Raw genomic sequence first — 113086 nt, forward strand, 5'->3', positions numbered from 1 at the left:
CCGGTCTACGCGGGCACCGACGCCGGCGGCGGCATCCGGCACGGCCGGATCGCCGACGAGATCGCCGAGCTCGCCCGCGCCGGGCATCCGGACCCGATCGGGGCGGCGAGCTGGGCGGCGCGGTCCTGGCTGGGGCGCCCGGCCGGTCCGACGCCCGGTGCGCCGGCCGACCTGGTCGTGTACGACCGTGACCCGCGGGGGGATCTCGGCGTGCTGCGGGCCCCGTCGGTGGTCCTGATCCGCGGACGTCGGGTATCAACGGGGGCATGAGCAGTTCGCCCGGTTCGCCGCGGGGATCACGCGGAGCCTCCGCCGACGACCCGGACGGCTCCAGCCCGTCCGGGGCCGCGGCACCGTCGCCCGCCGGATCGTCGCCCGCCGGACCGTCGTCGCCCGCCGGACCGCCGCCCACCGGGTGGCCGGGCGGGCCCGGGCCGAACGGCGCAGGCGGGCCCGGACCGTACGGCCCGGGTGGGTCGACGCCGTACGGACCGGGTGGCCCGGCGCCCTGGGGGCCGGGTGGACCCGGGCAGCTCGGCCCGGGTGCGCCGTACGGTCCGCCGCCGCGGCGCGGGCTGTTCGGGATCGAGCCGTCCCCGCCCCCACCTCGCCCGTTCCGCGGGCTGCTCGCGTTCCTCGTGGTCGAGATCGTGTTCCTCGGCTCGTCGTTCCTGCTGGCCGTGGGTCTGGGGGAGGTCGACTCGGCACAGGAGGTCCTGCTCGCGATCGTCGTCCCGACGATCCTGGCCGCGCTCACCTGCGTCGTCTGGACCCGGGTGTTCGGCAGCGGCCCCGTCGCCGACCTGGGCCTGCAGTTCCGCTGGGAGGACGTCGGCATCGGGCTGCTGATCGGCGTCGCCGGGCTGTTCGTGACGATCCCCGCCGCGCTGGCCTACCTCTACCTGGTCGGCCCGGACCTCACGACCTCGGTCGGCGTCGCCTTCGAGGGCATCCGCACGACGTGGCCGGTCGCGCTGGCCGTGATGGTCGGCGTCGTCGTGATCGCGCCGGTCTGCGAGGAGATCGTCTACCGCGGCCTGCTGTGGAACGCCGTCGCCCACTGGATCGGCAACCGCTGGGTCGTGTTCGTGCTGACCACGGCGGTGTTCGCCCTGGCCCACCTGGAGTTCCTGCGTGCGCCGCTGCTGTTCGTCGTCGCGCTGCCGTTGGGGATCGCACGGCTGCTGACCGGCCGCGTCACCGCCGGGATCGTGGCGCACGCGGTCAACAACTTCCTGCCAGGGCTGGCCCTGGCCCTCATGCTGGTCGGGGCCTTTCCCGCGGTCTGAACGACGTCTGGCAGAATGGCCGATCGGGTCCGTGGCCGGCCCTCTACCTGCCACGGCCGACACCTACGAGTGAGCGAGCCCGTAACCCCACGCGAGGCAGGCTGACTCATCGCAGCACGAATCGACATTCGCGAGGAGCACCACAGCGTGGCCGTCAAGATCAAGCTGATGCGTCTGGGCAAGATCCGTCAGCCGTACTACCGCGTCGTCGTCGCGGACTCCCGTACGCGCCGCAACGGCCGGGCCATCGAGACGATCGGCAAGTACCACCCGAAGAACGAGCCGAGCCTGATCGAGATCGACTCGGACCGTGCGCAGTACTGGCTGGGCGTCGGCGCGCAGCCGACCGAGTCGGTGCAGAACCTGCTCGAGATCACCGGCGACTGGCAGAAGTTCAAGGGCCTGCCGGGCACCGAGGGCACCCTGAAGCCGCAGGCCGAGAAGGTCGACAAGCTGGCCCGCTTCAACGAGGCGCTGGCTGCGGCGAACGAGGAGCCGACCACCGCGGCCACCACCCCGAAGAAGAAGGGTGGCGACCGCGCCGGCAAGACCGCTGACGCCGCCCCGGCCGAGGCCGCGACGAAGAGCGACGACGTCGCCGACGCGACCAAGGACGCGGCCGCGCCGGCCACCGAGTCGACCCAGTCGTGACTCTCATGGCGGACGCGCTCGAGCACCTCGTGCGCGGCATCGTCGACCACCCCGACGACGTCCGGGTGGACCTGGTCACCGGGCGTCGCGGTCGGATCCTCGAGGTCCGGGTGCACCCCGACGACCTCGGGAAGGTGATCGGCCGGGGTGGCCGCACCGCCACCGCCCTGCGCAACGTCATCGGTGGTGTGGGCGGTCGCGGCGTGCGCGTCGACGTCGTCGACACCGACCGGTGACGAGTTCCGCACCCGACGACGCCGGCCAGGTCCTGGTCGGCGTCGTCGTGCGTATACACGGTCTGCGGGGTGAGGTCGTGGTCGAGCCCCGCACCGACGACCCGCGCACGCGTTTCGCGCCCGGTGCCGTCCTGCAGGGCCACCGGACCCGCGGCGCGGGTCCCGGGCCGCTCACCGTCACCGGTGCGCGTGCCCACTCGGGTCGCTGGCTCGTGTTCTTCGAGGGCGTCGCCGACCGCGACGCCGCCGAGGCCCTGCGCGGGGTCCAGCTCAGGCTGCCGACCTCCGCGCTCGCCGAGCCGGAGGACCCGGAGGAGTTCCACGTCCACCAGCTGACCGGCCTGCGGGCCGAGCTGGCGGACGGGACCACGGCGGGCACCGTCTCCGACGTCGTGCACGGGCCCGGCGGGTCCCTGCTGGTCGTCACCCGGCCCGCCGGACACGAGGCGCTCGTCCCGTTCGTCGAGGCGATCGTGCCCACCGTCGACCTGGCGGGGGGACGCGTGGTCCTCGACCCGCCCGACGGGCTGCTCGACCCCCAGGACTGATCGCGGCCCGGCACCCTCTCGTGGTGCCGGGCCGTTCTCGCGGCGCCGGTGTCAACCAAGGTTGACAGCGAGTGCTTTGTCAACCTACATTGACACCATGAGCGATGCGACGGCGGTGGCCGCGGCGGCGTCCAGCACGGACCCGGCCGTGGGGCTGCGGGCGGTGGTGGCCCTGCGCGAGCTGCAGGAGTCCCTGGAGGAGTTGCAGGTCACCAACGCCCGCGACCAGGGATGGTCCTGGCAGCAGATCGCCGACGCGCTGCGGATCAGCCGGCAGGCGGTGCACAAGAAGTACCGCCGGCTCGGCCTCTAGAGGGGAGACGCACATGTTCGAACGGTTCACCGACGAGGCCCGCAGGGTCGTCGTCCTGGCCCAGGAGATCGCGCGGACGAGGCACGCGGGGCGGATCGGGCCGGAGCACCTGCTGCTCGGGGTCCTGCGTTGCCCCGGTACGCCGGGGGAGGAGATCCTCTCCGCGGCCGGCGTCGACGCCCGTACCGTCACCGAGGAACTCGACCGGGTGGACGGCCCGCCCGCCCGCGACGCCGACGCCCTCGCCACCCTGGGCATCGACCTCGACGCCGTCCGGAACGCGGTCGAGGCGGGCTTCGGCCCCGGCGCGCTCGACCGACCGCGGCGCGAGCGGTGGCGGGCCGGGCACATCCCGTTCGAGAAGTCGTCGAAGAAGGCGCTCGAGCTGGCGCTGCGCGAGGCGGTCCGGCTGGGCGACCGGTTCATCGGGACCGAGCACGTCCTGCTCGGGCTGCTGCACCCGGACACCGCGGCCTCACAGGTGCTCGACCGGTGCGGGGTGACGCTGTACGGCACCCGGGAAACCGTGGAACGGCGGCGGCCCCGCCGGGCCGGCTGAGCCACCTGGCCGAGTCCCGCGCCCGGGCTTCCGCGCTCGAGTCGTCGCCGCTCAGTCGTCGGCGCGGTCCGGGTCGTCCGGGTCCTCCGTCGGGTCCACCCGGGTCTGGGCCGAGCGCACCCCGTCGGTCTCCGACAGCGCCGCGGCCAGCCCGTTCAGGTCGCCCCGGCCGTCGAGCCGCAGGGTGAGCGCGGCGACCCGGCCGCCGTCGTCGGTGTGGGAGCCGCGGTGCACCGACACCCCGGCGACCGAGAAGCCGGCCGCGGTGCAGCGCTCCAGGACCCGGCGGAGCACGCCGTGGCCGTCGTCGTAGCGGATCCGCAGCACCGGCGGGCGACGACGGTGCCGCCGCACCACCCGCGCCACCGGCTGCAGACCGCGGGTGACCAGGAAGTGCGCCGCCGTCGCCAGGACGGCCAGCGGGGCCAGGCCCGCGCCGCACGCCGTCCCGACCGCGGCGGCCAGCCAGATCGTGGCCGCGGTGGTGAGCCCGCGCACCACGTCCTGCCGGACGAAGATCAGCCCGGCGCCGATGAACCCGATCCCGGACACGATCTGCGCCGCGATCCGGGACGGGTCCAGCGCGACGTGCTCGGTCGTGAGCAGATCGGCGAAGCCGTACTTCGAGATGACCATGAACACCGCCGCGCCGGCGCCGACCAGCACGTGCGTGCGCAGTCCGGCGCTCTTCGCCCCGGCCTCGCGTTCCAGACCGATCGCCGTCGTCAGCAGCAGGGCGAGCAGCACCGGCGGCAGCAGGCTCCACTGCGCCGCCGTCGACCAGAGCGGCTCGGTCCAGGATTCCGACATGCGCGACCTCCTTCGGGGCGGGGGGACGGGCGCCTGCGACGATCCGCGCCGTGCGGATCGACGTCGTGACCATCTTCCCGTCCTACCTGCAACCGTTGCGCGAGGCACTGCTGGGGCGGGCGATCGACCGCGGGCTGCTGGACGTCGCCGTGCACGACCTGCGGGACTGGACCCACGACGTGCACCAGGCCGTCGACGACTCCCCGTACGGCGGCGGGCCGGGCATGGTCATGCGCCCCCAGGTGTGGGGCGAGGCCCTCGACGACGTGCTGGCCACCCCGGACCTGCCCGCCCGGCTGGTCGTCCCCACCCCGGCCGGGCGGCCGTTCACCCAGGCCACCGCGCACGCCTGGGCCGCCGAGGAGCGGCTGGTGTTCGCCTGCGGCCGCTACGAGGGCATCGACGAGCGTGTGCTGCTCGACGCCCGGGCCCGCGGCATCACCGTCGACGAGGTCTCGATCGGGGACTACGTGCTCGTCGGCGGGGAGGTCGCGGTGTTGGTGATGGTCGAGGCCGTCGCCCGGCTGCTGCCCGGTGTGCTGGGCAACCCGCGCTCGGCCGCCGAGGACTCCTTCTCCGACGGGTTGCTCGAAGGCCCGTCCTACACCCGTCCCGAGGTGTGGCGGGGGCTGGCCGTGCCGGAGGTGCTCCGCGGCGGGAACCACGCCGCGATCGCCCGCTGGCGCCGCGACCGGGCCCTGGAACGGACCCGGGACCGGCGCCCCGACCTGCTCGACGCGCTCGGACCGGACGCCCTGGACGCCGCCGACCGCGCGGTGCTCGCCGCCGGGCGCCCCGACGACGACGCCGACGGCCCCACCGGCTGAGCGTTCCCGCCGGTCGCGTCCCCGGCCCGGCACCGCGGGGCCGGCCCAGGGCCGTGCGGGGGACCGTCCGGCCGTCGCCCGGCGGGCCCCCACCGGCGACCGGCGGTGCCCGGTGCGTCCGGTACGACCGGCCCCGCGGAGCCGTTCCCGGAGGCCCCGGACCACCGGGTGTCCGGGGCGATCTGCCCGTCTGGCACTATGGACGGGTTGCCAGCGCCGCGTGTGGCGCCCGGTGACGGTCACGTGTGCCCCCGGTCCCGCCGGTGGTGCCGGCCGTACCGAGCCCGCCACGTGAGGAGCGTCGTCGCCAGTACGGCACGACCGCCCCGTGGCCCGGGCGCGATCCCGGATCGACCCGGGACCGGCACCGCACGACCCGCACGAACGACACACGAGGACGGACCGTCGACATGAACACCCTGGACGCACTGGACGCGGAGACCCTGCGCTCCGACATCCCGAACTTCCGCCCCGGGGACACCCTCAAGGTGCACGTGAAGGTCACCGAGGGCAACCGCACCCGTACCCAGATCTTCCAGGGCGTCGTCATCCGTCGCCACGGCTCGGGTGCCCGCGAGACCTTCACCGTGCGCAAGATCTCGTTCGGCGTCGGCGTCGAGCGCACCTTCCCGGTGCACACGCCGAACATCGAGAAGATCGAGGTCGCCACCCGCGGTGACGTCCGCCGGGCGAAGCTGTACTACCTCCGCGACCTCCGCGGCAAGGCCGCGAAGATCAAGGAGCGCCGGGAGACCACCGCGTCCTGACCGTCACCCAGTCGTGACGGACCGGTGACGTAATCTCGAAGCGTGGCCTTCCCCGAGCTCCCCGACGACCGCCGGGCCCGCCCCCGGCGGTATCGCGGCAGCGATGTCCCCGAGCGCCCCGGTCGGCGGCGGGCCCCCGAGGACCCGCCGCAGACCGGTGGCGAACCGGGTGGTGACGAGCAGCAGTGGCTGCTCGGCACCGCGTTGCAGCACGGGGTGCCCGTCCGGGACGGCTCCGCGGACGGTGAGCCCGAGGGCGCACCGCGCGGGGTCCGTACCCGGCACACGGGCCCGGAGGACGGCGCCGACGGCGCAGGCCCCCGTGGACGTCGCTACCGCAACGGGTTCGACGAGCTCGCCGCCGGGCGCTCCGGTCGGCACGACGTCGACGCGGCCGCCCCGGCCACCGAGGGTCCGGACACGCTGCAGGCCCGCTACGCGGCCCGGCTGAACCGGCCCGACGGCCCCGAGGCCGGCGCCGCACCGAACGGCAGGTCGTGGCCACCTCCCGGCAGTCGCCCGGAGCACGCCCCGGACCCCCGGTACCCGGCATCGCCGGCCGGACGCCCCGAGGGCGCCGGCCGCCACGGCATCCGCCCGGCCCCCGACCAGCCCCTTTCCGACGGCGGGCACGGTCGTCGCGCCGCCGGGTACGACCCGAACAGCGCCGCCGGTCTCGACACGAGCCGTACTGCGGGGTTCGATCCGAACCGTGCCGCGGGGTTCGACCCGAGCCGTCCTGCCGGGTTCGAGCCGAACGCCGCCCCGCCCGTCCGCGGCCCCGGGGCACCTCGTCGCAACGGCCGGCCGGAGGGCCGTTCCCCCGAGGACCACGCGCCCGACGGGTACGGCCGCCCCGACCCGCGTGGTCGTGGGGCCGGTCGCCCGCCGCTGCGCGGCCCGTCCGGCGAGTACACCAACGGCGCCCACCCGGACCAGCGCCCCGACGGAGCCGCCCCCGGTCAGCCGGACGGCACCGGTGCGTTCGGCGGTCCCGAGCGGTCCGCTCCGCGCGCCGGCCGCCGCCCCGCCGGGCCGCTCGCCGACGGCGCCGTCCCGCCGTCGCGCCGTCCCGTCCCGCCGCCGGTCGACGGCGTCCCGACCACACGTCGCCCCGTCCCGCCGGACGCCGACGCGACCACGCGCCGCCGGGTGCCGACCGAGGCCGACCCGCGGCGTACCCGCGCTGCCGCGGCCCCGGCCGGTGACGACGTCGACCCCGGCGCCGACCCGGAGACCGCCGCCGTCCCGTACCCCGGCTCCGATGTGCCGCCGCGGCCCCCCCGACGCCGCCGTCCGGCGGCCGCGTCGCCGGAACCGCCCGAGGAGCCCGACGAGAACCCCGCCGAGATCCCTGCCGAGCCGGATGACGGGACGGACGAGCCGGAGCGCGCCACGGGTGGACGCGCCGCACGCCGCAACCGCCCCGTCGGCATCGGCGGCCGGATCGCCGCGCTCACCGGTCGCGGTTCCGCCGCGGCCGCCGCGGGCGAGGAGAAGCCCAAGACGGCGTTCTGGAAGGAGATCCTGCTGCTGGCCGGGGTCGCCATCCTGCTGACGGTCCTCATCCAGACCTTCCTCGCGAAGGTCTACGTCATCCCGTCGGGCTCGATGGAGACGACGCTGCACGGCTGCACCGGCTGCAACAACGACCGGGTGCTCGTCGACAAGGTCACCTACAACTTCACCGACATCAGTCCGGGCGACATCGTGGTCTTCCGCGGCACCGACGGCTGGGCCAGCGAGACCTACAGCGGCGAGGGCAGCGAGAACCCGCTGGTCAAGGGCATGCAGACGCTCGGCTCGCTGGTCGGGATCGCCCCGCCGGACGAGAAGGACTTCGTCAAGCGGGTCATCGCCGTGGGGGGCCAGACCGTCTCCTGCTGCGACGCGCTCAACCAGGTCGTCGTCGACGGGCAGCCTCTGACGGAGCCCTACATCTACTACCTGCCCGAGGCGGGGCCGGCCCGGCAGATCCCGTTCGGGCCGATCACCGTCCCCGAGGGCCAGTACTGGATGATGGGCGACTCGCGGAACAACTCCGCGGACTCCCGGGCGGCGGGGCACGGCCCCATCCCCGAGGCCAACATCATCGGCAAGGTCCGGCTGATCGTGCTGCCCTTCGACCGGTTCGGCTGGGTCAGTGCGGTCGACCCGCAGACCACGGCCGACGCGGCCGGGCTGCCGGGGCTGCCCGACGGTCTGCCGCTGGCACTGGGAATCATGGGGACACTGCCGCTCGCGGCCGGCCGCCGACGGGCCCTGCTCGCCCGCGCCGAGGCCGAGCGGTTCCTGCCCGCGACGCGCCCCCCGCACGGGTGGCGCCGGAGAACCTGACCGGGAGCACCGTGCCGGTTCCGCCCACTCGCGCCCGTCCCGCCGGACGGCCGCGTGCCCGCCGACGCCCCGTACGGGTCCTGCCCGACGGGCTGCGTCCGCCGCGTGCCGTCGTCCGCGACGGCGGCACCTGGACCCTGCAGACGGTCCTGCAACGCCACGGGCTCGGCCCGGTCGCCGGCGTCGACGAGGCCGGTCGCGGTGCCAGCGCCGGACCGCTGGTCGTCGCCGCGGCGGTGCTGCGGCCCGCGGACGCGAAGGCCCTCGACGGGCTGACCGACTCGAAGCTGCTGACCCCGGCCGCCCGTGACCACTGGTACGACCGCATCCGGGCCCGGGCGCTGGACCACGCCGTCGTCGTGATCCCGGCGGCGGAGGTCGACCGCCGCGGGGTGCACGTGGCCAACATCGAGGGCATGCGTCGCGCGGTGGCCGCGCTGACCACGGTCACGCCCGGCTACGTCCTGACCGACGGCTTCCCGGTCCGCGGCTTCGGCAGCCCGGCCCTCGCGGTGCCGAAGGGCGACCGGGTGGCGGCCTGCATCGCGGCGGCGTCGGTGCTGGCCAAGGTGACCCGGGACCGCATCATGACCGCACTCGACGCCGAGCACGACCGCTACGGCTTCGCCGTGCACAAGGGCTACAACACCCCGGACCACGAGGCCGCGCTGCGCGCACACGGGCCCTGTCCGGAGCACCGGTTCTCCTTCGCGAACGTCGCCGCGGTGGCCGGGCGCGAGGCCCCGGCGGGGCTGGTCCACAATGGGGCGCTCCCCGAGCAGGAACCCGACCCCGGAGACCCGGGGGACACGGTCGGGGCGTGGGAGCCGTTGGAGATCGTCACAGGAGGAGCGGGCCGGTGAGCGCCGAGGATCTCGAGAAGTACGAGACCGAGATGGAGCTCACGCTCTACAAGGAGTACCGCGACATCGTCGCCCAGTTCTCCTACGTCGTGGAGACGGAGCGCCGGTTCTACCTGGCCAACTCCGTCGACGTCGCCCCGCGCAACGCCGACGGCGAGGTCTACTTCGAGGTGCGCATGTCCGACGCGTGGGTGTGGGACATGTACCGCCCGGCGCGGTTCGTCAAGAACGTGCGGGTCGTGACGTTCAAGGACGTCAACATCGAGGAGCTCGACACCCCGGACCTGCGGCTCCCCGACGACGACCAGTTCCCGGGCTGAGCGGGTAGCAGACCCCACCGACGGTTCCGCCGTCCCGGCCGCGCGGCCGACGGTGCCCGTCCACAACCGTCGGATCCGTCCACAGCCGGCCGATCCACCCCCGCGACGGGCCCATCCGGCCCGATCGTGGACCCATGGCAGCGAAGGACGAACTCGGGCGCCGCGGTGAGGACACCGCCGCCGAGTACCTCGAACGGGCACACGGGATGGTCGTGCTCAGCCGCAACTGGCGGTGCACGCACGGCGAGATCGACATCGTCGCGGTCGACCCGGAGCGACGGCTGGTCTTCTGCGAGGTCAAGACCCGTTCCGGTCTCCGCTACGGCGAACCCGCCGAGGCGGTGACCCCCCGCAAGACACGCCGGATCCGGATGCTGGCGAAGGCGTTCATGGCCGCCCACCGGGTCAGCTGGGTCGAGATCAGGTTCGACGTCGTGGCGGTCCTGATCCGACCCGGCCGGCCGGTCACCCTCACCCACTACCCGGCGGCGTTCTGATGCGGCCCCCGGCACGCATCTGGTCGGTCGCGCTGCACGGCGTCGACGGCGTCCCCGTCGAGATCGAGGCGGTCATCGGCGGTGGGATGCCCGGCGTGCACCTCGTCGGCCTGCCCGACGCCGCGCTCAACGAGTCCAAGGACCGGGTGCGGTCCGCGATCGTGCACTCCGGCCGCACCTGGCCCAACGAGCGGATCGTGCTCGCCCTCTCCCCGGCGACACTGCGCAAGACCGGCAGCCGCTTCGATCTCGCACTGGCGCTCGGCGTCCTGGTCGCCGCGGACGCGGTGCCGCCCGACCGGCTGCGCGGCACCGTGCTGCTCGGCGAGCTCGCTCTCGACGGCAGGCTGCGCCCGGTGCGCGGCGTGCTGCCCTGCCTGCTCGCCGCGCGGGACGCCGGGATGATCCGCGCCGTCGTGCCCCGCGCCACGCTCGCCGAGGCCGCGCTGGTCGACGGCATCGAGGCGTTCGGCGCCGACAGCCTCGGCGACGTCCTGGACTGGGCGGCGGGCAACCGGCTGCTGCACCGGCACGACGGCGGACCGGAGGAGGCCCCGGCCGCCGTGGCCCCCGAGCTGGCCGACGTGCTCGGCCAGCACGACGCCCGGCGCGCCCTGGAGATCGCCGCCGCGGGCGGGCACCACCTGCTGATGGTCGGCCCGCCCGGCACCGGCAAGACGATGCTCGCCCAGCGTGTCGTGGGGCTGCTGCCCGAGCTCGACCGCTCCGAGGCGCTGCAGCTCGCCGCGATCCGCTCGGTGGCCGGGCGGCTCGGCGACACCGGGGCGCTCAGCACGTGCGCGCCGTTCGTCGCGCCGCACCACTCGGCGTCGACGGCGGCACTGCTCGGCGGGGGCAGCGGCGTCGCCCGGCCCGGTGCGGTGTCGCTGGCCCACCGCGGGGTGCTGTTCCTCGACGAGTGCCCGCACTGGCCCGCCTCGGTCCTCGACGGACTGCGCACCCCGCTGGAGGAGGGCGAGGTCCGGCTGTCCCGCGCCGACGGCACCGTGCGCTATCCGGCCCGCTTCCAGCTCGTCCTCGCGGCGAACCCGTGCCCGTGCGCCCCGCCGATCGACCGTGACTGCACCTGCCGCCCCGACGTCCGCCGCCGCTACCTGTCCCGGCTGTCCGGTCCGCTGCTCGACCGGGTCGACCTGCGGGTGGCGATGGAGCCGGTGACCGCGCTGCGGGTGACCGAGCAGCGTGGCGAGGACACCGCGACCGTCCGCCGCCGGGTGCTCGACGCGCGCGCCGCCGCCGTCGCACGGTGGTCGGAGCACGGGTGGCGGTGCAACGCCGAGGTGCCCGGCCCCGCCCTGCGGACCCGCTTCCCGCTGCCCGCCCGCGTGATCGCACCGCTGGAGGCACGGTTGCGCGCCGGTGACCTCAGCGCCCGTGGCGCGGACCGCGCGCTACGGGTCGCGTGGACGCTCAGCGACCTCGCCGGGGCCGACCGGCCCGACCGCGGTCTGGTCGACGCGGCGCTGTACTTCCGCGAGCGGGGTGCCGCGTGAGCGCCCCGGGCCCGGCCGCCGGCACGGGCACCGACATCGGCCGGGGCACCGACATCGCCCGGGGGACCGACATCGGCAAGGGCGTCGGCAGGGTGCCCGAGGAGGTCCTGCGCGCCCGCGCCTACCTGATGCGCTGCGTCGAACCCCCGAACCGGCACCTCGTCGCGCTGGTCGACCGGTACGGGCCGGTCGAGGCGGCCGACCGGCTGCGTCGCGGCGCGGTCCCCGACGAGCTGCTGCGCGCCGCCGCGGCCCGGCGGGGCACCGACCGGTCCGAGGCCGACCTGGAGGAGGCCGCCCACGCCGGGGCCCGCCTGCTCGTGCCGGAGGACCCGGGGTGGCCGTCGTGGCCGTTCCGGTCGTTCGCCGAGGCCCCGCGGGCCGACCTCGCGCCCCCGATCGCGCTGTGGGCCCGCGGGCCGGGGGAGATCGCGACGCTCGCCGACCGGTCGGTCACCGTCGTCGGCTCGCGCGCCGCGACCCCGTACGGGTTGGGCGTGGCCGCGGACTTCTCCGCGACGCTGGCCCGGCGCGGCGTCGCAGTCCTGTCCGGCGCCGCGTTCGGCATCGACGCGGCCGCGCACCGGGGTGCCCTCGCCGTCGACGGTGCGACGGTCGCGGTCCTGGCCTGTGGCCCGGACCGGGTCTACCCGGCCGCGCACACCGGTCTCCTGGAACGGATCGCCGCGACCGGTCTGGTGCTCACCGAGTACCCGCCCGGCACGATCCCCGGCCGGCTGCGGTTCCTGGTCCGCAACCGGCTGCTGGCCGCACTCGGGGTCGGGACCCTCGTCGTCGAGGCCGGGGCGCGCAGCGGGACGAAACGGACCGCCGCCGACGCGACCGCGCTCGGGCGCCCGCTGATGGCGGTGCCGGGCCCGGTCACGTCGGGGATGTCGGTCGGCTGCCACGAGCTGGTCCGCTCGCACCAGGCGGGCCTCGTCGGGCGGCCCGAGGACGTCCTGGAGGTCGTCGGCCGGCTGGGCGTGGACCTCGCCCTGCCCCCGCAGGGGGAGTCCCGCCCGACCGACGGGCTCGACCCGCGGGTGCTCGCGGTCCACGACGCGCTGCCCGCCCGGGCCGCGTGGCCGCCGGGACGGATCGGCGAGGCCGCGGGCGTCGGCCCCGACGAGCTGCGCGCGGCGCTGACCGAGCTGGAGGACCGTGGGCTCGCCGAGTACCACCAGGGGCTGTGGCAGCGCCCGGCACGCCGGGCGGGTCCTTGACCGGCGGCCCTCGGCGGCGGACCGTCCGGGCATGGCGCGCACAGAGTCCTCCGGTCCCGCGGCGCCCTCCGGTCCCGCGGCGTCCTCCGATCCCGCAGCCGAGCCGGGCCCCGGCGCGGCCGCGCGTCCCGACGACCGGACCCGGACCGAGGCCGACGGCCCGCCCGCGGACCGGGCGGGGGCTCGTGCTGCAGGCGACCGGACCGCCACCGGTGACGGGCTCGCCCCGGACGTCGCCGCCGCGATCGAGGAGTTCACCGGGCACCTGCGCCTCGAGCGGAACCGCTCGCCGCACACCGTCCGCGGCTACCGCTCGGACCTCACCGACCTGCTCCGTGGTCTCCCCGGGCTCGGCGCGCTCGACCTGGACCACCTGCGTCGGCGGCTCGGCGCGACGCACGCCGCCGGCGCCGGGCGGGCCACCGTCGCGCGGCGCACCGCCGCGGCCCGTACGTTCTGCGCCTGGGCGGTGCGCACCGGGCGGCTCGACCACGACCCGGCGGCCCGGCTCGGGTCACCGCGCGCGGGCACCGTCCTGCCGGAGGTACCCGCCGCGGCGGAGACCGCGGCGGTGCTGGACGCGGTGACCTCGGGTGCGGCGGAGGACGCCCCGGAGGCCCTGCGCGACCTGCTGGTCCTCGAACTCCTCTACGCGACCGGGATCCGGGTCGCCGAGCTGTGCGGTCTCGACGTCGGTGCGGTCGACGAGTCCGCCCGTACGTTGCGGGTCCGGGGCAAGGGCGACCGGGAACGGACCGTGGTGTTCGGGGTCCCCGCCGCGCGCGCCCTGCGCCGCTGGCTCGACCACGGCCGACCGGCGTTGGCGACCCCGTCGTCGCCGCCGGCACTGCTGCTGGGCGTGCGGGGCGGGCGGCTGGACCCGCGCGTCGCCCGGACCGTCGTGCACCGCGCGATCCGGGCGGTACCGGGCGTCCCCGACGTCGGGCCGCACGGTCTGCGACACGCCGCGGCGACCCATCTGCTCGAGGGCGGAGCCGACCTTCGTTACGTACAGGAGTTACTCGGTCACGCTACGCTGTCGACCACGCAGCTCTACACGCACGTGACCGTCGACCGGTTGAAGGTGGTTCATGACCAGGCGCACCCTCGGGCGTGAGGTGTCCCCGACGACACCGCGCCGGCCCGACGCGTTCCCCGCCGCCCTGGCCACGGCCCTCGACCGGGTGGCCGCGGGGGCCGACACACCCCGAGCGGCCGTTCTCGGACCGGTCCCCGACCCACCCGGGTCCCCGCGTCGCGGTCCTCTCGACGCCACCTCCGGGCAACCGCCGGCGGACGTCGCCCCGGGGTGCATCGCGCTGGTCCCGTCGACGGGCCGGTCGCCCCGCGACACGCCCGACGGCGTCCGAGGTCACCTGAACGAGACCGTCGAGCCGGCGGTCGTGCCGCTGTGGCGCGAGTTCCTCGCCACCCGCGCTCCCGCCGCTCGGCGGCGCCTGGTCGAGCACCACGCCCCGCTGGTACGCGGCGTGGGCACCAAGCTGGCGGTGCGGCTGCCGTCGTCGATCGAGCTGGCCGACCTGCTCCAGTCCGGGACGTTCGGCCTGATGGAGGCCGTCGACCGGTTCGACCCCGCCCGCAGGATCCGCTTCGAGGCCTATGCGGCCCAGCGCGTCCGAGGGGCCATGCTCGACGAGCTGCGCGCCCAGGACTGGGTCCCCCGCACCGTGCGGGCGCGCAGCCGCGAGGTCGAGCGGGCCCGCGAGGCGGTGCAGCTCCGGGCCGGACGCCCCGCGACCGACGGGGAGCTCGCCGCGGAGCTGGGTGTCGCGGTGCGCGAGCTCCGTCAGGCCCGGCGGCCGATGTACCTGGTCAGCGCCGAGGACCTCGGTGCGGGCGGTCCCGCGGGCTCGCCGCTGTCCACGCTCGCGGCCGACGACTCGGTGGACCCGGTGACCGCTGCGGTCCGGCGGGAGACCGGGGCGGAGCTGCGTGCCGCGATCGGTCTGCTGGGGGAGCGGGACCGGCTGGTCCTGCACCTCTACTACGTCGAGAACCGGACACTCGCCGAGATCGGCGGGATCCTCGGGGTCACCGAGTCCCGGGTCTGCCAGCTCCATGCCCGGACGATCACCCGTCTGCGGGCCTCGTTGGAGCCGGCGCTGGCGGGCTGACCTGGGCCGGAGTGACCTCCGTGGGCTCGGGTGCCCCCTCCCAGGGCAGCAGCCGCACCCGGGGAGGGCGCAGCAGCACCAGCGGGTCCAGGTGGTCGAGCCGCTCCCGTCGCACGCCCCAGTGCAGGCAGGCCGCGACCGGGCACCCGGTGTGCCCGGGTTCCAGCGTCCCCACCGGGTCGCCCCCGGTGAGCCGCGCCCCGGCCACGACGCCGGCGGTCACCGGCTCGTAGGTGCTCCGCAACCCGTCGGGGTGGTCGACCGAGACGACGCCGCGCCCGGCGATCCGGCCGGCGAACACGACGACCCCCTCCCGCGCGACGAGCACCGCCTGTCCGGGAGAACCTGCCAGGTCGGCGCCGCGGTGCCCGCGGCCGTAGCGGAACGCGGGCTTGCGGAACACCGCCGTGACCGCCGGGGGCGGGAGCAGGGGCCACGCGTAGTCCGCCCCCGGTGCCGGTATCCCCGCCCCGGGTGGCCGCGGCGGTGCGGGCGCGGGGCCGACCCCGTCCGGGGGTCCGCCCGGAGCGGGCGCACCGCCGGTGTCCGGCTCACTGCCGGGCCCGGGAGAGTGCCCGGCAGTCCCGGGGGACGGATCCCGGCGCGGTGCGGCGGTCACCGGTGCGGCGGTCACCGGTTCGGCGGGCAGCCGTGCAGCGACCGGCGGTGGGGCGACCAGCGGCGTGGCGGCGACAGGCGTTGTGACGACGGGCGCAGCGACCGCCGCCCCCGGCGGCACGAGCGCGACACCGATCACCACCACGGCGAGCAGCACCGCCCCCGCCCGCAGCCCGGCCCGCCATCCCGGCGGGCGGGACACGGGGCGCGGGCTCCGGGGCAGGTCGTCGAGCGGGGGAGCGGACGGGACGGGCAGAGGCACCCGTCCAGCCTGCGGCGGCGACCGCTCGTCGCCGGGGTGGACCGTCGTCCTGTGGACGTACCGGCCGGTTGTGGACAGCCGCCGTCGGAACCGGGCTCCGCCGCGATCGGCCCGGAGGCCCCGGCGTACACTGGTTCCCGCACCACGTCCGTCGTGGTGACTTCGCGCGCCCGCTCGCCCGTCGCGCCGTTCCCCCAGGGTACGGCGTCGGGAGCGGAGGCCGGGCGGTCCTGCGATCCCGACGTCACGCTCACGTGTGGCCAGGGAGAGCGGGTCCGGCTCCGCCGCGGGCGCCAGGGTGGTCCACCGACCGGTGGGCCCACGAACCGCCTGCGCGGCACCCGCCGCGCCCGACCGAGAGGTGAACGCAGGCCATGGCCGTCGTCACCATGAAGCAGCTGCTCGACAGCGGCGTGCACTTCGGGCACCAGACCCGTCGCTGGAACCCGAAGATGAAGCGCTACATCCTCACCGAGCGCAACGGCATCTACATCATCGACCTCCAGCAGACGCTGTCGTACATCGACCGCGCCTACGAGTTCGTGCGCGAGACCGTCGCGCACGGCGGGACGATCATGTTCGTCGGCACCAAGAAGCAGGCCCAGGAGGTCATCGCCGAGGAGGCGGCCCGGGTCAACATGCCGTACGTCAACCAGCGCTGGCTGGGCGGCATGCTCACCAACTTCCAGACCGTCCACCGTCGCCTGCAGCGCCTCAAGGAGCTCGAGGCGATGGAGCAGAACGGTGGCTTCGAGGGCCGCTCGAAGCGCGAGATCCTCACGCTGACCCGTGAGAAGGACAAGCTCGAGAAGACCCTCGGCGGTATTCGCGACATGTCCAAGGTCCCGTCCGCCGTCTGGATCGTGGACACCAAGAAGGAGCACATCGCCGTCGGCGAGGCCCGGAAGCTCAAGATCCCGGTCGTTTCCATCCTGGACACGAACTGCGACCCGGACGAGGTCGACTTCCCGATCCCGGGCAACGACGACGCGATCCGCTCGGCCGCGCTGCTGACCAAGGTCATCGCCAAGGCCGCCGCCGACGGTCTGGTCTCCCGTGGCCAGCGCCGTGGCGAGGGTGGCGAGGCCGCCGCCGAGCAGCCGCTCGCCGAGTGGGAGCAGGACGTCCTGGCGGGCAACGAGGTCGGCTCCGACGGTGCCAGCCTCTCCGCCGCCGGTGGCGACGGTGCGGCCGCTGCGACCGCCCCGGCGTCGACCAGCAACGGCACCCAGAACTGAGTACGCGCACCGGGCGGGCCCGCTTCCGTGGGCCCGCCCGGTGCGACCCGGTGACCCATTCCCGTCACGACCCAGAGGACGAGAGACACCCGATGGCGAACTACACCGCCGCCGACGTCAAGCGGCTCCGTGAGCTCACCGGCTCCGGGATGATGGACTGCAAGAAGGCGCTCGAGGAGTCCGAGGGCGACTTCGACAAGGCCGTCGAGCTCCTCCGCATCAAGGGCGCGAAGGACGTGGGCAAGCGCGCCGAGCGCGCCACCGCCAACGGCCTGGTCGTCGCCGACGGCGGCACCCTGGTCGAGCTGGACTGCGAGACCGACTTCGTCGCCAAGTCCGACGACTTCATCGCGCTGGCCGAGAAGATCCTGGCCGCCGCGGTCGCCGAGAAGCCGGCCGACCTCGACGCGCTGCGCGAGACCAAGCTCGACGACGGCACCGTGGGCGAGGCCGTGCAGGCCCTGTCCGCCCGCATCGGCGAGAAGTTCGAGCTGAAGCGCTACGCCCGGGTCGACGGCCAGGCCGCCGTCTACCTGCACAAGCGCGCCACCGACCTGCCTCCGCAGATCGGCGTCCTGCTCGCCTACGAGGGCGACGACGCCGAGGCCGCCCGCGGTCTCGCGATGCAGGTCGCGGCGGCCCGGCCGGAGTACCTGACCCGTGAGCAGGTCCCCGCCGAGATCGTCGAGAACGAGAAGAAGATCGCGGAGGCGACCGCCCGCGAGGAGGGCAAGCCCGAGCAGGTCCTGCCCCGCATCGTCGAGGGCCGGGTCAACGGCTACTACAAGGACGTCGTGCTCCTGGAGCAGGCCTCCGTGGTCGACCCGAAGAAGTCGGTCAAGGCCGTCGCCGACGAGGCGGGTCTGACCATCAACGACTTCGTCCGTTTCGAGGTCGGCCAGAACTGATCCTCCCCGCCCCCGCCCGGGTGGTGCTCCGCGCACCGCCCGGGCGGCGGGTGAGAGGATCGTGACCGCCAGCGAGTACGACCAGGCCGGGGGATGCAACCGTGATCGAGGAAACCCTCTTCGACGTCGAGGAGAAGATGGAGAAGGCCGTCACGGTCGCCCGTGACGATCTGGCGTCGGTGCGTACCGGCCGGGCCACTCCGAACATGTTCTCCAGGATCGTCGTGGACTACTACGGCGCGTGGACCCCGCTGAACCAGCTCGCCTCGGTGTCGATCCCCGAGGCGCGGATGGCGGTCATCAAGCCCTACGACGCCAGCCAGCTCAAGCAGCTCGAGAAGGCGATCGCCGACTCGGACCTCGGCGTCAACCCGTCGAACGACGGGCAGATCATCCGCGTGATCATCCCGCAGCTCTCCGAGGAGCGGCGCCGGGACATGGTCAAGGTCGCCCGGGGCAAGGGTGAGGACGCGCGCGTCGTGCTCCGTGGCCTGCGCCGCAAGGCGATGGACGAGCTGCACCGCATCCAGCGTGACGGCGAGGCCGGCGAGGACGAGGTCGCCCGCGCCGAGAAGGAACTGCAGGGCGTCACGGACCGCTACGTCGCGCAGATCGACGAGCTGGTCAAGAACAAGGAATCCGAGCTCCTCGAGGTCTGAGCCCGGTGCCCTCCTCCTCCGACGCCGCCGTCCCCGTGACCTCCGACCTTCCCGGTGACGGGCCCGCCGGCGTGTCGGCGACCCCGGACGTGCCGAAGCCCGTCCGGGGACAGAAGGGGTACAAGCGGTCCCGGCTGGGTCGCAACCTCGTCGCGGCGATCGCGGTCGGCGTCGGGCTCGGCGTCGTCATCCTGCTGAGCCTGCTGATCCATCGTCAGGGCTTCGTCCTGGTGCTCGCCTGCGTCACCGCGGTCGGGACCTGGGAGCTCGCGGGCGCGCTGCGCCGGGGCGCCGACATCCGGGTGTCGCTGCCGGTGCTGCTGGTCGGCGGCCAGGCCGTCGTCTGGCTGTCCTGGCCGTTCGGCCTGCACGGCGCCGCGATCGCCCTCACCGCCACGGTGCTGGGCTGCCTGCTGTGGCGGATGCGGACCGGGGCGGCGCACTTCGTGCGCGACATCAGCGCCTCGCTGTTCGTCGCCGTCTACGTGCCGCTGCTCGTGGCCTTCGCCGTCCAGCTGACCGTCGCCCCGGACGGCGTGGGCCGGGTCCTGACCTTCCTGCTCTGCGTGGTCGCCTCCGACGTCGGCGGGTACGCCGCGGGCGTCGTCGCGGGCCGGCACCCGATGGCCCCCACGATCAGCCCGAAGAAGTCCTGGGAGGGCTTCGCGGGCTCGCTGATCGCCGGCATGGCCGTGGGCTCGCTCTGCATGGGGCTGCTGCTCGACGCGCCCTGGTACTGGGGGCCGCTGGTCGGCGCGCTGCTCGTCGCGACGGCCACCCTGGGCGACCTCGTCGAGTCGCTGGTGAAGCGCGACATCGGGGTCAAGGACATGGGCAACCTGCTGCCCGGGCACGGCGGTCTGATGGACCGTCTGGACTCGCTGCTGCCGGCCGCGTTCGTCGCCTGGGCGATCCTCGGGGTCGTCGTCCCGATCGCGTGAGGCGCACCTACCAGGGGTTCGGCGGACAGCCGAAGCCCGGCCCGGCCATCCCCAGCCCGAACATCTGGAACTGGCCCGAGGTCTACGAGACCGAGAACCGCGCCCAGGACGCCGACGGCGAGCTCTGGGCGGCGCTGTGGGCCGAGACCGGGGGCTGGGCGGGCGCCGACGTCGTCGACGTCGGCTGCGGCGACGGCTTCCACCTGCCGCGCTTCGCCGAACGGGCCGCCACCGTCACCGGTGTCGAGCCGCACCCGCCGCTGGTCGAACGGGCACGTCGGCGCGTCGCCGACGACCCCCGCATCACCCTGCACACCGCGGGCGCCGAGCGGCTCCCGCTGCCCGACGCAAGTGCCGACCTGGTCCACGCCCGCACCGCGTACTTCTTCGGGCCGGGCTGCGAGCCGGGGCTCGCCGAGGCCGAGCGGGTGCTCCGCCCGGGCGGGGTGCTCGCCGTCGTCGACCTGGACTTCACGGCGCGGCCCTACGGGACGTGGCTGCGCGCGGACCTGCCGCGCTACGACGCGCCCGCGGTCGACCGGTTCTTCGCCGCCCACGGCTTCGCGCTGCGCCGGGGCACCTCGACCTGGCGGTTCGACTCCCGCGCGGACCTGGAGGAGGTCCTGCGCATCGAGTTCTCCCCGCGCACCGCGCACCGCGCGCCGGGCGATCGACGACGTCGCCGACCGCACCGTGCGCGTGGGCTACCGGCTCCACACCCGGCGCCGCGCGGACGGCCTCGTGCTGCCGTCCTGAGCCGCGGCGCCGGGAGCGGGCTCAGGACAGGGTGATCGACCCGTCCGCGACGGTGACCTGCCGCGGGTCGAGCGGCCGCTGGGCCGGTCCGTCGAGGACGGCGCCGTCGAGGGAGAAACGGCTGTTGTGGCACGGGCAGACGATCTGCCCGTCGGTGATCTGGCTGACGGCGCAGCCCTGGTGAGGGCAGATCGCGGACAGCCCGGTGAACGTCCCCTGCTGCGGCTGGGTGACGACGACCTGGGCGTCGGCGAAGATCGCGCCGCCGCCGACCGGCACCGCGGACGCCGGGCCGAGGACGGTGCCGGGGGAGCCCTGCGGGGCGTCCCCGCTCTGGGCCTGGCCACCGTTGTCGGTGGTGGTGGAACCGCTGCCGCCACCGCAGGCGGCGACCGCGCCGATCGCGGCCACGCCGGCGCCGGCGATCATCGCGCGGCGACCGAGGGCGGGACCTCCGGCGCGCGGGGCGGGCTCGGGGTCGGTGGAGGACGTCGTGGGGAGGGTCATGGCTCTCCTGGGGGAGGCCGGGCGGGGCCCGGCGGTGTGGTGGTGGCGGCCCGGGGGTTCGGGGACCCGGGCACGTGACGAGCCTCCCATGATGTCCGGTTCGAGGGAGGACGGGTGTGTCGTTCCGCCACACCCGCGCCGTGTCCCGGGCCGCTCTCGCTACCGTGGGTGCATGCCGTACACGATGCGCCAGCCGTCGCTGGGCGTTCCCGTGCCGAGTCTGGAGATCGTCCTGGGCCTGCTCGCCTGGGCGGTCGGCGCGGGTGGCCTCGGGAACGGGTTCGCCACCGTCCTCGTCGCGCTCGGGATCTTCCTGACCGCGTACCTGTGGATCGTGCGCCGGCGCAACGCCGCGATGGCGGTGACCCTGCACCCCGAGCGCAAGCGCCGGATGCAGCGGCTGATCGTGATCGGCGTCGCGGGGGTCGTGCTGCTGCCGTTGCTGCTGTCCCTGGTCGGCTACGGCGAGCTGTCCACCTCCCTGTCCGCCGCGCTCGTCGGGGTGCTGCTGATCCAGGCGTCCACCGTGCTGGAGGAGCGCAGCCTCGTCGCGACCGGCGGCCTGGTCCTGCTCATCGCCGCGTTCGGCGCCTTCCTGGCCCTGACCTACGAGGGGCAGGGGACCGGGTCCGCGGTGCCGGTGACCGGTCTCTGCGCCGGGATCGTGCTGTGGGTCGCGGCCGCGCGCAGGCTCGGGATCCTGGAGGACCTGTCCCGGCGCTTCAACGTGCGGATCCCCGGGATCCGCTGACCCGCGACCGGGCTGGCACACTGGGGGTGCCATGTCCAGCCTCCCGCTCGTCTTCGACGCACCCCGCCGCGGTACTCCGCCCCGCCACCTCGCCGACCTCGACCCGGCCGACCGTGCCGCCGTCGCGCAGGAGCTCGGCGTACCGCGGTTCCGCCTCGACCAGTTGGCCCGCCACTGGTTCGGTCGTCTCACCGACGACCTCGACGCCATGAGCGACCTCGGCGGTGACGTCCGGGAGAAGCTGCGCCCGCTGCTCCCGCCGCTGGTCACGCCGTTGACCGAGAAGGCGTGCGACGGCGGCGCCACCCGCAAGACGCTGTGGCGCGGCCACGACGGCGTGCTCGCCGAGAGTGTCCTGATGCGCTACCCGGACCGGGCGACGGTCTGCATCTCCAGCCAGGCGGGCTGCGGGATGGCGTGCCCGTTCTGCGCCACCGGCCAGGGCGGTCTGCAGCGCAACCTGTCGACCGCCGAGATCGTCGACCAGGTCCGGCGCGCAGCGGCCCAGGCGCGCGACGGCGTGCTGGACGAGCCGACCCGGTTGTCGAACGTCGTGTTCATGGGGATGGGCGAGCCGCTCGCCAACTACAAGCGGGTCGTCGCTGCCGTACGCCGGATCACCGAGCCCGCCCCGGACGGGCTGGGCATCTCCGCCCGCGGGGTCACCGTGTCCACCGTCGGGCTGGTCCCGGCGATCGACCGGCTCCGCGAGGAGGGCATCCCGGTCACCCTGGCGATCTCGCTGCACTGCCCGGACGACGAGCTGCGCGACACCCTCGTCCCGGTCAACAACCGGTGGAAGGTCGCCGAGGTCCTCGACGCGGGCCGCCGCTACGCCACCACGACCGGCCGCCGCGTCTCCATCGAGTACGCGCTGATCCGTGACGTGAACGACCAGCCGTGGCGCGCCGACATGCTGGGGAAGGTCCTGCGGCAGCACATCGGGACCTCAAGGGTGCACGTCAACCTGATCCCGCTGAACCCGACGCCGGGCAGCGAGTGGGACGCCGCGCCCAAGCCCGTCGAGGAGGAGTTCGTGCGCCGGGTCCGGGCGGCCGGCGTCGCCTGCACCGTCCGCGACACCCGCGGCCAGGAGATCGACGCGGCCTGCGGCCAGCTCGCCGCCTCGCACCCGGGCTGACCCGCCCGGCGGCCCCTCGTGCCGCTCGCCGCGTCGCATCCGGGCCGGTCCGCCCGGCGGCCCCCTCGCGCCGCCGGGCAGAGCCGCTCAGAGCCGCTCAGAGCCGGTCGCCGGTCTCCGGGTGGAACAGGTGCAGCCCCTCGGTCGAGGGCGTCAGCGCCACCCGGTCCCCGCGCCGTGCGCCGGTGCGTCCCGCGGTCCGCACGACGACGGCGTCGTCGCGCGAACCGGTCAGCGAGGCCGTCGCCGACAGGTCACCGGCGACCTCGGCGAGGGTGCCGTAGAGGTAGGCGTCCGATCCCAGCTCCTCGACGACGTCGACCCGGGCCGGGATGCCCTCGCCGCCGTCGGGGGAGACCGTCCACTGCTCGGGACGGATGCCGAGGGTCACCTCGGTGAGCCGCTGCGCCCCGATCGTCGACCGGACGTCCTGGGGCAGGGCGATCTCCCGCCCGGCCAGGGTCACCCCGCGCTCGGTCACCCGCGCGGTGAACAGGTTCATCGCCGGCGATCCGATGAACCCGGCGACGAACGCGTTCTGCGGCCGGTCGTACAGGTCGGCCGGGGTGGCGAACTGCTGCAGCTTGCCGTCGGCCAGCAGCGCGACGCGGTCGCCCATCGTCATGGCCTCGACCTGGTCGTGGGTGACGTAGACGGTGGTGACGCCCAGCCGTCGCTGCAGCGCGGCGATCTCGGTGCGGGTCTGCACCCGCATCTTCGCGTCGAGGTTCGACAGCGGCTCGTCCATCAGGAAGACCCGCGGCTCGCGCACGATCGCCCGACCCATCGCGACGCGCTGGCGCTGGCCGCCGGACAGCGCGCGCGGCTTGCGGTCGAGGTAGTCGGTCAGGCCGAGGATCTCGGCGGCCTCCTTGACCTTGACCGCACGCTCGGCCTTGTCGATCCCGGCCATCTTGAGCGGGAACGCCATGTTCTCCCCGACGGTCTTGTTCGGGTAGAGCGCGTAGTTCTGGAACACCATGGCGATGTCGCGGTCGCGCGAGGGCACCCCGACCATGTTCTCGCCGTCGATCCGGATCGAGCCGCCGTCGATCTCCTCGAGGCCCGCGAGCATCCGCAGCGCCGTCGACTTGCCCGATCCGGACGGCCCGACGAGCACGACGAACTCGCCGTCCTCGATCGTCAGGTCCAGCCGGTCGACGGCAGGCTTCGCCCCGGGGGTGTAGATCCGAGATGCCTGGTCGAACACCACGTCAGCCACGGCGGGCTCCCATCCTGTTCACGAACACGATCACTTGACGGCCCCGAAGGACAGGCCCTGGACCAGCTTGTTCTGGGCGATCCAGCCGGCGATGACGACCGGCAGCGCGGCCACGGTCGCCGCGGCGCACAGGCTGGCGAAGTAGAGGCCCTCGGAGGTGATGAACCCGACGAGGTACACGGGCACGGTCGCGGCCCGTGAGGCGGTGAGGTTCACCGCGAAGAAGAACTCGTTCCAGGCGAAGATCATGCAGATCAGCGCCGTGGCGGCCATGCCGGGCGAGATGATCGGCAGCACGACCTCGCGCAGCGAGCGCCACAGCGACGCGCCGTCCATGCTCGCGGCCTCCAGGAGCTCCTTGGGGACCTCCAGGAAGAACGACCGCATCATCCACACCGCGATCGGCAGGTTCATCGCCGTGTAGAGCACGACGAGCGTCCAGATGTTGTCCAGCGCGCCCAGGTAGTTCACGACGACGTAGATCGGCACGATCGCCGCGACGACCGGCAGCATCTTGGTCGAGATGAAGAAGAACAGCACGTCCTGGGTCTTCTTCACGGGCCGCAGCGACAGCGCGAACGCGGCCGGGGTGCCCAGCAGGAGCACCAGGACCGTCGAGGCGACCGTCGCGAACAGCGAGTTGAGCAGGTAGGGCCCGACGCCGCCGCCGAACACCTCGGCGAAGTTGTCGAAGGTGGGGGCGAAGAACACCGTCGGCGGGATCGTGACGGCCTGCGCCTCGGTCTTGAAGGCGGTCATCACCATCCACAGCACCGGGAAGAAGAACCCGAGCCCGACGATCCAGGCCAGGACGCCCAGCAGCGGACCGGCCCCGCGCGGGGCCTTCCGCGGCGTCGTCGCGGGGGTGGAGGTCCGTTCGGTGACTGCGGTCATCACGCCTCCTCGGCGGCGGAGAAGCTGCGGAAGATCAGGCGCAGCGCCAGGGTGGCCACGATGATCGTCGCCACCACGGTGACCACGCCCATCGCGGCGGACTCACCGATGTCGAAGCCCAGGAACGCCCGCTGGTAGATGTAGAACGGCAGGTTCGCCGACGCCGTACCCGGACCGCCCTGGGTCATCATGTAGATCGTGTCGAACGTGTTGACCAGGTAGATCGCGCCGAGCACGACACCCAGCTCGATGAACCGCTGCAGGTGCGGCAGCGTCACCTCGCGGAACACCGCGAACCCGGTCGCCCCGTCCATCCGGGCGGCCTCGAGGACCTCCTGCGGCTGCGAGCCGAGCCCGGCGAGGATCAGCAGCATCATGAACGGCGTCCACTGCCACACCAGCGCGATGATCACCGCGGCCCGCGGGAAGGTGGACACCCAGTCGGTCTGCCCGGCGCCGAACGGCGAGAGCAGGAAGTTCACCAGGCCGTAGGTGGGGTCGAACAGGACCGACTTCCACAGCAGGGCACCGGCGACCGGGGTGATCAGGAACGGCGTGATGATCAGCGTCCGGACGATGCCGCGGCCGAGGAACGCGCGGTTGAGCAGCAGCGCGATCAGCAGCCCGAGGACCATCGCGATGGCCACCGACCCCAGGGTCAGCAGGATCGAGTTCAGCGCGACCCCGCGGAACTGCGAATCGGTGAACACCGTCGCGTAGTTCTCCAGCCCGACGAAGCGCTGGCTGCCGGGGCGCACCAGGTTCCAGGACTGCAGCGAGTACCAGATCGTCACCAGGAACGGCAGCTGCGTGATGATGATCGTGAAGATCAGCGCGGGCAGCAGCGGGGCCCGGCGGATCCAGCCGTCGCGGCGCTGTGCTGCCGGCGAGGTCTGCCGTTCCGGTGCCGCCTGCGGTGGTGCCTCTGTGGTCGTCACCGGTCGCCCCCGCTCTGCTGGTAGGACTCGCCGACGGTCTCGGCGTAGCTCTGGGCCTCGTCGAGGGCCTCGTCGGCGGTCTGCTGTCCGGCGATCGCCGCCGAGATCTGCTGGCTGACCCGGGTCCCCAGGTCCTGGAACTCGGGGATCCCGACGAACTGCAGCCCGGTGTACGGGACGGGGTCGCGGGTCGGCCGGTCCTGGTCGGCGGCGTTGATCGCGGCAATGGTCTGCGGCGCGTAGGCCTTCGACGCCGCGACGTACTCGGGGATCCGGTAGGTCGACTGGCGGGCGCCGGGCGGGACGGAGGCCCAGCCGAGGTCCTCGCCGACCATCTCCTGGTACGGCTTGGACGTCATCCAGGACAGGAACTTCCAGGTCGCGTCGACCTGCTCCGGGCCCTTCTCCGCGGTGGTGCGGGGGATGGCCAGCGCCCACGAGTACAGCCAGCCCGAGGACAGGCCGTCGACGCCGGTCGGCGCCGGCGCATAGCCGACCTTCCCGGCGACGTTGGACTGGGCCGGGTCCTCCAGCAGGCCCGCGGCGACGGTGGCGTCGAACCACATCGCGGTGTTGCCCTGGCTGAACTGGTTGCCGCACTCGGAGAACCCGGAGCCCGCCGCACCGGCCTGGCCGTCGCGACGGAGGAGATCGACGTAGAAGTTGACCGCCTTGCGCACCTCGGGCGAGGTCAGCTGCGCGTTCCAGTCCTGGTCGAACCAGCGACCACCGTAGGAGTTGATCATCGCGTCGACCGGGGCCATGACCTCGCCCCAGCCGGGCTTGCCGCGCAGGCAGATGCCGCCGCGGCCCTGCTGGCGGTCGGTGAGGCGGTCGGCGAACTGCGCCACCTGGTCCCAGGTCGGCTTCGCGGGCATGGTCAGCCCGGCCTGGGCGAAGAGGTCCTTGCGGTACATCAGGAACGCGGACTCGCCGTAGAACGGCACCGAGTACATGTGCCCGTCCGGGCCGGACAGGGCGCCGCGGATGGTCGGGATGAAGTCGTCGCGGTCGTAGCCGGGGGTGGCGTCCATCAGCGGGTCGAGGTCGACCAGCCAGCCGTTGCGGGCCCACTGGGGGGTCTCGTAGTTCGAGATCATCACGGCGTCGAACTCGTCGCCGCCGGTGGCGACCGACGCGGTGATCTTCGCGCGGGCCTCGTTCTCCGACAGGCTGACGAAGCGCACGGTGATGCCGGGGTTCTCGGCCTCGAACCGCGGGCTGAGCTCGATCGCGTCCTCCATCTGGGGGTTCGACACGATCGCGATCGTCACGATCCGCGTACCTTCGGGCAGGCCGAACGTGCCGGCACCGGCGCAGCCGGTGAGGGCGAGGCCGATGACCGCCAGTAGCGCGGTGAGAACGGCGGGACGCGACCTGGTTCTCGGGCGCACGGGCACTCTCCTCGTCGAGGGCTCCGACGGGTGTTCAACGGTGTGATCCGGGACACGTCCGTCCGGTATGACCGGTGCACGGTAAGTGCGGAGCAACCGCTTGCGCAACCGGTTGCCTGTAGCCTGTCGCCAACCCGTGACCCGCGTCGGAGGTGTGTGATCGCGACCATGGCCGAGGTCGCCCGGCTCGCCGGGGTGTCCACCGCGACCGTGTCCCACGTCCTCAACGGCACCCGGCCGGTCCGGGAGGCCACCCGTGAGCAGGTGCTCGCCGCGATGGCGCAGGTGCAGTACACGCCCAACGCCGCGGCCCGCTCGCTCGCCACCTCCCGCACCCGCACGCTCGGGCTCGCCCTGTCGGCGATCTCCAACCCGTACCTGGGCGAGCTGCTGCACGCGGTCGAGGACGAGTCCGCCGCGGCCGGGCACACCCTGCTGCTCGCCGACCCGCACGACGACCCGGGCTACGAGGCGACGGCCGTCACGCAGCTCCGCAGCCGCGTCGACGGCGTGCTGTTCGCCCCCTCGGGCGACTCCACCGCGACCCTGGAGGCGCTCGCCGCGCAGGGCGTGCCGACGGTGCTGGTCGACCGGATGCTCGACGGCGTCCTGGACGAGGTCGGCTCGGAGAACGTGGAGCCCGTCGCAGGGCTGGTGACCCACCTCGCCGAGGCGGGGCACGGCCGGATCGGCTTCGTGATGGGTCTCCCCGGGCTGTCGACGACCGTCGAGCGGCTGGAGGGCTACCGGCTCGGGATGCGCCGGGCCGGTCTCCCGCCAGGGCCGGTGGTGGAGGGGCGCTCGGACAGCGAGCCCGCCCGTGCCGTCGTGCGCGAGCTGCTGGCCTCGCCCGACCGGCCCGCCGCGCTGGTCACGGGCAACAACGCGATGACCATCGGCGCCGTCCAGGCCGCCCACGACCTGGGGCTCACCATCCCCGGGGACCTGGCGCTGGCCGCCTTCGACGACTTCCCGTGGGCGGACGCGTTCAGCCCGCGCCTCACCGTCGTCGCGCAGCCGTTCGCCGACATCGGGCGCGAGGCGGTCCGGCTGCTGCTGCGCCGCATGGCCGAACCCGACGCCGAGCGGCGTTCGCTGCGGCTGCCGACGACCTTCGTGCACCGGGAGTCCTGCGGCTGCCGGCCGTGATCGCCGATCACCCGTGGCCGGCGAGGACCTCCGCGAGGTCGAAGGTCACCGGGCGCTCCAGCTGCTCGTAGGTGCACGAGGCGGGGTCGCGGTCCGGGCGCCACCGCACGAACTGGGTGGTGTGGCGGAACCGCTGGCCCTCCATGTAGTCGTAGCGGACCTCGACCACCCGCTCCGGCCGCAGCGGGACGAAGGACAGGTCCTTGCCGGCGTTCCACCGGCTCGTCTCGGACTTGCGCGGGGTGCGCTCGCCCTCCAGCTGCTTCGCCCAGGCCCACGGGTGGTCGTCGAAGTCGGTGACCAGCGGCTGCAGCTCGGACATGAGCTCGCGTCGGCGCGCCATCGGGAACGCCCCGACGACGCCGACCGACACCAGCACGCCGCGGGCGTCGTGCAGGCCCAGCAGCAGTGACCCGACGGCGTCCGGCCCGGACTTGTGCACCCGGTACCCGGCGACGACGCAGTCCGCGGTCCGCTCGTGCTTGATCTTGGTCATGACGCGCTTGTCGGGCTGGTAGGTCCCGGCCGGGTCCTTGGCGATGAGGCCGTCGAGCCCGGCGCCCTCGAACTTCTCGAACCAGCGGCGTGCGGTCCCGGTGTCGTCGGTGATCGGGGTGAGGTGCACCGGCGGGGCGACGCCGGCGAACGCCTCCTCCAGCAGCGCGCGGCGCTCGGCGAACGGGCGTGCGGTGAGGTCGTCGTCGCCGAGGGCCAGCAGGTCGAAGGCGACGAACGACGCCGGCGTCTCCGTCGAGAGCAGCGTCACCCGGCTGACGGCGGGGTGGATCCGCTGCTGGAGCGCCTCGAAGTCCAGCGCGTTCCCCGAGGCGACGACGATCTCCCCGTCGACGACCGCGCGCGGCGGGAAGTGCTCCCGCACCGCCTCGACGACCTCGGGGAAGTAGCGGGTCATCGGCCGCTCGTTGCGGGAGCCGATCTCGACCTCGTCGCCGTCGCGGAAGACGATCGAGCGGAAGCCGTCCCACTTGGGTTCGTAGAGCCTGCCGTCGGGGATGGACGGGGCGGGCTTGGCCAGCATCGGCTTCACCGGGGGCATCACGGGCAGGTCCACGGCGGGGAGTCTCCTCTCGGGGCGCGGGCGCGGCATCCCGGCTCGCCCGTCCGTGGACAGACCGTTCGCGCGCCCGGAATCCATCGGTCCCGGGCGGCGGGCCCCGGTGCGGTCGTGGTCGGATGACCCTCGTGCCCCGCTTGCCCGACCGCGACGCCCTCGACCGCGCCCGGGACTCCACGATCGACGACGTCCTGCCCGGCCCGGACGACCCGCCGCTGCGGGTGTTGTTCTGCGGCATCAACCCGGGCCTGGTGTCGGCGGCGACCGGGCACCACTTCGCCCGCCCCGGCAACCGCTTCTGGCCGGTCCTGCACTCCTCCGGGTTCACCCCGCGGCTGCTGGCACCCGCGGAGCAGGGCGAGCTCGCGGGGCTCGGTCTCGGCATCACGAACATGGCGCCCCGGGCCACCGCCCGCGCCGACGAGCTGACCGACGACGAGCTCGTCGCCGGTGGGGAACGGCTGCGGGCGCTGGTCGCGGTGCGGGAGCCGGCGTGGCTGGCCGTCGTCGGGATCGGGGCCTACCGGACCGCGTTCGGTCGACGCGGCGCGGTGGTGGGGGAGCAGGCGGAGCGGCTGGGTGCGACCGGGATCTGGGTGCTGCCGAACCCCTCGGGGCTCAACGCGCACTGGTCGCGCGCGGCGATGGTCGCCGAGTTCGCGAGGCTGCGCGCCCGCGCCCAGGAGCCCGGGCCGGGCCAGGTGTCCTGCTAGGACTCCGGGGTCGTCGCGCGCAGGAACAGCCCGAGCGCGAGCCTGACGACGAGGAAGACCGGCAGCCACCACCACGTGCCCGACAGCACCCACACGGCGGACCCGACGGCGAGGCCGCCGCCGATCCCGTACCCGAGCCGGGTCAGCCTGTCCTTGCGGGGCCCGTCGTCCATGGGCGCCGAGCCTAGCGGGAGCCCGCGTCGAGATCGGGCAGATCGGGTGTCGCGGCGCCGTCGCGCTCGTCCCGGGCGGCCCACTCCAGCAGCGGCTCGATGCCGAACACGGCCTCGTCGATGCCGGCGTGCAGGTCGCCCAGCTCGGCGTAGCGCGCCGGGACGGTGGCGATCGTGAAGTCCCGGGGCTCGCAGTCGTCGATCTCGTCCCAGGTCACCGGGGTCGACACCCGCGCGTCGGGGGTGCCGCGCACGGAGTAGGCGCAGGCGATGGTGTGGTCGCGGGCGTTCTGGTTGTAGTCGACGAACACCGTCGACGGGTCGCGGTCCTTGCGCCACCACGACAGGTCGACGCGGTCGCAGCGACGCTCCACCTCGCGGGCGAAGGCGTGCGCGGCGCGGCGGACGTCGGCGAACCCGTGGTCGGGCGGGATGCGCACGTAGACGTGCAGCCCGGAGCCGCCGGAGGTCTTCGGGAAGCCGGTCGCGCCCAGTTCGTCGAGGACCTCGCGGACGACGCCGGCGACGCGGCGGACGTCGGCCCAGGACGCCTGCGGCATCGGGTCCAGGTCGATGCGCCACTCGTCGGGGGACTCGACGTCGGCGGCGCGGGAGTTCCAGGGGTGGAACTCGACGGTGGACATCTGCACCGCCCAGACGACGTCGGCCGGGTGGGTCACGCACAGCTCGTCGGCGGTGCGGTTGTACCGCGGGAAGGTCACGCGGACGGTGCGGACCCAGTCGGGGGCGCCGCGCGGCAGCCGCTTCTGGTGCACCTTCTCCCCGGTGACACCGGTGGGGAAGCGGTGCAGCATGCACGGCCGGTCGCGCAGCGCGCGGACCACGCCGTCGCCGACGGCCGTGTAGTACGCGGCCAGGTCCCGCTTGGTCTCGCCCCGCTCCGGGAAGTAGACGCGGTCGGGGCTGGACAGCCGCACGACCCGGCCGCCGATCGTCAGCTCGACCGGCTCACCCGCGTCGCGCGCCATCCGGCGTCGGCCCGATGCCGCGCCTCAGAGACGACGGCGGCGCTGGTGGAGCGGGTACGCGATCGCGCCGATGAAGCAGACGACGGCGGGCACCGCGGAGAACAGGAACTCGGTCCAGCTCACCGGGTGGCCGATCGTGAACAGCAGCAGCACGACGCCGACCACGGCGGCCGCGATCGGCACGCCCCGGTGGAAGTTCTGGTGCCAGCCCCAGTCGACCGAGGGCTCGTCCGCCGGGTCGATCCCGGACGCGACGGCGATCTCGCGGGTCTTGCTCGTCGTTGCGCTGTGCGCGACTGCCTTGCTGGCCACCGTGTGTCCTCCTGGTCCGGCTCCGTGCGGGGTCATCGTCGCACAGCTCGCGGGGCGAGGATGATGTGCCGTGATGAAGTCACTCGTCGTGTTGGGCAGCACCGGGTCGATCGGTACCCAGGCCCTGGACGTGATCACCCGCGCCGGCGGGTTCACGGTGTCCGGGCTGGCCGCGGGCGGATCGGACGTGGACCTGCTGGTGGCCCAGGTCCGTGCGCACCGCGTCGGGCGGGTCGCGGTCGCGTCCGCCGCGGCGGCGGTGCGGCTGCGGGCGGAACTGCCGGGCGTCGAGGTGCTCGACGGCCCGGACGCCGCGACCGAGCTGGTCACGGCGTGCCGCGCCGACATCGTCCTGAACGGCATCACCGGCTCCCGCGGCCTCGGCCCGACCCTGGCCGCGCTCGCCACCGGCGCCCGGCTCGCGCTGGCGAACAAGGAGTCGCTGGTCGCAGGCGGTCCGCTGGTGTCGGCGGCGGCCGCACCGGGGCAGATCGTGCCGGTCGACTCCGAGCACTCCGCGCTCGCGCAGTGCCTGCGCGGCGGACGGGAGTCCGAGGTCGACCGGCTCGTCCTCACCGCGTCGGGCGGCCCGTTCCGCGGTCGGACCCGCGCGGAGCTGGCGGGCGTCACGGTCGAGCAGGCCCTGAAGCATCCGACCTGGGACATGGGCCCGGTCATCACGATCAACTCGGCGACGCTGGTGAACAAGGGTCTCGAGGTGATCGAGGCGCACCTGCTGTTCGGGGTGCCCTACGACCGCATCGACGTCACCGTGCACCCGCAGTCGATCGTGCACTCGATGGTCACCTTCACCGACGGCTCGACGATCGCGCAGGCGTCGCCGCCGGACATGCGGCTTCCGATCGCGCTGGCGCTGGGCTGGCCGGAGCGCATCGCGGGCGCCTCGGCGCCGTGCCGCTGGGACACCGCGCAGAGCTGGACCTTCGAGCCCCTCGACGACGACGCGTTCCCCGGGGTGCGCCTCGCCCGCGCCGCCGGGACCGCGGGCGGCTGCCTGCCCGCGGTGCTCAACGCCGCCAACGAGGAGCTCGTCGAGGCGTTCGTCGCCGGGACGATCGGCTACACCGGGATCACCGACCTGCTCGGCGAGGTGCTGGAGGCGGCCGACGCCTGGACGGGTGACCCGGCTACCGTGGACGACGTGCTGGCTGCCGAGACCTGGGCCCGGGCCCACGCGCGCGAGAAGGCCCACGAGCGGGAGAAGACGCGGTCGTGACCATCGTGTGGACGGTCGTCGGGATCGCGATCTTCTTCTTCGGGCTACTGCTGTCGATCGCCTGGCACGAGCTCGGGCATTTCGCAACGGCCCGCTGGTTCGGGATCAAGGTCCCGGAGTTCATGGTCGGGTTCGGCCGCACCGTCTGGTCGGTGCGCCGCGGCGAGACCGAGTACGGCATCAAGGCCATCCCGCTGGGCGGCTACGTGCGCATGATCGGGATGCTGCCGCCGGCCAAGGGCGGGACGCTGGGCCGCAGCCGTCGCACCGGCCCGTTCCAGGGGCTGATGGACGACGCCAGGGCGCAGTCGCAGATGGACGTGCTGCCGCAGGACGCGGACCGGCAGTTCTGGACCCGGTCGCCGTGGAAGCGGATCATCGTCATGTTCGCCGGGCCGTTCATGAACCTGATCCTGGCGGTGGTGCTGTTCTCGCTGGTCCTGATGGGGATCGGCGTGCCTGCGGCCACCACCCAGATCGAGTCGCTCGAGAAGTGCGTGCTCCCGGCCGTCGCGGTCCAGAACGGCGTCCCGAAGGAGTGCCCGGCCGGAGCGCCGCTCGCGCCGGCGCTCGCGGCCGGGGTCCAGCCCGACGACCGCATCCTGTCCGTCCGCGGACAGGAGTTCGGCCCGGACGACGGGACCGCCCTGCAGGACGCGATCCGCGCGTCGTCGGGACCCACGCAGATCGTCGTCGAGCGGGCAGGCCGGCAGATCCCGCTGACCGTCGACGTCATCCCGAACGTCCTCCCGGCCCGGGACTCGGCCGACCCGTACGCCACGGTGACGGCGGGCTATCTCGGTGTCGCCCTCGACACGAAGTACATGCAGCTCGGCCCGGGCGACGTGGCCGCGCAGATCGGCAACGGCGTCGTCCGCACGGCGGAGGCGATCACCCAGATCCCCGCCCGCATCCCGGCGCTGTTCGGGGCCGCGTTCCTCGGCGAGGAGCGGAGCCAGGACAGTCCGATGGGTGTCGTCGGCGTCTCGCGGATCGGCGGTGAGATCCTCGCCCAGCAGGACGTCCCGTGGCAGGCCGACGTCAGCCGGTTCCTGATGATGCTCGCCGCGGTGAACCTGTCGCTGTTCCTGCTGAACCTGCTCCCCGTCCCGCCGCTGGACGGCGGCCAGATCGTCCCGGCGATCTGGGAGTCGATCAAGCGGAACACCGCGAAGCTGCTCGGACGCCCCGACCCCGGGCCGGTCGACGCGGCGAAGCTGCTCCCGGTCGCCTACGTGTTCGTGATCGTCTTCCTGGGGTTCTCGGTCATGGTCGCGATCGCCGACATCGTCAACCCGGTGCGGCTGTTCGGGTGAGCGCAGCACCCGAGGGCGCCCGCCCGCTGGCGGTCTTCGACATCGACGGCGTCCTCGCCGACGTCTCGCACCGGCTGCACTATCTCGACGTGCACCGGTGGGAGACGTTCTTCGCCGCCGCGCACGCCGACCCGCTGCTCGACGAGGGCGCCGAGCGGCTGCGCGCGGCCCAGGCCGAGTACGACGTCGTCTACCTGACCGGCCGCCCCGAGCGGAACCGCAGGTTGACCGAGACCTGGCTGGAGCGCGTCGGCCTGCCGACCGGGCCGCTGTTCATGCGCCCCGACGACGACCACCGCCCCGCCCGCTACGTCAAGCGCGAGGTCCTGCGGCTGCTCGCCCGCGAGCGGGAGATCGCGATGATCCTCGACGACGACCCCGCCGTCGTCCGGATGCTGGCCGACGACGGCTGGCCGGTCGAGCTGGCGACCTGGCTGCCGCACAGCTCGACGCTGCAGGATGCGCAGGAGAAGCACGGCCGCACGTGAGTGCCCCTCCTCACCGGGTACGGCGGACCGTGCCACACGGTGGGATAGTGGAGGTCGTGAGCGTCTCCCTGGGTATGCCGTCCGCGCCCGCGCCGACCCTGGCCCCGCGCCGGAGGACCCGGCAGCTCCAGGTCGGCCCGGTCGGTGTCGGATCCGACCACCCGATCTCCGTCCAGTCCATGACGACCACCCTGACCTCCGACGTCAACGCGACCCTCCAGCAGATCGCCGAGCTGACCGCGGCCGGCTGCGACATCGTGCGCGTCGCCTGCCCGTCGGCCGACGACGCGGAGGCCCTGCCCGCGATCGCGCAGAAGTCGCAGATCCCGGTGATCGCCGACATCCACTTCCAGCCCAAGTACGTGTTCGCCGCGATCGAGGCCGGCTGCGCCGCGGTGCGGGTGAACCCGGGCAACATCCGCAAGTTCGACGACCAGGTCAAGGAGATCGCCCACGCCGCGAAGGACCACGGCACGCCGATCCGGATCGGGGTCAACGCGGGCTCGCTCGACAAGCGACTGCTGGAGAAGTACGGCAAGGCGACGCCCGAGGCGCTCGCCGAGTCGGCCTTGTGGGAGGCGGGCCTGTTCGCCGAGCACGACTTCCACGACATCAAGATCTCGGTCAAGCACAACGACCCGGTCGTGATGGTGCGGGCCTACGAGCTGCTCGCCGAGCAGTGCGACTACCCGCTGCACCTGGGCGTCACCGAGGCCGGGCCCGCGTTCCAGGGCACGATCAAGTCGGCCGTCGCGTTCGGGGCGCTGCTGCGCCAGGGCATCGGCGACACCATCCGGGTGTCGCTGTCCGCGCCGCCGGTCGAGGAGATCAAGGTCGGCCAGCAGATCCTGGAGTCGCTGAACCTGCGCCCGCGCAAGCTGGAGATCGTGTCCTGCCCGTCCTGCGGGCGGGCCCAGGTCGACGTCTACACCCTCGCCGACGAGGTCACCGCCGGACTGACCGGCATGGAGGTCCCGCTGCGCGTGGCCGTCATGGGCTGCGTCGTCAACGGCCCGGGTGAGGCCCGCGAGGCCGACCTCGGCGTCGCCTCCGGCAACGGCAAGGGGCAGATCTTCGTCAAGGGCGAGGTCATCAAGACCGTCCCCGAGCACAAGATCGTGGAGACGCTGATCGAGGAGGCCATGCGGCTCGCCGAGGAGATGGGCGAGAGCGCGGAGGGCGTGACGGGTGAACCCCAGGTGACCGTCGGCTGAGCGAGTACCGGTACCGGACGGGCCTCGACGTGGCATCATGAACCCGTGCTGAGGGTGGCCGGGGCACGGCTTCTCGACGATCGTCACCGCTCCGGGGTGCACGACGTGCTCGACGCCGACCCCGTCGCCGCGTGCATGGTCGCCTCCCGCATCGAGGCGGTCGGCCTCGACCCGTGGCGGCTGGGCGGTGAGCTGTGGTCCCACGGGGCCCCGGCGGACGGTCTGTGCTTCTCCGGGGCGAACCTGGTGCCGCTGCGCGGTGACCGGGCGGCGCTGCGTGCCTTCGCCGACCGCGCGCGCCGGGCCGGGCGGCTGTGCTCGTCGCTGGTGGGGCGGGCCGAGCTCGTCCTGCCGCTGTGGGAGGAGCTCGCACCGGGCTGGGGCCCGGCCCGCGAGATCCGGCCCGACCAGCCCCTGATGACCCTCGAACGGCCGCCGATGGTCGCGCCCGACAGCCGGGTGCGTCCGGTCCGCATCTCCGAGCTGGACCGGTACCTGCCGGCCGCCATCGCGATGTTCACCGAGGAGGTCGGCGTCGACCCCCGCGAGGGCGACGGCGGGGCGGGCTACCGGGCCCGGGTCGCCGAGCTGATCACCTCCGGGCGGGCGTTCGCCCGGTTCCACGACGGCGAGGTCGTGTTCAAGGCCGAGATCGGTGCCCTGTCGCGGACCGTCGGCCAGATCCAGGGGGTCTGGGTGAACCCGGCCTGGCGGGGGCACGGGCTCGGTACGGCCGGGACGTCGGCGGTCGCGGTCGCGCTCGCCGGAATGGGCCGGCGCGCCAGCCTGTACGTCAACGCCTTCAACGCCCCGGCCAGGGCCGCGTACCAGCGGGTCGGGTTCGTGCAGGTCGCGCGGTTCGCGACCGTCCTGTTCTAGACCCGGTCGGGTACCCCGACTTGACCGTGCCGTAGCGGCACGGTGTCGACTCGGTGCCTGCCGCGGGCATCCGCCCCGGCGCCACCGCACCGGGGAGGCCCCGTCGTGTCCCGTTCCCGCTCCGCAGCACCCGTCACGGCGGGGAGCCCGTCGCGTCCCGGGTGGGGGGAGATCGTCGTCGGGCTGGTCGTGCTGGCCGCGGTGGCCTACGGAGGTGGGCCGCTGGTGCTGCGGACCCTCGACCTGGGGCCGCTCGCGGGAGGCCTGTTCCTCGCGGCCCTGTCGGGGATCGCGGGCATCGCCGGTTTCGCCGCGGCCGTCGCCGTCCGGCGTCGCCCGCTGCCCGAGTTCGGCGTGCGGGCGACGACCGTGCGCTGGCTGGTGATCGGCGCGGCCGGGGCGATCCTGGCGTTCGTCGTCAGCAGGCTGCTGGCGATCGGAATGGTCCTGGTCGGGATCGAGCCGGAGAACATCCAGGGCGCCTACGCCGACGCGGGCACTGGCGGGGCGTGGTCGGTGGCGTTGTCGCTGCTGTTCCTCGCGGTGCTGACCCCGCTGGGGGAGGAACTGCTGTTCCGCGGGGTGGTCACCTCGGGGCTGCTGCGCTACGGGGCGGTCGTCGGTGTGGTGGGCAGCGCCCTGGTGTTCGCGCTGGCGCACGGGCTGAACGCGGTGTTCGTGACCGCGCTCGTCGTCGGTCTGGTCGCGGGGGAGCTGCGGCGGCGCAGCGGCTCGGTGTGGCCCGGGGTGGTCACGCACGTGGTGCACAACGCGATCGCCCAGGTCGTTGCGTTGGCGTTCGCCGGGGTGCTGTGAACGACGGATCCGTACCAGGCCCCTGACGGCGCCGATGCGTGCACGACGAGGACATCTCTCTCCGGGAGCTGGGCTCCCACCGGGTGGGGTGCTCGCCGAGCTCGCCTTCTGCGAACGGGCCGGCGCCCGGACACCCGGGCCTCACACCGGGGGCGGCATACTCGGTGATCGTGATCGCCACCCTGCGGAAGCGCCCCCTGGTCCTGGCCGCCGCGATCGTCGTGCTCGTCGCGGTGGGTGTCGTGGTGGCGCTGCTGCGCCCCTGGGGTGGCGCCGGGACGACCGCCGAGCGGTACGTGACCGCGTGGGCCGCCGGTGACGCGCCGGGTGCCGCCGTCTACACCACGGACGCGGAGACGGCGGGCGCCTACCTGCAGAAGGCCCGCGACGACCTCGCGCCGACCGGAATGACCGCGCGGATCACCGGCACCCGCACCGATGGCGACCGCGCCACGTCGACCGTTGAGGTCGCCTGGGACCTGGGGCAGGGCCGGGCCTGGAACTACACGCTCGACCTGCCGCTCGTCGCCGCCGACGACACCCCGGGCAACGACACCGGATGGGCGGTCGACTGGTCGCCCGCCGCGTTCGCGCCGGGGCTCACCGACGGCCAGCGGCCGGTGACCCGCACCGTCACCGCGGCGCCGGCGCCCGTGCTCGACGCCGGTGGGGCCACCCTGCTCGCACCCACCCCGGTCGTCACCGTCACCCTGGACAAAGCGCAGGTCGAGCAGGCCGCGAGCGGTCTCGGCTCCGCGCTGGGGTCGATCGACCCCGCCATCACCGCGTCGAGTATCAGGGCGGGCGCGAACGCCGTGCCGGACGGGCAGGCCTACACCGTCGTCGTGCTGCGGGAGCCCGACTACCAGCGGGTCCGGGACCGCATCTACGACCTGCCCGGCGTCCGGTTCGTGTCCTCGACCCGGCTGCTGCCGCCCGACCAGGGCTTCGCGGGCCAGCTGATGCAGGGCGCCCGCGCGGACATCGAGAAGGCCGCGGGCGGCACCCCCGGCTGGTCGGTCGACGTCGTCGGCCCGCGCGGCGAGACCGTCCGCTCGGTCGCCGGGCAGCCGGCCGGGCCCGGGAGGCCGGTCACCCTGGAGCTGGACCGCACCGTGCAGAACGCGGCGCAGGACGCCGTCGACGCCGACTCCCGGCAGGCGATGATCGTCGCGATCCGGCCGTCCACCGGGGCGGTGCTCGCCGTCGCGCAGAACGCCGCCGCCGACCGTGACGGCGCACTGGCCCTGACCGGCCGCTACCCGCCCGGCTCCACGTTCAAGATCGTCACCGCGTACGGGGCGATGCCCGCGGAGAACCTCACCCCGCAGTCCCCGGTCGAGTGCCCCGGCACCACCGTGATCGACGGGCGCACCATCCCCAACGAGAACTCCTTCGTCCTCGGCACCGTGCCGCTGACCGAGGCGTTCGCCCAGTCCTGCAACACCACGTTCTCCCGGCTGGCGCTCGGGCTGCCCGCCGACGGGCTGCCGACCGCGGGGAAGGCGCTCGGCTTCGGCGCGGACTGGAAGATCCCCGGGATGACGACGATCACCGGCACCGTCTCGCCAGCCACCGACGACCTGCAGCGGGCCAGCGACGGCTTCGGCCAGGGCGACGTCCTCGCCTCCCCGTTCGGCATGGCGATGGTGTCGGCGACGGTCGCGCACGGTGCGCCCGTCACCCCGTCGCTGATCCGCGGCGCGACGACCGAGGCCGCCGTCGCGCCGGGCACCCCGGACCGCGCGGTGCTCGACCAGTTGCGGCCGATGATGCGCGCCGTCGTCACCTCCGGGACGGCGCGGGCCGCCGCCGGGCAGGGCGAGGTGTTCGGCAAGACCGGCACCGCCGAGTACGCGGGCCCCGACGGCAGCAACCGGTCGCACGGCTGGTTCACCGGCTACCGTGGTGACCTGGCCTTCGCCACCCTCATCGTCGACGGCGGGTCCTCGGGTCCCGCGGTGCAGATGACGGCGCGGTTCCTGTCGGGCGTCCCGCGCTGAGCGACCCGGGAGGGACCGGCCGGGCGGCGACGGGCCGGCACCGCGTGGGGCGTCCTACCCTGGTCGTCGTGCACCCCAGCCGGATCCCCGCCCTGGCGTTCGTGGCCGACCTCGTCGCCGTCGTGGTGTTCGCCGCCGTCGGGAGGATGAGCCACGCCGAGGCCGACAGCGTGCTCGGCCTGCTCGGCACCGCGCTGCCGTTCGCGCTGGGTGCCGCGGCGGCCTGGGCGACGCCGTGGGTGCGGTCGGCGCCGGCGTCGCTGCGTGCCGGGGTGGTCGTGCTCGCCGGGGCCGTGGTCGTCGGACTCCTGCTCCGCCTGGGGTTCCTGGGGCGGCTCCCGCTGTCGTTCGCCGTCGTCGCGACGATCTCGCTCGCGGTGCTGCTGCTGGGCTGGCGGGGGATCTCCGCGGCCGTCGCGCGGCTGGGGGCCCCGCGCACCCCGACCCGCTGACCGAGCCGGACGTACGATGGGGTCATGTCGACCCGCACGCTGCTCGTCCCCGGTACACCGACCCCGAGTCGCGAGGTGCCGGCGCACATCCCGCGTCCGGAGTACGTCGGCAAGCCGGCCCCGGCGCGCAGCCGTCGCGGCGACGTCCAGACGCCCGAGACGATCGAGCTGATGCGGCACGCCGGGAAGATCGCGGCCCGGGCGCTGCAGCTCGCCGGCGAGACCGTCCGCCCGGGCATCACCACCGACGAGATCGACCGCGTGGTCCACGAGTTCCTCGTCGACCACGACGCGTACCCCTCGACGCTGGGCTACCGCGGCTTCCCCAAGTCCTGCTGCACCAGCCTCAACGAGGTCATCTGCCACGGCATCCCGGACACGACCGTGATCAACGACGGCGACGTGCTCAACGTCGACGTCACGGCGTTCGTCGGCGGGGTGCACGGCGACACCAACGCGACCTTCCTGGCCGGTGACGTGTCGGAGGAGGCACGGCTGCTCGTCGAGCGCACCCGCGAGGCCACGATGCGCGCCATCAAGGCCGTCCGTCCCGGGCGCGAGCTGAACGTCGTCGGCCGGGTCATCGAGTCCTACGCCAAGCGCTTCGGCTACGGCGTCGTCCGCGACTTCACCGGCCACGGCATCGCCCACGAGTTCCACTCCGGGCTGGTCGTGCTGCACTACGACCAGCCCGACGTGCACACCGTCCTCGAGCCCGGGATGACCTTCACCATCGAGCCGATGATCACCCTCGGCGGGATCGACTACGACACCTGGGACGACGACTGGACCGTCGTCACCAAGGACAAGTCGTGGGTCGCGCAGTTCGAGCACACCATCGTCGTGACCGACGACGGCGCGGAGATCCTGACCCTGCCCTGAGCCCGTCGCCCCGGCCTGCGCGGCCGGGGCACCCGGGTCAGGCCGCGGTGCGCCCGCGCAGCAGGGCCAGCGCCTCGTCGGCGTGCTTGTTCATGTCGGTCTCGGAGCCGATCTCGGCGAGGATCCGGCGGTCCGGCCCGATCACGAACGTCCTGCGGCGGGTGTGGAAGTTCCCCGGGAGCCAGGCCCGGTAGGCGCCGAAGGACTTCGCGACGGTGTGGTCGGCGTCGGACAGGAGCGGGAAGCCGAAGCCGTTCGCGGCCGCGAACATGTTCTGCTTGTCCGGCCGGTCCGAGGAGATCCCGACCGGCTGCGCGCCGACCTCGGCGAACTCGGCCGCGAGGTCGCGGAAGTGGCAGGCCTCGGCGGTGCAGCCACCGGTCATCGCGGCCGGGTAGAAGAACAGGACGACGGGCCCGGCGGCCAGCAGGTCGGAGAGCCTGCGCGGTGCGCCGGCCTCGTCGGGCAGCTCGAAGTCGGTGGCGGTGTCGCCGACGGCCATGGTGTCTCCTCGGGTCGGGGGTGCGGGGTGGGTCAGGAACGTGGGGGCAGCGGGAGGAACCCGCTGGTGCGGCGGACGTAGTCGGCGTAGCCGGGGCGCCGGCCGGCGATGTCGCGTTCCAGCAGCGCCGCGCCGGTGCCCTTCACCAGGTTCGCGGTGATCACGGCGACCCCGACCAGGCCGATCAGACCCGCCGGGTGGTGCAGCGCGAGGATGCCCAGACCCCACCGACGCAGGCGTCGCCGAAGTAGTTGGGGTGGCGGGTGTACCGCCACAGGCCGCGGTCCATCACCTCGCCGCGGTTCGCGGGATCGGCGGTGAACCGGGCCAGCTGGGCGTCGCCGACGGACTCGAAGGCGAACCCGACCGCCCAGACGAGCACACCGAGCACGGTGACGGCGACCAGCCATCCCGTCGCCGCGCTGCCGTACTGGGCGAGCTGCACGGGCAGCGACACGACCCACATCACCGCACCCTGGGTGAGGTAGACGCGACGGCCGATCGCACCGCGCTCGCGCAGCTCCACGTACCGCCGGTCCTCCGGCTTCCCGTGGTTGCGCCGCGCGATGTGCCGCGCCAGCCGCCCGCCCCACACCGCGACGAGCACGACGACCAGGGCGCGCCGCCAGCCGTCGCCGGTCGGGTCGAGGGCGGTCGCGGTCACCGCGGTGACCAGCGCGACCCACACGAACCCGAGGCCCCAGACGACGTCGACGCCGTCGTGTCTGCCGCGCCGTACCCCGATCGCGTAGGCGAGGGCCATGAGCACGGCCACGGCGACGGCGGTGACGCCGAGGTTGACGGCCCACGCGGCCCAGGGGAACGGGTTCACGCGATCATGCTGTCGCGGCCGGCGACGGCGCGCCCGCCGGGGCGTTCCCGACGGCCGGGTCGAGCCCCAGGATCCCGGTGCGGCTGCGCGGCAGACCGGAGGTGCCGTCGGCGCCGGGGCGCACGGTCAGGATCTGGTGCACACCCATCCGGTTCTCCTCGAACGCCAGCGCCGCGCCGGCCAGGTACAGCAGCCAGATCCGCCACTGCTCCGCACCGATCATCCGGACCGCGGTCTCGCGGTGGGCCTGCAGCGTCTCCAGCCACGGCCGGACCGTCCACACGTAGTGCTCGCGCAGCGAGTGCACGTCCACCACCTCGTGCCCGGCCTGCTCCAGGAACCCGAGGGTCTCCCCGAGCGGGCGCATGTACATGTCCGGCGCGACGTAGGCCTCCATGAACGCGCCGCCGCCGGGTGCGGTGTTCGCCCCGACCGAGCCGCGCGACATCTGCTGCAGCAGCAGGCGTCCGTGCGGTCGCAGCATGCGGTGCAGCTGCGCGGCGTAGACGCCGTAGTTCTCCTGGCCGACGTGCTCGCCCATCTCGATCGAGGCGACCGCGTCGAAGGGCTGGTCGGATATCTCGCGGTAGTCCTGCAGCCTGATCTCCACCCGCTCGGACAGCCCCGCCCGGCGGACGCGCTCGACGCCGTAGTCGCGCTGCTGCGCCGACAGCGTCACCCCGGTGGCGTGCACGCCGTAGTGCTCCGCGGCGTGCACGAGCAGCGACGCCCAGCCGCAGCCGACGTCGAGCAGCCGCATCCCCGGCGCCAGGCCGAGCTTGCGGCAGATCAGGTCCAGCTTGTCGCGCTGGGCGTCGACGAGGGTGTAGTCGGGCCCCTCGTCGCGGGTCCAGTAGCCGCACGAGTACGCCATCTGCGGGTCGAGCAGGAAGGCGTAGAACTCGTTCGACAGGTCGTAGTGGTGGCTGATCGCGTCGCGGTCGCGGCGGCGGCTGTGCCGCCGACCACCCAGACGGGCCTCCGACGACGGCGGCCGCGGCGGCGGGCCGACGGCGCCGAGCCGGGCCGCGGTGCCCAGCGCCCCCAGCTTCTGACGCAGGCCGAGCCGCACAGCACCGGTGCCCGGCCGGGCGAGCGCCCAGAACCGGGACAGCCCGTCGGCGATGTCGCCGTCGAAGGACAGGTCTCCGGAGACGAACGCCCTGGCCAGGCCGAGCTCGCCCGGCGCCCACAGCAGCCGGCGCAGGGCCCGGCGCCGGTGGACGATCACCGTCGGCGGGGTCGGGTCGTCGGGGGTGCCGGTCCGCCCGGCCTCGCTGCCGTCCCAGGCACGCAGCCGCACCGGGAGCGGGGCGCGCAGGACGTCCTCCAGGAGCGAGGCGAGGCGCTCCGCGGGGGTGGTGGTCATGGGGCCTCGATTCAGCTCGATTCAGAAGGACGGGCGGCGCTGCAGCGAGAACTGGAAGACGTCGAGGTAGCCGACGCGGAAGCCCGCCTCGCAGTAGCCGAGATAGAACTCCCACATCCGGCGGAACGTCTCGTCGAAGCCGAGCGCCTCGACCTCGTCCCACCGCTCGAGGAAGCGCGTGCGCCAGTGGCCCAGGGTGCGGGCGTAGTCGAAGCCGAGGCTGCGCCGCTCGGCGACGTGCAGGCCGCCGGTGTGGTCGGCGAGGTTCTGCTCGATCGCCTCGACTGACGGGATGATCCCGCCCGGGAAGACGTACTTGTGGATCCAGGTGTAGTCGTCGCGGGCGACCATCATCCGGTCGTGCGGCATGGTGATCGACTGCAGGCCGACCCGCCCGCCCGGCTTGAGCAGCCGGTCCAGCGCGGCGAAGTACGTCGGCCAGTACTCGACGCCGACGGCCTCGATCATCTCGACCGACACGACGGCGTCGTAGGAGCCCTGGGCCTCGCGGTAGTCGCGCAGCAGCACCTGCACCCGGTCGGCCACGCCCGCCTCGGCGAGCCGCGCCTCGGCGAGGGTCTTCTGCTCCTGCGAGATCGTCAGGGTGGTGACCCGGGCGCCGCGCTGCGCGGCCCGCGTCGCGAGCCCGCCCCAGCCCGTTCCGATCTCCAGCACGTGCATCCCGGCCTCGACGCCCGCCATGTCCAGGATGCCGTCGATCTTGCGTTCCTGGGCCAGGACGAGGTCGTCGGAGCCGTCGGCGAACCAGCCCGCGGAGTAGGACATGGTGTCGTCGAGGAACAGCGAGAACAGCTCGTTGGACAGGTCGTAGTGGCGGTGGATGTTCTCCCGCGACCCCTCCACCGAGTTGACCTCGGCGGTGGGCCGGCGGGCCTCGGCGAACCGGCGGCCCAGCCGCTGGAGCGCCGGCGGGATCAGCGTCGACAGCCGGGACGCGAACGGGGTCAGCAGACCGGGCAGGTCGGTGGTCGTCCAGTCGCCCACCATGTAGGACTCGCCGAACCCGATCTTCGAGTCGGCGCCGAGCCGGTGGAAGAACGCCGACGGCCGCTCGATCCGCATCACCGGCGAGTCCGGGCCGCCCGACCCGATGCGCTCCCCACCGGGGAACACCACCCGGACCGGCAGCGACCGGACGGCGTTGCGGAACAGCGACTCCGCGATCCTGGCCTTGACCGGGGCCACCGGCGGCGTCGCCAGCCCGGGCCACACTCCCTCGTTGGGGCGGGGGACGGCGTGGGTGCGGGGCCGGACGCCGCGCGCCCCGCCGGTCACCGGCACGGCGATCCCGTCGTGCTGCATCGTCATCGCGAGAGCCCTTCCTGAGGCAGATCCTGTACGGGGTGTTCGTCGGGCAGGCCCGCGCGGTTCTGTGGTGGACGGGCCGGTTTCGGCACGACCGGGAGCCGGGTCCACAGCGCGATGCCGTGCCGCCGGATCAGCGCCGCGGTCCGCTGGGTGACCAGCGGGCGCCGCAGCACCGTGCGCGCCACCTGCCGGGTGGTCGCGGGCCGGCGGGTCCCGGCCAGGGTGGCGACGAACGCGGGCGCGCCGTCCTGGTGCAGCGTGATCGCGATGCCTAGCCGGTCGCCGGGTTCGGGCAGGCGCATCGCGTAGTGGCCGTCGACGGTGAGGAACGGCGAGACGTAGAACTCCTTGTCCACGCTCGCCCGCCCCGACGGGTCGGGGTGCAGCAGGTAGCAGTGCCGTTCGCCGTAGGTGTTGTGCACCTCCGCGATCACGCAGGCGAGCGTGCCGTCGGCGCGGTGGCACCAGAACACCGAGATCGGGTTGAACACGTAGCCGAGCACCCGGGCGTGGGCGAGCATCAGGACCCGGCCCCCGGCCAGGTCGATGCCGTGCGCGGCCAGGTAGGTGTCGACGTTCTCCCGGATCCCGCGCCCGGGGTCGCCGAGGTGGTCGCGGGACTCGAAGCGGGCGAACGGGCGGAGCCAGAACGGCAGCCGCGGCAGCGCGTCGAGGTCGACGAGCCAGTAGTAGATCGGGTGCGAGAACGACGACTCCAGGTCGCGCCGGCGGGCGTGCCGCACCTCGGCGTCGTACAGCGCCGGGGTGCTCACCAGCTCACCCCGAGCGCGCGGGCGGCGCGTACCCCCGAGGCGCAGCCGTCCTCGTGGAAGCCCCAGCCGTGGTAGGCGCCGGCGAAGGCGGTGACCGGGGTGTTCAGCTCCGGCAGGCGGCGCTGCGCGGCCACCGAGTCCGGCGTGTACACGGGGTGCTCGTAGGTCATCCGTGCGACGACGGCGTCCGGCGCGATCCGCCCGGTGCCGTTCAGCGTGACCACCCAGTCGTCGGGGTCGGTGAGGCGCATCAGCCGGTTCATGTCGTAGCTGACCAGCACCGGAGCCTGGGCGGAGTCGGCGCAGGCGGGCTTGAGGTAGTTCCACGACGCCCGGGCGCCGCCGCGGCGCGGCAGCAGCGAGGTGTCGTGGTGCAGCCAGGTCTCGTTGCGGGAGTAGGTGAACGCCCCCAGCACGGCCCGCTCGTCGGCGGTGGCGTCGTCGCCCAGGACCGCCAGCGCCTGGTCGGGGTGGGTGGCGAGCACGACGTGGTCGAACGCGGCGACGGCGTCGGAGTCGTCGCGGACCTCGACGCCCGCGGACGAGCGCAGGACCGAGCGGACCGGTGTGGCGGTGCGCACGGCCGGGAGCTGCTTGACGACGCGCTCGACGTAGGAGCGGGACCCGCCGGTGACCGTCCGCCACTGCGGCGAGCCGCCGATCCCGAGCATGCCGTGGTGGTCGAGGAAGGTGAACAGGTAGCGCGCCGGGTAGTCCAGCGACAGCGCCGCGCCCGCCGACCACACGCAGGACACCACCGGGATCATGAAGTGCTGGACGAAGTAGCGGGAGTAGCCACCGATCGCGAGGAACGCCCCGAGCGTCACGTCGCCGGCGGAGGACTCGGCCAGGACCCGGCGGGTGTGGCGGTGGAACCGCACGACCTCACCGAGCATCCGCAGGTAGGCCGGCCGGGCCAGGTTCGACGCCTGGGGGAACAGGCCACCCAGCTTGCGGGCACCGGCGTACTCCAGCCCGCAGCCGTCGCAGCGCACCGACATGGACATGTCGGAGTCCTGGGTGGCCACGCCCAGCTCGCCGAACAGCCGCAGCAGGTTCGGGTAGGTGCGGTCGTTGTGGACGATGAAACCCGAGTCCACGTGGGTCGTCCCCCCGTCCGACGACGCCAGCTCGTGGGTGTGGGCGTGCCCGCCGGGGCGGTCGTCGGCCTCGTACAGCGTCACGTCGTGGCTGCGGGACAGCAGGTGGGCGGCCGTCAGACCGGACACCCCGCTGCCCACCACGGCAACGGTCGGACGCGCCTGCACTGCACTCACCTGTGGACTCCTTCGAGCGCGACCCGCAGCCCGGCCGGGGCGGGTTCCGCCATGGCGTTCGAGATGACCGGGTCCCGGGGTTCGGCCCCGAGCTCGCCGAGTGCGAAACGTCGCACCAGGGAGGTCCAGTCACCGGCGCGGCGGAGCATGGGGTGGCCGTCGCCGAGGACGTCGAAGCGGGCGACCCGGTCGGTCACCGACCGGGCGTGCAGGGCGTAGGCGTAGGACGCGGCGGGGTCGGTCATCCGGTCCCGGTCGCCGTGCGCGATCAGCACCGCGCGCCCGGCGAGCTGCTCGACCGGGTCGGATCCCTCCAGCCAGGGGGCGAGCCCGCACACCGCGACGACACCGGGCGCGCCCGCCGCCCGCAGCACCGCACGGCCACCCATCGAGTGCCCGACGAGCACGATCGGACGCCCCGGGTAGCGGCGGGCGAGCTCGTGGACGGCCCACTCGGCGTCGCGGTAGGCGTCCATGGCCGGGCCGTTCCAGCCCCGCACCCGGTAGCGCAGCAGGTGCACCGCGACGCCCGAGCCCAGCTCGGTCCGGTGGCCGCGCCCGCCGCGCTCCAGGGAGTGCGCGAACGGCAGCATGCGCAGCAGCGCCAGCCCGCGCCGGGCGGGGGCGGTGGAGTGCGACTTCCCACCGTGGGCGACGAGCACCACACCGGCGGGGTCGGGGTGGCGGTCGCCGGCGTTCTCCAGCCACGGACTCGGATCGGGCACGGGGCGCCTCGCAGGGGACGGGGTGCGCGGGGCACCGGGACGGTCTCGGCGCGTGTTCGTCCGGAGGCCCGGTGGTGGCCGGTCGGTGGGACCGTCCTCACATCGGGTCGGCCCGGACACGGCCCGCGGCCGGTGCGTACCCGTCGACCCTAGATCGGGCCCGGGTACCTTGCTCGTCGAGACATCTCGGCGCGCGGGGCCACTCGAACGAGTGAGGTGCACATCACCCCCGGTGGTCAGGGCGTGGGTGGGTAGGACCACGGACGCACCCGGCCGCGGGAGGCGCGAAGATGTGCGTGCGCCCGGGAGCCGGGCGCCGCGGACGGGCGGGGAGAGGACGACGAGGATGGGCGTGCCACCGGAGCTGACGGTGTGGCAGAAGGTCGTGGCGACGGTGCGACGCCGGCGTCGCGGGTCGGGCTTCTGGTTCGGCCTCGCGATCGCGGTGATCTGGCCGTTCGTCGTCTTCGGGACCCGGCTGGGCTGGCGCGGTGCGGAGCACCTGCCGCGCACCGGCGGCGCCCTGCTGGTCGGCAACCACGTCTCGTTCTCCGACCCGATCTTCGACATCGCCTTCGGCACCGCGCACGGCCGGATCCCGCGGTTCCTGGCCAAGGGCGAGCTGTGGTCGGTGCCGGTGGTCAAGTGGGTGCTCGGCCACGGCGGGCACATTCCGGTGTACCGGTCGTCGAAGCGGGCGTCGGAGTCGTTCACCGGCTCGATCGACGCCCTGGAGCGCGGGGAGATCGTCGCGATCTACCCGGAGGGCACGTACACCCGTGACCCCGAGCACTGGCCGATGAAGCCGAAGAACGGCGTCGCCCGGATCGCGCTGCGCTCCGGCGTCCCGGTGATCCCGATGGCGAACTGGGGCACCCAGGACTTCCTGCCCGCCGACGGGAAGCCGGCGCCGTTCCCGCGCAAGCGCGTCACGGTCGCGCTCGGCCCGCCGGTGGACCTCTCGGAGTTCGTCGGGAAGCCGCTGACGAAGACCACCCTCGACGCGGCCACCGCGAAGATCATGGACGCGGTGACCGGGCTGCTGGAGGAGCTGCGCGGGGAGACCCGCCCGGCGACGCCCTACGACCCGGAGGCTCGGCCGCGTCCGGAATCACCGGGCGAGCCGGCGGACCCGACGCAGCGGGCGGCGTCCTGACCCTGCCCCGCGGGTGGCATCTCGTTGGTAGCCTGATGGCATGAAGGCCTCCATCGACAATGCCGGGCGCCTGGTGATCCCGAAGCAGCTGCGGGACCGCCTCGGCCTGGTCCCGGGCGAGGTGGACGTCGAGGCCGACGGTGCGGACCTGAGGGTCCGTCCGGTCGCGCAGGACACCCTGGCGGAGGAGGACGGCTGGCTCCTGGTCCCGTCGTCGGGAACTCCTCTCACCGACGACGACGTGCAGCAGCTCAGTGACGCCGACCAGCGCTGACCCGCAGCTGCTCGTCGACACCAGTGTCGCGGTGGCGCTCAGTACCGCCGACCACGAGGCACGGGCAGCATGCCGATCCGTCGTCGAGGGACGACGGATCGGCCTGTCCGGTCACGCGGCGTTCGAGACGTTCTCGGTGCTCACCCGGCTCCCGGCGCCGAGCCGCCGCACGGTCGCCGCGGTCGCGACGCTGATCCGGCACAACTTCCCGCACACGGTCTTCCTGTCGCCCGCCGCGGCCGCGGAGCTGCTCGACCGGCTGGCGGGCATGGGGGTCTCCGGCGGGTCGGTCTACGACGCCCTGGTCGGTGGCTGCGCCGCGTACGCCGGGGTTCCCCTCGTGACCCGTGATCGTCGTGCGCTCGGCACCTACCGGGTGCTCGACGTCGACGTCGTCCTGGTGACCTGAACCGTCAGATCTCCAGCCCCAACAGGGCGTTCTCGATGACCTCGGGCAGCGCCGGGTGGATCCAGTACTGGCCGGTCGCGATCTCGGTGACGGTCTGGCCGAAGGCCATCGCCTGGATCAGCTGCTGGACCAGCGTCGATGCCTGCGGCCCGAGCAGGTGGGCGCCCAGCAGCCTGCCGGTGCCCTTCTCCGCGATCAGCTTGCAGATGCCGGTGCGGTCCTCCATGGCCCAGCCGTAGGCGACGTCGCCGACGTTCTGCACCTTGACCGCGATGTCGAACCCGGCGTCGTGGGCCTCGGCCTCGGTCAGGCCGACCGAGGCGATCTGCGGCTCGGTGAACACCGCGGCCGGGACGAGGTCGTGGTTGGTGGCGCGCAGGTCGTCCGGGTGCGCCAGGTTGTGACCGACGATCTTGGCCTCGTGGTTGGCCACGTGCTTGAGCTGGTGCGGGGAGCTCACGTCGCCCAGCGCCCACACCCCGGGGGCGGAGACGCTGCGCTGGTACTCGTCGACGGCGACCCGGCCGTCGGCGTGCACGGTCACGCCACCGCGGTCCAGGTCCATCCGGTCGCCGTTGGGCATCCGGCCGGTGACGACGAGCAACGTGTCGGCGACGACGGTGGAGCCGTCGTCGAGCGTGATCTCGACCTCGCCGGGGCCACCGCTGCCGTCGCCGGACAGCGCGGTGACCTGGCGCCCCAGCCGGCAGTCCCAGCGGGCGGTGGCGATCTCGGTGAACCGGTCGGACAGCGTGTCGTCGAGGTGGCGCAGCAGCTTCGGCCCGCGGGCGATCACGGTGACCTCGGCGCCGAGCGCGGAGAACACGTGGGCGAACTCCGACGCGATGTAACCGCCGCCCAGGATGGCGAGCCGGTGCGGCACGTCGTCGACACGCATCACGGTGTCGGAGGTCTCGAACGGCACACCGGCGTCGGCGACCAGCGGCGGGATGCTCGGCCGCGACCCGGCGGCGATGACGATCCGGTCGCCGCTGACCGTGACGGTGCCGGAGCCGTCGGTGCGCTCGATGCCCAGCTCGCGCTCGCCGGTGAAGCGGGCGTGCCCGAAGTACACGGTGACGTTGGGGCTGCGGTCCACCCGGTAGGAGCGACCGCCCTCGGAGATCGGGTCGATCCGCCCGAACACCCGGTCCCGGATGTCGGTCCAGCGGATCTTGTCGACGGTGCCGTCGACGCCGTAGGTGTGCGCGTGCCGGATGGTCTCGGCGACGTCGGCGGCGTAGACGTACATCTTCGTCGGGATGCAGCCGACGTTCAGGCAGGTCCCGCCGAACACCCCGTGCTCGACGAGCGCGACGTCGAGCCCGGCGAAGCGTTCGTCGAGGAAGGTGTTTCCGGAACCGGTGCCGATGACGACCAGATCATGGTGGGCCACGTCGCGAGGCTAACCGCTTCCGCGGGTCGGCGGCGTTCTGGTACCCCTCTGGAGATGACCGTCCCCACACCGGCCGCGGCGGCGGCCCCCACCCTGCACCGCGCCTGGGCCGCCGACCTCGACCCGGCCACCCTGTACGCGCTCCTCGCGCTGCGCACCGCGATCTTCGTCGTCGAGCAGGAGTGCCCCTACCAGGAGCTCGACGGGCGCGACCTCGAACCGCGGACCCGGCACCACTGGCTGGCCGAGGGCGCGACGGTGGTCGCGACCCTGCGGCTGCTGGCCGAGCCCGGCGGGGTCATGCGGATCGGTCGGGTGTGCACCCGGGCCGACGCCCGCGGACGCGGGCTGGGCCACCGGCTGATGGACTCGGCGCTCGCCGAGGTCGGCGACCGCCCCTGCGTGCTCGACGCCCAGGAGGTCCAGCAGGCGTTCTACGCCCGGCACGGTTTCGTGCCGGCGGGGGAGCGGTTCGTCGAGGACGGCATCCCGCACGTCCCGATGGAGCGCCGTCGCTCCTGAGCGGGGCCCGGCCCGCGGCCCGTGTGCGCAGGTCCGGCGGGGACGGTGCGGCGCACGACCGGACGAGGGGCGTGCTCCGCGCGTCGCCGTCGCCGGGGCGCCGAGTGCGCGATACTCCCGCGCGTGCTCCGACCGAGGGTGCACGAGCGGACACGCTGGGAGAGGAAGGCGGAACGGATGAGCGAGGACCGACGGGGCGGCGACTCCCCGGCCTGGGGGCGGGTCGGACCGGCGGACCCGACGGCGGACCCGGCGACCCATCCGGCGCTGCGCACGCCCGATCCCACGGCCGAGCAGCCGACCGTGGCGGTGCCGGTGGAGGGCGGACCGGACTCCGAGGCCACCACCGAGAAGCGCGCGATCCCGCACACCCGCGCCGGCGGGCTGTGGGCCGCACTGATCCTCTCGGCGGTCGTGCTGATCTTCCTGCTGGTGTTCATCCTGCAGAACACCGAGCCGGTCGCGATCACCTTCCTGTGGATGACCGGGACCCTGCCGACCGGGGTGGCGCTGCTGTTCGCCGCGATCGCCGGGATCCTGCTGGTCGCCGTGCCCGGGACGGGCCGGATCCTGCAGCTGCGCCGGCAGGCGCGGCGGGGCTGACCCGCGCGGGTCGCGGCCGGGTGAGGCGGCCGCGACCCGGGGGAGGTCAGCGCCGGCGGCGCGGCCGGTCGGAGCGCGCGGCCCCGCCCGCGGCCGGGCGACGGCGCGGGGTGGGCTTCGGCGGCTTGGCGACGATGATCGGCTCGCCGGACGGCTCCTGCGCACCGGTCACACGGACCAGGTCCGGGTGCCCCGGACGGACCGTCGAGACCTCCGCGGAGACCCCGGCCTGGCGGGTGAGCAGGTCCACCTCGGCACGCTGCTCGGGCATCGCCAGCGTCACCACGACGCCGTCCTCCCCGGCCCGGGCGGTACGCCCGGCACGGTGCAGGTAGGCCTTGGGGTCGGCGGGCGGGTCGACGTGCACGACGAGCCCGACGTCGTCGATGTGGATGCCGCGGGCCGCGACGTCGGTCGCGACGAGCACCGGCACCGCGCCGGAGCGGAAGTCGTCGAGCGCGCGGTTGCGCTGGCTCTGCGAGCGGCCACCGTGCAGCGGCCCGGCGGCGACGCCCTCGCGACGCAGCACCCGCACCATCCGGTCGGCGCCGTGCTTGGTGCGCACGAACAGGATCGTCCGGCCCTCCCGGGCGGCGATCTCGGCGACGACGCGGGGCCGGTCGTCGCGGTCGACGACGAGCACGTGGTGCTCCATCGTCGCGACGCTGCCGGTCGGCGGGGCGACCGAGCGGGTCACCGGGTCGGTGAGGTGGCGCCGGACCAGGGTGTCGACGTCGCCGTCGAGGGTCGCGGAGAACAGCAGACGCTGCCCGTCGGCCGGGGTGCGGTCGAGGATCGCGCGGACCTGGGGCAGGAAGCCCATGTCGGCCATGCGGTCGGCCTCGTCCAGCGCGGTGATCGTGACCTCGGACAGGTCACAGGTGCGCTGCTGGAGGTGGTCGGACAGCCGGCCCGGGGTGGCGACCAGCAGGTCGATCCCGCGCCGGAGCTCGGCGACCTGCTTGTTCATCGACATCCCGCCGACGATGTCGGTCACCCGCAGGTCGACCGCCTTCGCCAGGGGCTTCAGTACCTCGACGACCTGGGTGGCGAGCTCGCGGGTCGGGACCAGCACCAGACCGCGCGGGGCGGTGGGGCGGGAGCGCTCCCCGGCCAGGCGGGCCAGCAGCGCGAGCCCGAAGGCGAGGGTCTTGCCGGACCCGGTCTGGCCGCGTCCGAGCAGGTCACGCCCGGCGAGGGTGTCGGGCAGCGTGGCCGCCTGCACCGGGAACGGGGCGGTGAAGCCCTGCTCGGCCAGTGCCGTGGTCAGACGCTCGGGCAGGCCCAGCGCGGCGAACGACGGCATGCCGTCCTCGGGCTCGACCCACTGCGGCTCCGGCTCGGCCTTCGGCGCGGCGACGGCGGCGCGGGACGCGGCCGGACGGGACGCGGCGCCGCCATTGCCACCGCCACTGCCGCCACCGCCGCGGCGTCCGCGGCGGGGGGCCGGACGGTCACCGTTGCGCTGGGAGGACCGGGCGGGCCCGCGGTCGACGCGGCTGCCGTCCTGCAGGTGCTCGCGGCGCTCGGCGCGGTTGCCGGTGCCGCCGTCGCCGGAGCGCTCGCCCCGGGCGGTGCGCTCGCCGCGGGGGGCGCCGGTGCGCTCACCGCGGGCGGGGCCGCCAGTACGGGTGCCCCGGGCCGGACGCGCGGCGTCGCGGCGGTCGTCGTCCCGGGCGGGACGGTCACGGCGGTCCTCGCCACGGAACTCGCCGCGGGTCTCGCTGCGGAACTCGGTGCGGCGGTCGTCGCGTCGGGTCGACCCGCGGTGGGCGCCGCCGTCGGCGGACGGCCCGGACGGGCGGGTGGCCCGCCGACGGACGGGACGGTCGGTGGCGGTGCCGGCGTCGGACGACGGCGGGCGGAACTGCGGCCTGGTCAAGACAGGTCTCCTCGAGAACGTGGCACGTCCTGCGGAGACCTCGGGGGAGGTGTGCTCGGCCGACGGGCCCGGGCGCGGCAGGTGCGTCGTCGCGGTGCGCGCTCCGTGATGGAAGGGCTCGGCCCGGTGACAGAATGCCCGGGCGCTCGTCGATCGACACTACGCCCCGCGCCCTGCCCGGACGACGGCGGGACCTCCTCCGCCCGCCGGGATGCCGCCCGTGGTGTCCGGGCCGCACCCCGGCGACCGGGGTCGACCGTCAGCCGATCCGGGAGCGTTCCCGCAGGTCCGACAGCAGGTCGGCGGGGGCGTCCGGGTCCAGCCCGTGCGCGACGAACCACTCGCCGATGCGTCGCACGTCACGGTCGAGGAACTCCGGTCCCTGCGGGTTCCCGACGACGTCGACCACCTGCGGCAGGTCGATCAGCACCGCCCTGCCGTGGTGGACGAGCACGTTGTAGGCCGACAGGTCGCCGTGCGCCCAGCCGAGATCGGCGAGCACCCCGAGGGCGTCGACGAGGTCGCGCCACAGCGCGGCCAGCTCGTCGGGGTCCGGGCGCAGCGCGGCGAGCCGGGGCGCGGCGCGCCCGTCGGCGGTGCCGAGGAACTCCAGCAGCACCTCGGTCCCGTCGACCGAGACGGGGTAGGGCACCGGCGCCCCCGCGCCGTGCAGCCGGGCGAGCGCGGCGAACTCCGCCGCCGCCCACTGCCCGGCGATGAGGTCGCGGCCCAGCACGGTGCGCCGCGCCATCGCGCGGGTCTCCCGGGAGCGCCGGACGCGGCGCCCCTCCAGGTAGCCGGCGTCGCGGTGGAACATGCGGTGTGCGGGGTCGCGGTAGCGCTTGGCGGCGAGCAGCACCCCGTCGTGGCCGGGGAGGCCGCGTTCGACGAGGTGCACGTCGGCCTCCTTGCCGGTCTTGAGCACCCCGCGCTCGTGGTCGACGGCGCCGGCGTCGGTCACCAGCCAGCCGGGGCGGGGGTGCGGACCGCGGGACCCGGCGGGCAGCCCGGTCCAGGTGGACCAGCGGTCGGCACCGCCGGGGATCTCGGCGGTGTCGGGGTCGTGCCCGGCCCGGCCGTCCAGGTCGAGCGCGGCGGTGTCGGCGCGGCCGGGACGGGGACGGGGGCGGGGCTCGTCGTCATTGTGGTCGTCGAAGCGGCGGCGACGGCGGACGGGATCGGGACGGTCGGAGGAGTACACGTGCGGCTCCGGAGGCGGCGAGGGTGCCGCGCGGAGCCGGTCCTCAGGGACCGGTCGTGCCGCGCGACGGGGACGGTGCGGTGGGGCGCGCGTTGCGCACCCGGACACGACGGACGGCCATCGGTACGCACCTCCCCGCTCGCACCGCGCGATCCTGCCGCGCCACCGGTCCCTCCGGCCGGTCGTGACCCTGCCGGACGCCGCCCCGGCCCGCCACGGGTTTTCCACGCCGCCGGCCGACGGCGGCCGCCACGCGCGCCGGCCGGGCCCCGCGCCGGGCCGGGCCGTCACGGCCGGGCCGTCACGACCGGGCCGGCACGACCGGGCCGGCACGACCGGGCCGGCACGACAGCGCTGCCCGCGGTCACGACCGGGCCGTCACGACCGGGACCATCACGACCGGGACCGGCACGACCGAGGGCCGGCACGGCGGGCGTGTGCCCGGCTCCGGGATCCGGGCTCAGGCCGGGATGACGAGATCGAGGTGGTTGCCGTCGCGTTCCACCAGGTGCCCCGCCCGCCGCGCGATCCGGGCCACCGCGCCGGCGTCGGCCGGCTCGGCCCGCGAGGTCGCCAGCAGCCGCGCCAGGCCGCCCTTGTGCGACTTGTTGTGGTGGCTGACCACCGAGCGCGACCCGTCCGGGCGCTGGGCCAGCACGTTCACCGTGACCGCGCCGGGGACCGTGCCGAGCGCGGCGTAGCCGCCCGAGCGCAGGTCGACGACGAGCTCGCCCTCGGCGATGCGCGCCAGCAGCGGGTCGAGCACCGGGCGCCAGCGCGCCGCGAGCGTGCCCGAACCGGGCAGCTTCGAGCCCGCCGAGAGCCGGTAGGGCGGGATCGGGTCGTCGGCGGAGAGGAGCCCGAACAGCGCCGAGCACACCGCGAGCCGGGACCGGGCGCGGTCCCGGGTGGCGCGGGTGAAGGACCCGGCGTCGAGGGCGTCGTAGAGCACCCCGGTGTAGCGGTCCAGCGCCGGCAGGGTCGGGTTCGTGCGCAGCGCGGCGTTGCGGTCGATCTCGGCGTCCTGGCGCTGCGAGACCCCGAGCGCGGCACGCGCGGCCGGACGGTCACCGGCCAGTGCGACGAGCTCGTCGCAGAGCTCCGCGCGGACGGGGCCGAGGTCGGCGTCGTGGGAGAGCGCGGTGAGGTCGAGCGGCGGGCCGTCGCCGCCGTCACGCTTGGTCTCCGAGGGCGGCAGCAGGACGAGCACGGCGCCACAGAGTAGTGATCACCGCGGACGGCCGTTGTGCCCGCCGGGGGACCGCACTACGTTCGGGTGTGTGACCTGCCTGGTGGCGCGCATCCACGTCGACTGCATGCGGATCACGAGCGCGTCCTGTCGCCCCTGTCGCTGACCCGCGCTCGTCCGAGGGCCCACGTACGCGTCCGCCCCGCCACAGTCCTGTAGCTACCCCTGTAGCCGCCGCGATCGACCGACCCGGGCACGGCCCGCCTCGGCACGCTCACACCGGCGGTCGACCCGAAGAGGAGTCCCACCGTGACCGACCCCGACATCACCGCCAACTGGTCGTTCGAGACCAAGCAGGTGCACGCCGGCGCCGCACCCGACCCGACCACCAATGCCCGGGCGACGCCGATCTACCAGACGACGTCCTACGTCTTCCGCGACACCGACCACGCCGCGAACCTGTTCGGGCTCGCCGAGTTCGGCAACATCTACACGCGGATCATGAACCCCACCCAGGACGTGCTGGAGCAGCGCGTCGCCGCGCTGGAGGGCGGGGCCGCGGCCCTGGCCGTCGCGTCCGGGCAGGCCGCGCAGGCACTGGCGATCCAGAACATCGCCGAGGCCGGGGACCACATCGTCTCCAGCGCCTCCCTCTACGGCGGCACCTACAACCAGTTCCACTACACCTTCCCGAAGCTGGGCATCGAGGTCACCTTCGTCGACGACCCGGACGACCTGGAGGAGTGGAAGGCCGCGATCCGGCCGAACACCAAGGCCCTCTACGGCGAGACGCTGGGCAACCCGCGCGGCAACATCCTCGACATCGCGGCCGTCGCCGGCGTCGCGCACTCCGCCGGGGTCCCGCTGATCGTCGACAACACCGTCCCGACCCCGTACCTGGTGCGGCCGATCGAGCACGGCGCCGACATCGTCGTCGAGTCCCTGACCAAGTTCCTCGGCGGCCACGGCACGTCGGTCGGCGGCATCATCGTCGACTCCGGGAAGTTCGACTGGGTCGCCAACAAGGACCGGTTCCCGGGCCTGACCAGCCCCGACCCGAGCTACCACGGCGCGGTGTTCACCGACGCCGTCGGCCCGATCGCCTACATCATCAAGGCCCGCGTGCAGCTGCTGCGCGACCTCGGCCCGGCGATCTCCCCGCAGAACGCGTTCCTGATCCTGCAGGGCATCGAGACGCTGTCGCTGCGCATCGACCGGCACAACCAGAACGCCCAGGCGCTGGCCGAGTGGCTGGAGGGTCGCGACGAGGTGGAGAAGGTCCACTACGCGGGCCTCCCGTCGAGCCCGTGGCACGAGCTGCAGAAGAAGTACCTGCCCAAGGGCGGCGGCGCAATCGTGGCGTTCGAGCTGCAGGGCGGGGTCGAGGCGGGCAAGAAGTTCGTCAACGCCCTCGAGCTGCACAGCCACCTCGCCAACATCGGCGACGTGCGCAGCCTGGTCATCCACCCGGCGTCGACCACGCACAGCCAGCTGTCGGCCGAGGAGCAGATCGCGTCCGGGGTCACCCCGGGCCTGATCCGGCTCTCGGTCGGTCTGGAGGGCATCGAGGACCTCAAGGCCGACCTCGACGCCGGGTTCCGCGCCGCGAAGGGCGCATGAGCGCGGATCTGATTACCTGGTGTCCGTGAACGACATCGAGCCCCCTCCCGCCAGCGGTGCCTGGCGGGAGGGGGACGACCCCGGCCGCCGCCGGTTCCTCGACCTGCCCGCGCCGCTGAAGCTGGCGGCCGGCGGGGAGCTTCCCGGCGTGCGACTGGCCTACGAGACCTGGGGCGAGCTCGCGCCGGACGGCTCCAACGCCGTCCTGGTGCTGCACGCCCTCACCGGCGACGCGCACCTGGAGGGCCCGGCCGGCCCCGGGCACCCGACGCCGGGCTGGTGGCCCGGGCTGATCGAGCCGGGCGGCCCGCTGGACCCGGCGCGCTGGTTCGTCGTGGCGCCGAACGCGGTCGGCGGCTGCCAGGGCAGCACCGGCCCGGCGTCGCGGGCCCCGGACGGCCGGACCTGGGGCAGCCGGTTCCCGACGGTCACCGTGCGGGACACCGTCGCCGCCGAGCAGTACCTGGCCGACGCGCTCGGCATCGACGCGTTCGCCTGCGTGATCGGCGGCTCGATGGGGTCCATGCGCTCCCTGGAGTGGGCGGCGACCGAGCCCGACCGGGTACGGCGGCTGTTCCTGCTCGCCGGGCCCGCGGCGTCGTCGGCGGACCAGATCGGCTGGGCGAGCCCGCAGATCCAGGCCATCACCTCCGACCCGCACTGGCACGGCGGCGACTACCACGACACACCCGAGGGGCCGTGGCGCGGACTGGGCGTCGCCCGGCGGATCGCGCACCTGTCGTACCGGTCGGGCGTCGAGCTGGCGACCCGCTTCGGCCGCGACCCGCAGGCCGGCGAGGACCCGCTCGACGGCGGCCGCTACGCCGTGGAGTCCTACCTGGACCACCACGCGGACAAGCTGGTGCACCGCTTCGACGCCGCGTCCTACGTGCGGCTGACCCAGGCGATGAACCACCACGACGTGGGACGCGACCGGGGCGGGGTGGCGTCGGCGCTGTCGCGGGTGAGCGCCCGCACCTACGTCGCCGGTGTCACCTCCGACCGGCTGTACCCGCTCGCCGAGCAGCAGGAGCTGGTCGACGGGATCCCGCGCGCCGACCCGCTGAAGGTGATCGACTCCCCGTACGGGCACGACGGGTTCCTGGTGGAGACCCCCACGGTCGCCCGGCTGCTCGGGGAGCTGCTGGACGAGGCGGTCTGAGGCCAGCTCAGGCCGGGGTGTGCGAGAGCGCCAGCGCACCCCCGTCGATCGGGTAGACCCCGCCCGTCATGTAGCTCGACGCGTCGGAGGCCAGCAGCAGCGCGAGCCCCTTCAGCTCATCGGTGTGCCCGATCCGGCCCAGCGGCACCGTCTCGCGCCACACCGCCTCACCCGGGTCGAAGCCCGCACCGATGTTGGTGCGGAACGGGCCGGGCGCGATCACGTTGACGGTGACGCCGGACCCCGCGAGGTCGAGGGCGGCCTGCCGGCCGAGGCTGACCACCGCCGCCTTGGTGGCGGTGTAGGAGTAGGCGACCATCGGGTCGGTGCGCAGGCCCGCCGTCGAGGCGGTGAGCACGATCCGGCCCCGCCCCCGCGGGCGCAGGACGGCGGCCGCGGCACGCAGGGTGTGCAGCACACCGTCGAGGTTCACCGCCCGCACGGTGTCCCAGGCGTCGATCGGGAACTCCTCGACCCGCCAGCCCGGCTCGGTGAAGCTCGCGCCGACCGAGATGCCGGCGTTGGCGAACACCCCGTCGAGACGGCCGGCATCGGCCTCGGCCGCGCGGACAGCCGCCGCGACGGCGTCGCCGTCGGTCACGTCGACGACGTGTCCGGTGACCTTCCCCCCGCGCTCGCGCAGCCGGGCGGTCTCGGCCTCGACCCGGCCGGGGTGCAGGTCGAGCAGCGCGACGTGCGCGCCGGAGTCGGCGAGCACCTCGGCCACGGCCAGGCCGATGCCGGAGGCGCCACCGGTGACGGCGTAGCCGCGACCGGTGACGTCGAACAGGGAAGCGGCGACACGGTTGTCGGACATGGGGTTCCTCTCGGGGCAGGGACTCAGACGGTCACGTCGACGAGGGTCTTCACCACGTCGTCGGTGCCGTGGCCGGACAGGGCGGACACGGCGTCGGCCAGGGCGACGCGGCGGACCGGGAGCGCGGCGACCGCCCCCGCCCGGCGGCCGACCAGCGCGGCGGCGGTCGCGAACTCGGCCCCGGTGCAGCAGCTCGACCCGAGCACCGCGACCTCCTTCGCGGCGAGCAGCCCGGTGTGCACCGGACCGGCGGCGGAGGTCAGCCCGACCGCGACGACCGTGCCGCCGGCCCGTACCAGGTGCAGCGCGGTGTCGAGGACGGCCGGGACGCCGGTGGCGTCGAGCACGACGTCGGGCCCGTCCGGGCCGGCGAACGCGCCGACCTCGGCGACCAGCGCGTCCGGGTCGGTGGTGGTGGTCCCGGCGACGCCCCACAGCGCGCCCGCCCGCACCCGGGCGGGCGACGGGTCGACCAGGAGCGTCTCGACCCCCGCGTCGGCCAGCACCAGGCACACCCCCTGCCCGACCGCGCCGCCGCCGAACACGACCGCCCGGTCGCCGGGCCGGACCCGCCCGCGGGCGACGGCGTGCACCGCCACCGACACCGGCTCGACGAGAGCGGTGACCCCGGGCTCGACATCGCCGACCGCGACGACGTTGGCCGCCGGGACCGCGAGCGCCCCGGCCAGCCCGCCGTCGAGGTGCACCCCGATCACGCGCAGGGCCGGGCAGGCGTTGACCGTGCCCGCGGAGCACAGCCGGCAGGCCCCGCAGGACAGCAGCGGCCACACCGCGACCCGGGTCCCGGCGGGGCGAGCCGGCCGGACGGGTCGTCGAGCACCTCGGCGGCGATCTCGTGGCCCTGGATCCGGGGCAGCCCGCGCTCGGCGCCGGACAGGGCACCGGCATCGCCGTCGAACAGGTGCAGGTCCGAGCCGCAGACCCCCACGACGAGCGGGCGCACCAGCACCTCGCCCGGGCCGGGGACCGGGTCCGGGACCTCGGTCACGACGAGCCGTCGCGCGTCGGTGGTGACGGCGGCGATCATGGTTCTCCTCTGGGCCGACGGCGGTGTCGGCCGTAACGTAGGTCCGCCGATCGCCGAGCGACATGGCGCGCAGCGCAGCGCACCCGGCAATCCGCGCAGGGCGAGCGGCCGTGGTACGAGGAGGTACGACGGGCGATGAGGATCGACACGACCGCGTTCGAGCCGCACCGGCAGGCCCGGCACTGGCAGTCGGTGATCAGCGACGTCTACGTCCCGCTGGAGTTCCGGCCGCACACCACCGGCTCGTTCGCCGCCGAGCTGGAGGTCCACCGGGTCGACGACCTGGAGGTCAGCACACTGCGGGCGGACCCGCACGCCGTCGTCCGGGCACCGGACCGCGACGCCGCGACGATCTTCGTGATGCTGCCCCGCTCCGGGGCGCTGCACGTCGAGCAGGACGGGCGCACCGCGCTGCTGCAGCCGGGCGACCTCGCCTCCTACGACGCGTCGCGGGCCTGCCTCATCGAGTCCCGCGAGCCGTTCGACCTCACGGTGCTCAAGGTGCCCGCGGAGCGGTTCCGCACCGCGGGCTTCGCCGTGCCACCGACCTGGTCGACCGCGGTCCGCATCGGCGCCGAGAGCCCGGTCGGGTCGCTCACCGCGCCGTACGTGCAGCGGCTGGCCGAGCTCGGCCGGGCGCACGACCGGATCGGGGTGCGGGCGTCGACGATCGCGCTGCTCGCCGCCGCGCTCGGCTCGGCGGGGGAGGACCCGCGCGACGCCCGCGCGGTGCTGCGCGCCCGCGCCACCGCGGTGCTGCGCGACCGGCTCGGCGACCCGTCGCTCGACCCGGCGCGGATCGCGGCCGCACTGCACGTGTCGCTGCGGACGCTGCAGGTCGCGTTCGCCGAGGTCGGGTTGTCGCCGGCGCGCGAGCTGCTGGCCGCGCGCCTGGATCGGGCGGCCGATCTGCTCGCCGACCCGGCCGGCCGCACCGTCACCGAGGTCGCCCACGCCGTCGGGTTCGGCGACCCGTCGCAGTTCTCCCGCTCGTTCAAGGCCCGCCACGGCAGCTCGCCGCGGGACTGGCGGGACGCCCTGCGCGAATCCGCAACCGCTCCTGCGCGCACGCACATGTGAGCCGGGCCACCTGCTGCCTACGTTCTGCCGGTCCCGTACGCCAGGGCCCCGATGCAGAGACGCAGGGAGTCACCATGACCCAGCTGTTCGACCCGACCACCACACCCGACACCGCCCCGGCAGGCCCCTACCCGGCGTCGCGGCTGGCGATCACCCGGGAGTTCGAGGTCCCCGACATCCACGTGCCGCCGTCGGAGGAGGCCTCGCCGTGGGTCCCGTGGGGCGACAACGCCGCGATCCGGCACCTCGCCTTCGACGTGCGCAACAACAAGTTCTCCAACGTGCTGTGGGTCAAGGGCGGCGTCCGGCTCGGGGTGCACCGGCACTCCGGCGCGGTGCGCGGGTTCTGCCTGGAGGGCTCCTGGCGCTACGAGGAGTACGACTGGGTCGCCACCCCCGGCGCCTACGTCCACGAGAACCCCGGGGTGCAGCACACCCTGGTCTGCGACGACCCGAACGGCATGAAGACGCTGTTCTGGATGGAGGGCACGCTGGAGTTCTACGACGACGCCGGCGCCCTCGACGAGCTGATGGACGTCTTCTGGTTCATCGAGCACTACGTGACGTACTGCCGCGCCCACGGCATCGCCGTCAACGACGCGCTGTTCGTGTGAGGCCCGGCCGATGACCTCCACCTCTCCCACCCCGCCGCTCCCGGTGCGCTCCGAGGCCGACGTCGTCGAGGCCATCGAGGCATCCCGCGGCACCACCGGCCGGATGCGCTGGGTCTGGGTGCTCGCCCTGGGCGGCATCTTCTTCGAGGCCTACTCCAGCGCCGCGCTCGGCTCGGCCCTGGACGCGCTGAACCGCCAGCTCGCGCTCACCCCGCTGGAGCTGTCGGTCGTCACCAGCACGTCGATGCTGGTGGCACTGCTGCTGTGCCCGGTCGCCGGACGCCTGTCCGACCGGTGGGGCAGGCTGCCGATGATCCTGGCGGCCAAGGTGCTCGCCGTCGTCTCGACGGTGCTGGCGACCGTCTGGCCGTCGTTCGAGCTGCTGGTCGTGTCCCGGGTGCTGGCCGGTGCCTCCTGGGCGCTGGACTTCGCCGTCGTCATGGCCTACATCGCGGAGTGGCTGCCGCGCCGCCACCAGGGACGGCTCAACCGCTGGCAGGGCATGTGGTACGTCGCGACGACGTCGAACCTGCTGCTCACCGTGGCCGTGTACGCCCTCGGCGTGGGCGACGACATCTGGCGCTGGTCGCTCGCCAGCGCCGGCGTGATCGCGGCCCTGCTGGGCGTCGCGCAGTGGTTCCTGCTGCCCGAGTCGCCGCGCTGGCTCGCGTCCCGCGGCCGGGTCCGCGAGGCCGCCCGGGCGCTGCGCACCGTCTACCTCGTCGACGTCGAGCAGCCCGACGCGGACCTGCCGCCGGCCCGCGACGTCGTGCAGGTCACCGGCATGCAGGGGCTGGCCGAGATGTTCGGCGGGCGCTACCGGCGCCGCACCCTGCTCGCGTCGATCACCTTCATGATGCAGGGTCTGGAGTACTACGCGATCGGCTGGTACCTGCCGATCATCGCCCTGGCGCTGTTCGGGGAGGGGTTCGTCGCGGCCACGCTCGGCGCGGTCCTGTTCAACCTCTTCGGCATCATCGGCGGCTTCGGGTCGACCCGGGTCGCCGCCGCGCTGCGGATCCGGCGGTCGATGCAGATCGGCTTCGCCGGCGTGACCGTGCTGATCGTGCTGCTGGGCCTGTTCTTCCACACGCTGCCCACCTGGGCGGCCATCGCGATCCCGGCCGCGTTCCTGCTGCTGCACTCGGCCGGACCGGCGCCGGGCGGCGCGAGCCTGGCCGCGCTGGCCTACCCCAGCCACCTGCGGGCGCTGGGCTCCGGTGTCACCAACACCGCGGGCAGCACCGGTGCCGCGATCGGGCTGTTCGTGTTCCCGCTGCTGCTGGCCACGGTCGGGCCGCAGGGCGCGATCCTGGCGACGGCGATCGCCCCGGCCATCGGGTTCGTCGCCTCGACGGTGCTGCGCTGGGACCCGGAGCGCGAGCCCGCCGCGGCCGTCGCGGGGGAGGGGGTGCCGGTCGCGGCCGGGGAGCCCCCGCTCGTGCATTGAGCCAGCACAGGACGGGGCGGGCGGGGCCGACGGCTCCGCCCGCCCCGGCGCGTTCAGCCGAGGTTCTCGCCGTAGACGCGCTGCACCCGCATCGTCATCAGCACCCGCCGGTCCCGGACCATGACCTCGCGGTACTCGTCCCAGTCCGGGTGCTCCCCGGCGGCGGCCCGGTACCAGTCGACCAGTGCCTGCACGGCCGGTCCGTCGGGCGAGTCGTCGGGGCCGACGAGCTCGACCGGGCCCTCGGCCGTCGCCCACGAGCGGCCGTCGGCGCTCTCGACCGACAGCGCCGCCCGCGGGTCCCGCCGCAGGTTCGCGGTCTTCGCGCGCCCCTCGGTCATCGACACCTGCACCGTGCCCGCCGCCCGGTCGTAGTACGGCGTCACCGGCGACAGCTGGGGCATGCCACTGCGCTTGATCGTCGCGAGGACGCCCTGGCGTGCTCCCGCGAGCAGCTCGTGCTGTTCGTCTCCCATGCCCCGAGTCTGCCCGCTCCGGAACCGGGATGAGGAGCTCCGGGGTCCCTCGCTACCCTTCTGCAGGTGTTGACCCGGATGTCGTCGCTGTTCCTGCGCACCCTGCGTGAGGACCCGGCCGACGCGGAGGTGCCCAGCCACAAGCTGCTGGTCCGCGCCGGCTACGTCCGTCGCGTGGCCCCGGGCGTGTACTCCTGGCTCCCACTCGGCCTCACGGTGCTCCGCCGCATCGAGAACGTGGTGCGCGAGGAGATGAACGCCATGGGCGCCCAGGAGATCCAGTTCCCGGCGCTGCTGCCGCGCGAGCCCTACGAGGCGACGAACCGGTGGACCGAGTACGGCCCCAACCTGTTCCGCCTGCAGGACCGCAAGGGCGGTGACTACCTGCTCGGCCCGACCCACGAGGAGCTGTTCACCCTCACGGTCAAGGGCGAGTACTCGTCCTACAAGGACTACCCGGTCATCCTCTACCAGATCCAGAACAAGTACCGCGACGAGGAGCGGCCCCGCGCGGGGATCCTGCGCGGCCGCGAGTTCCTCATGAAGGACTCCTACTCGTTCGACCTCACCGACGAGGGCCTGTCCGAGTCCTACCGCAAGCACCGCGACGCCTACGTCAAGATCTTCGACCGGCTCGGGCTGCGCTACGTCATCGTGTCCGCGACCTCGGGCGCGATGGGCGGCTCGGCGTCGGAGGAGTTCCTGGCCGAGTCCGAGACCGGCGAGGACACCTTCGTCCGCGGCCCCGGCGGCTACGCGGCCAACGTCGAGGCCGTCACCACGCCCGCGCCCCCGGCGATCCCGCTCGAGGGGCTGCCCGCCGCGCAGGTGCACCACACCCCTGACACCCCGACCATCGCGTCGCTGGTGGACTTCCTCAACGCCAACACCGAGCGCACCTTCACCGCGGCCGACACGCTCAAGAACGTGCTGGTCAAGACACGGCAGCCGGGCGCGACCGAGTGGGAGCTGCTGGGGATCGGCGTCCCCGGGGACCGCGAGGTCGACATGAAGCGCCTCGAGGCGTCGCTGGAGCCGGCCCAGGTCGAGCTGCTCGACGAGGCCGACTTCGCCCGCAACGCCTTCCTCGTCAAGGGCTACATCGGCCCGGGCGCGCTGGCCGCGAACGGCGTCCGCTACCTCGTGGACCCGCGCGTCGTGACCGGCACCGCCTGGGTGAGCGGCGCGGACAAGGCCGACCACCACGTCGTCGACCTCGTCGCGGGCCGCGACTTCACCCCGGACGGCACGATCGAGGCCGCCGAGGTCCGCGCCGGGGACCCGTCCCCGGACGGTACCGGGGTGCTGGAGGCCGCTCGCGGCATCGAGATCGGGCACATCTTCCAGCTCGGCCGCAAGTACGCCGACGCCTTCTCCCTCGACGCGCTCGGCCCGGACTCCAAGCCGGTCCGGATCACGATGGGCTCCTACGGCATCGGCGTCTCCCGGCTGGTCGCCGCGATCGCCGAGCAGTCCCACGACGACTCCGGCCTGGTGTGGCCGCGCTCGGTCGCGCCGTTCGACGTGCACGTCGTCGTCGCGGGCAAGTCCGCGGAGCTGCTGGAGGGCGGCGAGGCCGTCGCCGCCGAGCTGGAGGCCCAGGGCCTGTCGGTCGTCCTCGACGACCGCAAGGCGAGCCCCGGCGTGAAGTTCGCCGACGCCGAACTGATCGGGGTCCCGACGATCGTCGTCGTCGGGCGGGGGCTCGCGGAGGGGAAGCTGGAGCTCAAGGACCGGGCCACCGGCGAGCGGAGCGAGATCGACCACGCCGGCGCCGCGGAGCTCGTCGCCGGGATCGTCCGCGGGGCCTGAGCCGCACCGCCACCGCACGGAGCGGGTCCCTCGCCGGAGGGGCCCGCTCCGTGCGTTCCGGGGGCAGCCGGGGCGGACCGCCGAGGCGGCCAGGTCGGTGAGCGCGGAGCGGGGCACCGCGTCGCCGGGGCCGCCGCCCACGTCCGCCGCGACCACCAGCATCGCGACACCGACCGAGCCGTCGCGGGCCTGGGTCCGCGGCACCGCGAGCACCCCGACCGCGCCGTCGGTGGCGCGGCAGCCGCCCGCCCCCGACGCGGTGCCGTCGGTGCGCACGGTGGCCTCCACCCAGGTCCCCGGCTCGTCGTCGCCCGGGCGCGGCCCGGGCGGCCCGACCGCCACCTGCGGGGCCGAGCCGGCGTAGGCGGACTCCCCGGCGCCGCGGGCGAACGCCTGCGCGGCCTGCTCGACGCTCGTCCCGGCCGGGACGGCGACGAGCGCCGCGGCGGCGACCCCGCGCGGTGCGGCGCCGACGGGGCAGTCGCCCGCGGCGAACGGCGGCGCCTCGGCGAGCCGGGCGAACGGCACCCCGAACACCTCCAGCGCGGGCGCCCCGGGTGCCGGAGCGGTCCATCCCGGCGGGGGCGTGACCGCGAACGCGGCGGGCTCCACGGCCGGGGGCGGGGCGGGCGCGGGGGTGGCCGGGGTGGCCGGGCGGATGCCGCCGAGCCCGGCCACCGCGCCCGCCACGACCAGCACGGCGACGGCGGCGGCCAACGCGGGACGCAGCCGTCGCCCGGAACCGGGGGAGGGCCCGCCCTGCCGCGACGACATCGCGGCAGCCGGGCGGTCGGTCGTCGTCCGGCCGGAGGTCACCGGCGCAGCGTACGGCGCTGCCGACCGACCCCGGAGCGGTGTTCCGGCGGGCGGCGGGCCGCGGTCGCCCGGCGGTCCGGAACAGGTGCCGCGGGGCCTCAGCCCGGCAGCAACGTCAGCCGCACCGACCGCGTCGGGTTGTCCACGTTGGTGTCGACCAGGCAGATCGACTGCCAGGTGCCCAGCGCGGGCCGGCCGTCGATCACCGGGACCGTCGTCGACGGCGGCACGAACGCGGGCAGCACGTGGTCGCGACCGTGCCCGGCGCTGCCGTGCCGGTGCCGCCAGCGGTCGTCGGCGGGCAGCAGCTCGCGCAGCTGCGCGAGCAGGTCGGAGTCGCTGCCCGCCCCGGTCTCGATGACCGCGATCCCGGCCGTCGCGTGCGGCACGAAGACGTTGAGCAGGCCGTCGTCGGCACCGCAGTCGGACAGGAAGCGTTCGATCCGGTGCGTCAGGTCCACGACCGTCTCCTCGGAACCGGTCCGGATCTCGATCAGCTCGCTGTACACACCCCGAGACAGTAGGACCGTCGGTACGGTCGGGCAGCGTGGACGACTCGGTCACCTTCGCCGGATGGGAACTGCCACACCGGCCCGGCTACCTGAACACCGCGAGCATCGGCATCCCGCCGCGACGGGCGTCGGCGGTGGTCGCCGACGTCGTGGCGCGCTGGGCCGTCGGCGGGACCTCGCCGAAGGACTTCGACGACGCCGTCGAGACGGCCCGTGCCGGGTTCGCCGCCATCACCGGGGTGCCGGTCGCCGACGTGGCGCAGGGGGCCACGACGTCCGGTCTCATCGGTCCGCTCGCCGCGTCGGTGCCCGAGGGCACCCGGGTGCTCGTCGCCCGCGGCGAGTTCTCCTCGGTGACCCGGCCGTTCGCGGTGCAGGCCCACCGCGGGGTCCGGGTGACCGAGGTGCCGCTCGCCGAGCTGGCGGCACACGCCGCCGACCACGACCTCGTCGCGGTGTCGGTGGTGCAGTCTTCCGACGGCGCGATCGCCGACGTCGACGCGCTGTTCGCCGCCCGCGCCCGCAGCGGCGTGCGGCTGCTGTTCGACGTCACCCAGGCCGCCGGATGGCTCCCGCTGCGCCCGCACGACGCCGACGCCGTCGTCGGGTCGGGGTACAAGTGGCTGCTCGCGCCGCGCGGCACCGCCTGGCTGGCCCGGCGGCCGTCCTGGGTCGACGGACCGCCCGCCGGGGCGAGCTGGCCCGAGCCCACCCCGCACTCCGCGGGCTGGTACGGCACCCGGGACCGCTGGGGTGGTGGGCTCTACACCCCGGACCCGCCCGCACGGCCCGGACCGGCCGGGGGCGAGGAGGCCCCGGTCTGGTTCGCCCACGCCGGCGCCGCGGTGACGCTGCCGTGGCTGGCCTCGCTCGACCCCGACGCCCTGCGTGCGCACTGTGTCGGCCTCGCCGACGGCCTGCGCGAGCGCCTCGGGATGCCACCCGCCGGGTCGGCCATCGTGTCGGTCCGCGCCGAGGGGGCGGCCGACCGGCTGGCCGCGGCCGGGATCACCGCCGCCGTGCGCGACGGGGCCGCCCGGCTGGCGTTCCACCTGTCGACCACCCTCGACGACGTCGAGGCGGCCGCCGCCGCGCTCCGTTGAGCGTCGCCGAGCGCCGCGCCCCTCAGCTCCGGCCGGGGAACACCGGCACGACGGGGGACCGCTCGGTGACCCCGCGCCAGTACGCGAGCCGGCCGGTGCACTCGACCATCGCCTTCAGCCCGGCCTCGCGCAGCGGGGCCGACGACGACCGCTCGGTCACCGACCGCCAGGCGGCGATCGCGTCGGTCTCGGCCGACACCAGCAGCGCCCCGGCCGACACGCCGTCGACGACGGGCTGCGGGGCCGCGTACGCCGGCTGCGCCGAGACCGGCCGCTGCCCGATGTCGGACAGGGTCTGGGTGATCTGGCCGCGCAGGGTGGTGTGGGCCTCGATGTCGCCGCGGGCCCGGGTCGCCCACTCCGGCGGGATGAACGCGAGCGCCATCTTGTAGGCCCACAGGGCCGCGTGCTCGCAGGCGAGCGCCCGCTGCAGCGCGTCGACGGTGACCTGGGGGACCTGGGGCTCGTCGTCGGAGGACTGCCGCGGCAGCGGACCCACGCTCATGCCGGGGTCCCGGTGAGGATCGCCGCGTAGGTGGCGCAGCAGGCGGCGACCTCGGCGACCAGCCCCACCTGCAGCGCCGAGGCGCGGGGGACGACCTCGCCCGCGCTGCGGGCCGACCCGGCGACGGCGTCGCGCACCGCGGCGAGGTCACCCGACGGTGGTGTCGCGGGGGAGGCGATCTGGCCCGGGGTGCGCCCGCCCGCCTGGTCCAGCGCGGCGGCGTGCTCCATCCGGGCCGCGCGCAGCGGCTCCAGCCGGCCGGCGAGCGACGGGTCGCCGGTCACCGCGGCGACGATCAGCGCGGCGTCGGAGCGGGCGGCGTCGGCGAGCGCGAGCAGGGCGTCCGAGGCGTCCTGGGTGCGTGTGGTCGCGCGGGAGCAGCCCGCCAGCGGCACCGTCGCGGCCACCGCGGCCGCGGTCACCAGCACCTGGCGTCGGGTCGGGCGGACACGGCGGGGGCCGGTCACCGACGAGGGGACCGGCGACGACGGCGGCCCGGTCGGTGACATCCGGGGGGACACCCCGGGTGACACCCGGGACGACACGGATGGCTGGCGGTCGTTCACGTCGGGTCATGCTGCCAGCACGCGCCGGGCCGCACGGCACCGACCGTGCCCGCACGGGCCGCGGACGACCGCCCGCCGGCGGGCCACCGACCGTCGGCCCGCCGGGCGGACGCGCTAGGCTCGTCGGCCGTCCCCACCGTCACCGGCACCGCTCGGTCCCGTCCGGACGCGTCGCGGTGTGCGGCGCCGCTGTCGGATGCCGTCCGCGAGCGTCCGACGTGCCCGCCCACCGGCGGTCGCGACACCACGATCGACCCCAACCGGAGCCCTGCCGACCGGTCGTCACCCCGGCAGGCCCCCCACACGAGGAGAGTCACCCGATGCGCAGTCCGGACCCCGCACAGCTGGCAGACCAGCTGCGCGGCGTGCTCGAGCCGGTGGTCCACGGGGCCGGGCTGGAGATCGACGCCGTGGAGGTCCGCTCCGCCGGGCGACGGCACTCGGTCAAGCTCGTCGTCGACCTGCCCGAGTCCTCGCCCGAGACCGGCATCGACCTCGACGTCATCGCCCGGCTCAGCCGTTCCGCGGCCTCCGAGCTGGACCCGCACGAGCACCTCATCGAGGGTTCGTACACGCTCGAGGTGACCTCGCCCGGGATCGACCGGCCGCTCACCGAGCCCCGGCACTGGCGGCGGGCCTACCTGCGCCTGGCACGGCTCACGCTGACCGACGGCTCCGTCGTCGACGCCCGGGTCGGCCGGCTCGACGGCGACACGGTCGCCGTCGCGGTCCCCGGCCGGAAGTCCCCGGAGCGGCGCGACATCCCGCTCGCGGAGATCCGCCACGCCCAGGTGCAGGTCGAGTTCAAGCCCGCCCCGCCCGCGGAGACCGCACTGCTCGACCCGGACGCGCTGTCCGGCAGCACCGACGGGGCCGACGGGGCCCCCACGAACCACGACGGCCCTGACGGCCCTGAGGGCACTGCCCGCGACGAGGAGAACCGGTGAACGTCGACATCCCCGCGCTGCGCGCGATCGAGCGGGACAAGGAGATCCCGTTCGAGACGGTCCTCTCGGCCATCGAGACGGCGCTGCTCACCGCCTACAAGCACACCGACGGTCACCACCCGGACGCCCGCGTCGACATCGACCGCAAGAGCGGTGTGGTGCGGGTCATGGTCCGCGACGCCGCCGACGCGTCCGAGGACGGCACCCCCGGTCCGGAGTTCGACGACACCCCGGACGGCTTCGGCCGGATCGCGGCGACGACCGCCCGCCAGGTCATCCTGCAGCGGCTGCGCGACGCCGAGCACGAGCGCACCTACGGCGAGTTCTCCACCAAGGAGGGCGAGGTCGTCGCCGGCATCGTGCAGCGCGACGCGCGCGCCAACGCCCGCGGCGTCGTCGTGGTCGAGCTCTCCGGCGGCACCGAGGCCGTGCTGCCCGCCGCCGAGCAGGTGCCGGGCGAGGTCTACAAGCACGGTGACCGGATCCGCTGCTTCGTCATCGGTGTGAACCGCGGCCCGCGGGGCACCTCGATCACGCTCTCGCGGACCCATCCGAACCTGGTGCGCAAGCTGTTCGCCCTCGAGGTGCCCGAGATCGTCGACGGTTCCGTCGAGATCGTCTCGGTGGCCCGCGAGGCGGGGTTCCGCTCCAAGATCGCGGTGCGCTCGACCCGCTCCGGGCTCAACGCCAAGGGTGCCTGCATCGGTCCGATGGGCGCCCGGGTGCGCGGCGTGATGGGCGAGCTGGCCGGTGAGAAGATCGACATCATCGACTGGTCCGAGGACCCGGCCGAGTTCGTCGGCAACGCGCTCTCGCCGTCGAAGGTGGTGTCGGTGACGGTGCTCGACGAGCGCGCCCGGATCGCCCGCGTCGTCGTGCCGGACTTCCAGCTGTCGCTGGCGATCGGCAAGGAGGGGCAGAACGCCCGTCTGGCCGCCCGGCTCACCGGCTGGAAGATCGACATCCGCAGTGACGCCGACCCGCGCGACCCGGTCACCCCCGACGGTGGGCCGGCCGACCCCGCCGGGGAGCCGTCCTGACCGACGGAGATCAACAGCGGTCGTCGGGCGAGGGAATGCCCGACGACCGCCCTGCGCTACACTCGTCATCGGCCCGCGGTCGCGGACCGTCGCCCACGCACACCCGGTCGGTTCCGATCCGGACCTGTGTGGGGTGCCGGACCCGGGAACGGGCCGACGTACTGTTGCGGGTGGTCGTGGAGAACGGACGTTGCATTCCGGATCCGCGCCGCCGTCTCCCCGGACGGGGTGCCTGGTTGCACCTCTCGACGGGGTGCCTGGACAAGGCCGAGCGACGCTCGGCGTTCGCCCGGGCGTTACGCGTCCGTTCGGCACCGGACGTCACCGCCGTCAGGCGGTGGCTGCAGGAGTCGCACGACCCGCTGGGGCTCGGGAACCTCTCGGACCCGTCATCGGAAGAAAGCAAGGTCGACCAGTCATGAGCCAGCAGTGAAGATCGCACCATGAACGTGCTTCGACACTAGGTTCGAGGTCGAGCGGGATGCTGCCGCCCGGCCTCCGGTCAGGATGAGGAGAGCAGTGGCAGGCAAGGCCCGCGTGCACGAGCTCGCGAAAGAGCTCGGAATCAGCAGTAAGCAGGTCCTCAGCAAGCTGCAGGACCTGGGGGAGTACGTGAAGTCCCCCTCCTCCACCGTGGAGGCCCCGGTCGTGCGCAAGCTGCGCGACGCGATGGCCTCCGGTGGTGGCCCCGCCGGCGGTCAGCGCCGCGGTTCCGGCGCGCCCGGTGGCGGTCGTCCGCGTGCCGGTGGCTCCGGCGCCCCGTCGCCGTCGCGCCCGACCCCGGGTGCGGCCCCCAAGCCCGGCCCGCGTCCGGGTCCGCCGGCCCCCGCGACACCCACCCCGGGTGCCCCGTCGCAGCCCGCGGCGCGCACCGACGCCCCGAAGCCGGGACCGGCCGCGCCCAAGCCCGGCCCGCAGGCCCCGGCGGCTCCGGCTGCCCCGGCCGCCCAGACTCCTGCCGCGGCCGCCGAGGCCCCGGCCGCGCCGAAGCCCGGTTCCGCCGCGCCGAAGCCCGGTCCGGCGGCTCCGAAGCCCGGTCCGGCCGCGCCGAAGCCCGCCTCGACTCCTCGTCCCGGTCAGGGACAGGGCGGCCAGGGCGGTGGCGCCCCGCGTCCCTCGGGCCAGCCCGGTGAGCGTGGTGCCCGTCCGGGCCCGCGTCAGCCGCGCGTCGGCAACAATCCGTTCGGGGTCGGCCAGGGTTCGCCCAAGCCGGGCCCGCGTCCCGGTGCGCCGCAGCCCCAGCAGGGCGGTGGCCAGCAGGGCGGCCGTCCCGAGGCTCCCGCCGCGCGTTCCGGTGAGGCCCCGCCGCGTCCGCCCCGTCCGGGCGGCGCTCCGGGTGCGGGCGGTCCCCGTCCCAACCCGGGCAACATGCCTCCGCGGCCGAACCCGGGCATGATGCCCGCGCGTCCGGCTGCCGGTCGCCCCGGAGCCGGTGCCGGTGGCCGTGGTGGCCCCGGCGGCGGTCGTGGTGGCCCCGGTGCCGGTCGTGGTGGCCCCGGTGCCGGTCGTGGTGGCCCCGGTGGCGGTCGTCCCGGTGGCGGTGGCGGCGGTTTCCGTCCCGGTGGCGGCGGTCCCGGTGGTCCGCCCCCGGCCGGTGGTGGATTCCGCGGTCGTCCCGGTGGTGGCGGTGCGCGTGGTCGCGGCGGTGCCGCGGGTGCGTTCGGCCGTCCCGGCGGTCCGGCCCGCAAGGGTCGCAAGTCGAAGCGGCAGAAGCGCCAGGAGTACGACGCCATGGCCGCGCCCTCGGTGGGCGGCGTCCGCCTGCCCAAGGGCAACGGCGAGACGATCCGGCTGCCGCGTGGCGCGTCGCTGACCGACTTCGCCGAGAAGATCAACGCCAACCCGGCCTCGCTGGTACAGGTGTTGTTCCACCTCGGTGAGATGGTCACGGCCACCGCGTCGGTCTCGGACGAGGTCCTGGAGCTGCTCGGCCAGGAGATGAACTACCGCGTGCAGGTCGTCTCCCCCGAGGAGGAGGACCGTGCGCTGCTGGAGTCGTTCGACATCGAGTTCGGTGACCCGGGCGACGAGGACGCGCTCGAGGCCCGTCCGCCGGTCGTGACCGTCATGGGTCACGTCGACCACGGTAAGACGCGGCTGCTGGACACGGTCCGCAAGGCGAACGTCCGCGAGGGCGAGGCCGGCGGCATCACCCAGCACATCGGCGCCTACCAGGTCGCGGCCGAGCTCGAGGGCGAGGAGCGGCTCATCACGTTCATCGACACCCCGGGTCACGAGGCGTTCACCGCCATGCGTGCCCGTGGTGCGAAGTCCACCGACATCGCGGTCATCGTGGTGGCGGCGGACGACGGCGTGATGCCGCAGACCGTCGAGTCGATCAACCACGCCCAGGCAGCCGGTCTGCCGATCGTCGTCGCGGTCAACAAGATCGACGTCGAGGGTGCGAACCCGCAGAAGATCCGTCAGCAGCTCACCGAGTACAACCTGGTGGCCGAGGAGTACGGCGGCGACACCATGTTCGTCGACATCTCCGCGAAGCAGGGCACCAACATCGAGGCCCTGCTCGAGGCGATCCTGCTGACCGCCGACGCGGCGCTCGACCTGCGGGCCAACCCCGAGATGGAGGCGCAGGGCGTCACCATCGAGGGTCACCTGGACCGCGGTCGCGGCCCGGTGGCCACGGTGCTGGTCCAGCGCGGAACGCTCCGGGTCGGCGACTCGGTCGTGGCCGGCGACGCCTCCGGGCGTGTCCGGCGCATGGTCGACGAGCACGGCCAGGACGTCACCGAGGCGCTCCCGTCGCGCCCTGTGCAGGTCATCGGTCTGACGTCGGTGCCGGGTGCGGGCGACACGTTCCTCGTCGTGGACGAGGACCGGGTGGCCCGCCAGATCGCCGACCGGCGCCGCGCCCGCGAGCGCAACGCCGAGCTGGCGAGCCGTCGCAAGCGCGTCAGCCTGGAGGACCTGGACGCCGCGCTGAAGGAGACCAACACCCTCAACCTGATCATCAAGGGTGACAACTCGGGCACCGTCGAGGCGCTCGAGGAAGCCCTGATGAAGCTGGACGTGGGTGAGGAGGTCGAGCTGCGGGTCATCCACCGCGGCGTCGGCGGCATCACCGAGGGCGACATCAACCTCGCCATCGCGGACAACGTCATCGTCATGGGCTTCAACGTCCGTGCCGAGGGCAAGGCCACCGAGCTGGCCAACCGCGAGGGCGTCGAGATCCGCTACTACTCGGTGATCTACCAGGCGATCGACGAGATCGAGGCGGCCCTCAAGGGCATGCTCAAGCCGGAGTACGAGGAGGTCGAGCTGGGCCGCGCCGAGGTCCGCGACGTCTTCAAGTCCTCGAAGTTCGGCACGATCGCCGGTTGCCTGGTGATGAGTGGGGAGATCCGCCGGAACGCCCGGGCGCGCCTGCTGCGCGACTCGAAGGTGATCCACGAGAACCTCCCGATCTCGTCGCTGCGCCGGTTCAAGGACGACGTGGTCGAGGTCCGCGAGGGCTTCGAGTGCGGTCTGACGCTCGGTACCTACAGCGACATCAAGGTCGACGACGTCATCGAGACGTTCGAGATGCGGGAGAAGCCGCGCGACTAGCGGTTGACGAACGCGCTCCGACGGGGCGGCCGGTCACCGGCCGCCCCGTCGGCGTCAGTGGAGGTGTGTGTGTACGTCGGCTCCCTGGAGTGTGACGTCCTGCTCGGCGACGTCCGGTCGCTCAAGCAGAAGCGGTCGATGGTCCGTCCGCTGCTCGCCGAGCTGCGCCGGTTCGAGGTGGCGGCCGCCGAGGCCGGCCACCTGGACCTGCACCGGCGCGCGCTGATCGGGGTGAGCTGCGTGGCCGCCGACACGGGCCACGTGCGCGCCCTGCTGGAGCGGTGCGAGCGACTCGTCGCCGCACGCCCCGAGCTGGAGCTGCTGTCCGCGCGGACACGGCTGTTCGGCCCGGACGACGACTGACCGCCGCCCCGCTCGGGCGCGGCGCAACCCCGCGACCCGTGCCTAGACTCGGGCTCGCACGACCCGGTGGAAGGAGCAGGACATGGTCGACCAGGCCCGCGCGCGCAAGCTCGCGAAGCGGATCTCGCAGATCGTGGCGGAGGCCCTCGAGCACGAGGTGAAGGACCCGCGGCTGGCGATGGTGACGATCACCGACACCCGTGTCACCGGGGACCTGCGCGAGGCGACCGTGTTCTACACGGTCATGGGTGCCTCGCTGGAGGAGGAGCCGGACACCGCGGGCGCCGCCGCGGCGCTGCAGAGCGCGAGCGGGGTGCTCCGCAGCCGGGTGGGGCAGCAGACCGGGGTGCGGCACACGCCGAGCCTCGCGTTCGTGCTGGACGCGGTGCCGGACACGGCCCGCCGGATGGAGGAGCTGCTGGCGCGCACCCGCGCCTCCGACGAGGAGGTGGCCCGGCTGGCGGCCACGGCGTCCCCGGCGGGGGACCCGGATCCGTACAAGGCCCCGCGGGAGACCGACGACGAGTGACCGGCGTCGTGCACGAGACCGTCCCGGGCCCCGGTCCGGTCGATCCGGCCGGGGCCGCGGCGGTCCTGCGCCGGGCCCGTGACGTGCTCGTGGTCGGGCACGTCCGGCCCGACGCGGACGCCGCGGGCAGCGCCCTGGCCCTGGCCACGGCGCTGCACCGCGCGGGCACCCCGGTCACCGTGTCGTTCGGCGGGCCGGACCAGGTGCCGGCCGCGCTGGTCGACAGCCTCGACCCCCACGGGCTCGTCGTCGCCTCGGTGGACGCGCCGCGCTCGCCGGACCTGCTGGTCTGCTGCGACATCTCCGCGGCCCGTCGGCTCGGGGACCTGGAGCCGGTGCTGGACACGGCCGGGTCGTCGCTGGCGGTGGACCACCACGCGTCGTTCGCGGCGTTCACGGACCGGTACCTCGTCGACCCGGGGGCCCCGGCGACGGTGACGCTCGTCCGGGAGGTGCTCGCCGAGCTGGGCACCCCGCTGGACGCGGTCCTCGCCCGGTCGCTGTTCGCGGGGCTCTACACCGACACCGGCGGTTTCCGGCGCGGCGGCTCGGACGCGCTCCGGCTGGGCGCCGAGCTCGTCGACGCCGGCGTCGAGCCCGCCCCGCTGTTGCGGGACATCGGGGGACCGGTGCCGTTCGCGTGGCTCGCGGCCCAGGCCACGGTGCTGGCCGGGGCCCATCGCGAACCGGGCGTCGCCGCCGGGGCGGACCTGGTGTGGGCCGCCGTCGACGTGGCGACCGCGGCCCGGTTCCGGGACCGCACGGTGACGCTGGTCGGGTCGCTGCAGGCCGCGGCCGGGGGCGGGGTGGCGGCGTTGCTGACCGAGACGGCGCCGGGTGAGTGGTCGGTGTCGCTGCGCGGCAGCGGCTCCCCGGACCTGTCCCGGGTGGCGACGGCGCTCGGTGGCGGTGGGCACGCCGGTGCCGCCGGGTTCGAGCGCGCCGGCACCCGCGACGGCATCCTGGCGCTGCTGCGTGCGGAGCTGGCCCGCTGAGAACGCCCGGTTGACCGGGTTCATCCCGGGTACACGGCCCCGACATCACGACCGGGTACACCTCGGGGCGGTCCGGCGTCACGGCGTCGGGGCACGTAGCGTGTCCCGCGAGACCAGGAGGTGTGCGGTGCGATCCGAGCCCGCTGCGGCCCGCGGGGGCGACAGTCACGGCAACGCGTCCAGCGGGTGGCCGGAGTTCCTCCGTGCCTGGCTGCGCAACCCGGCCCGGGTGGGTGCGGTGTGGCCGAGCTCGCCGCGGTTGTCGGCGAAGCTGGCCCGCATCGCGCCGGGGCACGGCGCCCCGGTCGTCGTCGAGCTGGGGCCGGGCACCGGCGCCGTCACCACGCAGGTCAGCAGGCGGCTTCCCCCGGAGGGGCGGCACCTCGCCGTCGAGCTCGACCCGGGGATGGCCCGCTACCTTCAGGAGCGCCACCCGGGCGTCGAGGTCGTGAACGGCGACGCCCGCAAGCTGGGGGCGCTGCTCGCCGAGCGGGACATCACCTCGGTCGACGCGGTGATCTCCGGGCTGCCCTGGTCGCTGTTCGACCGCGTGATGCAGCAGGAGATCCTCGACCAGGTCGTCGGGGCAGTGGGGGAGACCGGCGCGTTCGCGACGTTCGCGTACTCCCACACTCTGCCGATGCCCTCGGCGCGGCGGTTCAAGGCGACCCTGCACGACACGTTCGACGAGGTCGTGATGACCCGGACGGTGTGGCGCAACCTGCCGCCCGCGTTCTGCTTCCTCTGCCGCCGCCCTCGTCGGTGACCCGGCCCGCCCCTCTCGCGGGCGGGCCCCGTGACATCCTCCGGCTCGCCCTGCCCGCCCTCCCGGTGCTGGCGGCCGAGCCGCTGTTCCTGCTGGTCGACACGGCCGTCGTCGGACGGCTGGGTGGGCTGCCGCTGGCCTCGCTCGCCGTCGCGGCGGTGCTGTTCGCGCAGGTCACGACCCAGCTGACGTTCCTGTCCTACGGGACGACGGCGCGCGCGGCCCGGTTCTACGGCGCCGGGCGCCGCTCGGCCGCGGTGACCGAGGGAGTACAGGCGACCTGGCTGGCGCTGGGCGTCGGGCTGCTCGTCGTCGCGCTCGGACAGCTCGCCGCCGCACCGGTGGCGGGGCTGCTCGCCGGGGACCCGGCGATCGCCGAGGGCGCGGTCTCGTGGCTGCGCATCGCCCTGCTCGGCGCCCCGCTGGTCCTGGTGACGCTGGCCGGCAACGGCTGGATGCGCGGGGTGCAGGACACGCGTCGTCCGATGTGGATCGTGGTCGGCGGCAACCTGCTGTCCGCGCTGCTCTGCCCGCTCCTGGTGCACGGGGCGGGGGACTGGGCGGGCTGGGGGCTCGAGGGCTCGGCGATCGCGAACGTCGCGGGGCAGGCCGTCGCGGCGTCGCTGTTCCTGCGGGCGCTGGTCGTCGAACGACGGCGCGCCCCCGCCGGTGACCCGGTCCGCTTCGCCCCGGACACCGCGGTCCTCCGCTCCCAGGCGACGATGGGCCGCGACCTGATCGTGCGGTCGTTGGGCTTCCAGGCCTGCTTCCTGTCCGCGACGGCGGTGGCCGCCCGGTTCGGGTCCGAGTCCGTCGCCGCGCACCAGATCGTGCTGCAGCTGTGGGTGTTCCAGTCCCTGGTGCTCGACGCGGTCGCGATCGCGGCGCAGTCGCTGGTCGGGGCCGCCCTCGGTGGTGCTGCCGGCGAGCAGGGTGCTGCCGGCGACCGTGCTGCTGACGACCGTGCTGCCGACGACCGCGCCGGCGGCGACCGTGCGGACACGGGTCCGGCGCGGGCGCTCGCCGCCCGGGTGACCCGCTACGGCCTCGTGCTCGGCTGCGGGTTCGGCGTGCTGTTCGCCGCGCTCTACCCCGTCCTACCGCCGGTGTTCACCCGCGACGCGGCCGTCCTCGCGACGATCCCCGCCGCGTGGTGGTTCTTCACCGCGCTGCAGCCGATCGCCGGGGTGGTGTTCGCCCTGGACGGTGTGCTGCTCGGCGCCGGTGACGCGGCCTTCCTGCGCACCACCACGCTGCTCGCCGCACTGGGCGGGTTCCTGCCGATGATCTGGCTGTCCCTGCTGTTCGGGTGGGGGCTGGCCGGGATCTGGACCGGGCTCGCCGCGTTCATGGTGGTCCGCCTCGTCGCGGTGGGGCTGCGGGCACGGTCGGGGCGCTGGGCGGTCCCGGGGGAGATCCGGGCCTGACCGTCCGACCTGCTGCGCCCCGCGATGTGGCCCTCCCCGGGCTGCGGGCCCCGGTGGCTCGGTGGCCGGCTCGCAGGGGATGCCCATCCGGTTGCCGGGCTCGTCGGCCTCGGCCGGGCAGGACGAACGAGTCCGCACCCCTCCGTCGCCGCGACGGGGCCCGTTCGCCGCGGTGCGTGGAGCGACCCGTCGACGGAGTCCGCGGACGGCCGAGTGGCACACCAGGCACTCTGTGGTGGGGCCCGGAGGTACGTGACGTGCCACTCGGCGCCTCCGGGACGGGGCACCGGACGGATGTGCCGGGCTGTGGTCGCGTTCCCCGCGGGCCGGGATCCGGTGGCGGCAGGTGGTCAGCCCCGGCCGGTGGCCGAGGTCTCCGGCCGGTGGCCCGGGGCGTCCGGCCGGTCCACCCGGGCGTCCGGCCGGTGTACCGGGGCGTCCGGCCGGTGTACCGGGGGGCCGGGGCCCTCCGGCGGTCCGTCGGCCCCGGGGGGCGCGGCCGGGAGCGGCAGCCGCACGGTGAACACGGCGCCGGTGCCGTCGTCGCGGGTGCCGACCGTCACCGACCCGCCGAGGCGGCGGGCGATCCGGTCGACCAGCGCCAGCCCGATGCCGCGGGGGCGGCCGCCGGGCGTCGCGCGGGTGCTGAACCCGAAGGTGAACAGCTCGCGGGCGGTGTCGGGCGGCACCCCGGGGCCGCTGTCGGCGACCTCCAGGAGCAGCTCGCGGCCGTCGGGCCCGGTGCGCAGGACGACCGCGACCGACCGTTCCCCGGCGCGCCCGGTGACGACCTCGACCGCGTTGTCGACGAGGTTGCCGACCAGCGAGACCAGGTCGTCCGCGGCGAAGGGCAGCCGCAGCTCCGGCAGCACGTCGGGGTCGCAGGCGTCGGTCACGGAGAAGGTGACGTCGTGCTCGGAGGCCTGCCACGCCTTGTCGGCGAGCAGCGCGGCCAGGACCGGGTCGTACACCTCGGCCACGATCCGCGCGCCGGGCCCGCGGGTGCGGTCCAGCGCGGCGGTGCCGGCCGCCGCGGCGTCGGCGGTGTCGCCGAGCTCGATCAGGGTCAGTACGGTCTGCAGCCGGTTACCGAACTCGTGCGCCTGCCCGGACAGCGCGGCGACGGTGTCGCGGGCCTCGTCGCGCTCGCGCAGCACCCCGGCCAGCTCGGTGCGGTCGCGCAGGGTGAACACTCGCGTCCCCGGGCCCGCGGCCGGCCCGGCGTGCCTGCTGTTGACCAGCAGCACCCGCTCCCCGGCCAACGCGGCCCGGTCGCGCAGGTCCGAGCGCAGCCCGCTGGTGAGCACGGCCGCGACGGCCGGGTCCATGCCGAGCCCGGTGAGCGGCCGGCCCGGGACGGCGGGGTCGCCGGGGGAGTCGTGGTCGGGCAGGCCGAGCAGCCGCCGGGCCTCGGCGTTGACGACGACGAGCCGCCCGTCGCCGTCGACGACCAGCAGTCCCTCGCCGACGGCGTGCAGCACCGCCTCGTGGTGGGTGTAGGCGGCGGTGATGTCCTCGGGCTCCAGGCCCAGGGTCTGGCGACGCAGCCGCCGGGCCAGCACCACCGCCAGTCCCGAGCCCACGAGCACCGCGACCACGGCCGCGGCGAGGATGCCCGGCAGCCAGCGCAGCGCGAGATCGCTGATCCGGGTCTGCAGCACGCCGACGGACACGACCGCAGCGACCCGGCCGTCGACGAGCACCGGGGTGACGGTGCGGACCGAGGGGCCCAGGGTGCCGGTGTAGACCTCGGTGGAGGTGCGTCCGGCCAGCGCCGGGACGATGTTGCCCTGGTACGGCCGCCCGATCTCGTCGGGGTTGTAGTGGCTGTAGCGGATGCCCTGCGGGGACATGACGACGACGAAGCTGCTGTTCGTGGCCCGGCGGACGCGTTCGGCCACCGGCTGCAGCCGCCCGGCGAGGGTGGCGAGCCCGCCGCCCTCGCCGACCGCGGACACGACCTCGGGATCGGAGGCCAGCGACAGCGCGGTGGCGGTGGTGAGCCGCCCGGCGGCGTCGTGCTCCAGGCGGGTCGCACCGACGACACCCAGCGCGGCGAGCCCGCCGACGGTGAGCAGCACGGTGACGACCTGGAGCAGGAACAGCCGCCGCACCAGCCGCGACCGCCGTAGCGGTGGGGAGGAACGGAACGGCCGGCGCACCGGCCCAGCCTGCCACCGCGGGAATGGCAGGGGGACCCGTGCACCGGCCGGGACGTCCGCACCCCCGCGGGCCTGCCGGCTCCGCGGGGGTGCGACGGTCATGGGAGGAGGACCCGCGCCGTGGTCAGGAGCCCGCGCCGACCTTCTCGCGGGAGCCGGACTCGGGCTTCTCGGCGCCCTCGGCGGCCTGCTCGATCTGCTCGTCGGCGGCACCGCCACCGTGCGCGGCCTCCATGTCGGCCTCGACGAGCTTCGGGTCGTCCAGCACCGCGGCGAGCCGCTCGCGGTCGAGCTCGCCGTTCCAGCGGGCGACGACGAAGGTCGCCACGACGTTGCCGATCGCGTTGGTGAGCGCACGGCCCTCGGACATCATGCGGTCGATGCCGACGATCAGCGCGAGACCGACGACGATGGCCTCGGGGGTGAAGAACTCCCCGCCGAAGGCCTGCAGCGACGCGGCCAGGGTGACCAGGCCGGCGCCGGTGACGCCGGCGGCGCCCTTCGAGGTGAGCACCATGAGAACGGCCAGCGCGAGCTGCGCGCCGATCGGCAGGTACTCGTTGCCCGCCTGGATGATGAACAGCGCACCCAGGGTCAGGTAGATGCAGGTGCCGTCGAGGTTGAACGAGTAGCCGGTCGGGATGACCATGCCGACGGTCTGCTTGGACGCACCGGCGGACTGCAGCTTGGTGAGGAAGCGCGGCAGCACCGACTCCGACGACGAGGTGCCGAGGATGATCAGCAGCTCGTCCTTGATGAGGCGGATGACCTTGAAGATGTTGATGCCTGCCATCCAGGACACGGCACCGAGGACGACGACGATGAAGAACAGGCAGGTGCCGTAGAAGACCAGCATCAGCTTGAGCAGGTTGATGAGCGACGCGCCGCCCATCTGGCCGACGGTGTAGGCCATGCCGCCGAACGCGGCGACCGGCGCGGCCCACATGATGATCTTGATGATGCCGAAGATGACCTGGGCGATGCCCTCGATGCCGCCGACCAGGCGGCTGCGCAGGGCCGGGTTCAGCGAGGAGATGGCGCAGGCGGCCAGGATGGCCAGCACCAGGACCTGCAGGACCGAGTTGTCCACGAACGGGCCGAAGAAGCTCTTCGGGAGCAGCGAGTCCTGGATGAACGGGATGACACCCGACTCCTGGGCCCCGGTCTCGAACTGTCCCTCGGCCCGGGTCAGCTCCGCTGCGCTCGGTTGCCCCTCGAAACCGGCACCCGGCTGGAAGACGTTGCCGGCGATGAGGCCGAGCGTCAGCGCGATCACCGTCATGATCAGGAAGTAGCCCATGGCCCGCGCGGCGAGCCCCCCGGCCCGGGCGAGGTTGCCCAGCGAGGCGATGCCGACGATGACGGTGCAGAAGATGACCGGGCCGATGATGACCTTGATCATCTGGACGAACGTGTCGGCGAGCCACTTCAGCTCACCGGCGAAGCCGGGAGCGAGGAACCCGACCGCGATGCCGGACGCGATGCCGACGAGCACCCAGAACCAGAGCTGGGTGTAGACCTTCTTCTTGGTCCGGGTGGGGGTGGTGGACCCCGTCCCGGACGAGCCGTCTGCGTTGGCGACCTCGGCCATGTCCGTCCTCCTCGACGTGTTCGGTGCGGACACGATGGAGCCGGGGTGTGTCGTGGGGCAACCGCGGGGGCACCGAGCTTGAGGAAGCTTTGAGGAATCGTGACTAGGGTGGGTCCGTGCGGGTGCTGCTGGTCGAGGACGACGCGGTCCTCGGCGACGCCCTGCGACGCAGCCTCGTCCGCCAGGGCTACCCGACCGACCTCGTGACCAGCGGGTCCGCGGCCATCGCCGCCGTCGCCGAGCGGGAGCCCGACGTCGTCCTGCTCGACATGGGCCTGCCCGACCGCGACGGCATCGGCGTCTGCCGGGAGATCCGGGAGCGGTCCCGGGTGCCGATCCTCGCCATCACCGGCCGCGGCGACGTCGCGGCGCGGGTGCAGGGACTGCGCTCGGTCGCCGACGACTACCTGGTCAAGCCGGTCTCCACCGACGAGCTGGTGGCCAGGATCGAGGCCGTCCTGCGTCGTGCCACCGGCGCTGCGGTGGCCGCGACGGTGAGCGTCGGCGACGTCGTCGTCGACCTCGACCGGCGGGCGGTGACCGCGGCCGGCACCGAGGTCGCGCTGACCCGCAAGGAGTTCGACCTGCTCGCCGCGCTCGCCCGCCGGGAGGGGGCGGTGCTGCCGCGCACCGAGCTCCTGGAACAGGTGTGGGGGACCGCCGACGCGTCCGCGGCACGCACGCTGGAGGCGCACGTGGCGTCGCTGCGGTCGAAGCTGGGGGCCCGCGACGTCGTGGTGACGGTCCGTGGAGTCGGGTACCGGCTGGCGCGTTAGCGTCCCGGCGTGCCCGCACGCAACCCGCCCCCGCCGCCCGGCCTCGTGATCGTCGACAAGGACCGGGGCCCGACCAGCCACGACGTCGTCGGGAAGCTCCGCCGGATCATGGGCACCCGCAAGGTCGGCCACGCCGGGACGCTGGACCCGATGGCGACCGGGGTGCTGGTCGTCGGCATCGAGCGGGCCACCAAGCTGCTCGGGCACCTGTCGCTCGACACCAAGGCCTACACCGCGACCGTGCGGCTCGGGCAGGGCACCGACACCGACGACGCCGAGGGCACGCCCGTCGGGGAGCCCGTCCCGGTCGGGGCCGACGACGACGCCGTCCGCGCCGCCATGGCCGCGCTGACCGGGGAGATCATGCAGGTCCCCAGCGCGGTGTCCGCGGTGAAGATCGACGGAAAGCGCGCCTACCAGCGGGTCCGCGACGGCGAGACCGTCGAGATCCCGGCCCGCCCGGTCACCGTGTCGGCCTTCGAGCTGCTCGCGGTGCGCCGTGACGGCCCGTGGTGCGACCTCGACGTCGCCGTCGACTGCTCCTCGGGTACCTACGTCCGCGCGCTCGCCCGCGACCTCGGCACCGCGCTGGGCTCCGCCGGGCACCTGACCGCGCTGCGGCGCACCCGGGTCGGACCCTTCACCCTGGAGCACGCGCGCACCGTCGAGCAGCTCGCCGAGGAACCCGGGCTGTCGCTGGACCTCGCCGCGGCCGTCGCGACGGCGTTCCCGCGGGTCGACCTCGACGCCTCCGCCGCCACCGACGTGCGGTTCGGCAAGTCACTGCCGGCGGCCGGGATCGCGGGCACCTACGGGGTGTTCGCCCCGGACGGCGCCGCGCTGGCCCTGATGGCCGACCGCGGTGCCGCCGCCCGCCCGGTCGTCGTGCTCGCCCCGGCCGGCTGACCCTGCGGGCCGAGCGCGGTCGCCCGCTGCGCGGGACCCGGCCCGGTTCGCCTAGGCTCGCGCCCGTGCAGCGGTGGCGTGGTCTGGAGGCGGTTCCGCCCGGCTGGGGCCGGTGCGTCGTGACCGTCGGTGTGTTCGACGGGGTGCACCGTGGACACCGGCAGCTGATCTCCCGCGCGGTGGAACGGGCGCACGAGCGCGGCCTGCCCGCCGTCGTCGTGACGTTCGACCCGCACCCGGCCGAGCTGATCCGGCCCGGCACCCACCCGGCGCGGCTGTCCACACTCGACCGGCGGGCCGAGCTCGTGGCCGAGGTGGGCGCGGACGTCTTCTGCGTCATCCCGTTCACCGAGGCACTGTCCCGGATGCCGCCCGCCGGGTTCGCGCACGAGGTGCTGGTCGACCGGCTGCACGCGGCCGTCGTCGTGGTGGGCAGCAACTTCACCTTCGGCCACCGGGCCGAGGGTGACGTCGGGACCCTCGCCGAGCTGGGCCGTCGCTTCGGGTTCGCCTGCGAGGCGCTCGACCTGGTCTCCGACCACGACGTGACCTTCTCCTCCACCTACATCCGGTCCTGCATCGACGCCGGGGCCGTCCGCGACGCCGCGCACGCGCTGGGCCGCTGGCACCGGGTGGACGGCGTGATCGTGCACGGCCACAAACGTGGCCGTGACCTGGGCTACCCGACCGCGAACGTCGCCACCCCGCCGCACACCGCGATCCCCGCCGACGGCGTCTACGCGGGCTGGTTCCGCATCGGCGACCGTCGTCTGATGGGCGCGATCTCGGTGGGGACCAACCCGACGTTCTCCGGGCGGGTGCGCACCGTCGAGGTCTACGTCCTCGACGTCGACGAGAACTTCTACGGCCACGAGGTCAGCGTCGAGTTCGTCGAGCGGCTGCGCGGCCAGGAGCACTACGACGGCGTCGAGGCGCTCGTCGCACAGATGGGCCGTGACGTGGAGACCTGCCGCGAGATCCTCACCGCGGCCGGCGACGCCACCGGACCCGACGGGGTGCCGGATTAGGTGAAAACCCCCTGCCGGGACCGAACGACCGCGCCGAACCGCGTGGTCACCGAGGCTGGCAGGCATGGACGACCCCCGCACCGTGGACCCGGTGGCGCAGGAGATCGCGCGCAACCGCGACCGCCAGAGCGCGATCTACGGCGAGCCCCTCGACGAACGCATCCGCCGGCTCACGACCGGCCTCGGCATCACCCAGGCCCGCCTCGCCGCCGCGATCGGGCTGAGCCCGGCGATGCTGTCCCAGCTGGCGGGCGGGCGCCGGGTCAAGATCGGGGACCCTGCGGTGCTGGGTCGGATGACCGCGCTGGACCGGCGGCTCGCGCACGGTCCGGTGCCCGAGGCCGAACGCGAGGTGCTGCTGGCCAGGGTCCGGCAGGAGCCGACGCCGGGTGCACCGACCGGTGCCTGCCGTTGCGCCGGGCAGGCACCCACGACCGGGCCGGCGGTGCCGCAGCCGCGACGGGCCCCGGCCGAGCCGACCGCGGAGGATGCGCTGCGCGGGGTGAGTGCGCCGGCCCGGCTCGTCGCGGCGGCGGCCGAGCTGGCCGCGGCGTTCCCGGAGATCGCCGAGGTGCTGCGCCGGGCCGCCGCTGGACGGCGCTGAGCCCGGCTGCCGACCCCGGGTGCGGACGCGGTGGGGTGACCCGCATCGGTGGCCGCGGTGGTCCACCGGGTCCCGCCGCGCGCCGGGACACCGGAGCACACAACGCCGGGACGCCGGGCCACACAACCGGGGTGACGCGGGTCGGCGGCGGTCGGCGCACCCGTCGCTGGTACCGTTTCACCTCGGGTCCGGCTGCAGTCCGTGGCGGCCGCGACCGACTTCCTGCCGTCCCGCCGGTTCACCCGGGTTTCGTCGGACGTCACGGCCCCACGGACCGTCTCAAGGATGAAGGAGTTGAGCAGTGGCACTGACCACCGCCGAGAAGAAGAGCACGCTCGAGCAGTACGGCACCCACGCCACCGACACCGGGTCTCCCGAGGCCCAGGTCGCGCTGCTGACGCAGCGCATCGTCGGCCTGACCGAGCACCTGAAGCAGCACAAGCACGACCACCACAGCCGGCGCGGCCTGCTGCTGCTGGTCGGTCGTCGTCGCCGGCTGCTCAAGTACCTGCGCGAGGTCGACGTCGCTCGCTACCGCGCGCTGATCGAGAAGCTGGGTCTGCGCCGCTGACCCGCCTGGGGCGACCCGGCACCGGTTCCCGGTGCCGGGTCGTTCCGTAACACCGAGCGACACAACTGAACAGAGCCCGCCACGCGAGGCGACCGGACATCCGCCGGTCCTCGGTAGTGGCCCCCGGAGCGCGACGCGCGGCCGGAGGCTTCGATCGAAGACCGGCCCAGCAGGGGATCGAGCCGGCGCCACGGTGGTGGGGGTAGACGAAGACCACTCCCAACGACGAGGAGAACACCCCCGTATGACTGACGTCATCTCCGAGGACGGCGTGCACGAGAGCACCGCCGTCATCGACAACGGCACCTACGGCACCCGCACCGTCCGGTTCGAGACCGGCCGGCTCGCGCGCCAGGCTGCCGGGTCCGTCGTCGCGTACCTCGACGACGAGACCATGCTGCTGTCCGCCACGACCGCCTCGAAGCGGCCGAAGGACCAGTTCGACTTCTTCCCGCTCACGGTGGACGTCGAGGAGCGGATGTACGCCGCGGGCCGGATCCCCGGCTCGTTCTTCCGCCGCGAGGGCCGCCCGGGCACCGACGCGATCCTGACCTGCCGCCTCATCGACCGTCCGCTGCGCCCGTCCTTCGTGGACGGTCTGCGCAACGAGATCCAGGTCGTCGTGACGGTCATGTCGCTCGACCCGAAGGACCCCTACGACGTCGTGGCGATCAACGCCGCGTCGGCGTCCACCCAGCTCGCCGGCCTGCCGTTCTCCGGCCCGGTCGGCGGCGTCCGCGTCGCGCTCATCGCGAACGAGGCGGGCACCGACACCCAGTGGGTCGCCTTCCCGACCCACGACCAGCTCGACCGCGCCGCGTTCGACATGGTCGTCGCGGGCCGCATCGTGGGCGACGACGTCGCGATCATGATGGTCGAGGCCGAGGCCACCGAGAACACGATCGAGCTGATCGCGGGCGGCGCCACCGCCCCGACCGAGGGCGTCGTGGCCGACGGCCTCGAGGCCGCGAAGCCCTTCATCCGCTCGCTGTGCATCGCCCAGCAGCAGCTGGCCGACGTCGCCGCCAAGCCGACCGGCGACTACCCGGTGTTCCCGGCCTACCAGCCGGACGCCTTCGAGGCCGTCTCCGAGGCCGTCGAGCAGGAGCTGGCGCAGGCGCTGACCATCGCCGGCAAGCAGGAGCGCGAGACCCGCACCGACGAGATCAAGGCGTCGGTGCTCGAGAAGCTCGGCGAGCGCTTCGTCGGCCGCGAGTCCGAGCTCGGCAACGCGTTCCGCGCGCTGAACAAGAAGCTGGTCCGCCGCCGGATCCTGACCGACCAGGTCCGGATCGACGGCCGCGGCCTGACCGACATCCGGCCGCTGTCGGCCGAGGTCGAGGTCGTCCCGCGGGCCCACGGCTCGGCGCTGTTCGAGCGCGGCGAGACCCAGATCATGGGTGTCACCACGCTGAACATGCTCCGCATGGAGCAGCAGATCGACCAGCTGGGGCCGGAGACGCGCAAGCGCTACCTGCACCACTACAACTTCCCGCCGTACTCGACCGGTGAGACCGGTCGCGTCGGCTCGCCGAAGCGCCGCGAGATCGGCCACGGCGCGCTCGCCGAGCGGGCCCTGATCCCGGTCCTGCCGAACCGCGAGGAGTTCCCCTACGCGATCCGCCAGGTCTCCGAGGCCCTCGGCTCGAACGGCTCGACCTCGATGGGCTCGGTCTGCGCGTCCACGATGTCGCTGCTCAACGCCGGTGTTCCGCTGAAGGCGCCGGTCGCGGGCATCGCGATGGGCCTGGTGTCCGACGAGGTCGACGGCCAGACGCGCTACGTCGCGCTGACCGACATCCTCGGTGCCGAGGACGCCTTCGGCGACATGGACTTCAAGGTCGCCGGCACCAAGGAGTTCGTCACGGCGCTGCAGCTGGACACCAAGCTGGACGGCATCCCGTCCGAGGTGCTCGCCGCCGCGCTGAACCAGGCCAAGGACGCCCGCCTGACCATCCTCGAGGTGATCGGCGAGGCCATCGACGGCCCGGACGAGATGAGCAAGTACGCGCCGCGGGTCACCGCGGTGAAGGTCCCGGTCGACAAGATCGGCGAGGTCATCGGCCCGAAGGGCAAGATGATCAACTCGATCACCGAGAAGACCGGCGCCGACATCTCGATCGAGGACGACGGCACGATCTACGTCGGTGCGAACGACGGCCCCTCCGCGGAGGAGACGATCGGCATGATCAACGCGATCGCCAACCCGCAGCTGCCGAAGGTCGGCGAGCGCTTCCTGGGCACGGTGGTCAAGGCCGCCGCGTTCGGTGCCTTCGTCTCGCTGGTCCCCGGCAAGGACGGCCTGGTCCACATCTCGAAGCTCGGCAACGGGAAGCGGATCAGCAAGGTCGAGGACGTCGTCAAGGTCGGCGACAAGCTGCGCGTCGAGGTCACCGACATCGACAACCGCGGCAAGATCTCGCTGATCCCGGTGGTCGACGAGTCCGCGGTCGCGGAGGCGCCCGTCGAGGGTGTCGTCGACGCCGAGGCTCCGGCCGAGGCCGCCGCCAACCCGAGCTGAACTGTTGGCATCTGAGAACGACCACGCGACGGCGGCCCGGGACTCCTCCCGGGCCGCCGCCCGTGTGTCCCCGCTCCCCGACGGCGACACCGGTGACACCGTCCGCCGCAGCGATCTGCCCGGCGGGGTGCGGCTGGTCACCGAGGCCGTGCCCGGGGTCCGCTCGGTGGCACTCGGCATCTGGATCGGGATCGGCTCGGTCGACGAGACCCCCGAGCAGGCCGGCGCCGCGCACTTCCTGGAACACCTGCTGTTCAAGGGCACCCGGCGGCGCACCGCGGCGGGCATCGCCGAGGAGATGGACGCCGTCGGCGGTGAGCTGAACGCGTTCACCGCCAAGGAGCACACCTGCTACTACGCCCACGTCCTCGACACCGACGTGGCGCTCGCGGTGGACGTGCTGGCCGACGTCGTCACCGACGCCGAGCTGGCGCACACCGACGTCGAGCTGGAACGCGGCGTCGTGCTCGAGGAGATCTCGATGCGCGACGACGACCCGGAGGACCTGCTCGGCGACCTGTTCGACGAGACCCTGTTCGGCGACCACCCGCTGGGGCGCCCGGTGATCGGCTCCGAGGAGTCGGTCCGGGCGATGAGCCGCGACACCCTGCACAGCTTCTGGCGCGGGGAGTACACGGCGCCGCGGATGGTCGTCGCCGCGGCCGGGAACCTCGACCACTCCCACGTCGCCGAGCTCGTGGCCGCCGCCCTCGGCGCGGCCGCGCGGCACCACGAGGGGGCCCGTCCGGTGCCCCCGCGCAGCGCCACCGGTGTCCGCCCGGTCCGCACCGGTGCCCTCGGGCTGCTCGACGACGAGTCCGAGCAGGCCCACGTGATGCTCGGCGTGCCCACCGCGGGCCGCGCCGGCCGCGGCCTCCCGGTGCTCGCCGTCCTCAACTCCGCCCTCGGCGGGGGGCTGTCCTCGCGGCTGTTCCAGCAGGTCCGGGAGCAGCGCGGGCTGGCCTACCAGGTCTACTCCTCGACGGTGCGCTACGCCGACGCCGGCGCGCTGTCGGTGTACGCCGGATGCGCCCCCGAACGCCTCGGCGAGGTCGTGGCCGTGGTGCGCGACGTGCTCGGCGAGGTCGCGGCCGACGGTCTGACCGAGGCGGAGGTCGTCCGTGCCCAGGGCGCCCTGCGCGGGGGACTGGTGCTGGGCTGTGAGGACACCGCGTCGCGGATGAACCGGCTCGGCCGCGCCGAGCTGGACCACGGTCGGCAGCGGTCGCTGGCCGACAGCCTCGCCCGCATCGACGCCGTCACCCCGGGCGAGGTCGCGGCGTTGGCCGCGGACCTGCTGGCCCAGCCGCTGACGGCGGCGGTCGTGGGGCCCTACGCCGATGTCGACGACCTCCCGGTCGCCCTGCGCGACCTGGCCTGACGCCACCCTTGCGGCCGCCCTCAGGGGCACACGAGGGCCTCCCAGGCGCTCCCAGGGTCACCCTCGTGGCGTCTAGGGCAACGAGGGTGACCCTGGGAGCGGGACGCGGGGTGGCCAGGACGCCGGTGCCACGACGCGGGTGCCACGACGCGGGGGAGCCCCGGACCGGGTGGTCCGGGGCTCCCCGGCGTGATGATGCCGGTGGGTCAGCTGCCGTTCTGCCAGCCGAGGGTCTCGGGCAGCGGCGGGAACGCGAACAGCGCCGAACCCCAGTTCGCAAGGCCGGGCTTGGTTGCCCAGATGCTCGGACCGGAGTAGACCGGGAGCACGCCATAGGTGGCGAGCGCCTTCTTCTCGGCCACGTTGGCGGCGGCGTACTGCTCGTCGGCGGTCGGCAGGGTGTTGACCTTGCGCAGCTCGGCGTCGAGTTCCTTGCTACCGGTCCCGGAGCGGTTCAGCTGCGAGTCCGAGCAGTACTGCTGGCAGATGTAGGCCACGCCGTACGGGTCGGTGGACTTGAACCCGAGGAAGACCATGTCGAACTCCTTGTTCGACAGGATCTTCGAGAAGTCGGTCGAGGGCACGACGCGGACCTGCATGTCGATGCCGACGTTCTTCAGCATCGCGACGAGCGCACCCGAGGTGGCCCGCTTGGTCGGGGTGTCTCCGGTCTGGACGTAGGAGAAGGTCAGCTTCTGCCCGTCCTTGGCGCGGATCCCGTCCGGACCTGCGACCCAGCCCGCCGCGTCCAGATCCCGCTTGACGGCCTCCGGGGCGAAGGTGACGGCGCTCGCGAGGTTGTCCTCGTAGCCCTTCTGATAGGGCTGCAGCGTGAGCGACCCGCTCGGGGTCTCGGTGTAGTCCAGGCCCTGGAAGGTGATCTTCGCGATCTGCTGGCGGTCGACCGAGTCGAAGATCGCCTTGCGGACCACGGGGTCCTTCAGGACCGGGGTGGTGCTGTTCAGCATCAGCAGGTAGTTCGCCGGGGTGCCGGAGATGCGGATGTCGGCGTTCGGCACGGAGCGGGCCTGGGCGAGCAAGTCCGCGGTCTCGGCCTCGGTCGCGTCGAGCTGACCGTTGCGGAACGCGTTGATCTTGGCCTGCTGCTCCATCTGCACCAGGGTGATGCGGTCGAGCTTGCCCTTCTTGCCCCACCACTTCGGGTTGCGCTCGAAGGTGATCGTGGCGTTCTGCTTGTCGTAGTTCGCCACGGTGTACGGGCCCGCTCCCCACTCGGGGTGCGGGTTGTTCAGGTAGCCCTTGTTGAAGACGTCGGGGGTGGCCGCCTTCGGGTGCACGAGGTAGTTGAACAGGCTCGGCCACCACGGGTTGGGCCCGTTGAAGGCGACGACGGCCTGCTTGTCGTCGGCACCGCGGGTCACCGAGGCGATCCGGTCGTAGCCGTCGGTCGAGCTCGGGATGAACGCGGTGTCCTTCCCGTTGTTGGCCTTCCAGGTCGACTCGAAGGCCCGCCAGTCGATCGGCGTGCCGTCGTTGAAGACGGCCTTCGGGTTGATCGTGTAGGTGACGGTGGTCTTCCCGCCGCTGTCGACCGGCTCGGCCTTCGTCACGTAGTCGGGGTTGACGATCGGGTCCCCGGTCGGGCTGAACGAGATCACCACGGGGTTGTAGAAGGTCCAGGAGAGCCGGGTGTCGGTGGTGGAGTCTCCCTGGAAGTAGTTGAACTGCGGGTTCAGGTCCGAGCGGAACGGCAGGGTGACCTGGCCGCCGTCCTTGACGTTCTCGTAGGGCTGGGCGTTGTACGACGGCGTCGTCGACAGCGACTCGGCCGTCTGCGCGGGCCCGCCGGAGCCACCTCCGCCACAGCCCGCCAGCACCAGGGCCAGCGCCGCGACGGCGGCGGTGGTCGCCCCGCGTCGGATGGGTCTGCGCATGTCTCTCCTTCGTTCGGTTCCCCGGTCGGGGTCGAGGTGGGTCAGCGGAAGTGGCAGGCGTTGCGGTGGTCGGAGTCGGCGTCGCTCGCGCCGTCCTTGACCAGGAGCTCGGGGGTCTCGCCGGCACAGCGCGAGCGCTCCTGCTCGGACAGCGTCCGGGCCAGCGGGCAGCGGCCCAGGAACGCGCAGCCCGGCGCGTCGTCGGTCGGGCTGGGCAGGTCCCCGGAGAGCACCACCCGCTGCCGGGTCCGTTCGACCTGCGGGTCCGGCACCGGGATCGCCGACAGCAGCGCCTGGGTGTAGGGATGCTGCGGGTTGCCGAACACGTCGGCGACCGCGCCGGACTCCACGATCCGGCCCAGGTACATGACCGCGACCCGGTCCGCGACGTGCCGCACCACCGACAGGTCGTGCGCGACGAACAGGTAGCTCAGCCCCAGCTCGCGCTGCAGCTCGGTGAGCAGGTTCAGCACCCCGGCCTGCACCGAGACGTCGAGGGCGGACACCGGCTCGTCGAGCACCAGCAGCGACGGCTTCGTCGCCAGCGCGCGGGCGATCCCGATGCGCTGGCGCTGCCCGCCGGAGAACGCCGCCGGGAACCGGTCGACGTGCTCCGGGTCCAGACCGACCAGCGCCATCAGCTCGTCGACCCGGGTGGCTACCCGGTCCCGGTCGGTCCAGCCGGCCGCCCGCAGCGGCTCGGTGAGGATGTCGCCGACCGTCATGTGCGGGTCGAGCGCGCCCATCGGGTCCTGGAACACGATCTGGATCTCGCGCCGCAGCGCGGCGATGTCGCTGCGGCCGCGCAGCGTGGCGACGTCGGTTCCGGCGATCTCGATCGTCCCGCTCTCCGGCGGGAGCAGGTTCATGATCTCCAGCAGCGTCGTGGTCTTGCCGCAGCCGGACTCGCCGACCAGGCCGAGGGTCTCACCGCGCCGGATGTCGAGGTCCACGTCGGCGACGGCGTGCACCGTGCCGACCCGGCGTCGCACCAGGGACCCCTTCATGAGGGGGAACGTCCTGCGCAGGTGGCTCACCGACAGCACCGCGGGGCGGCTCTCGCGGTCGCCGGTGCGGTCGTCGTCGAGGAGGAGGTCCGGAACGGCGAACACGGGCTCGCCGTCGATCGCACCGTCGACGATCTCACCGGTCCGCACGCAGGCGGCGGCGTGGTCGTCGCGACCCGGGACGGGCCGAAGCGGCGGCTCGGCGGTGCGGCAGGCATCGACGGCGACCGGGCAGCGCGGCGCGAAGGGGCAGCCCGTCGGCAGGTCGGTCGGTGCGGGCGGGCTGCCGGGCACCGGGACCAGCGGGCGCCGCTCGACGCTGTCGACGCGGGGGACCGCGCCGAGCAGACCGATCGTGTACGGCATCCGCGGCGCGGCGAACAGCTCGTCCACCGGGGCCGTCTCGACCGGGCGCCCGGCGTACATGACGAGCACGTCGTCGGCGACCCCGGCGACCACCCCCAGGTCGTGGGTGATCATGACGACGGCGGCGCCGGTCTCGTCGCGTGCCACCTTCAGCACGTCGAGGATCTGGGCCTGCACGGTGACGTCCAGGGCGGTCGTCGGCTCGTCGGCGATGATCACCGACGGGTCGTTCGCGATCGCCATCGCGATCATGACGCGCTGGCGCATGCCGCCCGAGAACTCGTGCGGGAAGGCGCGCACGCGTCGTCGGGGGTCGGGGATGCCGACCAGGTCGAGCAGCTCGACCGCACGCTCGCGGGCCTTCGCGCGGCCGATGTCGCGGTGGATCTGCATGGCCTCGACGAGCTGGTCGCCGACGGTGAAGATCGGCGTCAGCGAGGACAGCGGGTCCTGGAAGATCATCCCGATGTCGTTGCCGCGGATCCCGGACAGGTCCTCGTCGGACAGTCCGACCAGCTCGCGGCCGGCCAGGGTGATCGAGCCCGTCACCGACGCCGTCTCGGGCAGCAGGCCCATCACCGCCAGCGAGGTCACCGACTTGCCGGATCCGGACTCGCCGACGATGCCGAGCGTGCGCCCGGGCAACAGGTCGAAGTCGACGCCGCGGACGGCCGCCACCCGGCCGGCCTCGGAGGGGAACGCGACGGTCAGGTCGCGCACGGACAGCACGGGGGCGTTCATGCGCTGCCTCCGGCCCGGGAGGTCGGGTCGAGGGCGTCGCGCAGGCCGTCGCCGACGAACGCGAGCGACGCGGTCAGCAGCACCAGCAGCACCGACGGCACGATGAAGATCCACGGCGCGGTCGCCATCGACGAGCCGCCGTCGGCGAGCATCGTGCCCAGCGAGACGTCGGGGATCTGCACGCCGAACCCGATGAACGACAGCGCGGTCTCGCTCTGCACGGTGCTCGCCACGTTCAGGGTGAAGGTGACGATGAGCAGCGAGCCGATGTTCGGGATGAGGTGGCGGAAGACGATCCCCGGCCCGGACACCCCCATGAAGCGGGCGGCCGAGACGTACTCGCGTTCGCGCAGCGTCGTCGCGACGGTCCAGACCACGCGGGCGGTGGTCATCCAGCCCAGCAGGGTCAGGGCGACGATCAGGATCCGGTAGTCGCCCGACCCCCACTGGGAGGCCAGCGCCAGGATCAGGAACGACGGCACCACCATCAGGAAGTGGACGACCGTGAGCAGGACGCGCTCGCCGCGCCGGGCCCAGGTCCGCCCGCCGCCCAGGTAGGCCGCGCCCGCCCCGACCACCGCGGCGATCAGGGTGGTCAGCAGCGAGACCGTGACGGCGATGGTCAGGGAGCGCTGCAGGCCGTGCACGGCCTGGGCGTAGACGTCGTTGCCGCCGGCCGTGGTGCCCAGCGGGTGGTCCAGCGACGGCGCCGCGGTCAGCGCCGCGAAGTCGACGTCGGTGTGGTCGTAGGGGGAGAGGAACCCGCCGACCAGGGAGAACAGCACCAGCAGGCCGAAGACGACCAGGCCTGCCATCGCGGGCCGGTTGCGCCGGTAGCGACGCCACACCAGCGCGGCGCGCGCACCCCGGCGACGACGGGGTGCGCCCGGCTCCGGGGCGCCGTCGGCACCGTCGGAGACGGTGGGGGCGAGCTCGGGCATGTTCAGGCTCATGTCAGTTCACCCGCACCCTCGGGTCGAGGGCGACGACCGCGATGTCGGCGAGCATGGCGCCGACCGCCGTCGTCACCGCGCCGAACGCCGCCGTGGCGACGACGCCGTGGATGTCGTTGGTCGAGATGGTGCGGATGAAGTAGTCGCCCATGCCCTGCCAGGCGAAGGTCTTCTCGGTGATCACCGCACCGGTGAACAGCGCCGGGATCGCGAACGCCACCTGAGTCGCCACCGGGATCATCGAGCTGCGCAGCCCGTGACGCCGGATGGCCTGCCTGCGGGTCAGCCCCTTGGCCCGGGCGGTCCGCACGTAGTCGGAGTTGACCACGTCGAGCAGCATCGAGCGCTGCAGCAGGTGGTAACCCGCGTAGGAGATGATCAGCAGCGAGATCGTCGGCAGCACGAGGTGCTGGGCCCGGTCGACCAGCAGCGGCCAGAACCCGGTGACCCCGGGCGACTCGGACCCCGCGACGTAGAACAGCGTCCCGCCGACACCCTGGTTGATCGCGATGGCGACGAACACGACCGCCAGCGCCGCGACCGCCGACGGGATGTTCAGGGTGAACACCGAGGTCAGCTGGGCGGCGCGGTCACCGAGCCGGTACTGGCGCTGGGCCGAGTAGACCCCGAGCGCCACCCCGATCACGATCGACAGCAGCAGCGAGAAGAACACCAGCTGCCCGGACACCACGACACGGAACGCCACCTGCGCGTTCACCGGGTCGCCGATCGGGCTGGTGCCCCAGTCCCAGCGGGTCACGATCCCGGTGATCCAGATCCACCACCGCTCCAGGACCGGGACGTTCGAGTCCAGGTTGTACTGGCCCAGCGACCGGGCGATCTCCGCGTCGGTGCGCGGCGGTCGCAACTGCAGGTAGTTGACCCGGGGGTCGAGGAAGGAGTTCGCGAGGAAGTAGACCAGGTTGGTCGCGACGACGATCATCGCGAGCCACCCGGCGCCCCTGCGCAGGAGGTACCGGAGCACGCTGCTCTTCTCTGTTCGTCCGCGGTGCGGTGGTGACCGGCAGCGCGCGGGTGGTGGGACGACCGCAGGTGAGCGGGTGTCACTGTTTCGGGTGACTTCGAGGCTGGCACGCCAGTACCAGAAGTTGGTAGTCCCGGCTCACAGCGTTTACCCACTCGTGATGATGACACCCTCCCGTCGCCGCGGGTTCGTCCGAGGGAATCGCCGGACCTGCTGGCAGGCTGGGCGCCATGACCGCCCTCGCCGTCGTCGCCGGCCTGATGATGCTCGTCGGCCTGGCCGGGATCGTGCTGCCCGTCCTGCCCGGGCCGCTGCTGATCGTCGGCGGGGTCGCGGTCTGGGCGGTCCCGCGCGGCGATGCGGTCGGCTGGTGGGTGCTCGGCATCGCGGTGCTCGTCACCGTCGCCGGCCAGGTCGCGAAGTACCTGCTCCCCGGACGCCGGCTCAAGGCCGCCGGGGTCCCCACCCGCACCCTGTTCGCCGGGCTCGTGCTGGGCGTCGTCGGGTTCTTCGTCGTGCCCGTGGTCGGGCTGTTCCTCGGGTTCGTGCTCGGGGTCTGGCTGGCCGAGCTCGCCCGTCTGCCCGACGCCGCCACCGCCTGGCGCTCGGCACGCGAGGCGCTCGCCGCCGTGGGCTGGAGCATCCTGATCGAGCTCGCCGCGGGGCTGGTCACGGTCGCGGTGTGGATCGGCGGCCTCGTCGTAGGGTGACGCCCGTGAGCACGGACACGGTGACGATCAAGGTGGCGGTCCTCGGCGCGAAGGGCCGGATGGGCAGCGAGGTGTGCCGGGCGGTCGAGGCCGCCGAGGACACCGAGCTGGTCGCCGCGCTGGACGCGGGCGACGACCTGTCCGCCCTCGACCGCGCCGACGTCGCCGTCGACTTCACCCACCCCGGCGCCGCGATCGCCAACATCCGCGAGTGCCTGGCGCGCGGGGTCGCCCCGGTCGTCGGGACCAGCGGCTTCGACGCCGCCAAGTTCGACGAGGTCCGCGCGATCCTCGACGAGCACGGCTCGGGCAGCGTGCTCGTCGCCCCGAACTTCGGGGTCGGCGCCGTGCTGATGATGCACTTCGCGGCACAGGCCGCCCGCTTCTTCGACTCCGCCGAGGTCATCGAGCTGCACCACGCCGGCAAGGTCGACGCCCCGTCCGGCACCGCCGCGCGGACCGCGTCGGTGATCGGCGCGGCACGGCGCGAGGCCGGCCTCGGCAAGGTTCCCGACGCCACCACCGACGACCCGCACGGCGCCCGTGGCGCGGTCGTCGAGGGCATCCACGTGCACGCGGTCCGGATGCCCGGGCTGATCGCGCACCAGGAGGTCGTCCTCGGCACCGACGGCGAGGTGTTCACCCTGCGCCACGACTCGATGAACCGGACCAGCTTCATGCCGGGCGTGCTGCTCGCGGTGCGTGCCGTGCGCGAGCGCCCGGGGCTGACGATCGGGCTGGAGCCGCTGCTCGGGCTCGGCTGAGTCCTCAGTCGACCAGGTGCAGGTCCAGCGTCCCGGCGTGGCGGACCTCGCGCAGCGTCGAGGAGCCGGTGTCCAGCGTGCGCACCGCGCCGTCGGGCGCCCAACCGGCGCGGCTGTAGAAGTTCCGTGAGGCGGTGTCGGCCTCGGGCACCCAGGTGCGCCCGGTGTCCGAGCCGGACTCCCGCAGCGCGGCCGCCACGGCGGCGAGCAGCCGCCCGCCGTGCCCGCGCCTGCCCCAGCGCGGCTCCACCAGCAGCGTGCTGACCTCGGCGATCGCCAGACCGTCGGCCCCGGCGTAGCGGGCGGCGGCGGCGAACCCGACGGTCTCGTCCCCCTCGACGGCGACGAACAGGTGGTAGCCGTCGCCGGCGTGCACGGCGTCGCTCCAGTGCGAGCGCGCGGCGTCCGAGGTGAGTCCCGCGAACGCCTCCTCGGGCAGCAGCCCGGCGTAGGCGGTGCGCCAGGTGCGGTCCTGGATCGCCATGATCGCGCCCACGTCGTCGTCGGTGGCGGGGCGGACGGTCGCGGTGGCCATGGGTCATGCCTACCGTGCGACCCCGCGGGCCACGTCACCGCCCGGGTCCACAGCGGGTCCACAGGGCGGTGCGATCCGGGGCCCATGTCCGGTTCCTACCGTCGTTCTCGTTCCGCACGACAGTCCCGCACGACGACGCACCGGAGGACCCGCCATGCCGCGCTACCAGGGCCGTGCCCTGCCCCGCCCCGACGACGAGGTCGTCGACCAGGGTCTCGGGTTCGACCTCGGCACCCTGCTCGGCAGGCGCCGCATGCTGGCCGTGCTCGGCGTCGGCGCCGTCACCGCCGGGCTCGCGGCCTGCGGCACCGCGGCCCCGTCGGCGACGACCGCGACCTCGACCGGCGAGATCCCGGACGAGACGGCGGGCCCGTACCCCGGCGACGGCTCCAACGGCGCGAACGTGCTCACCGAGTCCGGGGTGGTGCGCAGCGACATCCGGTCGAGCTTCGGCAGCGGCTCGGCGACCGCGGCCGGGGTACCGATGACCCTGGAGCTCACGATCACCGACATGGCCGCCGCCGGCATGGCCGGTGCCGCGGTCTACGTCTGGCACTGCGACCGGGAAGGCCGGTACTCCCTGTACTCCGAGGGGCTGGAGGCCGAGAACTACCTGCGGGGGGTCCAGGTCGCCGGCAGCGACGGGGCGGTGCGCTTCACCAGCATCGTCCCGGCCTGCTACGACGGCCGCTGGCCGCACATCCATTTCGAGGTGTACCCCGCGCAGGCCGACATCACCGACGCCGGCAACGCGGTCGCCACCTCCCAGGTGGCCCTCCCGCAGGACGTGTGCGCCGCCGTCTACGCCACCGCCGGCTACGAGCAGTCGGTCACGAACCTGGCGAAGGTCTCGCTCGCCTCCGACACCGTCTTCGGCGACGACGGCGGGGCCCTGCAGCTCGCCACGGTCACCGGCGACCCGACCACGGGCTACACGGTCGCGCTGACCGCAGCCGTCGACGTCACCACCCAGCCGGACGCGGGAGCCGCCCCGGGCGGTGGTCGGCCGGGTGCCGGTGGCCCCCCGCCCGGCAGCTGGCCGGCCGGAGGTCACCCGACGCCGTGCCGGATCCTGTCGGTGCCCCGTGGCAGCATCCCGGCCGTGCGCACGATCTCCGCCGACGTCGCCCGTCGGACCTTCCTCGCGGCCCAGGGCTTCACCGATCCACGGCCGTCCGGGCCGGTCACCCGTCGCCACCTCGGCCGGGTGCTGGACCGGGTGAAGCTGCTCCAGCTCGACTCGGTCAACATCGCGGTGCGCGCGCACTACATGCCGCTGTTCAGCAGGCTCGGTGCCTATCCCACCGCCCTCCTCGACGACGCGGCCTGGTCACCGAGCGCGCGGCGACCGCGCCTGCTGGCGGAGACCTGGGCGCACGAGGCGAGTCTGGTCCCGGTCCAGGACATGCCGCTGCTCTCCCACGAGGCGCTGCCGCGGCGCTGGTGGAAGCACTACGGCCCGCTGTTGGAGAAGCACCCGTCCCTGGCGGGGGACATCCTCGACGTGGTGGCGGAGTCCGGGCCGCTGGGCGCCGGTGCGATCGAGAAGGCGCTCGCCCCGCACGGGCGGGCCGGTGAGGTGCGCCCGCGCCCGCCGGGAGCGACCTGGTGGGAGCGGTCGGAGGTCAAGCGGGTCTGCGAGTACCTGTTCGCCGTCGGCGAGCTGGCGGTCGGCACGCGTGTGCACTTCGAGCGCCGCTACGACCTGCCCTCGCGGGTGCTGCCGCCGGAGATCCTCGCGCTGCCCGCCCCCGACCCGGCCGACGCGGCGCGTGAGCTCGTCGCGCGGTCCGCCTCCGCACTGGGGGTCGGTACCGAGACCGACCTGCGCGACTACTACCGGCTCGGCCCGGAACGCACCCGCACCGCGATCGCCGAGCTGGTCGACGCGGGTGCCCTGGAGCCGGTGAGCGTGCGCGGCTGGGACCGGCCCGCCTACCGCGACCCGGCCGCCCGGGTGCCGCGCACGGTGACCGGGCGGGCGCTGCTGTGTCCGTTCGACCCGCTGGTCTGGGAGCGGGGCCGGACCGAGCGGATCTTCGGATTCCGCTACCGCATCGAGATCTACGTGCCGGAGCCGAAGCGGGAGTACGGCTACTACGTCTTCCCGTTCCTGCTCGACGGCGAGCTCGTCGGCCGCGTCGACCTCAAGGCCGACCGGGCGGCCGGCGTGCTGCGGGTGCCCGGGGCGTTCGCCGAGCCCGGGGCCACCGCACCGCGCCCGCGGATCGCCGCCGAGCTGGCCGGTGAGCTCGCGACGATGGCGGGCTGGCTCGGGCTCGACGGCGTCGCCGTGGGGGAGCGGGGCGACCTGGCCGCGGAGCTGCGTGCCGAGGTCGCCGCCCGCTGACGGCTCAGGCGGGGTCGAGACGGAACACCGCGATCGCGTCCAGGTGCTCGGCGACCTGCTCCTCGGTGGCGTCGGCCGGCACCGGGAACGCCGCCAGGGTCCACGGCACATCGAGCGCCCGCAGGTAGCCGACGACGGCCGCCGCGGCCTCGGCGCGGTCGGGCTCCACCGCCCGGTGCGGCTCGTCGCCCGCGGCGGAGCGGATCGCGCACTCCGGCGTCGCCCGCAGGTTGCGCACCCAGTCCCGCCCACCGGTGGGGGAGACCAGGTAGGTGGCACCGTCGTGCCCGACGACGCCGATCGGGGTGTCGCGCGGCTCCTCGCTGCGCCGCCCGCGGGTGCGCAGCACACGCAGTGCATAGCCGCCGTCCGGGACGGGGGCCGGAGGCATCTGCAGGACCCGGGCGGTCATGGAGGCGTTCGTCGCGGCGATCTCGGTGCGGTCCACGACGCCGATCCTACGCCGGTATCTCGCTCGCCGATCATCTCGACGAGCGAGATACCTGGTGTGGGTCAGACCGCCACGGAGGCGCGGGTCACCAGGACGTCACCGCTGCCGGTGCGCCCGGACAGCCGCACCGCCGGCGCCGTCGGCGGGGTGTCGTGGCGGACGTCGAGCTCGGAGCGGGCACGGCCCGACCCGGTCGACAGGTCCAGCTCGGCGGCGACACCGGAGTGCACCCCGACCCGGACCGACCCCGACCCGGTGCCGAGGCGGACGTCACCGGACACCGCATCGGCGACGACCACGTCCCCCGACCCCGAGCGCACCTCCAGGTCCGCCGTGAGCTCGCCGACACGGATGTCGCCGCTGCCGGTCCGGATGCGCGACGCGCCGCCGAGCGATCCGGCCTCGACCCCGCCGGAGCCGGCACGCAGGTGGGCCCGGCCGGAGCACGTGCCCAGGTCGATCGACCCCGCACCGGTGGTGACGTCGGCGTCGCCGTGCACCTCGGCGAGCCGGGCCGCACCGGACCCGGTCCGCACCGCGGCCCAGGACGCGCGGCCGGTCAGCTCGACCGAAGCCGCGCCGGTCCGTACCGCGGGCCGCGACCCGGCGGGCGCGGAGATGGTCACCACCAGCGGCACTGCGCCGAGGGCGGCGTCGTCCGGACCGCGCACCACCAGGCGTCGCGTCGCCGCCGACCACTCGACGGTGACGGCGTCGACGGCGTCGGCCGAGGGATCTCCGGTGGCCTCCCAGGGGGCACCGACGATCGGGTCGAACCCGCGCCCGGACCAGCCCGCCCCGGCCTGGGGGACGCCGGCGCGGCCGGTCATCGAGCTGCCGATCCAGTCCAGCAGCCCACCGAGGCCGCCGGACCAGGGTGCGGCGCTGCGGTCGGCGGTGATCTCCGCGCGCACCTCGTCGGCGCCGTCGACCAGGTCGATCCGGACCCGGCCTGCGCCGGTCGTCACCTCGATCTCGGCGGCACCGGCGCAGTCGAACCGCTCGGCGCGGGAGGGTGTGCCGGTGCCGGCGTCCCCGGTGCCCGCACCGCCGGGGGCCGTGTCGCCGGTCGACGAGTGACCGGTCGGCGGGTGGCCGGCGTCGCCGTTGCTCGCACCGGTGCCGTCGGTGTGGGCGCCGCCGCCGTGCGTGGCGTCACCGCCGGCGTCGTCCGGCCCGACGGGGCCGGTCTGCTCGTCGCTCATCCCTGCACCCATCCCTTCAGGCTGCGCCCGTCGCGGTGCGGTCGGCCGGTGCGCCCCTCCGCGCCGGCCAGTGCCCCTTGCACGGCCTGGGACACCCAGGTGTTGAGCGAGACGCCCTGCGACTGGGCGGCCCGCTCGGCCTGGGCCTTGATCTGCTCGACGATGCGCAGGGTGACCCGGCTGATGTCACCGGCGTCGCCGGAGAACGGCGATCCGCCGGTCGCCGGGCCGCCGGAGGAGGTCGGACCACCGGAGGCGGCGGTGCCGCCGAACGGGGACGTCCCCTCGCCCGCCGGAGCGGGGTCCGGGGTGGGTGCGTGTCCGGGCTCCGGGTCGCCGCCGGACACCGACACGCGCACCTCCCGGCCGTGCAGGCGGACCTCGACAGAACGGTCGCCGAGCGCGGCGGTCGCCTCCGAGGCCAGGTCCGACAGTGCGTTCATGATCGCGAGCCGGGCTGCGGGCTCGATCGCGGAGCCGAGCAGTGCCGCGGTGCGGCGGGTCTGCTCGTCGCCCGCGGCCGCCGCGGCGGCGAGGTCGTCGCGCAGCTGCGCGACGTACGGCGTGAGGTCCATGACACCACTATGGCGTCACTGATGACATCACGCCACCGGTTCGTGGCGTCGGCCGCGACGTCGCAGCGTACCGGGGGTGCCGTGGCCGCCACCGTGGGTGCGGGCGCGGGGCCCGGCGGGTGCCGGGCACACCGGTCGTTACCCTCGCGGCATGCCGGAGACCGCGCCGAAGACCGTCCCGCTGACCGTGCAGCTCGTCGCGAAGACCGAGTTCACCCCGCCCGCGGACGTCCCGTGGTCCACCGACGCCGACGGCGGCCAGGCGCTGGCCGAGTTCGCCGGTCGCGCGTGCTACCAGTCGTGGGGCAAGCCGAACCCGCGCACCGCGACCAACGCCGGCTACATCGCCCACATCCTCGAGGTCGGGCACCTCTCGGTCCTCGAGCACGGCTCGGTCAGCTTCTACCTGACCGGCATCTCGCGCTCGCTGACCCACGAGCTGATCCGGCACCGGCACTTCTCCTACTCCCAGCTCTCCCAGCGCTACGTCCCCGAGCGGGACGCCGCGATGGTCGAGCCGGACGTCATCGCCCAGGACCCGGAGCTGCACGAGCTGTTCCTGCAGGCCTCGGCCGACGCGCTCGCCTCCTACGAGAAGCTCCTCGAGGGGCTCGAGGCGCGCTTCGCCGACGTGCCGAACGGGACGCTGCGGCGCAAGCAGGCCCGTCAGGCCGCGCGGTCGGTGCTGCCGAACGCGACCGAGACCAAGATCGTCGTGACCGGGAACTACCGGGCGTGGCGGCACTTCATCGCGATGCGCGCCTCCGAGGCCGCCGACGTCGAGATCCGCAAGCTCGCCGTCGAGTGCCTGCGCCAGCTGCAGGCCGAGGTCCCGAACGTGTTCGCGGACTTCCAGATCCAGACCCTCGCCGACGGGACCGAGATCGCCTCCAGCCCGCTGGTCGCGGAAGGCTGAGCGAGGCTTGCCGAGCGAGCATCGGCGCCGAGCGAGAGCTCAGGCGAGGACGGCGTGCACCCGTCGTCGCAGGTCCGGCAGGTCCCGCACGACGAACCCGCGTCCCTCCTTCTCCAGCAGGCCCTCGGCGACCAGTCGGGACAGCTCCCGGCTGGTCGTGACCCGGGTGAGTCCCACGAGCAGCCCCAGCTCGTCGACGGCGGGGCGGATCGACAGCCGGGCCACCTCGTCGAGCGCGATCTCGCCGTAGGCCTCCACGAGGTGGCCGAGGAGCAGGATGATCCGCTCGCGGGCGGGCAGCCCCTCGATGAGCACGTGCAGCTGCATGACCCGCTGCTTGTAGGCGATCCGACGGGTGATCTCGAGCAGGAGCTCCGGCTCGTCGCGGGCGGCGGTCAGCAGCGCGTCGCGGGTCACCGAGACGATCTCCGACGGCAGGGTGCAGACCGAGGCGAGGTGGCGGGGCCGTCCGTCGACGCAGGCCGCCTCGCCGAGGGTGGCGCCGGGCTCGGCGTAGGCCAGCGAGCGTTCCGAGCCGTCGGGTCGGTGCAGGTAGATCCGCACCCGCCCGGAGACGACGAGATGGAACCGCGACGACAGCTGGCCCTGGGTGTAGACGTGCTCGCCACGGGCGTACTGGCGGGGGCTGCCCAGCTCCGCGATCCGGGCGGTGACCGAGGTCCACGGTGCGGTCAGGAACGGTGAGACCGGGTGGTCGTCGGGATCGGGTGCGGGCAGCGCCCGCACGGTGCCGTCCGGCCTCCGCGCCGCGCTGCTCATGGTCCCGCCTCCCGGCCGTCGCCGATGGTTCGTCCGGACGGTAGTGGGCCGGGGCGCCTGCGGGTAGGCGGACGGCCCGGACGCCGAGGGGTGCGTCCGGGCCGTCGGGTCCGGGGGTGCCGACCGGCGGCCGCCGGCACCGGGTGGGTGCGGGGCGGCCCGCCCGGACGGGCCGCCCCGGTGGCCGGTCAGGCGGCCGCGAGCTGTGCGTCCTGCTCGGCGAGGGAGTCCGCGTCGGTCTGCGGCAGGGCCAGCGTGCAGAGCAGGCTGAGCAGCGAGACCGCCGAGAGCAGCAGGCCGATGCCGAGGCTGCCCAGCGTCGACGCGGCGAGTGCCGCGGCGAAGAGCGGGACCACGCCGCCGCCGAACACACCGGCGAGGTTGTAGGCGATCCCGGCGCCGGTGTAGCGGAAGCGGGTCGGGAACAGCTCCGGCAGCTGGGCGCCGATCGGCCCGTAGGCGATGCCGACGACGCCGAGCACCAGCGACAGGCCCAGCCCGAACGACCACACCGTCCCGATGTCGATGATCGGGAACGCGACCAGCCCGGCGGCGACCGAGGCGATGTTGCCGCCGACGACCATCTTCCGTCGCCCGACCCGGTCGGACAGGATCGCCGAGGCGATCGTCGTCAGGGCGAAGACGATGCCGCCGACGATGCCCATGGCCAGCACCGACGGGCGCGGCAGCTGCAGCTGCTGGGTGCCGTAGCTGGTCAGGTAGGTGACGCCGATGTAGAAGAAGGCGAACACCGCGGTGGTCGAGCCGGCCCCGAGGAGCACCGCGGCCGGCCGGGTGGTGAACACCTCGGTGATCGGGAGCTTCGTCGACACCGGGCCGCTGTTGCGGAAGCCCGCCGTCTCCTCCAGCGCGAGCCGCACGTAGAGCCCCACCGCGACGAGCAGCACCGAGCCGATGAACGGGATGCGCCAGCCCCAGGCCAGGAACGCCTCGTTGCTCATGGTCAGCGCGGTGACCAGGAAGGTCGCCGACGCCAGCGCGAAGGCCACCGACGGGCCGAGCTGCGGGAACAGCGCGTACTTCCCGCGGGCCTTGGTCGGCGCGTTCTCCGCGGTGAGCAGGGTCGCCCCGGCCCACTCGCCGCCGACGGCGAGGCCCTGCAGGATGCGCAGCACCACGAGCAGGATTGGCGCCAGGACGCCGATCGTGCCGGTGGTGGGCAGCAGGCCGATCGCGAGCGTCGAGAAGCCCATCAGCAGCAGCGTGGTGACCAGCGTGCCCTTGCGGCCGAGGCGGTCGCCGAAGTGGCCGAACAGCACCGACCCGAACGGCCGCGCGACGAAGGCGACACCGAACGTGGCCAGCGCGAGTGCGGTACCGGCCGCCGCCCCGAGCTCGGGGAAGAAGACCTTGTTGAACACCAGGGTGATCGCCGGTTATGATGGTTCTATGGTCACAGCGATCTACTGCCGGGCGTCCAGCGCAAAACAGCAGGTCAGAGAAGATGGCGTCAAAGGTTCTATAGACCAACAGCTGGCCCTGTGCTTTGAGAGAGCCGAGGCGCTCGGCATCTCTGACGAGGTGCTGGTGCTCGCCGAAGTCAAGAGCGCCACCAAGAAGGACAAGAAGACCGGGCGCGTCCACCGAGCCAAGTTCGACGAACTGTGCGCAGGCATCACCTCCGGCGCCATCACCCACGTCATCGCGTACGACTCTGACCGGATCATGCGCGACCCACACGACGGTGAAACCTTCATCGACGCCTGCGACGGTCGCAACGTCCACATCGATACGTTGCAGTCCGGCAAATACAAGATCGCGACACCCGACGACCGGCTCATGACCCGCATGGTCGTAGCCATGAACGCCCGCGAGATTGAAAAACTTAGAGAACGCACCAAACGGGGCCTCGCAGCCCGCGCAGACGCAGGGCTACCCCACGGCGGCCCACGCAGCTTCGGATTCCAAGCTGGGAACATCCACCACGACGCCGTCGAAGCCGACGCAATCCGGAGCGCGACTCGACAGGTCCTCGCGGGTAGCTCACTGAGATCGATAGCGATCGAGTGGAACAAGGCCGGTCTCAGAACCGCTGGAGCCGCGCCCAGGAGCTGGACGCCGGGCACCCTTAGGGGGGTGCTGCTGAACCCCCGCAATGCAGGGCTCATGACCCGCGACGGCTCAATTAGCGCAGTCAAGCCTCAATGGGAGCCAATCATCACTTACGAGGACTGGAGCTCCATGCACGCGATCCTTAACGAGCCCAGCCGAAAAACCAACGTGGGCGCACCGCCCCGATGGCTTCTAAGTAATATTGCGCACTGCGCGTGTGGGGGTCGACTCAGAGTCAAAGGTTCCGGCTGCAACAGGTCCAAAACAACTTGCCCTCGGTATGAGTGCAGCCGATACACCCACGAATACCCGGCAGACGGTCACAGGGCCCCGGGCCCCCATTCAAGCACGCGAGCAGAAGCTCTCGACGAGTTCGTCTCCGGCAAGCTTGTTCGGGCGTACCACGAAGCAGGCGTGGGTTTTCCGCAACCTCGGGCTGTGTTCAACGCGGAGTCGCTCACCGAGCGCCGCGCAGAAATCCAGAACAAGCGTGAAGAGCTTAAGAGTCTTTGGAGGACTAGCGTCATCACGGCCGATGAACTCACAGTAGAACTGGCGATGCTCGACCGCCGCCTGGAACAGGAACCCGCGACCATGATCCATGAGACTCCCGAACGGAACGCGACACTCGATGAACTCTTCACGGAGTGGTCCGAACTCCCGCTCGATCAGCGGCGACAAATCGTCAAGGACTCCGCGTCTGTGAAGGTACTCGCAACAGGTCGCGGCCGACGAGTAGCCCTGAAGGACCGAGTCATCCTTGAGATTCAGATCCCACAGTGATCTCAGCCGCCGGAGACCTGCGCATGCTGATGTGACAACTCAGCAATAGCTGCGTCCACTTCGCTCGTGTCGTCAGCGTCGTCGCGTTGGAGTTCCAGCTTCACGCGACGGCGCGCGCCTTCGGACATCGCGAGATCGTTCATCGCGGACATGACCGAGTGGAACAACTGACCGGAGAACCGGTTATCTCGCAGAGACCGCGTCAACGCGTCGCACACGTAGCAGAGGATCGCGATGTCGGACTGCTCGTAGAATCGGGCCTGACCGGATTCACGTGCGGCTCGATACAGTTCGCGCGCACGCGGGTGCCACGCGGGGTCCGGCTTGTGCCACACGGGCTCAGCACCGGCGGGAGCCTTCTGCACGAGCTTGTCTTCGGCGGTGTGATGGCCGTGCTTCTGTTCGGTGCGCTTGGGCACGGGAGCCATGATGGTAAAGACCTCTCGTCAGCGTGGTTCGAACTCGATCGCGACTGAGCCGTTGCGGCCCTTGAGATCGATGTCGATGTCAAGAAACTCGGTGCCGTCGGGGATTTCACGCCACACGCGGCTTGCATTACGGAACACGGTGGGACCCCAGATAGGGCCTGTGCCCGGCGGCGGTCCGTCGTTGGGTGCGTTCTTTTGGAACGCGACCTGCATGGTTCCACCGAGTTCACCGGTGATCGAGACGAATGCTCGCTTGAACAGCGCTGATGTGGAGCCGACCATCGCAGGCACCCGCAGATAATTCTTGCCGTGTGTCAGTTCTCGTTCGATCATCACGGGTTTGACCTTCTTTGACGTCGGTGTCGATGCTGCCGAGGCATCAGCGCCCCGCATCAGTGCGAGTACATCGGCGCGCATGCGGGCCATGTCGTAGCTTCTACCGGGTCCGCAACCGGGGTCCCATTTGCCGGTGATACTGGATTCCAGGTGGCCCCGGCACCACTCGGCGTTCGGCCGGTGAAGCAGTTGCGAGATGACGGTGCCGAGTTCAATCGCGGACCTATATTGCGCGTCGGACATCGGCGTGTTGCCGGGGTACACGATTTCGTGGCCCCACACGAACTTGTTGAACGCGCGCGTCACCGGCAGCGGGCCCATGGCTCTACCGCCGGAGGCACCTGCGTGGTTCGCCGGATGCGCCGCGATCACGGTGACGGAGCCGTCAGCGTTGCCGGACGTGTTGCACAAGGGCCCCGGGAGTCCCGGTCGGCCGTTCCAGAGCACCTGAGGCGGTGTCACGGATGCTGGCGTCGCCGTGTGGTGCCAGATGAGTCCCTGGTAGTCGCTCGTCTGGCCGTTGCCACGGCGCTCGTAGCCCGGCTACACGTGCACCGTGACGGCTCGCGCACGGAGGGCCGCTATGACGCGGTTGGCGAAGTCGACGCTCATGCGTCGTACCCACGCGGCGAAGCGTCGACGGCGCCGATGACCATGACGCCGTCGTCGTGCTCGTCGTGATGAATGTGGACGTGCGCGTCATCGTCGCCGACGCAGTCGCGCAAGTGTTCGCGGACGTGGGCCTCGGTCGCCTCAAGCGCAGTGTCGAGACCGTCGACGCCATCGGGCACGAAGCGCTCGTAGCGGATCACGAGCAATCAGCTCCTCATCGAGGCTTATTCAGGGTGATCATGAAGTGCGGTGTTTCTCCAGGTCGGGACCGCAGCGAGGTAGCCCGCCAGGCGGCCCTGAATAAGCCTCATCGTGGGCTGGAGTGCCAGGATTCGAACCTGGACTATCCGTTTTAGAGACGGAGGAGCTGCCGGTTACTCAACACTCCACCAGTATGCTACGCACAGTAACAATCGGTAACAGTAAGCGACTTTTCACATGGGTGCGAAATGAGAGCCTATGCACACCGTTTTATGTTTATACTTAAAGGGGTTAACCCCCCCCAGTCACTAGTAAATAGGAATACAACTAAACACGCGCGCGGGCGCGTAATTCACTATGGAGCGCGCGACGGATGCGCAACAGAATCGCGATACTTGCGGCGTTGACGGCCCGCGAAAGCCTCACGTTGCGTCTTCTCCGTATGACACGTATCACAGATCGCGCCGAGGTTCGACGGCGCATCGGTGCCGCCGGAACGCCGGTTGACGATGTGGTCCACGGAGCGCACGCGGCGTGTCGTCGCGCACACATAGCACGTGTACGCGTCGCGACGAAGTATCTACGCGCGCACACGCTACGGAAGCGGAGCGCCGTATCTGCGACGTGCGTCGAGCCAGGTCATAAGCTGAAAGGGGCCGAAGTGTGAGACATAGAACGTGGTGCGCGCCCGTCATTGAGACCATCAATCAGCAGGGAGCAAGAGGGCTCGACCGGAAACTGATTGCCCTGAACATGGTCCCGGAGCCGCGAGCGCGCACCACGTAAGTTCATTTTAAGGGGCCCGAATCGACATGGTCGAATCACCCCCTCACTTAAGTATTCCTTGAATAAGAGAAGTCACCGGGCTCCACGGAAAGCAGCTCACGCAAGTACTTCCGAGCCGTGCGCCACAAAGTATGAATACGATTCCGATTAACACCGTACAAGTCTGCGATTGCTTGTTCCGACAATTGTGCACGGAATAGAAGGTCCACGACAGCCGCACACGGTTCGCCACAATCGGCCGCCACCGACGCGACGAGCTGACGCCAACGATCGGAACGCGTGACGACAGACTCCGGACACACGAGGTCCACCCGAGACCACATCGGCAGCCAGTCATCGTGGCCCGAGAGCTCTGTCGGCTCACCGCGATCGGCGACGAGTGCACGCACATCGGCCAACGCGAGCTTCGCAGCCCGCCGCGAGGCCTAGCCAACAGACACATTGTGAACGTCTGGATCGTACCAACGCGACATGCGTTCCAACGTCCGCGACAACACGTCCGGCTCGTCCATCGGCGCAAAGCGGCACACGTGGCGCACCGTCTTACGTATCGCACCGAACTCGTCGTGGCCAATATCCCGCCAGTACATGACGATGGGTTCCGCGTTCAGGTAGCAGTTCAGGTAACGACGAGCTCTAAGTGAAGACTACCACAGCGCGGCGCAAGGATCGAGCCCCCGGACGGCCTCGATGACCCCAGGACTACATCACGGCTCATGAGCTCAAGCTACTAAGTAGATCTGACAGATCCACTTAGCCGGTTCGTCAGTACAGCTCCGACCACCGGTGAGCTGGCCGGGAACATGCGGCTTCAAACCGAATCGGCTGGCCACGGTCGCCCGGTGGTGCCCACTCGAAACAGAACGCCCGCTCGATCTCCGCACACACGTCGGCAACGTCGGCTTCCGGTATTTCCCAGACGGCTTCATCGTGCACGAGCGCTCGTGTCATCCGTTGAATGTCCAACGGCATCCGGATCGCGGCGGCCTCGAACAGTACGTCCCGCGCGGTGCCTTGGCCATACAGCGCAGGTGCCTGTGTATGTGACCGGTCGACAACCGGTCGCATCCGACGACCGAAACCGTTGTCGAGTAGATTACCGGACTCGGCCTCTTCACGCACCTCGCGCTTCCATTGGGCAAGTCTCGGGAACTGAGTCGCGATCGTGTCCACGACACGTTGGGCTTCGTTTCTGCGAACACCCGCGCTGTCGGCGAGCTTCAGAACACCCATCGAGTAGTTGACGCCGTGAGAGATGATCTTCGCGGTCTTGCGATACCGCGCGGGGTCACTGTCATATGTGGCGTCGCCGTAGGCCATGCGGGCCACGACCTCGTGCGCGTCGACGCCGGGTTCAAACAGCTTCGCATACTCACGATCGCCACTGTGAGCTGCGACACATCGAGCATCTACTTGCGACAGGTCCGCAGACACCAACACGTGACCCGGTGACGCAACAAACACGTCCCGCTCGTGTTTGCCGAGCACCGTGAGTCCTGGACGCGTCACCGACGTACGACCGGACGCCTGGAACAACGTGATCCGTGGATGCACGCGACCGTCATCGTGCACGTACGTGTCCACCGTGTCATAGACACTGCGCACGCCGACAAGCGCACCGATCGCCTCACACAGGCCCGAAGACTGCGGATACTGCGACGCGATGTCGGCCAACGCGTCAGCTGAGAACGACGGTTCGCCGGTCGGCGTCAGCGGTAAATACTGCTCATGGACGCCCAGATTCTCGAACGCCGCGACCAGTGCACGTTTACCGGCCGCCGTCGCGTGTGGCGCCGCCGCAGGCTCGCCGGTGCTCGTCACCGTGGGCACATCGTGCTCACGGATGAGCCAGTTCACCAGTTGCGTGCGACGATGAGCAGCCTCTGCGACACGGTGACGCAAACGGTCCTGGTCCACGAGCAGACCCACGGACTGCACCTGCGAACACACGGCATGCACTCGGTGCTCCCGCCACAGATACTCGTCGTCGGGCACCAGCGGGACGAGTTTCCGATACAACGACTCCACGGCCAACACGTCGCCGCGCAGGTACTCCAGATACTCCGGATCATCGACCGGTATGCCGCCGAAACCACCGTGTAAAAGCGACAGCTCCAGCAAGTCACCGGTTTTACCTGCGAGCCCGTGCGCGCGTGTCGCCGCAGCCAGCGAATAGCGACTACGTGACGCGTGAGCGGCATCGGACGGGTCCACCAGGGACGCCGCGATCATCGTGTCAAAAACACGCCGGTCACGGGTCCATGACAGCACGTCGAAGCCGAGCGCTGGCACATCGAACGACACCACATTATGGCCAACGAGCAGCGACGACGTCGACACGAGACGCCGGAACGACTCATACGAGTTCGACACCGTGTACTGATGATCACGTGAGAGGCCGCCGAGTCGAAAGAACACGTCCGGCGGCATCGTGAACCGGCTGCGAGCGTCGTGACTCTCGATGTCCACGAACACGGGCGAACAGGTTCCGCTCACGTGTGAACCTTAGCACACGTGGCGGCCGACACGAAGTCTGAAGCAATGTCAGGACCAACTCGGCACAGGATGGTGGCGGCCATGAGCCGGGACCTCGCGGAGGTCATGACGGGTGTCGACGCAGATCG

114 protein-coding genes and 3 pseudogenes are annotated in these 113086 nt (G+C 73.4%); 70 read left to right on the forward strand and 47 right to left on the reverse strand.

The window, feature by feature from the left end:
- From KPL59_RS10225 to KPL59_RS10255, 7 genes and pseudogenes are all read left to right on the forward strand, one after another.
- Window positions 1–270, forward strand: a pseudogene (locus KPL59_RS10225) (amidohydrolase family protein); the annotation flags it as partial.
- A complete protein-coding gene (locus KPL59_RS10230; RefSeq protein ID WP_226360670.1) occupies window positions 267–1289 on the forward strand; it encodes a CPBP family intramembrane glutamic endopeptidase in 1023 nt (340 codons plus the stop codon). The pseudogene KPL59_RS10225 and the gene KPL59_RS10230, both read left to right, overlap by 4 nt.
- A gap of 147 nt (window positions 1290–1436) precedes the next feature.
- Window positions 1437–1940, forward strand: a complete 504-nt coding sequence (gene rpsP, locus KPL59_RS10235; protein WP_020625230.1) for a 30S ribosomal protein S16 — start codon at window positions 1437–1439, stop codon at window positions 1938–1940.
- A 5-nt stretch (window positions 1941–1945) separates the two neighbouring features.
- The gene (locus KPL59_RS10240; protein ID WP_149663515.1) at window positions 1946–2176 is read left to right on the forward strand and encodes an RNA-binding protein; all 231 of its coding nucleotides are present in this window, start codon (window positions 1946–1948) and stop codon (window positions 2174–2176) included.
- Window positions 2173–2724 carry a ribosome maturation factor RimM gene (gene rimM / locus KPL59_RS10245; protein WP_226360671.1) on the forward strand — a complete coding sequence of 184 codons (552 nt, stop codon included), beginning with the start codon at window positions 2173–2175 and terminating at the stop codon, window positions 2722–2724. Before KPL59_RS10240 ends, rimM begins: the two co-directional genes overlap by 4 nt.
- Window positions 2725–2821: 97 nt before the next feature.
- The gene (locus tag KPL59_RS10250; RefSeq protein ID WP_020625233.1) at window positions 2822–3037 is read left to right on the forward strand and encodes a helix-turn-helix domain-containing protein; all 216 of its coding nucleotides are present in this window, start codon (window positions 2822–2824) and stop codon (window positions 3035–3037) included.
- 13 nt (window positions 3038–3050) lie between these two features.
- The gene (locus tag KPL59_RS10255) at window positions 3051–3596 is read left to right on the forward strand and encodes a Clp protease N-terminal domain-containing protein (protein WP_226352922.1); all 546 of its coding nucleotides are present in this window, start codon (window positions 3051–3053) and stop codon (window positions 3594–3596) included.
- Between the two features lie 51 nt (window positions 3597–3647).
- On the opposite strand, the gene KPL59_RS10260 is transcribed toward KPL59_RS10255, so the two are convergent.
- Complete coding sequence (locus tag KPL59_RS10260; RefSeq protein WP_226360672.1) at window positions 3648–4406, reverse strand: MgtC/SapB family protein; 759 nt, start codon at window positions 4404–4406, stop codon at window positions 3648–3650.
- A 50-nt stretch (window positions 4407–4456) separates the two neighbouring features.
- On the opposite strand from KPL59_RS10260, the gene trmD reads away from it, so the two are divergent.
- From trmD to KPL59_RS10310, 10 genes are all read left to right on the forward strand, one after another.
- Entirely contained in the window at window positions 4457–5233 is a 777-nt protein-coding gene (trmD, locus tag KPL59_RS10265; RefSeq protein ID WP_020625236.1) for a tRNA (guanosine(37)-N1)-methyltransferase TrmD, read from the forward strand.
- A 410-nt stretch (window positions 5234–5643) separates the two neighbouring features.
- Window positions 5644–6000: a 50S ribosomal protein L19 gene (gene rplS / locus KPL59_RS10270; RefSeq protein ID WP_226360673.1), complete on the forward strand. Its 357-nt coding sequence runs from the start codon at window positions 5644–5646 to the stop codon at window positions 5998–6000.
- A 42-nt stretch (window positions 6001–6042) separates the two neighbouring features.
- On the forward strand, window positions 6043–8337 hold the full coding sequence (lepB, locus tag KPL59_RS10275) for a signal peptidase I (RefSeq protein ID WP_226360674.1): 2295 nt from the start codon (window positions 6043–6045) through the stop codon (window positions 8335–8337).
- A gap of 92 nt (window positions 8338–8429) precedes the next feature.
- The gene (locus KPL59_RS10280; protein ID WP_083908003.1) at window positions 8430–9200 is read left to right on the forward strand and encodes a ribonuclease HII; all 771 of its coding nucleotides are present in this window, start codon (window positions 8430–8432) and stop codon (window positions 9198–9200) included.
- Window positions 9197–9520, forward strand: coding sequence for a DUF2469 domain-containing protein (locus KPL59_RS10285; protein WP_020627284.1), 324 nt, complete (start codon window positions 9197–9199; stop codon window positions 9518–9520). Before KPL59_RS10280 ends, KPL59_RS10285 begins: the two co-directional genes overlap by 4 nt.
- 134 nt (window positions 9521–9654) lie before the next feature.
- Window positions 9655–10017: a YraN family protein gene (locus tag KPL59_RS10290; RefSeq protein ID WP_226360675.1), complete on the forward strand. Its 363-nt coding sequence runs from the start codon at window positions 9655–9657 to the stop codon at window positions 10015–10017.
- A complete protein-coding gene (locus KPL59_RS10295) occupies window positions 10017–11531 on the forward strand; it encodes a YifB family Mg chelatase-like AAA ATPase (protein ID WP_226360676.1) in 1515 nt (504 codons plus the stop codon). The genes KPL59_RS10290 and KPL59_RS10295 overlap by 1 nt, the downstream gene beginning before the upstream one ends.
- A complete protein-coding gene (locus tag KPL59_RS10300) occupies window positions 11528–12757 on the forward strand; it encodes a DNA-processing protein DprA (protein ID WP_226360677.1) in 1230 nt (409 codons plus the stop codon). The genes KPL59_RS10295 and KPL59_RS10300 overlap by 4 nt, the downstream gene beginning before the upstream one ends.
- Before the next feature lie 31 nt (window positions 12758–12788).
- Window positions 12789–13874, forward strand: coding sequence for a tyrosine-type recombinase/integrase (locus KPL59_RS10305; protein ID WP_226360678.1), 1086 nt, complete (start codon window positions 12789–12791; stop codon window positions 13872–13874).
- A complete protein-coding gene (locus KPL59_RS10310; RefSeq protein ID WP_226360679.1) occupies window positions 13849–14892 on the forward strand; it encodes a FliA/WhiG family RNA polymerase sigma factor in 1044 nt (347 codons plus the stop codon). The genes KPL59_RS10305 and KPL59_RS10310 overlap by 26 nt, the downstream gene beginning before the upstream one ends.
- Here KPL59_RS10310 and KPL59_RS10315 read toward each other — a convergent pair.
- Complete coding sequence (locus tag KPL59_RS10315; protein ID WP_226360680.1) at window positions 14849–15772, reverse strand: M23 family metallopeptidase; 924 nt, start codon at window positions 15770–15772, stop codon at window positions 14849–14851. The genes KPL59_RS10310 and KPL59_RS10315 overlap by 44 nt on opposite strands.
- 374 nt (window positions 15773–16146) lie before the next feature.
- Between KPL59_RS10315 and rpsB the strand changes: the two genes are divergently transcribed.
- From rpsB to KPL59_RS10340, 5 genes are all read left to right on the forward strand, one after another.
- Entirely contained in the window at window positions 16147–17010 is an 864-nt protein-coding gene (gene rpsB, locus KPL59_RS10320; protein WP_060711374.1) for a 30S ribosomal protein S2, read from the forward strand.
- A 92-nt stretch (window positions 17011–17102) separates the two neighbouring features.
- Window positions 17103–17918: a translation elongation factor Ts gene (gene tsf / locus KPL59_RS10325; RefSeq protein WP_020622048.1), complete on the forward strand. Its 816-nt coding sequence runs from the start codon at window positions 17103–17105 to the stop codon at window positions 17916–17918.
- Window positions 17919–18019: 101 nt separating this feature from the next.
- Window positions 18020–18577: a ribosome recycling factor gene (frr, locus tag KPL59_RS10330; RefSeq protein ID WP_020622047.1), complete on the forward strand. Its 558-nt coding sequence runs from the start codon at window positions 18020–18022 to the stop codon at window positions 18575–18577.
- Window positions 18578–18582: 5 nt separating this feature from the next.
- Window positions 18583–19518 (forward strand): phosphatidate cytidylyltransferase, encoded by a 936-nt coding sequence (locus tag KPL59_RS10335; RefSeq protein WP_226351978.1) that lies wholly within the window; start codon window positions 18583–18585, stop codon window positions 19516–19518.
- Entirely contained in the window at window positions 19515–20309 is a 795-nt protein-coding gene (locus tag KPL59_RS10340) for a class I SAM-dependent methyltransferase (RefSeq protein ID WP_226360681.1), read from the forward strand. The genes KPL59_RS10335 and KPL59_RS10340 overlap by 4 nt, the downstream gene beginning before the upstream one ends.
- On the opposite strand, the gene KPL59_RS10345 is transcribed toward KPL59_RS10340, so the two are convergent.
- The gene (locus KPL59_RS10345) at window positions 20296–20781 is read right to left on the reverse strand and encodes a Rieske (2Fe-2S) protein (RefSeq protein WP_226350838.1); all 486 of its coding nucleotides are present in this window, start codon (window positions 20779–20781) and stop codon (window positions 20296–20298) included. The genes KPL59_RS10340 and KPL59_RS10345 overlap by 14 nt on opposite strands.
- A gap of 172 nt (window positions 20782–20953) precedes the next feature.
- Between KPL59_RS10345 and KPL59_RS10350 the strand changes: the two genes are divergently transcribed.
- Both KPL59_RS10350 and rlmN read left to right on the forward strand, forming a co-directional pair.
- On the forward strand, window positions 20954–21532 hold the full coding sequence (locus KPL59_RS10350) for a hypothetical protein (protein WP_226350839.1): 579 nt from the start codon (window positions 20954–20956) through the stop codon (window positions 21530–21532).
- A 31-nt stretch (window positions 21533–21563) separates the two neighbouring features.
- Window positions 21564–22673, forward strand: a complete 1110-nt coding sequence (rlmN, locus tag KPL59_RS10355; RefSeq protein WP_226360682.1) for a 23S rRNA (adenine(2503)-C(2))-methyltransferase RlmN — start codon at window positions 21564–21566, stop codon at window positions 22671–22673.
- 97 nt (window positions 22674–22770) lie between these two features.
- On the opposite strand, the gene KPL59_RS10360 is transcribed toward rlmN, so the two are convergent.
- Genes KPL59_RS10360 through KPL59_RS10375 form a run of 4 tightly spaced genes read right to left on the reverse strand, consistent with a single transcriptional unit; the run spans window position 22771 to window position 27121 of the window.
- Window positions 22771–23895, reverse strand: coding sequence for an ABC transporter ATP-binding protein (locus tag KPL59_RS10360; protein WP_226350840.1), 1125 nt, complete (start codon window positions 23893–23895; stop codon window positions 22771–22773).
- A gap of 30 nt (window positions 23896–23925) precedes the next feature.
- The gene (locus tag KPL59_RS10365) at window positions 23926–24789 is read right to left on the reverse strand and encodes a carbohydrate ABC transporter permease (protein ID WP_226350841.1); all 864 of its coding nucleotides are present in this window, start codon (window positions 24787–24789) and stop codon (window positions 23926–23928) included.
- Window positions 24789–25727, reverse strand: a complete 939-nt coding sequence (locus KPL59_RS10370; RefSeq protein ID WP_020622040.1) for a carbohydrate ABC transporter permease — start codon at window positions 25725–25727, stop codon at window positions 24789–24791. The genes KPL59_RS10365 and KPL59_RS10370 overlap by 1 nt, the downstream gene beginning before the upstream one ends.
- Complete coding sequence (locus KPL59_RS10375; protein WP_226360683.1) at window positions 25724–27121, reverse strand: sugar ABC transporter substrate-binding protein; 1398 nt, start codon at window positions 27119–27121, stop codon at window positions 25724–25726. Before KPL59_RS10375 ends, KPL59_RS10370 begins: the two co-directional genes overlap by 4 nt.
- Before the next feature lie 156 nt (window positions 27122–27277).
- Between KPL59_RS10375 and KPL59_RS10380 the strand changes: the two genes are divergently transcribed.
- On the forward strand, window positions 27278–28270 hold the full coding sequence (locus KPL59_RS10380; protein WP_020622038.1) for a LacI family DNA-binding transcriptional regulator: 993 nt from the start codon (window positions 27278–27280) through the stop codon (window positions 28268–28270).
- Between the two features lie 7 nt (window positions 28271–28277).
- Here KPL59_RS10380 and KPL59_RS10385 read toward each other — a convergent pair whose 3' ends face one another.
- Complete coding sequence (locus KPL59_RS10385) at window positions 28278–29342, reverse strand: ATP-dependent DNA ligase (RefSeq protein WP_226360684.1); 1065 nt, start codon at window positions 29340–29342, stop codon at window positions 28278–28280.
- Window positions 29343–29464: 122 nt separating this feature from the next.
- Between KPL59_RS10385 and mug the strand changes: the two genes are divergently transcribed.
- Complete coding sequence (mug, locus tag KPL59_RS10390) at window positions 29465–30058, forward strand: G/U mismatch-specific DNA glycosylase (protein WP_226350844.1); 594 nt, start codon at window positions 29465–29467, stop codon at window positions 30056–30058.
- Here the strand turns inward: mug and KPL59_RS10395 are convergent.
- From KPL59_RS10395 to KPL59_RS10405, 3 genes are read right to left on the reverse strand one after another with little or no spacing between them, the layout of a single operon-like run.
- The gene (locus KPL59_RS10395; protein ID WP_226360686.1) at window positions 30055–30231 is read right to left on the reverse strand and encodes a TMEM199/VMA12 family vacuolar ATPase assembly factor; all 177 of its coding nucleotides are present in this window, start codon (window positions 30229–30231) and stop codon (window positions 30055–30057) included. The two genes, mug and KPL59_RS10395, sit on opposite strands and share 4 nt — an antisense overlap.
- Window positions 30232–30242: 11 nt before the next feature.
- Window positions 30243–31220 (reverse strand): non-homologous end-joining DNA ligase, encoded by a 978-nt coding sequence (ligD, locus tag KPL59_RS10400; RefSeq protein ID WP_226360687.1) that lies wholly within the window; start codon window positions 31218–31220, stop codon window positions 30243–30245.
- Window positions 31221–31244: 24 nt separating this feature from the next.
- Window positions 31245–31532, reverse strand: a complete 288-nt coding sequence (locus tag KPL59_RS10405; protein WP_020622032.1) for a DUF2631 domain-containing protein — start codon at window positions 31530–31532, stop codon at window positions 31245–31247.
- A gap of 73 nt (window positions 31533–31605) precedes the next feature.
- On the opposite strand from KPL59_RS10405, the gene dxr reads away from it, so the two are divergent.
- The 9 genes from dxr to map all read left to right on the forward strand — a co-directional run bounded on the left by dxr (window position 31606) and on the right by map (window position 40819).
- The gene (gene dxr / locus KPL59_RS10410) at window positions 31606–32769 is read left to right on the forward strand and encodes a 1-deoxy-D-xylulose-5-phosphate reductoisomerase (RefSeq protein WP_226360688.1); all 1164 of its coding nucleotides are present in this window, start codon (window positions 31606–31608) and stop codon (window positions 32767–32769) included.
- The gene (locus tag KPL59_RS10415; protein WP_226350846.1) at window positions 32766–34085 is read left to right on the forward strand and encodes an RIP metalloprotease; all 1320 of its coding nucleotides are present in this window, start codon (window positions 32766–32768) and stop codon (window positions 34083–34085) included. The genes dxr and KPL59_RS10415 overlap by 4 nt, the downstream gene beginning before the upstream one ends.
- On the forward strand, window positions 34082–34573 hold the full coding sequence (locus KPL59_RS10420) for a nucleotidase (RefSeq protein ID WP_020622029.1): 492 nt from the start codon (window positions 34082–34084) through the stop codon (window positions 34571–34573). Before KPL59_RS10415 ends, KPL59_RS10420 begins: the two co-directional genes overlap by 4 nt.
- A gap of 56 nt (window positions 34574–34629) precedes the next feature.
- On the forward strand, window positions 34630–35787 hold the full coding sequence (gene ispG, locus KPL59_RS10425) for a flavodoxin-dependent (E)-4-hydroxy-3-methylbut-2-enyl-diphosphate synthase (RefSeq protein WP_043276332.1): 1158 nt from the start codon (window positions 34630–34632) through the stop codon (window positions 35785–35787).
- Between the two features lie 45 nt (window positions 35788–35832).
- A complete protein-coding gene (locus tag KPL59_RS10430) occupies window positions 35833–36666 on the forward strand; it encodes a GNAT family N-acetyltransferase (RefSeq protein ID WP_043276319.1) in 834 nt (277 codons plus the stop codon).
- Window positions 36667–36771: 105 nt separating this feature from the next.
- Window positions 36772–37482 (forward strand): CPBP family intramembrane glutamic endopeptidase, encoded by a 711-nt coding sequence (locus KPL59_RS36835; protein WP_226360689.1) that lies wholly within the window; start codon window positions 36772–36774, stop codon window positions 37480–37482.
- Between the two features lie 170 nt (window positions 37483–37652).
- Window positions 37653–39485, forward strand: coding sequence for a penicillin-binding transpeptidase domain-containing protein (locus KPL59_RS10440; RefSeq protein ID WP_226360690.1), 1833 nt, complete (start codon window positions 37653–37655; stop codon window positions 39483–39485).
- A gap of 68 nt (window positions 39486–39553) precedes the next feature.
- Complete coding sequence (locus tag KPL59_RS10445; protein ID WP_226360691.1) at window positions 39554–39937, forward strand: DUF3054 domain-containing protein; 384 nt, start codon at window positions 39554–39556, stop codon at window positions 39935–39937.
- Window positions 39938–39961: 24 nt separating this feature from the next.
- Window positions 39962–40819 carry a type I methionyl aminopeptidase gene (map, locus tag KPL59_RS10450; protein WP_226360692.1) on the forward strand — a complete coding sequence of 286 codons (858 nt, stop codon included), beginning with the start codon at window positions 39962–39964 and terminating at the stop codon, window positions 40817–40819.
- 37 nt (window positions 40820–40856) lie between these two features.
- Here the strand turns inward: map and KPL59_RS10455 are convergent, their stop codons facing one another.
- The 8 genes from KPL59_RS10455 to KPL59_RS10485 are packed head-to-tail and all read right to left on the reverse strand — an operon-like array spanning window position 40857 to window position 47626.
- On the reverse strand, window positions 40857–41321 hold the full coding sequence (locus KPL59_RS10455) for a peroxiredoxin (RefSeq protein WP_226360693.1): 465 nt from the start codon (window positions 41319–41321) through the stop codon (window positions 40857–40859).
- A gap of 32 nt (window positions 41322–41353) precedes the next feature.
- Entirely contained in the window at window positions 41354–41485 is a 132-nt protein-coding gene (locus KPL59_RS35595; protein WP_255676891.1) for a hypothetical protein, read from the reverse strand.
- Between the two features lie 20 nt (window positions 41486–41505).
- Window positions 41506–42153: a DUF1295 domain-containing protein gene (locus KPL59_RS10460; RefSeq protein ID WP_226360694.1), complete on the reverse strand. Its 648-nt coding sequence runs from the start codon at window positions 42151–42153 to the stop codon at window positions 41506–41508.
- 4 nt (window positions 42154–42157) lie between these two features.
- Window positions 42158–43522 (reverse strand): cyclopropane-fatty-acyl-phospholipid synthase family protein, encoded by a 1365-nt coding sequence (locus tag KPL59_RS10465; protein ID WP_226360695.1) that lies wholly within the window; start codon window positions 43520–43522, stop codon window positions 42158–42160.
- Window positions 43523–43543: 21 nt separating this feature from the next.
- Window positions 43544–44851, reverse strand: a complete 1308-nt coding sequence (locus KPL59_RS10470) for a cyclopropane-fatty-acyl-phospholipid synthase family protein (RefSeq protein ID WP_149663546.1) — start codon at window positions 44849–44851, stop codon at window positions 43544–43546.
- Window positions 44848–45624, reverse strand: coding sequence for a DUF1365 domain-containing protein (locus tag KPL59_RS10475; protein WP_075307569.1), 777 nt, complete (start codon window positions 45622–45624; stop codon window positions 44848–44850). Before KPL59_RS10475 ends, KPL59_RS10470 begins: the two co-directional genes overlap by 4 nt.
- Window positions 45621–46892, reverse strand: a complete 1272-nt coding sequence (locus KPL59_RS10480) for an FAD-dependent oxidoreductase (protein ID WP_226360731.1) — start codon at window positions 46890–46892, stop codon at window positions 45621–45623. Before KPL59_RS10480 ends, KPL59_RS10475 begins: the two co-directional genes overlap by 4 nt.
- Before the next feature lie 5 nt (window positions 46893–46897).
- Entirely contained in the window at window positions 46898–47626 is a 729-nt protein-coding gene (locus tag KPL59_RS10485; protein ID WP_020622016.1) for an alpha/beta hydrolase, read from the reverse strand.
- 346 nt (window positions 47627–47972) lie between these two features.
- Between KPL59_RS10485 and KPL59_RS10490 the strand changes: the two genes are divergently transcribed.
- Genes KPL59_RS10490 through KPL59_RS10500 form a run of 3 tightly spaced genes read left to right on the forward strand, consistent with a single transcriptional unit; the run spans window position 47973 to window position 49465 of the window.
- On the forward strand, window positions 47973–48782 hold the full coding sequence (locus KPL59_RS10490; RefSeq protein ID WP_226360696.1) for a 1-acyl-sn-glycerol-3-phosphate acyltransferase: 810 nt from the start codon (window positions 47973–47975) through the stop codon (window positions 48780–48782).
- Window positions 48783–48822: 40 nt separating this feature from the next.
- The gene (locus tag KPL59_RS10495; RefSeq protein WP_226360697.1) at window positions 48823–49056 is read left to right on the forward strand and encodes an AbrB/MazE/SpoVT family DNA-binding domain-containing protein; all 234 of its coding nucleotides are present in this window, start codon (window positions 48823–48825) and stop codon (window positions 49054–49056) included.
- Entirely contained in the window at window positions 49037–49465 is a 429-nt protein-coding gene (locus tag KPL59_RS10500) for a type II toxin-antitoxin system VapC family toxin (RefSeq protein WP_226360698.1), read from the forward strand. Before KPL59_RS10495 ends, KPL59_RS10500 begins: the two co-directional genes overlap by 20 nt.
- Window positions 49466–49469: 4 nt before the next feature.
- On the opposite strand, the gene KPL59_RS10505 is transcribed toward KPL59_RS10500, so the two are convergent.
- Window positions 49470–50861 carry a mycothione reductase gene (locus tag KPL59_RS10505; RefSeq protein ID WP_226360699.1) on the reverse strand — a complete coding sequence of 464 codons (1392 nt, stop codon included), beginning with the start codon at window positions 50859–50861 and terminating at the stop codon, window positions 49470–49472.
- 54 nt (window positions 50862–50915) lie between these two features.
- Between KPL59_RS10505 and KPL59_RS10510 the strand changes: the two genes are divergently transcribed.
- Entirely contained in the window at window positions 50916–51383 is a 468-nt protein-coding gene (locus KPL59_RS10510) for a GNAT family N-acetyltransferase (protein WP_226360700.1), read from the forward strand.
- Between the two features lie 177 nt (window positions 51384–51560).
- A complete protein-coding gene (locus tag KPL59_RS10515; RefSeq protein WP_083695713.1) occupies window positions 51561–51986 on the forward strand; it encodes a lipopolysaccharide assembly LapA domain-containing protein in 426 nt (141 codons plus the stop codon).
- Between the two features lie 46 nt (window positions 51987–52032).
- On the opposite strand, the gene KPL59_RS10520 is transcribed toward KPL59_RS10515, so the two are convergent.
- The 3 genes from KPL59_RS10520 to yaaA all read right to left on the reverse strand — a co-directional run bounded on the left by KPL59_RS10520 (window position 52033) and on the right by yaaA (window position 56279).
- Window positions 52033–53868 (reverse strand): DEAD/DEAH box helicase, encoded by a 1836-nt coding sequence (locus KPL59_RS10520; protein ID WP_374111617.1) that lies wholly within the window; start codon window positions 53866–53868, stop codon window positions 52033–52035.
- 259 nt (window positions 53869–54127) lie between these two features.
- Entirely contained in the window at window positions 54128–55069 is a 942-nt protein-coding gene (locus tag KPL59_RS10525; RefSeq protein WP_226360701.1) for a serine protein kinase RIO, read from the reverse strand.
- A 460-nt stretch (window positions 55070–55529) separates the two neighbouring features.
- On the reverse strand, window positions 55530–56279 hold the full coding sequence (gene yaaA / locus KPL59_RS10530; protein ID WP_226360702.1) for a peroxide stress protein YaaA: 750 nt from the start codon (window positions 56277–56279) through the stop codon (window positions 55530–55532).
- A gap of 288 nt (window positions 56280–56567) precedes the next feature.
- Here yaaA and KPL59_RS10535 point away from each other — a divergent pair, with 288 nt between their 5' ends.
- Window positions 56568–57878 carry a bifunctional o-acetylhomoserine/o-acetylserine sulfhydrylase gene (locus tag KPL59_RS10535; RefSeq protein ID WP_226360703.1) on the forward strand — a complete coding sequence of 437 codons (1311 nt, stop codon included), beginning with the start codon at window positions 56568–56570 and terminating at the stop codon, window positions 57876–57878.
- A 25-nt stretch (window positions 57879–57903) separates the two neighbouring features.
- The gene (locus KPL59_RS10540; RefSeq protein ID WP_226360732.1) at window positions 57904–59040 is read left to right on the forward strand and encodes a homoserine O-acetyltransferase; all 1137 of its coding nucleotides are present in this window, start codon (window positions 57904–57906) and stop codon (window positions 59038–59040) included.
- 7 nt (window positions 59041–59047) lie between these two features.
- On the opposite strand, the gene KPL59_RS10545 is transcribed toward KPL59_RS10540, so the two are convergent.
- The 3 genes from KPL59_RS10545 to KPL59_RS10555 are packed head-to-tail and all read right to left on the reverse strand — an operon-like array spanning window position 59048 to window position 60905.
- A complete protein-coding gene (locus tag KPL59_RS10545) occupies window positions 59048–59857 on the reverse strand; it encodes an SDR family NAD(P)-dependent oxidoreductase (RefSeq protein ID WP_226351822.1) in 810 nt (269 codons plus the stop codon).
- Window positions 59858–59880: 23 nt separating this feature from the next.
- The gene (locus KPL59_RS10550; protein ID WP_308187864.1) at window positions 59881–60648 is read right to left on the reverse strand and encodes a zinc-binding dehydrogenase; all 768 of its coding nucleotides are present in this window, start codon (window positions 60646–60648) and stop codon (window positions 59881–59883) included.
- Window positions 60570–60905: an alcohol dehydrogenase catalytic domain-containing protein gene (locus KPL59_RS10555; RefSeq protein WP_255676892.1), complete on the reverse strand. Its 336-nt coding sequence runs from the start codon at window positions 60903–60905 to the stop codon at window positions 60570–60572. The genes KPL59_RS10550 and KPL59_RS10555 overlap by 79 nt, the downstream gene beginning before the upstream one ends.
- 135 nt (window positions 60906–61040) lie before the next feature.
- Here KPL59_RS10555 and KPL59_RS10560 point away from each other — a divergent pair, with 135 nt between their 5' ends.
- The 3 genes from KPL59_RS10560 (at window position 61041) to KPL59_RS10570 (ending at window position 64049) form a co-directional block, all read left to right on the forward strand.
- A complete protein-coding gene (locus KPL59_RS10560; RefSeq protein ID WP_226360704.1) occupies window positions 61041–61985 on the forward strand; it encodes a helix-turn-helix domain-containing protein in 945 nt (314 codons plus the stop codon).
- 74 nt (window positions 61986–62059) lie between these two features.
- Entirely contained in the window at window positions 62060–62599 is a 540-nt protein-coding gene (locus KPL59_RS10565; protein ID WP_226360705.1) for a 2,4'-dihydroxyacetophenone dioxygenase family protein, read from the forward strand.
- Window positions 62600–62609: 10 nt separating this feature from the next.
- Complete coding sequence (locus KPL59_RS10570; protein WP_226360706.1) at window positions 62610–64049, forward strand: MFS transporter; 1440 nt, start codon at window positions 62610–62612, stop codon at window positions 64047–64049.
- Between the two features lie 53 nt (window positions 64050–64102).
- Here the strand turns inward: KPL59_RS10570 and KPL59_RS10575 are convergent, their stop codons facing one another.
- Complete coding sequence (locus KPL59_RS10575) at window positions 64103–64525, reverse strand: PPOX class F420-dependent oxidoreductase (RefSeq protein ID WP_060711411.1); 423 nt, start codon at window positions 64523–64525, stop codon at window positions 64103–64105.
- A gap of 66 nt (window positions 64526–64591) precedes the next feature.
- On the opposite strand from KPL59_RS10575, the gene KPL59_RS10580 reads away from it, so the two are divergent.
- Window positions 64592–66337, forward strand: coding sequence for a proline--tRNA ligase (locus KPL59_RS10580; protein WP_226360707.1), 1746 nt, complete (start codon window positions 64592–64594; stop codon window positions 66335–66337).
- 97 nt (window positions 66338–66434) lie between these two features.
- On the forward strand, window positions 66435–66701 hold the full coding sequence (locus tag KPL59_RS10585) for a hypothetical protein (protein ID WP_226360708.1): 267 nt from the start codon (window positions 66435–66437) through the stop codon (window positions 66699–66701).
- Between the two features lie 550 nt (window positions 66702–67251).
- On the opposite strand, the gene KPL59_RS10590 is transcribed toward KPL59_RS10585, so the two are convergent.
- The gene (locus KPL59_RS10590) at window positions 67252–67662 is read right to left on the reverse strand and encodes a secondary thiamine-phosphate synthase enzyme YjbQ (RefSeq protein WP_075307553.1); all 411 of its coding nucleotides are present in this window, start codon (window positions 67660–67662) and stop codon (window positions 67252–67254) included.
- A gap of 38 nt (window positions 67663–67700) precedes the next feature.
- Between KPL59_RS10590 and KPL59_RS10595 the strand changes: the two genes are divergently transcribed.
- Window positions 67701–68768, forward strand: coding sequence for an aminotransferase class V-fold PLP-dependent enzyme (locus KPL59_RS10595; protein ID WP_226360709.1), 1068 nt, complete (start codon window positions 67701–67703; stop codon window positions 68766–68768).
- Window positions 68769–68790: 22 nt separating this feature from the next.
- Here the strand turns inward: KPL59_RS10595 and KPL59_RS10600 are convergent, their stop codons facing one another.
- Window positions 68791–69273, reverse strand: coding sequence for a ferritin-like domain-containing protein (locus KPL59_RS10600; RefSeq protein WP_226360710.1), 483 nt, complete (start codon window positions 69271–69273; stop codon window positions 68791–68793).
- Entirely contained in the window at window positions 69270–69782 is a 513-nt protein-coding gene (locus tag KPL59_RS10605; RefSeq protein ID WP_226360711.1) for a hypothetical protein, read from the reverse strand. Before KPL59_RS10605 ends, KPL59_RS10600 begins: the two co-directional genes overlap by 4 nt.
- Window positions 69783–70159: 377 nt before the next feature.
- On the opposite strand from KPL59_RS10605, the gene rimP reads away from it, so the two are divergent.
- From rimP to KPL59_RS10650, 9 genes are all read left to right on the forward strand, one after another.
- Window positions 70160–70786: a ribosome maturation factor RimP gene (gene rimP / locus KPL59_RS10610; protein ID WP_226360712.1), complete on the forward strand. Its 627-nt coding sequence runs from the start codon at window positions 70160–70162 to the stop codon at window positions 70784–70786.
- Window positions 70783–71826, forward strand: coding sequence for a transcription termination factor NusA (gene nusA, locus KPL59_RS10615; RefSeq protein WP_020628120.1), 1044 nt, complete (start codon window positions 70783–70785; stop codon window positions 71824–71826). Before rimP ends, nusA begins: the two co-directional genes overlap by 4 nt.
- 35 nt (window positions 71827–71861) lie before the next feature.
- Complete coding sequence (locus tag KPL59_RS10620) at window positions 71862–72248, forward strand: YlxR family protein (protein ID WP_083695718.1); 387 nt, start codon at window positions 71862–71864, stop codon at window positions 72246–72248.
- A gap of 97 nt (window positions 72249–72345) precedes the next feature.
- Complete coding sequence (gene infB / locus KPL59_RS10625) at window positions 72346–75390, forward strand: translation initiation factor IF-2 (RefSeq protein WP_226360713.1); 3045 nt, start codon at window positions 72346–72348, stop codon at window positions 75388–75390.
- Between the two features lie 69 nt (window positions 75391–75459).
- On the forward strand, window positions 75460–75753 hold the full coding sequence (locus KPL59_RS10630; RefSeq protein WP_020623263.1) for a DUF503 domain-containing protein: 294 nt from the start codon (window positions 75460–75462) through the stop codon (window positions 75751–75753).
- A gap of 82 nt (window positions 75754–75835) precedes the next feature.
- The gene (rbfA, locus tag KPL59_RS10635; RefSeq protein WP_020623264.1) at window positions 75836–76282 is read left to right on the forward strand and encodes a 30S ribosome-binding factor RbfA; all 447 of its coding nucleotides are present in this window, start codon (window positions 75836–75838) and stop codon (window positions 76280–76282) included.
- Window positions 76279–77277, forward strand: a complete 999-nt coding sequence (locus tag KPL59_RS10640; RefSeq protein WP_020623265.1) for a bifunctional oligoribonuclease/PAP phosphatase NrnA — start codon at window positions 76279–76281, stop codon at window positions 77275–77277. The genes rbfA and KPL59_RS10640 overlap by 4 nt, the downstream gene beginning before the upstream one ends.
- A gap of 127 nt (window positions 77278–77404) precedes the next feature.
- Window positions 77405–78043, forward strand: coding sequence for a class I SAM-dependent methyltransferase (locus KPL59_RS10645; RefSeq protein ID WP_020623266.1), 639 nt, complete (start codon window positions 77405–77407; stop codon window positions 78041–78043).
- Entirely contained in the window at window positions 78040–79470 is a 1431-nt protein-coding gene (locus tag KPL59_RS10650) for an MATE family efflux transporter (RefSeq protein ID WP_226360714.1), read from the forward strand. Before KPL59_RS10645 ends, KPL59_RS10650 begins: the two co-directional genes overlap by 4 nt.
- Before the next feature lie 350 nt (window positions 79471–79820).
- Here the strand turns inward: KPL59_RS10650 and KPL59_RS10655 are convergent, their stop codons facing one another.
- Window positions 79821–81584 (reverse strand): ATP-binding protein, encoded by a 1764-nt coding sequence (locus KPL59_RS10655; protein ID WP_226360715.1) that lies wholly within the window; start codon window positions 81582–81584, stop codon window positions 79821–79823.
- Between the two features lie 172 nt (window positions 81585–81756).
- Complete coding sequence (locus KPL59_RS10660; RefSeq protein ID WP_226360716.1) at window positions 81757–83223, reverse strand: cation:dicarboxylate symporter family transporter; 1467 nt, start codon at window positions 83221–83223, stop codon at window positions 81757–81759.
- A gap of 116 nt (window positions 83224–83339) precedes the next feature.
- Between KPL59_RS10660 and KPL59_RS10665 the strand changes: the two genes are divergently transcribed.
- The 7 genes from KPL59_RS10665 (at window position 83340) to KPL59_RS10695 (ending at window position 91010) form a co-directional block, all read left to right on the forward strand.
- Window positions 83340–83999, forward strand: coding sequence for a response regulator transcription factor (locus tag KPL59_RS10665; RefSeq protein WP_226360717.1), 660 nt, complete (start codon window positions 83340–83342; stop codon window positions 83997–83999).
- 9 nt (window positions 84000–84008) lie between these two features.
- Window positions 84009–84905 (forward strand): tRNA pseudouridine(55) synthase TruB, encoded by an 897-nt coding sequence (gene truB / locus KPL59_RS10670; protein ID WP_226360718.1) that lies wholly within the window; start codon window positions 84009–84011, stop codon window positions 84903–84905.
- A gap of 65 nt (window positions 84906–84970) precedes the next feature.
- Window positions 84971–85933: a bifunctional riboflavin kinase/FAD synthetase gene (locus tag KPL59_RS10675; RefSeq protein ID WP_051050232.1), complete on the forward strand. Its 963-nt coding sequence runs from the start codon at window positions 84971–84973 to the stop codon at window positions 85931–85933.
- A 64-nt stretch (window positions 85934–85997) separates the two neighbouring features.
- Entirely contained in the window at window positions 85998–86537 is a 540-nt protein-coding gene (locus KPL59_RS10680) for a helix-turn-helix domain-containing protein (RefSeq protein ID WP_083695722.1), read from the forward strand.
- Window positions 86538–86838: 301 nt separating this feature from the next.
- Window positions 86839–87108, forward strand: coding sequence for a 30S ribosomal protein S15 (gene rpsO / locus KPL59_RS10685; RefSeq protein WP_020621572.1), 270 nt, complete (start codon window positions 86839–86841; stop codon window positions 87106–87108).
- 244 nt (window positions 87109–87352) lie between these two features.
- On the forward strand, window positions 87353–89629 hold the full coding sequence (locus tag KPL59_RS10690; RefSeq protein ID WP_226360719.1) for a polyribonucleotide nucleotidyltransferase: 2277 nt from the start codon (window positions 87353–87355) through the stop codon (window positions 89627–89629).
- A 64-nt stretch (window positions 89630–89693) separates the two neighbouring features.
- Complete coding sequence (locus KPL59_RS10695) at window positions 89694–91010, forward strand: pitrilysin family protein (RefSeq protein ID WP_226351658.1); 1317 nt, start codon at window positions 89694–89696, stop codon at window positions 91008–91010.
- 206 nt (window positions 91011–91216) lie between these two features.
- Here KPL59_RS10695 and KPL59_RS10700 read toward each other — a convergent pair whose 3' ends face one another.
- Genes KPL59_RS10700 through KPL59_RS10715 form a run of 4 tightly spaced genes read right to left on the reverse strand, consistent with a single transcriptional unit; the run spans window position 91217 to window position 96957 of the window.
- A complete protein-coding gene (locus KPL59_RS10700; RefSeq protein WP_226360720.1) occupies window positions 91217–92905 on the reverse strand; it encodes an ABC transporter family substrate-binding protein in 1689 nt (562 codons plus the stop codon).
- A 41-nt stretch (window positions 92906–92946) separates the two neighbouring features.
- Window positions 92947–95019 (reverse strand): ABC transporter ATP-binding protein, encoded by a 2073-nt coding sequence (locus KPL59_RS10705; RefSeq protein ID WP_226360721.1) that lies wholly within the window; start codon window positions 95017–95019, stop codon window positions 92947–92949.
- Window positions 95016–95972, reverse strand: a complete 957-nt coding sequence (locus KPL59_RS10710) for an ABC transporter permease (RefSeq protein ID WP_226360722.1) — start codon at window positions 95970–95972, stop codon at window positions 95016–95018. The genes KPL59_RS10705 and KPL59_RS10710 overlap by 4 nt, the downstream gene beginning before the upstream one ends.
- A 1-nt stretch (window position 95973) precedes the next feature.
- Window positions 95974–96957 carry an ABC transporter permease gene (locus tag KPL59_RS10715; protein WP_226360723.1) on the reverse strand — a complete coding sequence of 328 codons (984 nt, stop codon included), beginning with the start codon at window positions 96955–96957 and terminating at the stop codon, window positions 95974–95976.
- Between the two features lie 230 nt (window positions 96958–97187).
- Here KPL59_RS10715 and KPL59_RS10720 point away from each other — a divergent pair, with 230 nt between their 5' ends.
- Entirely contained in the window at window positions 97188–97667 is a 480-nt protein-coding gene (locus tag KPL59_RS10720; RefSeq protein ID WP_226351604.1) for a DUF456 domain-containing protein, read from the forward strand.
- Between the two features lie 5 nt (window positions 97668–97672).
- Window positions 97673–98431, forward strand: a complete 759-nt coding sequence (dapB, locus tag KPL59_RS10725) for a 4-hydroxy-tetrahydrodipicolinate reductase (protein ID WP_226351605.1) — start codon at window positions 97673–97675, stop codon at window positions 98429–98431.
- Window positions 98432–98435: 4 nt separating this feature from the next.
- Here dapB and KPL59_RS10730 read toward each other — a convergent pair whose 3' ends face one another.
- Entirely contained in the window at window positions 98436–98966 is a 531-nt protein-coding gene (locus tag KPL59_RS10730; RefSeq protein WP_020627869.1) for a GNAT family N-acetyltransferase, read from the reverse strand.
- 253 nt (window positions 98967–99219) lie between these two features.
- Between KPL59_RS10730 and KPL59_RS10735 the strand changes: the two are divergent.
- Window positions 99220–99639 (forward strand): annotated as a pseudogene (locus KPL59_RS10735) (3,4-dioxygenase subunit beta); the annotation flags it as partial.
- 429 nt (window positions 99640–100068) lie between these two features.
- On the forward strand, window positions 100069–101316 hold the full coding sequence (locus KPL59_RS10740) for a winged helix-turn-helix domain-containing protein (protein ID WP_226351607.1): 1248 nt from the start codon (window positions 100069–100071) through the stop codon (window positions 101314–101316).
- Between the two features lie 4 nt (window positions 101317–101320).
- On the opposite strand, the gene KPL59_RS10745 is transcribed toward KPL59_RS10740, so the two are convergent.
- The 3 genes from KPL59_RS10745 to KPL59_RS10755 form a co-directional block, all read right to left on the reverse strand.
- The gene (locus KPL59_RS10745; RefSeq protein ID WP_226360724.1) at window positions 101321–101764 is read right to left on the reverse strand and encodes a nitroreductase family deazaflavin-dependent oxidoreductase; all 444 of its coding nucleotides are present in this window, start codon (window positions 101762–101764) and stop codon (window positions 101321–101323) included.
- Between the two features lie 65 nt (window positions 101765–101829).
- Window positions 101830–102972, reverse strand: a complete 1143-nt coding sequence (locus tag KPL59_RS10750; protein ID WP_226360725.1) for a DUF4097 family beta strand repeat-containing protein — start codon at window positions 102970–102972, stop codon at window positions 101830–101832.
- A complete protein-coding gene (locus KPL59_RS10755) occupies window positions 102969–103547 on the reverse strand; it encodes a toxin-antitoxin system HicB family antitoxin (RefSeq protein WP_226351609.1) in 579 nt (192 codons plus the stop codon). Before KPL59_RS10755 ends, KPL59_RS10750 begins: the two co-directional genes overlap by 4 nt.
- A gap of 151 nt (window positions 103548–103698) precedes the next feature.
- On the opposite strand from KPL59_RS10755, the gene thyX reads away from it, so the two are divergent.
- On the forward strand, window positions 103699–104463 hold the full coding sequence (gene thyX, locus KPL59_RS10760) for an FAD-dependent thymidylate synthase (protein ID WP_020627863.1): 765 nt from the start codon (window positions 103699–103701) through the stop codon (window positions 104461–104463).
- A gap of 39 nt (window positions 104464–104502) precedes the next feature.
- Here thyX and KPL59_RS10765 read toward each other — a convergent pair whose 3' ends face one another.
- Window positions 104503–105243 carry a Crp/Fnr family transcriptional regulator gene (locus KPL59_RS10765; protein WP_226360726.1) on the reverse strand — a complete coding sequence of 247 codons (741 nt, stop codon included), beginning with the start codon at window positions 105241–105243 and terminating at the stop codon, window positions 104503–104505.
- A gap of 188 nt (window positions 105244–105431) precedes the next feature.
- Entirely contained in the window at window positions 105432–106625 is a 1194-nt protein-coding gene (locus KPL59_RS10770; protein ID WP_226360727.1) for an MFS transporter, read from the reverse strand.
- A 28-nt stretch (window positions 106626–106653) separates the two neighbouring features.
- Between KPL59_RS10770 and KPL59_RS10775 the strand changes: the two genes are divergently transcribed.
- Window positions 106654–108099 (forward strand): recombinase family protein, encoded by a 1446-nt coding sequence (locus tag KPL59_RS10775; protein ID WP_226360728.1) that lies wholly within the window; start codon window positions 106654–106656, stop codon window positions 108097–108099.
- 2 nt (window positions 108100–108101) lie between these two features.
- Here the strand turns inward: KPL59_RS10775 and KPL59_RS10780 are convergent, their stop codons facing one another.
- From KPL59_RS10780 to KPL59_RS10800, 5 genes and pseudogenes are all read right to left on the reverse strand, one after another.
- The gene (locus KPL59_RS10780; protein WP_226351346.1) at window positions 108102–108518 is read right to left on the reverse strand and encodes a hypothetical protein; all 417 of its coding nucleotides are present in this window, start codon (window positions 108516–108518) and stop codon (window positions 108102–108104) included.
- Window positions 108519–108545: 27 nt separating this feature from the next.
- A pseudogene (locus KPL59_RS10785) lies at window positions 108546–109358 on the reverse strand (N-acetylmuramoyl-L-alanine amidase); the annotation flags it as partial.
- A 113-nt stretch (window positions 109359–109471) separates the two neighbouring features.
- Window positions 109472–109675, reverse strand: coding sequence for a hypothetical protein (locus KPL59_RS10790; protein ID WP_226360658.1), 204 nt, complete (start codon window positions 109673–109675; stop codon window positions 109472–109474).
- A 356-nt stretch (window positions 109676–110031) separates the two neighbouring features.
- Window positions 110032–110226 (reverse strand): HNH endonuclease, encoded by a 195-nt coding sequence (locus KPL59_RS37530; protein ID WP_226351344.1) that lies wholly within the window; start codon window positions 110224–110226, stop codon window positions 110032–110034.
- Between the two features lie 1001 nt (window positions 110227–111227).
- Window positions 111228–112958: a DNA polymerase gene (locus KPL59_RS10800; RefSeq protein ID WP_226360659.1), complete on the reverse strand. Its 1731-nt coding sequence runs from the start codon at window positions 112956–112958 to the stop codon at window positions 111228–111230.
- Window positions 112959–113086 lie beyond the last annotated feature (128 nt).

Source organism: Pseudonocardia sp. ICBG1142 (assembly GCF_020496255.1).
GTDB lineage: Bacteria > Actinomycetota > Actinomycetes > Mycobacteriales > Pseudonocardiaceae > Pseudonocardia.

What these genes read in the sequence shown, in the direction of transcription:
- KPL59_RS10690 (WP_226360719.1), top strand. Translation starts at nt 87,353, where the DNA reads ATGACTGACGTCATCTCCGAGGACGGCGTGCACGAGAGCACCGCCGTC.
- KPL59_RS10350 (WP_226350839.1), top strand. Translation starts at nt 20,954, where the DNA reads ATGCCGTACACGATGCGCCAGCCGTCGCTGGGCGTTCCCGTGCCGAGT.
- KPL59_RS10515 (WP_083695713.1), top strand. Translation starts at nt 51,561, where the DNA reads ATGAGCGAGGACCGACGGGGCGGCGACTCCCCGGCCTGGGGGCGGGTC.
- thyX (WP_020627863.1), top strand. Translation starts at nt 103,699, where the DNA reads ATGCCGGAGACCGCGCCGAAGACCGTCCCGCTGACCGTGCAGCTCGTC.
- KPL59_RS10240 (WP_149663515.1), top strand. Translation starts at nt 1,946, where the DNA reads ATGGCGGACGCGCTCGAGCACCTCGTGCGCGGCATCGTCGACCACCCC.
- KPL59_RS10555 (WP_255676892.1), bottom strand. Translation starts at nt 60,905, where the DNA reads ATGATCGCCGCCGTCACCACCGACGCGCGACGGCTCGTCGTGACCGAG.
- KPL59_RS10605 (WP_226360711.1), bottom strand. Translation starts at nt 69,782, where the DNA reads ATGTCACCGACCGGGCCGCCGTCGTCGCCGGTCCCCTCGTCGGTGACC.
- KPL59_RS10470 (WP_149663546.1), bottom strand. Translation starts at nt 44,851, where the DNA reads ATGACGATGCAGCACGACGGGATCGCCGTGCCGGTGACCGGCGGGGCG.
- KPL59_RS10565 (WP_226360705.1), top strand. Translation starts at nt 62,060, where the DNA reads ATGACCCAGCTGTTCGACCCGACCACCACACCCGACACCGCCCCGGCA.
- map (WP_226360692.1), top strand. Translation starts at nt 39,962, where the DNA reads ATGTCGACCCGCACGCTGCTCGTCCCCGGTACACCGACCCCGAGTCGC.
- KPL59_RS10575 (WP_060711411.1), bottom strand. Translation starts at nt 64,525, where the DNA reads ATGGGAGACGAACAGCACGAGCTGCTCGCGGGAGCACGCCAGGGCGTC.
- KPL59_RS10290 (WP_226360675.1), top strand. Translation starts at nt 9,655, where the DNA reads ATGGCAGCGAAGGACGAACTCGGGCGCCGCGGTGAGGACACCGCCGCC.
- tsf (WP_020622048.1), top strand. Translation starts at nt 17,103, where the DNA reads ATGGCGAACTACACCGCCGCCGACGTCAAGCGGCTCCGTGAGCTCACC.
- KPL59_RS10730 (WP_020627869.1), bottom strand. Translation starts at nt 98,966, where the DNA reads ATGGCCACCGCGACCGTCCGCCCCGCCACCGACGACGACGTGGGCGCG.
- KPL59_RS10395 (WP_226360686.1), bottom strand. Translation starts at nt 30,231, where the DNA reads ATGGACGACGGGCCCCGCAAGGACAGGCTGACCCGGCTCGGGTACGGG.
- KPL59_RS10680 (WP_083695722.1), top strand. Translation starts at nt 85,998, where the DNA reads ATGGACGACCCCCGCACCGTGGACCCGGTGGCGCAGGAGATCGCGCGC.
- rpsB (WP_060711374.1), top strand. Translation starts at nt 16,147, where the DNA reads ATGGCCGTCGTCACCATGAAGCAGCTGCTCGACAGCGGCGTGCACTTC.
- KPL59_RS10365 (WP_226350841.1), bottom strand. Translation starts at nt 24,789, where the DNA reads ATGACCGCAGTCACCGAACGGACCTCCACCCCCGCGACGACGCCGCGG.
- KPL59_RS10570 (WP_226360706.1), top strand. Translation starts at nt 62,610, where the DNA reads ATGACCTCCACCTCTCCCACCCCGCCGCTCCCGGTGCGCTCCGAGGCC.
- KPL59_RS10495 (WP_226360697.1), top strand. Translation starts at nt 48,823, where the DNA reads ATGAAGGCCTCCATCGACAATGCCGGGCGCCTGGTGATCCCGAAGCAG.
- KPL59_RS10620 (WP_083695718.1), top strand. Translation starts at nt 71,862, where the DNA reads ATGCCCGACGACCGCCCTGCGCTACACTCGTCATCGGCCCGCGGTCGC.
- KPL59_RS10600 (WP_226360710.1), bottom strand. Translation starts at nt 69,273, where the DNA reads ATGAGCGTGGGTCCGCTGCCGCGGCAGTCCTCCGACGACGAGCCCCAG.
- KPL59_RS10710 (WP_226360722.1), bottom strand. Translation starts at nt 95,972, where the DNA reads ATGAGCCTGAACATGCCCGAGCTCGCCCCCACCGTCTCCGACGGTGCC.
- KPL59_RS10700 (WP_226360720.1), bottom strand. Translation starts at nt 92,905, where the DNA reads ATGCGCAGACCCATCCGACGCGGGGCGACCACCGCCGCCGTCGCGGCG.
- KPL59_RS10705 (WP_226360721.1), bottom strand. Translation starts at nt 95,019, where the DNA reads ATGAACGCCCCCGTGCTGTCCGTGCGCGACCTGACCGTCGCGTTCCCC.
- KPL59_RS10490 (WP_226360696.1), top strand. Translation starts at nt 47,973, where the DNA reads ATGGGCGTGCCACCGGAGCTGACGGTGTGGCAGAAGGTCGTGGCGACG.
- KPL59_RS10510 (WP_226360700.1), top strand. Translation starts at nt 50,916, where the DNA reads ATGACCGTCCCCACACCGGCCGCGGCGGCGGCCCCCACCCTGCACCGC.
- rplS (WP_226360673.1), top strand. Translation starts at nt 5,644, where the DNA reads ATGAACACCCTGGACGCACTGGACGCGGAGACCCTGCGCTCCGACATC.
- KPL59_RS10560 (WP_226360704.1), top strand. Translation starts at nt 61,041, where the DNA reads ATGAGGATCGACACGACCGCGTTCGAGCCGCACCGGCAGGCCCGGCAC.
- KPL59_RS10455 (WP_226360693.1), bottom strand. Translation starts at nt 41,321, where the DNA reads ATGGCCGTCGGCGACACCGCCACCGACTTCGAGCTGCCCGACGAGGCC.
- dxr (WP_226360688.1), top strand. Translation starts at nt 31,606, where the DNA reads ATGAAGTCACTCGTCGTGTTGGGCAGCACCGGGTCGATCGGTACCCAG.
- KPL59_RS10750 (WP_226360725.1), bottom strand. Translation starts at nt 102,972, where the DNA reads ATGAGCGACGAGCAGACCGGCCCCGTCGGGCCGGACGACGCCGGCGGT.
- KPL59_RS10660 (WP_226360716.1), bottom strand. Translation starts at nt 83,223, where the DNA reads ATGGCCGAGGTCGCCAACGCAGACGGCTCGTCCGGGACGGGGTCCACC.
- KPL59_RS10255 (WP_226352922.1), top strand. Translation starts at nt 3,051, where the DNA reads ATGTTCGAACGGTTCACCGACGAGGCCCGCAGGGTCGTCGTCCTGGCC.
- rimP (WP_226360712.1), top strand. Translation starts at nt 70,160, where the DNA reads ATGCGCAGTCCGGACCCCGCACAGCTGGCAGACCAGCTGCGCGGCGTG.
- KPL59_RS10295 (WP_226360676.1), top strand. Translation starts at nt 10,017, where the DNA reads ATGCGGCCCCCGGCACGCATCTGGTCGGTCGCGCTGCACGGCGTCGAC.
- KPL59_RS10465 (WP_226360695.1), bottom strand. Translation starts at nt 43,522, where the DNA reads ATGACCACCACCCCCGCGGAGCGCCTCGCCTCGCTCCTGGAGGACGTC.
- KPL59_RS10545 (WP_226351822.1), bottom strand. Translation starts at nt 59,857, where the DNA reads ATGTCCGACAACCGTGTCGCCGCTTCCCTGTTCGACGTCACCGGTCGC.
- KPL59_RS10305 (WP_226360678.1), top strand. Translation starts at nt 12,789, where the DNA reads ATGGCGCGCACAGAGTCCTCCGGTCCCGCGGCGCCCTCCGGTCCCGCG.
- ligD (WP_226360687.1), bottom strand. Translation starts at nt 31,220, where the DNA reads ATGGCGCGCGACGCGGGTGAGCCGGTCGAGCTGACGATCGGCGGCCGG.
- KPL59_RS10260 (WP_226360672.1), bottom strand. Translation starts at nt 4,406, where the DNA reads ATGTCGGAATCCTGGACCGAGCCGCTCTGGTCGACGGCGGCGCAGTGG.
- KPL59_RS10345 (WP_226350838.1), bottom strand. Translation starts at nt 20,781, where the DNA reads ATGACCCTCCCCACGACGTCCTCCACCGACCCCGAGCCCGCCCCGCGC.
- KPL59_RS10250 (WP_020625233.1), top strand. Translation starts at nt 2,822, where the DNA reads ATGAGCGATGCGACGGCGGTGGCCGCGGCGGCGTCCAGCACGGACCCG.
- rbfA (WP_020623264.1), top strand. Translation starts at nt 75,836, where the DNA reads ATGGTCGACCAGGCCCGCGCGCGCAAGCTCGCGAAGCGGATCTCGCAG.
- rlmN (WP_226360682.1), top strand. Translation starts at nt 21,564, where the DNA reads ATGTCCAGCCTCCCGCTCGTCTTCGACGCACCCCGCCGCGGTACTCCG.
- KPL59_RS10230 (WP_226360670.1), top strand. Translation starts at nt 267, where the DNA reads ATGAGCAGTTCGCCCGGTTCGCCGCGGGGATCACGCGGAGCCTCCGCC.
- mug (WP_226350844.1), top strand. Translation starts at nt 29,465, where the DNA reads ATGACCCTCGTGCCCCGCTTGCCCGACCGCGACGCCCTCGACCGCGCC.
- KPL59_RS10775 (WP_226360728.1), top strand. Translation starts at nt 106,654, where the DNA reads ATGGTCACAGCGATCTACTGCCGGGCGTCCAGCGCAAAACAGCAGGTC.
- KPL59_RS10720 (WP_226351604.1), top strand. Translation starts at nt 97,188, where the DNA reads ATGACCGCCCTCGCCGTCGTCGCCGGCCTGATGATGCTCGTCGGCCTG.
- KPL59_RS10755 (WP_226351609.1), bottom strand. Translation starts at nt 103,547, where the DNA reads ATGGACCTCACGCCGTACGTCGCGCAGCTGCGCGACGACCTCGCCGCC.
- KPL59_RS10765 (WP_226360726.1), bottom strand. Translation starts at nt 105,243, where the DNA reads ATGAGCAGCGCGGCGCGGAGGCCGGACGGCACCGTGCGGGCGCTGCCC.
- KPL59_RS10310 (WP_226360679.1), top strand. Translation starts at nt 13,849, where the DNA reads ATGACCAGGCGCACCCTCGGGCGTGAGGTGTCCCCGACGACACCGCGC.